The organism is Paenibacillus zeisoli (assembly GCF_003994465.1).
Taxonomy (GTDB): domain Bacteria; phylum Bacillota; class Bacilli; order Paenibacillales; family Paenibacillaceae; genus Fontibacillus; species Fontibacillus zeisoli.
Genome location: NZ_RZNX01000003.1, coordinates 115,344 through 230,686, shown reverse-complemented (window position 1 = coordinate 230,686; position 115,343 = coordinate 115,344). Strand labels below are relative to the sequence as shown.

Annotated in this window: 110 protein-coding genes and 1 riboswitch (2 of these 111 cut by a window edge); of the genes, 66 read left to right on the top strand and 44 right to left on the bottom strand. The window is 49.4% G+C overall.

Translation table 11 applies throughout. From position 1 onward, the window contains the following. The 3 genes from EJP77_RS10140 to EJP77_RS10130 form a co-directional block, all read right to left on the bottom strand. Positions 1-996, bottom strand: partial view of a winged helix DNA-binding domain-containing protein gene (locus EJP77_RS10140; RefSeq protein WP_127199119.1) — the 5' portion only. The gene continues 153 nt to the left of window position 1, outside the view; only the first 996 of its 1,149 coding nucleotides appear in the window; it begins with the start codon at positions 994-996; its stop codon lies off the left edge, out of view. Between the two features lie 240 nt (positions 997-1,236). After that, entirely contained in the window at positions 1,237-2,115 is an 879-nt protein-coding gene (locus tag EJP77_RS10135; RefSeq protein ID WP_127199118.1) for a pentapeptide repeat-containing protein, read from the bottom strand. Between the two features lie 207 nt (positions 2,116-2,322). Beyond that, complete coding sequence (locus tag EJP77_RS10130; RefSeq protein WP_127199117.1) at positions 2,323-2,685, bottom strand: hypothetical protein; 363 nt, start codon at positions 2,683-2,685, stop codon at positions 2,323-2,325. 100 nt (positions 2,686-2,785) lie between these two features. On the opposite strand from EJP77_RS10130, the gene EJP77_RS10125 reads away from it, so the two are divergent. Further along, entirely contained in the window at positions 2,786-3,358 is a 573-nt protein-coding gene (locus tag EJP77_RS10125) for a GNAT family N-acetyltransferase (RefSeq protein WP_127199116.1), read from the top strand. Positions 3,359-3,363: 5 nt separating this feature from the next. On the opposite strand, the gene EJP77_RS10120 is transcribed toward EJP77_RS10125, so the two are convergent. After that, positions 3,364-4,134, bottom strand: coding sequence for an alpha/beta fold hydrolase (locus EJP77_RS10120; RefSeq protein ID WP_127199115.1), 771 nt, complete (start codon positions 4,132-4,134; stop codon positions 3,364-3,366). Between the two features lie 18 nt (positions 4,135-4,152). Next, entirely contained in the window at positions 4,153-5,181 is a 1,029-nt protein-coding gene (locus EJP77_RS10115; RefSeq protein ID WP_127199114.1) for a M23 family metallopeptidase, read from the bottom strand. A 195-nt stretch (positions 5,182-5,376) separates the two neighbouring features. Between EJP77_RS10115 and EJP77_RS10110 the strand changes: the two genes are divergently transcribed. Both EJP77_RS10110 and EJP77_RS10105 read left to right on the top strand, forming a co-directional pair. After that, a complete protein-coding gene (locus tag EJP77_RS10110; RefSeq protein WP_127199113.1) occupies positions 5,377-6,090 on the top strand; it encodes a response regulator transcription factor in 714 nt (237 codons plus the stop codon). Between the two features lies 1 nt (position 6,091). Beyond that, positions 6,092-7,891, top strand: a complete 1,800-nt coding sequence (locus EJP77_RS10105; RefSeq protein WP_127199112.1) for a sensor histidine kinase — start codon at positions 6,092-6,094, stop codon at positions 7,889-7,891. A gap of 160 nt (positions 7,892-8,051) precedes the next feature. Here the strand turns inward: EJP77_RS10105 and EJP77_RS10100 are convergent, their stop codons facing one another. Then, on the bottom strand, positions 8,052-9,143 hold the full coding sequence (locus EJP77_RS10100; RefSeq protein WP_127199111.1) for a GGDEF domain-containing protein: 1,092 nt from the start codon (positions 9,141-9,143) through the stop codon (positions 8,052-8,054). A gap of 189 nt (positions 9,144-9,332) precedes the next feature. On the opposite strand from EJP77_RS10100, the gene EJP77_RS10095 reads away from it, so the two are divergent. Beyond that, the gene (locus EJP77_RS10095; protein WP_127199110.1) at positions 9,333-9,629 is read left to right on the top strand and encodes a DUF5316 family protein; all 297 of its coding nucleotides are present in this window, start codon (positions 9,333-9,335) and stop codon (positions 9,627-9,629) included. On the opposite strand, the gene EJP77_RS10090 is transcribed toward EJP77_RS10095, so the two are convergent. The 5 genes from EJP77_RS10090 to EJP77_RS10070 all read right to left on the bottom strand — a co-directional run bounded on the left by EJP77_RS10090 (position 9,630) and on the right by EJP77_RS10070 (position 12,012). Beyond that, a complete protein-coding gene (locus EJP77_RS10090) occupies positions 9,630-10,040 on the bottom strand; it encodes a YvaD family protein (RefSeq protein ID WP_127199109.1) in 411 nt (136 codons plus the stop codon). It lies immediately after the preceding gene. Positions 10,041-10,071: 31 nt separating this feature from the next. After that, positions 10,072-10,428, bottom strand: coding sequence for a DMT family transporter (locus EJP77_RS10085; protein WP_127199362.1), 357 nt, complete (start codon positions 10,426-10,428; stop codon positions 10,072-10,074). A gap of 17 nt (positions 10,429-10,445) precedes the next feature. Further along, positions 10,446-11,012 (bottom strand): TetR/AcrR family transcriptional regulator, encoded by a 567-nt coding sequence (locus tag EJP77_RS10080; protein WP_127199108.1) that lies wholly within the window; start codon positions 11,010-11,012, stop codon positions 10,446-10,448. Between the two features lie 189 nt (positions 11,013-11,201). Further along, positions 11,202-11,540, bottom strand: coding sequence for a VOC family protein (locus EJP77_RS10075; protein WP_127199107.1), 339 nt, complete (start codon positions 11,538-11,540; stop codon positions 11,202-11,204). Positions 11,541-11,586: 46 nt separating this feature from the next. After that, entirely contained in the window at positions 11,587-12,012 is a 426-nt protein-coding gene (locus EJP77_RS10070; RefSeq protein WP_127199106.1) for an SRPBCC family protein, read from the bottom strand. 135 nt (positions 12,013-12,147) lie between these two features. Here EJP77_RS10070 and EJP77_RS10065 point away from each other — a divergent pair, with 135 nt between their 5' ends. Together EJP77_RS10065 and EJP77_RS10060 are read left to right on the top strand one after the other, a co-directional pair. Further along, positions 12,148-13,116 carry a copper amine oxidase N-terminal domain-containing protein gene (locus tag EJP77_RS10065; RefSeq protein WP_127199105.1) on the top strand — a complete coding sequence of 323 codons (969 nt, stop codon included), beginning with the start codon at positions 12,148-12,150 and terminating at the stop codon, positions 13,114-13,116. 18 nt (positions 13,117-13,134) lie between these two features. Beyond that, entirely contained in the window at positions 13,135-13,353 is a 219-nt protein-coding gene (locus EJP77_RS10060; protein WP_127199104.1) for a hypothetical protein, read from the top strand. Between the two features lie 97 nt (positions 13,354-13,450). On the opposite strand, the gene EJP77_RS10055 is transcribed toward EJP77_RS10060, so the two are convergent. The 5 genes from EJP77_RS10055 to EJP77_RS10035 all read right to left on the bottom strand — a co-directional run bounded on the left by EJP77_RS10055 (position 13,451) and on the right by EJP77_RS10035 (position 19,491). Beyond that, positions 13,451-14,569, bottom strand: coding sequence for a low temperature requirement protein A (locus EJP77_RS10055; RefSeq protein WP_281278489.1), 1,119 nt, complete (start codon positions 14,567-14,569; stop codon positions 13,451-13,453). 162 nt (positions 14,570-14,731) lie between these two features. After that, complete coding sequence (locus EJP77_RS10050) at positions 14,732-14,929, bottom strand: hypothetical protein (RefSeq protein WP_127199102.1); 198 nt, start codon at positions 14,927-14,929, stop codon at positions 14,732-14,734. A gap of 379 nt (positions 14,930-15,308) precedes the next feature. Then, positions 15,309-17,627: a glycoside hydrolase family 65 protein gene (locus EJP77_RS10045; protein WP_127199101.1), complete on the bottom strand. Its 2,319-nt coding sequence runs from the start codon at positions 17,625-17,627 to the stop codon at positions 15,309-15,311. A gap of 87 nt (positions 17,628-17,714) precedes the next feature. Then, on the bottom strand, positions 17,715-18,365 hold the full coding sequence (gene pgmB, locus EJP77_RS10040) for a beta-phosphoglucomutase (RefSeq protein ID WP_127199100.1): 651 nt from the start codon (positions 18,363-18,365) through the stop codon (positions 17,715-17,717). Positions 18,366-18,456: 91 nt separating this feature from the next. Then, on the bottom strand, positions 18,457-19,491 hold the full coding sequence (locus EJP77_RS10035) for a LacI family DNA-binding transcriptional regulator (protein WP_127199099.1): 1,035 nt from the start codon (positions 19,489-19,491) through the stop codon (positions 18,457-18,459). 303 nt (positions 19,492-19,794) lie between these two features. On the opposite strand from EJP77_RS10035, the gene pulA reads away from it, so the two are divergent. Next, positions 19,795-22,458, top strand: a complete 2,664-nt coding sequence (pulA, locus tag EJP77_RS10030; RefSeq protein ID WP_185897304.1) for a type I pullulanase — start codon at positions 19,795-19,797, stop codon at positions 22,456-22,458. A 165-nt stretch (positions 22,459-22,623) separates the two neighbouring features. Here the strand turns inward: pulA and EJP77_RS10025 are convergent, their stop codons facing one another. The 3 genes from EJP77_RS10025 to EJP77_RS10015 form a co-directional block, all read right to left on the bottom strand. Further along, on the bottom strand, positions 22,624-23,268 hold the full coding sequence (locus EJP77_RS10025; protein WP_127199097.1) for a DL-endopeptidase inhibitor IseA family protein: 645 nt from the start codon (positions 23,266-23,268) through the stop codon (positions 22,624-22,626). 85 nt (positions 23,269-23,353) lie between these two features. Further along, on the bottom strand, positions 23,354-23,818 hold the full coding sequence (locus EJP77_RS10020; protein WP_127199096.1) for a hypothetical protein: 465 nt from the start codon (positions 23,816-23,818) through the stop codon (positions 23,354-23,356). A 175-nt stretch (positions 23,819-23,993) separates the two neighbouring features. After that, complete coding sequence (locus EJP77_RS10015) at positions 23,994-25,736, bottom strand: alpha-glycosidase (protein WP_127199095.1); 1,743 nt, start codon at positions 25,734-25,736, stop codon at positions 23,994-23,996. 630 nt (positions 25,737-26,366) lie between these two features. Here EJP77_RS10015 and EJP77_RS10010 point away from each other — a divergent pair. The 7 genes from EJP77_RS10010 to EJP77_RS09980 all read left to right on the top strand — a co-directional run bounded on the left by EJP77_RS10010 (position 26,367) and on the right by EJP77_RS09980 (position 35,450). After that, the gene (locus tag EJP77_RS10010) at positions 26,367-27,671 is read left to right on the top strand and encodes a sugar ABC transporter substrate-binding protein (protein ID WP_127199094.1); all 1,305 of its coding nucleotides are present in this window, start codon (positions 26,367-26,369) and stop codon (positions 27,669-27,671) included. Between the two features lie 92 nt (positions 27,672-27,763). Continuing rightward, positions 27,764-29,092, top strand: coding sequence for a sugar ABC transporter permease (locus EJP77_RS10005; protein ID WP_127199093.1), 1,329 nt, complete (start codon positions 27,764-27,766; stop codon positions 29,090-29,092). Beyond that, the gene (locus EJP77_RS10000) at positions 29,089-29,934 is read left to right on the top strand and encodes a sugar ABC transporter permease (protein ID WP_185897303.1); all 846 of its coding nucleotides are present in this window, start codon (positions 29,089-29,091) and stop codon (positions 29,932-29,934) included. Before EJP77_RS10005 ends, EJP77_RS10000 begins: the two co-directional genes overlap by 4 nt. A gap of 156 nt (positions 29,935-30,090) precedes the next feature. Then, positions 30,091-32,142, top strand: a complete 2,052-nt coding sequence (locus EJP77_RS09995; RefSeq protein ID WP_246021854.1) for a methyl-accepting chemotaxis protein — start codon at positions 30,091-30,093, stop codon at positions 32,140-32,142. A 234-nt stretch (positions 32,143-32,376) separates the two neighbouring features. Beyond that, positions 32,377-32,922, top strand: coding sequence for a type IV pilus modification PilV family protein (locus EJP77_RS09990; RefSeq protein ID WP_185897302.1), 546 nt, complete (start codon positions 32,377-32,379; stop codon positions 32,920-32,922). Beyond that, positions 32,906-33,667 (top strand): prepilin-type N-terminal cleavage/methylation domain-containing protein, encoded by a 762-nt coding sequence (locus EJP77_RS09985; protein WP_185897301.1) that lies wholly within the window; start codon positions 32,906-32,908, stop codon positions 33,665-33,667. The genes EJP77_RS09990 and EJP77_RS09985 overlap by 17 nt, the downstream gene beginning before the upstream one ends. Before the next feature lie 10 nt (positions 33,668-33,677). After that, positions 33,678-35,450: a hypothetical protein gene (locus EJP77_RS09980; protein WP_127199089.1), complete on the top strand. Its 1,773-nt coding sequence runs from the start codon at positions 33,678-33,680 to the stop codon at positions 35,448-35,450. A 191-nt stretch (positions 35,451-35,641) separates the two neighbouring features. Here EJP77_RS09980 and EJP77_RS09975 read toward each other — a convergent pair whose 3' ends face one another. Beyond that, the gene (locus EJP77_RS09975) at positions 35,642-39,232 is read right to left on the bottom strand and encodes a DUF5057 domain-containing protein (RefSeq protein WP_127199088.1); all 3,591 of its coding nucleotides are present in this window, start codon (positions 39,230-39,232) and stop codon (positions 35,642-35,644) included. A 328-nt stretch (positions 39,233-39,560) separates the two neighbouring features. Here EJP77_RS09975 and EJP77_RS09970 point away from each other — a divergent pair, with 328 nt between their 5' ends. The 9 genes from EJP77_RS09970 to EJP77_RS09930 all read left to right on the top strand — a co-directional run bounded on the left by EJP77_RS09970 (position 39,561) and on the right by EJP77_RS09930 (position 48,607). After that, positions 39,561-41,225, top strand: a complete 1,665-nt coding sequence (locus EJP77_RS09970; protein ID WP_127199087.1) for a GspE/PulE family protein — start codon at positions 39,561-39,563, stop codon at positions 41,223-41,225. 14 nt (positions 41,226-41,239) lie between these two features. Then, positions 41,240-42,283 carry a type IV pilus twitching motility protein PilT gene (locus EJP77_RS09965; protein ID WP_127199086.1) on the top strand — a complete coding sequence of 348 codons (1,044 nt, stop codon included), beginning with the start codon at positions 41,240-41,242 and terminating at the stop codon, positions 42,281-42,283. Next, on the top strand, positions 42,283-43,491 hold the full coding sequence (locus tag EJP77_RS09960; protein ID WP_127199085.1) for a type II secretion system F family protein: 1,209 nt from the start codon (positions 42,283-42,285) through the stop codon (positions 43,489-43,491). The genes EJP77_RS09965 and EJP77_RS09960 overlap by 1 nt, the downstream gene beginning before the upstream one ends. A 175-nt stretch (positions 43,492-43,666) precedes the next feature. After that, entirely contained in the window at positions 43,667-44,128 is a 462-nt protein-coding gene (locus EJP77_RS09955) for a type II secretion system protein (protein ID WP_246021853.1), read from the top strand. 98 nt (positions 44,129-44,226) lie between these two features. Beyond that, positions 44,227-44,982, top strand: coding sequence for a prepilin peptidase (locus EJP77_RS09950; RefSeq protein WP_127199084.1), 756 nt, complete (start codon positions 44,227-44,229; stop codon positions 44,980-44,982). A gap of 17 nt (positions 44,983-44,999) precedes the next feature. Next, the gene (gene pilM, locus EJP77_RS09945; protein ID WP_127199083.1) at positions 45,000-46,565 is read left to right on the top strand and encodes a pilus assembly protein PilM; all 1,566 of its coding nucleotides are present in this window, start codon (positions 45,000-45,002) and stop codon (positions 46,563-46,565) included. Between the two features lies 1 nt (position 46,566). Then, on the top strand, positions 46,567-47,148 hold the full coding sequence (locus EJP77_RS09940) for a hypothetical protein (protein WP_127199082.1): 582 nt from the start codon (positions 46,567-46,569) through the stop codon (positions 47,146-47,148). A gap of 89 nt (positions 47,149-47,237) precedes the next feature. After that, positions 47,238-47,672 (top strand): NfeD family protein, encoded by a 435-nt coding sequence (locus EJP77_RS09935; protein WP_127199081.1) that lies wholly within the window; start codon positions 47,238-47,240, stop codon positions 47,670-47,672. Then, entirely contained in the window at positions 47,672-48,607 is a 936-nt protein-coding gene (locus EJP77_RS09930) for an SPFH domain-containing protein (protein WP_127199080.1), read from the top strand. The genes EJP77_RS09935 and EJP77_RS09930 overlap by 1 nt, the downstream gene beginning before the upstream one ends. 72 nt (positions 48,608-48,679) lie before the next feature. Here the strand turns inward: EJP77_RS09930 and EJP77_RS09925 are convergent, their stop codons facing one another. Further along, entirely contained in the window at positions 48,680-49,381 is a 702-nt protein-coding gene (locus tag EJP77_RS09925) for a PspA/IM30 family protein (protein WP_246021852.1), read from the bottom strand. Between the two features lie 25 nt (positions 49,382-49,406). Further along, positions 49,407-49,634 carry a PspC domain-containing protein gene (locus EJP77_RS09920; protein WP_127199078.1) on the bottom strand — a complete coding sequence of 76 codons (228 nt, stop codon included), beginning with the start codon at positions 49,632-49,634 and terminating at the stop codon, positions 49,407-49,409. A gap of 293 nt (positions 49,635-49,927) precedes the next feature. On the opposite strand from EJP77_RS09920, the gene EJP77_RS09915 reads away from it, so the two are divergent. After that, positions 49,928-50,476, top strand: a complete 549-nt coding sequence (locus EJP77_RS09915; RefSeq protein WP_127199077.1) for a flavodoxin family protein — start codon at positions 49,928-49,930, stop codon at positions 50,474-50,476. 145 nt (positions 50,477-50,621) lie between these two features. Here the strand turns inward: EJP77_RS09915 and EJP77_RS09910 are convergent, their stop codons facing one another. Together EJP77_RS09910 and EJP77_RS09905 are read right to left on the bottom strand one after the other, a co-directional pair. Continuing rightward, a complete protein-coding gene (locus tag EJP77_RS09910) occupies positions 50,622-51,404 on the bottom strand; it encodes a YcnI family copper-binding membrane protein (RefSeq protein ID WP_127199076.1) in 783 nt (260 codons plus the stop codon). A gap of 38 nt (positions 51,405-51,442) precedes the next feature. Next, complete coding sequence (locus tag EJP77_RS09905) at positions 51,443-53,113, bottom strand: copper resistance protein CopC (protein WP_127199075.1); 1,671 nt, start codon at positions 53,111-53,113, stop codon at positions 51,443-51,445. Positions 53,114-53,422: 309 nt separating this feature from the next. On the opposite strand from EJP77_RS09905, the gene EJP77_RS09900 reads away from it, so the two are divergent. Further along, a complete protein-coding gene (locus EJP77_RS09900; RefSeq protein WP_127199074.1) occupies positions 53,423-53,761 on the top strand; it encodes a metal-sensitive transcriptional regulator in 339 nt (112 codons plus the stop codon). Positions 53,762-53,783: 22 nt separating this feature from the next. Continuing rightward, positions 53,784-53,984, top strand: coding sequence for a copper ion binding protein (locus EJP77_RS09895; RefSeq protein ID WP_127199073.1), 201 nt, complete (start codon positions 53,784-53,786; stop codon positions 53,982-53,984). A gap of 156 nt (positions 53,985-54,140) precedes the next feature. Here EJP77_RS09895 and EJP77_RS09890 read toward each other — a convergent pair whose 3' ends face one another. Next, the gene (locus EJP77_RS09890; RefSeq protein WP_127199072.1) at positions 54,141-54,551 is read right to left on the bottom strand and encodes an exosporium protein C; all 411 of its coding nucleotides are present in this window, start codon (positions 54,549-54,551) and stop codon (positions 54,141-54,143) included. Between the two features lie 483 nt (positions 54,552-55,034). Here EJP77_RS09890 and EJP77_RS09885 point away from each other — a divergent pair, with 483 nt between their 5' ends. The 4 genes from EJP77_RS09885 to EJP77_RS09870 all read left to right on the top strand — a co-directional run bounded on the left by EJP77_RS09885 (position 55,035) and on the right by EJP77_RS09870 (position 57,437). Beyond that, positions 55,035-55,592, top strand: a complete 558-nt coding sequence (locus tag EJP77_RS09885; protein WP_185897300.1) for a CcdC protein domain-containing protein — start codon at positions 55,035-55,037, stop codon at positions 55,590-55,592. A gap of 41 nt (positions 55,593-55,633) precedes the next feature. Beyond that, the gene (locus tag EJP77_RS09880; protein ID WP_127199070.1) at positions 55,634-56,113 is read left to right on the top strand and encodes a hypothetical protein; all 480 of its coding nucleotides are present in this window, start codon (positions 55,634-55,636) and stop codon (positions 56,111-56,113) included. A gap of 62 nt (positions 56,114-56,175) precedes the next feature. Further along, a complete protein-coding gene (locus tag EJP77_RS09875) occupies positions 56,176-56,769 on the top strand; it encodes a TetR/AcrR family transcriptional regulator (protein WP_127199069.1) in 594 nt (197 codons plus the stop codon). A gap of 38 nt (positions 56,770-56,807) precedes the next feature. Next, positions 56,808-57,437, top strand: a complete 630-nt coding sequence (locus tag EJP77_RS09870; RefSeq protein ID WP_246021851.1) for a VC0807 family protein — start codon at positions 56,808-56,810, stop codon at positions 57,435-57,437. 270 nt (positions 57,438-57,707) lie between these two features. Here the strand turns inward: EJP77_RS09870 and EJP77_RS09865 are convergent, their stop codons facing one another. Together EJP77_RS09865 and EJP77_RS09860 are read right to left on the bottom strand one after the other, a co-directional pair. Continuing rightward, positions 57,708-59,096, bottom strand: coding sequence for an outer membrane protein assembly factor BamB family protein (locus EJP77_RS09865; RefSeq protein ID WP_246021868.1), 1,389 nt, complete (start codon positions 59,094-59,096; stop codon positions 57,708-57,710). Between the two features lie 417 nt (positions 59,097-59,513). After that, positions 59,514-60,902 (bottom strand): hypothetical protein, encoded by a 1,389-nt coding sequence (locus tag EJP77_RS09860; protein WP_127199067.1) that lies wholly within the window; start codon positions 60,900-60,902, stop codon positions 59,514-59,516. A 438-nt stretch (positions 60,903-61,340) separates the two neighbouring features. Here EJP77_RS09860 and EJP77_RS09855 point away from each other — a divergent pair, with 438 nt between their 5' ends. From EJP77_RS09855 to EJP77_RS09830, 6 genes are all read left to right on the top strand, one after another. After that, entirely contained in the window at positions 61,341-61,958 is a 618-nt protein-coding gene (locus tag EJP77_RS09855) for a LysE/ArgO family amino acid transporter (RefSeq protein ID WP_127199066.1), read from the top strand. 388 nt (positions 61,959-62,346) lie between these two features. Beyond that, a complete protein-coding gene (locus EJP77_RS09850) occupies positions 62,347-63,516 on the top strand; it encodes a YhgE/Pip domain-containing protein (protein ID WP_127199065.1) in 1,170 nt (389 codons plus the stop codon). A 143-nt stretch (positions 63,517-63,659) separates the two neighbouring features. Continuing rightward, positions 63,660-64,253, top strand: a complete 594-nt coding sequence (locus tag EJP77_RS09845; protein ID WP_127199064.1) for a TetR family transcriptional regulator — start codon at positions 63,660-63,662, stop codon at positions 64,251-64,253. Then, entirely contained in the window at positions 64,250-64,993 is a 744-nt protein-coding gene (gene nfsA / locus EJP77_RS09840; protein WP_127199063.1) for an oxygen-insensitive NADPH nitroreductase, read from the top strand. Before EJP77_RS09845 ends, nfsA begins: the two co-directional genes overlap by 4 nt. Positions 64,994-65,207: 214 nt before the next feature. Beyond that, positions 65,208-65,768, top strand: coding sequence for a DUF2062 domain-containing protein (locus EJP77_RS09835; RefSeq protein ID WP_127199062.1), 561 nt, complete (start codon positions 65,208-65,210; stop codon positions 65,766-65,768). 255 nt (positions 65,769-66,023) lie between these two features. Continuing rightward, a complete protein-coding gene (locus EJP77_RS09830) occupies positions 66,024-66,779 on the top strand; it encodes an AAA family ATPase (RefSeq protein WP_127199061.1) in 756 nt (251 codons plus the stop codon). Between the two features lie 12 nt (positions 66,780-66,791). On the opposite strand, the gene EJP77_RS09825 is transcribed toward EJP77_RS09830, so the two are convergent. The 6 genes from EJP77_RS09825 to EJP77_RS09800 all read right to left on the bottom strand — a co-directional run bounded on the left by EJP77_RS09825 (position 66,792) and on the right by EJP77_RS09800 (position 71,220). Continuing rightward, positions 66,792-67,223: an ASCH domain-containing protein gene (locus tag EJP77_RS09825; protein WP_127199060.1), complete on the bottom strand. Its 432-nt coding sequence runs from the start codon at positions 67,221-67,223 to the stop codon at positions 66,792-66,794. Positions 67,224-67,426: 203 nt separating this feature from the next. Beyond that, positions 67,427-68,215 carry a TatD family hydrolase gene (locus EJP77_RS09820; RefSeq protein ID WP_127199059.1) on the bottom strand — a complete coding sequence of 263 codons (789 nt, stop codon included), beginning with the start codon at positions 68,213-68,215 and terminating at the stop codon, positions 67,427-67,429. 2 nt (positions 68,216-68,217) lie between these two features. Then, positions 68,218-69,039 carry an ABC transporter ATP-binding protein gene (locus EJP77_RS09815; RefSeq protein WP_127199058.1) on the bottom strand — a complete coding sequence of 274 codons (822 nt, stop codon included), beginning with the start codon at positions 69,037-69,039 and terminating at the stop codon, positions 68,218-68,220. A gap of 12 nt (positions 69,040-69,051) precedes the next feature. Beyond that, positions 69,052-69,816, bottom strand: coding sequence for an ABC transporter permease (locus tag EJP77_RS09810; protein WP_127199057.1), 765 nt, complete (start codon positions 69,814-69,816; stop codon positions 69,052-69,054). Continuing rightward, positions 69,813-70,106 carry a thiamine-binding protein gene (locus EJP77_RS09805; protein WP_127199056.1) on the bottom strand — a complete coding sequence of 98 codons (294 nt, stop codon included), beginning with the start codon at positions 70,104-70,106 and terminating at the stop codon, positions 69,813-69,815. Before EJP77_RS09805 ends, EJP77_RS09810 begins: the two co-directional genes overlap by 4 nt. Positions 70,107-70,173: 67 nt before the next feature. Further along, entirely contained in the window at positions 70,174-71,220 is a 1,047-nt protein-coding gene (locus tag EJP77_RS09800) for an ABC transporter substrate-binding protein (protein ID WP_127199055.1), read from the bottom strand. A 133-nt stretch (positions 71,221-71,353) separates the two neighbouring features. Then, positions 71,354-71,464, bottom strand: a riboswitch (TPP riboswitch). 133 nt (positions 71,465-71,597) lie between these two features. Between EJP77_RS09800 and EJP77_RS09795 the strand changes: the two genes are divergently transcribed. The 4 genes from EJP77_RS09795 (at position 71,598) to EJP77_RS09780 (ending at position 73,960) form a co-directional block, all read left to right on the top strand. Then, a complete protein-coding gene (locus EJP77_RS09795; protein WP_127199054.1) occupies positions 71,598-72,014 on the top strand; it encodes a pyridoxamine 5'-phosphate oxidase family protein in 417 nt (138 codons plus the stop codon). A gap of 142 nt (positions 72,015-72,156) precedes the next feature. Beyond that, entirely contained in the window at positions 72,157-73,188 is a 1,032-nt protein-coding gene (locus EJP77_RS09790; RefSeq protein ID WP_127199053.1) for an EAL domain-containing protein, read from the top strand. A 252-nt stretch (positions 73,189-73,440) separates the two neighbouring features. After that, the gene (locus tag EJP77_RS09785) at positions 73,441-73,641 is read left to right on the top strand and encodes a cold-shock protein (RefSeq protein ID WP_009223993.1); all 201 of its coding nucleotides are present in this window, start codon (positions 73,441-73,443) and stop codon (positions 73,639-73,641) included. Positions 73,642-73,726: 85 nt separating this feature from the next. Next, positions 73,727-73,960: a cold-shock protein gene (locus tag EJP77_RS09780; RefSeq protein ID WP_127199052.1), complete on the top strand. Its 234-nt coding sequence runs from the start codon at positions 73,727-73,729 to the stop codon at positions 73,958-73,960. Between the two features lie 102 nt (positions 73,961-74,062). Here the strand turns inward: EJP77_RS09780 and EJP77_RS09775 are convergent, their stop codons facing one another. Continuing rightward, positions 74,063-74,449 (bottom strand): VOC family protein, encoded by a 387-nt coding sequence (locus tag EJP77_RS09775; RefSeq protein ID WP_127199051.1) that lies wholly within the window; start codon positions 74,447-74,449, stop codon positions 74,063-74,065. 222 nt (positions 74,450-74,671) lie between these two features. Between EJP77_RS09775 and EJP77_RS09770 the strand changes: the two genes are divergently transcribed. From EJP77_RS09770 to EJP77_RS09755, 4 genes are read left to right on the top strand one after another with little or no spacing between them, the layout of a single operon-like run. Next, a complete protein-coding gene (locus tag EJP77_RS09770; protein ID WP_127199050.1) occupies positions 74,672-75,862 on the top strand; it encodes a sugar ABC transporter substrate-binding protein in 1,191 nt (396 codons plus the stop codon). Continuing rightward, the gene (locus EJP77_RS09765) at positions 75,859-77,343 is read left to right on the top strand and encodes a sugar ABC transporter ATP-binding protein (protein ID WP_127199049.1); all 1,485 of its coding nucleotides are present in this window, start codon (positions 75,859-75,861) and stop codon (positions 77,341-77,343) included. Before EJP77_RS09770 ends, EJP77_RS09765 begins: the two co-directional genes overlap by 4 nt. A gap of 43 nt (positions 77,344-77,386) precedes the next feature. Next, entirely contained in the window at positions 77,387-78,337 is a 951-nt protein-coding gene (locus EJP77_RS09760; protein ID WP_425464237.1) for an ABC transporter permease, read from the top strand. 23 nt (positions 78,338-78,360) lie between these two features. Next, on the top strand, positions 78,361-79,305 hold the full coding sequence (locus tag EJP77_RS09755) for an aldo/keto reductase (protein ID WP_127199047.1): 945 nt from the start codon (positions 78,361-78,363) through the stop codon (positions 79,303-79,305). Positions 79,306-79,374: 69 nt separating this feature from the next. Here the strand turns inward: EJP77_RS09755 and EJP77_RS09750 are convergent, their stop codons facing one another. Then, positions 79,375-79,866: a CcdC family protein gene (locus EJP77_RS09750; protein WP_127199046.1), complete on the bottom strand. Its 492-nt coding sequence runs from the start codon at positions 79,864-79,866 to the stop codon at positions 79,375-79,377. Positions 79,867-80,119: 253 nt separating this feature from the next. Between EJP77_RS09750 and EJP77_RS09745 the strand changes: the two genes are divergently transcribed. From EJP77_RS09745 to EJP77_RS09725, 5 genes are all read left to right on the top strand, one after another. Continuing rightward, the gene (locus EJP77_RS09745; RefSeq protein WP_127199045.1) at positions 80,120-81,193 is read left to right on the top strand and encodes a lactonase family protein; all 1,074 of its coding nucleotides are present in this window, start codon (positions 80,120-80,122) and stop codon (positions 81,191-81,193) included. A gap of 442 nt (positions 81,194-81,635) precedes the next feature. Next, positions 81,636-82,667, top strand: a complete 1,032-nt coding sequence (locus EJP77_RS09740) for a sulfate ABC transporter substrate-binding protein (RefSeq protein WP_127199044.1) — start codon at positions 81,636-81,638, stop codon at positions 82,665-82,667. Between the two features lie 33 nt (positions 82,668-82,700). Continuing rightward, positions 82,701-83,531 carry a sulfate ABC transporter permease subunit CysT gene (gene cysT / locus EJP77_RS09735; protein ID WP_425464233.1) on the top strand — a complete coding sequence of 277 codons (831 nt, stop codon included), beginning with the start codon at positions 82,701-82,703 and terminating at the stop codon, positions 83,529-83,531. An 86-nt stretch (positions 83,532-83,617) separates the two neighbouring features. Further along, a complete protein-coding gene (cysW, locus tag EJP77_RS09730; RefSeq protein WP_127199042.1) occupies positions 83,618-84,478 on the top strand; it encodes a sulfate ABC transporter permease subunit CysW in 861 nt (286 codons plus the stop codon). A gap of 104 nt (positions 84,479-84,582) precedes the next feature. Then, positions 84,583-84,807, top strand: coding sequence for a YezD family protein (locus EJP77_RS09725; protein WP_127199041.1), 225 nt, complete (start codon positions 84,583-84,585; stop codon positions 84,805-84,807). A 150-nt stretch (positions 84,808-84,957) separates the two neighbouring features. On the opposite strand, the gene EJP77_RS09720 is transcribed toward EJP77_RS09725, so the two are convergent. Then, the gene (locus tag EJP77_RS09720) at positions 84,958-85,899 is read right to left on the bottom strand and encodes a hypothetical protein (protein ID WP_127199040.1); all 942 of its coding nucleotides are present in this window, start codon (positions 85,897-85,899) and stop codon (positions 84,958-84,960) included. Positions 85,900-86,092: 193 nt separating this feature from the next. On the opposite strand from EJP77_RS09720, the gene EJP77_RS09715 reads away from it, so the two are divergent. The 6 genes from EJP77_RS09715 to EJP77_RS09690 all read left to right on the top strand — a co-directional run bounded on the left by EJP77_RS09715 (position 86,093) and on the right by EJP77_RS09690 (position 92,147). Then, on the top strand, positions 86,093-86,824 hold the full coding sequence (locus tag EJP77_RS09715; RefSeq protein WP_246021849.1) for a DUF421 domain-containing protein: 732 nt from the start codon (positions 86,093-86,095) through the stop codon (positions 86,822-86,824). Further along, the gene (locus tag EJP77_RS09710; protein WP_221886011.1) at positions 86,793-87,677 is read left to right on the top strand and encodes a sulfite exporter TauE/SafE family protein; all 885 of its coding nucleotides are present in this window, start codon (positions 86,793-86,795) and stop codon (positions 87,675-87,677) included. Before EJP77_RS09715 ends, EJP77_RS09710 begins: the two co-directional genes overlap by 32 nt. A 1-nt stretch (position 87,678) precedes the next feature. Then, a complete protein-coding gene (locus EJP77_RS09705; protein WP_127199037.1) occupies positions 87,679-88,065 on the top strand; it encodes a DUF1634 domain-containing protein in 387 nt (128 codons plus the stop codon). 187 nt (positions 88,066-88,252) lie between these two features. Continuing rightward, the gene (locus tag EJP77_RS09700; RefSeq protein WP_127199036.1) at positions 88,253-88,891 is read left to right on the top strand and encodes an NAD(P)-dependent oxidoreductase; all 639 of its coding nucleotides are present in this window, start codon (positions 88,253-88,255) and stop codon (positions 88,889-88,891) included. 500 nt (positions 88,892-89,391) lie between these two features. Then, positions 89,392-90,255, top strand: coding sequence for an AraC family transcriptional regulator (locus EJP77_RS09695; RefSeq protein ID WP_127199358.1), 864 nt, complete (start codon positions 89,392-89,394; stop codon positions 90,253-90,255). A 254-nt stretch (positions 90,256-90,509) separates the two neighbouring features. Beyond that, on the top strand, positions 90,510-92,147 hold the full coding sequence (locus EJP77_RS09690; RefSeq protein ID WP_127199035.1) for an NAD(P)H-hydrate dehydratase: 1,638 nt from the start codon (positions 90,510-90,512) through the stop codon (positions 92,145-92,147). A gap of 302 nt (positions 92,148-92,449) precedes the next feature. Here the strand turns inward: EJP77_RS09690 and EJP77_RS09685 are convergent, their stop codons facing one another. Beyond that, positions 92,450-93,352 carry an SDR family oxidoreductase gene (locus EJP77_RS09685; RefSeq protein WP_127199034.1) on the bottom strand — a complete coding sequence of 301 codons (903 nt, stop codon included), beginning with the start codon at positions 93,350-93,352 and terminating at the stop codon, positions 92,450-92,452. Positions 93,353-93,562: 210 nt separating this feature from the next. On the opposite strand from EJP77_RS09685, the gene ssuE reads away from it, so the two are divergent. Continuing rightward, positions 93,563-94,129, top strand: coding sequence for an NADPH-dependent FMN reductase (gene ssuE / locus EJP77_RS09680; protein ID WP_127199033.1), 567 nt, complete (start codon positions 93,563-93,565; stop codon positions 94,127-94,129). Between the two features lie 431 nt (positions 94,130-94,560). Continuing rightward, complete coding sequence (locus EJP77_RS09675) at positions 94,561-95,163, top strand: P-loop nucleotide/nucleoside kinase family protein (protein WP_127199032.1); 603 nt, start codon at positions 94,561-94,563, stop codon at positions 95,161-95,163. Between the two features lie 353 nt (positions 95,164-95,516). Here EJP77_RS09675 and EJP77_RS09670 read toward each other — a convergent pair whose 3' ends face one another. The 4 genes from EJP77_RS09670 to EJP77_RS09655 all read right to left on the bottom strand — a co-directional run bounded on the left by EJP77_RS09670 (position 95,517) and on the right by EJP77_RS09655 (position 102,634). Continuing rightward, the gene (locus EJP77_RS09670; protein ID WP_127199031.1) at positions 95,517-96,548 is read right to left on the bottom strand and encodes a ribonucleotide-diphosphate reductase subunit beta; all 1,032 of its coding nucleotides are present in this window, start codon (positions 96,546-96,548) and stop codon (positions 95,517-95,519) included. A 1,005-nt stretch (positions 96,549-97,553) separates the two neighbouring features. Continuing rightward, on the bottom strand, positions 97,554-99,887 hold the full coding sequence (locus tag EJP77_RS09665; RefSeq protein WP_127199030.1) for a ribonucleoside-diphosphate reductase subunit alpha: 2,334 nt from the start codon (positions 99,885-99,887) through the stop codon (positions 97,554-97,556). Between the two features lie 246 nt (positions 99,888-100,133). Beyond that, entirely contained in the window at positions 100,134-100,652 is a 519-nt protein-coding gene (gene nrdG / locus EJP77_RS09660) for an anaerobic ribonucleoside-triphosphate reductase activating protein (RefSeq protein WP_127199029.1), read from the bottom strand. Continuing rightward, entirely contained in the window at positions 100,649-102,634 is a 1,986-nt protein-coding gene (locus EJP77_RS09655; protein ID WP_127199028.1) for an anaerobic ribonucleoside triphosphate reductase, read from the bottom strand. The genes nrdG and EJP77_RS09655 overlap by 4 nt, the downstream gene beginning before the upstream one ends. Before the next feature lie 517 nt (positions 102,635-103,151). On the opposite strand from EJP77_RS09655, the gene EJP77_RS09650 reads away from it, so the two are divergent. Beyond that, positions 103,152-103,451, top strand: coding sequence for an MTH1187 family thiamine-binding protein (locus EJP77_RS09650; RefSeq protein WP_127199027.1), 300 nt, complete (start codon positions 103,152-103,154; stop codon positions 103,449-103,451). A gap of 62 nt (positions 103,452-103,513) precedes the next feature. Here the strand turns inward: EJP77_RS09650 and EJP77_RS09645 are convergent, their stop codons facing one another. Both EJP77_RS09645 and EJP77_RS09640 read right to left on the bottom strand, forming a co-directional pair. Further along, a complete protein-coding gene (locus EJP77_RS09645; protein ID WP_127199026.1) occupies positions 103,514-104,995 on the bottom strand; it encodes an oligosaccharide flippase family protein in 1,482 nt (493 codons plus the stop codon). Positions 104,996-105,073: 78 nt separating this feature from the next. After that, positions 105,074-106,210 carry an amidase domain-containing protein gene (locus EJP77_RS09640; RefSeq protein WP_246021848.1) on the bottom strand — a complete coding sequence of 379 codons (1,137 nt, stop codon included), beginning with the start codon at positions 106,208-106,210 and terminating at the stop codon, positions 105,074-105,076. A gap of 187 nt (positions 106,211-106,397) precedes the next feature. Here EJP77_RS09640 and EJP77_RS09635 point away from each other — a divergent pair, with 187 nt between their 5' ends. The 7 genes from EJP77_RS09635 (at position 106,398) to EJP77_RS20990 (ending at position 113,347) form a co-directional block, all read left to right on the top strand. After that, the gene (locus tag EJP77_RS09635; protein ID WP_127199025.1) at positions 106,398-107,090 is read left to right on the top strand and encodes a general stress protein; all 693 of its coding nucleotides are present in this window, start codon (positions 106,398-106,400) and stop codon (positions 107,088-107,090) included. Positions 107,091-107,394: 304 nt separating this feature from the next. After that, complete coding sequence (locus tag EJP77_RS09630) at positions 107,395-108,429, top strand: YsnF/AvaK domain-containing protein (RefSeq protein WP_127199024.1); 1,035 nt, start codon at positions 107,395-107,397, stop codon at positions 108,427-108,429. A 116-nt stretch (positions 108,430-108,545) separates the two neighbouring features. Further along, positions 108,546-109,415 carry a carbohydrate ABC transporter permease gene (locus EJP77_RS09625; RefSeq protein WP_127199356.1) on the top strand — a complete coding sequence of 290 codons (870 nt, stop codon included), beginning with the start codon at positions 108,546-108,548 and terminating at the stop codon, positions 109,413-109,415. Then, positions 109,415-110,251, top strand: coding sequence for a carbohydrate ABC transporter permease (locus EJP77_RS09620; RefSeq protein WP_127199023.1), 837 nt, complete (start codon positions 109,415-109,417; stop codon positions 110,249-110,251). The genes EJP77_RS09625 and EJP77_RS09620 overlap by 1 nt, the downstream gene beginning before the upstream one ends. A gap of 89 nt (positions 110,252-110,340) precedes the next feature. Then, positions 110,341-111,600: an ABC transporter substrate-binding protein gene (locus EJP77_RS09615; RefSeq protein WP_127199022.1), complete on the top strand. Its 1,260-nt coding sequence runs from the start codon at positions 110,341-110,343 to the stop codon at positions 111,598-111,600. Positions 111,601-111,955: 355 nt separating this feature from the next. Further along, positions 111,956-112,717, top strand: a complete 762-nt coding sequence (locus tag EJP77_RS09610; protein ID WP_246021867.1) for a carbohydrate-binding protein — start codon at positions 111,956-111,958, stop codon at positions 112,715-112,717. Positions 112,718-113,218: 501 nt separating this feature from the next. Continuing rightward, positions 113,219-113,347: a hypothetical protein gene (locus tag EJP77_RS20990; RefSeq protein WP_281278473.1), complete on the top strand. Its 129-nt coding sequence runs from the start codon at positions 113,219-113,221 to the stop codon at positions 113,345-113,347. 94 nt (positions 113,348-113,441) lie between these two features. Here EJP77_RS20990 and EJP77_RS09605 read toward each other — a convergent pair whose 3' ends face one another. After that, positions 113,442-114,998 carry a potassium/proton antiporter gene (locus EJP77_RS09605; protein ID WP_127199020.1) on the bottom strand — a complete coding sequence of 519 codons (1,557 nt, stop codon included), beginning with the start codon at positions 114,996-114,998 and terminating at the stop codon, positions 113,442-113,444. A 251-nt stretch (positions 114,999-115,249) separates the two neighbouring features. Between EJP77_RS09605 and EJP77_RS09600 the strand changes: the two genes are divergently transcribed. Continuing rightward, positions 115,250-115,343, top strand: partial view of an HD-GYP domain-containing protein gene (locus tag EJP77_RS09600; protein ID WP_342773005.1) — the 5' end (the start) only. It continues 1,412 nt past the right edge of the window; only the first 94 of its 1,506 coding nucleotides appear in the window; its start codon is at positions 115,250-115,252; the stop codon falls past the right edge of the window.

The window sequence follows — 115,343 nt, the reverse complement described above, 5'->3', positions numbered from 1 at the left end:
CTTGATATTCCATATTCCGCTGACGAATCCATCCAGAAGAACCGTGGACCTGACCAAGCCGTTCTTGGTACATACCCGGGCCTGAATACTGTTGTCCATGATCCGGGAACGGTCATTGTAGGATAAAAGAATATTGTCGAATTCACCTAGAAGTCTCGGTGGGACAGAGATATTGGAATCCGGTCTGGGCGCATTGGGCAGATCGAACAGCTCGGTTCCATTCTCACTCCGAAATGTAGTAAGCTGCGGCCGGAGCGACTCTACCACCTCAACTAGCCGAGTAAGCCCGGACCAGACTTGAATATCTTTGACCGAAGCCGGGCCGAAGGCAGCAAGATAACGAAGCACCATCTGATCGGCGGACGAAGCGCTGGATAGCGGCTGGCCAAGCCACTTCTCGGCAGAGGTAAGCACAGCCTGCCCGCTCTTTCCCCATAGCCCCCGGGGCGGAAGCTGGACAAGCGGAACCGAGTTTCGGATGGCAGCCGCAAGGGCAGAGGGGTCATGGCCAGGGTAGGAGCTTTGCAGGCTCTGTCCAAGCTGCTGAGACGTTAATGGAGTCTCATCCACAATGCTCCTTCCTTTAAGGATCAGCTCGTTAAGATCCAAGCCGGCAAGAGCCTTGCCAAAGGCACCCTGCAGGCTGCGATCCAGAACGGATTGCAGTACGGGCCGGAAGGACAGCCCATCTCTGGCGGATACCAGGTGAATGGTGGAGCGCATTAAGGCCATGCGCACTGCCTTTTTATCCTGAAGAAGGAGGGAAAGTTCTTCTGGATTAAACCCCTCAAGCCGCGCCCATAGGGCGTAGTAGGGGGCACTGGGAGACTGGGCCTGCAGCCCTGCCAGCCGTTCCAAGGCATCCAGTGGAGGCAGCTCTATACGGCGAATAAGCATTTGTCTTGCCAGCAGAGCTCGGTTCAAAGCGCGAGGGCTAAGGACGGGAGCTGCCTTTTGGCCAGAAATGTTTGGCGGGGTTGTATGATCAGAGCTCATTTCCAATACCTCCTAGTAGATTCTTATGAATTGGCGGAAGAATGCCTGGATGTCGCCTGTTACCAAATCGGGGGCATCCATTGTAGCAAAATAGGTAACGCGTTCGTATTGCGACCAGTGTACGAACTGGGGATGATCACCGAACCCGCAAAATTACTCCGCAATCCAACTTACACTTCTCATATTACGGGCAGAACCCTGACAACAATCTGTCAGGGTTCTGCAGCAATTAGCAATTTATCAGTTGGAACTAATCCAATGCGCCGGAGGAACGAGTGAGGAAGGCAGCTTGGTCGCTGCATCGCCTTTGGCTGCGTTCACCTGGGCCTGAGTGAGGAAGAGGCTTCCGGTCAGGTTGGCTCCGCTGAGATCAGTGTCCCTCAGATCCGCACCGATTAGATCGGCTCCTCGCAGATCGGCCCCCCTGAGATCTGCGGCAATTAGGTAAGCTCCCCGCAGGTTCGCTCCCGTTAGATCGGCTCCCTTGAGCTTGGCCGCGATCAGGTCGGCACCCCGGCCAAAGCTTTTCTTCTTACGGCCTTGGGAGCTCTTATACCTAAGCTGCGCATCCTCTCGTACCAGCTCACTTGTTCGAAGCAGCAGCACATTGATCTTGGCCCGGTAGGCTGCCACATCCAGCTTTACAAGGGAATCCGGTGTAAGCTCGGTCAAATGTTCGGTCTCGGCGAGAGCGGATTCGAGATCACTACGGATCTCGCGGGCAGGCTCCAGGCTTAATGCTTCGTTCAGATACCACAGCAGCTCATGGAGCTGCCACATGACAGGGAACACCTCGTACATTTGCTTGGCGGACTCGGGGTGTGTACGCCAGTCACGTCCCCCAAAGGTAATCTGCGATACCTGTTGTCCCGCCCCGAAGCAGTCATACACCGTACAGCCCCGGTAGCCTGACGGTCTGAGCTTATCGTGAATACCACACCGGAAATCCTGCCGCAGATGCTGACAGGGCTGCCCGGCATCCTTGTCCACCGCAAAGTCCACTGATGCCGCAAAGGGCAGCGCAGCGCAGCATAGGCCGAAGCAGTTCTCGCAGTCTGCGTGCAGAGATTGGCCGCCTAGATTGGGTGAGGAATTTGAATGTTTATGACTCTCTAACATGAAATGTTTATTCTCCTTTTTGCTACTTGGTATTCGAACATTTGAATATTCTAATTTTAAGGCAAGAATTGGAAAGATCATAGAGTGAGTTTGGATATAGATATAATTTACTTATTATAGAATACTTAATTATTATGTTCCCACTGTTTATAGAAATGAAATAATAAAACCGCCCTTGTATAAGGGCGATTCTCTAAGCTTACAGCATTAAAAAATGCGGAATTTGCCGGGTAGACGTCCGGTGCGCCGAATTAGTCTGATTTCTTCTATCGTTAATCGGGTGCTTGACATGATAATGGAATTAACCTCAAAGCCTACGGCTCTCTCTAAATCAGCAATATTTCTGCTTACCCGGATGACCCGAAATCTGCCTCTGAAATTATTGCGTGAGAACAAGACCAGGGTAGCGCCTCGGCCATTGGACCGAAATCTTAAACTTTCGGGTTCGTCAAAGATTCTCTCAATATTACGAATAGCTAGGTTACCTCTAAAAACGATTCTTCTTCCACGAAAATTCTCTTCATCAAAGAGGGCCAGCCTTGGCAGTATACGTTGACTTATTGTACCCATTTCTACACTTCCTTTCATTCTGAAGCTTCTACACTATATGCTAGAAATGAAAGGAAGTTTGGGTGTTGTGGATTCTATTATAAATTAGGAGGGTGTGTAGATGGACAATCCCATGTTAATTTCGTTTCCTGAGGAGTTCGAGACCGAACGCATGATCATACGGGCTCCCCGGTTTGGGGAGGGCGTTCTAGTTAATGAGGCCATTCGCGAGAGTGTAAATGAGCTAAAGCCGTGGCTCCCTTTTGCCAGGAATCTTCCTACTGTTGAGGAGTCTGAGGTGTATGTACGGAGGGCGAGGCTTAATTTTCTTGAACGGACAGATTTGGCTCTGCATTTGTTCGATAAGCATACGAACCAGTTCATTGGAAGCAGTGGACTCCATCGGTTCGACTGGGAGATTCGAAATTTTGAGATTGGCTATTGGCTCAGGACCTCGCGGACCGGACAGGGTCTGGCGCAGGAAGCCGTTCAGGGCGTAGCGGATTTCGCGATAAACCGCCTGGAGGCCAAGCGGCTGGAGATCAGATGCAGCCCCCGCAACCAGGCGAGCCGCCGGGTTGCCGAGCGGGCGGGCTTCACACAGGAAGGCATCCTGCGAAATGCCGACCTGGATGAGTTCGGCGCGCCAGCGGATATTATGATTTGGGCCAAGGCTAAAGGATATGAGTACTAATCTATCTATTTAGATTTCAAAGAGTTCCTAGCCGCATGTATACACTCGCTAATAGCCTGTTTGACAAGCTCTGGCTCCGAGAATTGGGGGAAATGTCCGCTGTTAGCAGCGATAATGTGCTTTCCTTGACGGCTTAAGCTTACCAGGTCCAGCTGATTTTTGCGGCGGATTGCAAAGGCGCTCTCCGGCATCATCGGCGGCTTCTTACCCCCGGAGACTACGAACAATGGAACCTCGGGAAAAGGACCCGCCTTCGCGATCTGCCGCGCGGTCTCCTCTACATAATTCACTTCGTTCCACATACGGTGAGCCGAGAGGGAGTCGAAGATTCCAAGCAGCTTATTCAGGCCTTTAATGAACGGGCTCTGAGTCTGATTAATGGCCAGATCCAGCTCGTGGCTGGAATCGAGCAGCACGACCCCGGCGATGTCCTCGGGATGCTGCCGGGCGAACAGATTGGCATATAGTCCCCCGAGGGAATGCCCTACTAGAATGTAGGGAGGACGCACCCCAATTTCTTGGAGCAGCTGTCTGAGTGAAGTGACGATAGTCTGCCCGTCCTGGGGGGAAGACGGCTTGTCGCTGCCGCCTACCCCGAGCCTATTATAAGCCACCACGCGGGTCTGATCGGCAAGGTCATGAAAGACTTTCATCCATCCTTCAATAGGTCCGCTTCCTCCATTAATGAGAATGACCGCGGGTGCCCCTTCGCCAGACAGGGCATATTCCATCGTTCCGTGAGGAGTGTGGATCTTGTTTTTGGAAATGGACTTCATTAATACACCTCATCATTGTTATTTAGGTTTGTTCCCCGCCGCCATGTCGCCGCGAATCGGCTTTTTGCCATCCTTGAAGGAGATCGGTATCGTGGTCATGGCGTTATTCATTAGGGTTGCTACCTGAAAATGAATATGCGGCTCCGAAGAATTCCCCGAGTTGCCGCATTGGCCGAGAATTTGACCGGCGGCTACCGCATCGCCTTTCCTCACACGAATCGAGCCCTTCTTGAAATGAGCCATGGTGCTGTATTCCCCATTGTTTTGCCGAAGGGTCACCACATTGCCTGCTGGCTGATCTTCATTCATGGTCCCTACCGGTTCATTATCCGGGATGCCATCCATAGCCTCAACTACAATCCCGTCTGCCGGAGCCAGGACAGGCTGATCGAAGGCGAAATAGCTCTGGTTAAGCTTCGGGTCGCCCTCGTAGGAGAAGCCATCTTTTACTTTCACGAAGTCATAAGCATAGCGGACCTGTTCATATTCGTAATGATAGTTGAGGAACCGATTATTCCCTCCCCAATATACCAGCCAATCGCCCTGAAAGGGGTAACTGAATTTCGTCTTGGAATAGGCATGATCCGTTGCGGAATACGAGGGATGATCCAGAATCTGAATCCCGGCTATCGAGCCTTTATCATCTATGGTTGCCGTCAGGCCCCTGCTGCCGTGGGGTTCGTTCCAGACGAGAGATTCGTAGCCATTTAACCGCAAGCTGGATAACAGCTTGAAAGAGGGAATACCTTGGGTGAAAGTCTGGCCCATGGAACGGAAATCCTTGAGCGTAACGACCGACTTCAAGGATTCGCTAAACTGGGCGTATAGACGCTCGTATTCACCGGCAAGCAATTGATCCGCAATTTCTTTTCCGCCGATTCTCTCCGTCTTGTTCGTGCCTGCCTTACTCTGCTGGTTCACTGTCTGAGCCTCCTTTTGTCCCACCGTAACCGTACTGCAGCCTCCCAGAGCCAAGACAGCTATAAGCAGGGGAGCAGCAAGGGATCTTGGGTATATGAACTTCTCCGCCATGTTGTTCCAGATCATATCGATCCTCCTCGGATACTTAATAAGGCAAAGTATAGCGCACCAGATTTACACCAGATCAAACGGAACATAAATTGTTCCTTAACAGCAGCTCCCGATCCGGCATAGTAATTAAGATTCCGTTAAGATTCCCGTGCCCAGGAAGTAAGCGGGGCGTGATACAATGGAGGCATCTAGGGGATAGGGTGATGAAGAATGAATGATGCCAAGATTCTGATCGTGGACGATGAGCGGTCCATTGCGGAAATGATGGCCACCGTGCTTCGCAAGGAGGGCTTCTCCAATATAGATCTGGTATTTGATGGAGAAGCTGCACTCGCTGCCTGTGAGCAGAGGCGGTATGAGATGATCCTGCTGGATGTCATGATGCCGGGCCAGAGCGGGCTTGAAATTTGCCCTTTTATTCGCCGAACAACGGACGCGCCCATCTTGTTCCTGACGGCTAGAACCTCCGATTTCGACAAACTGTCGGGATTCGCTGTTGGTGGAGATGACTACATAACCAAGCCTTTTAACCCGCTGGAAGTCGTTGCCCGAATGCGGGCCCAGCTGAGGAGATATTTACAGGCGAATTCCCAGAGCAGCCCGCCGGGCAGCATCTACGATTTTGGCCGTTTCCAGGTAGATGAATTGGAGGCCACGTTAACAGTGGAGGGACAACTCTCGCCGTGTCCTGCCCTGGTGTTCCAGCTCCTCGTGTTCCTTTGCAAGAATCCCAATCGGCTTTTCAGCAAAAGTGAACTGTACCAGCGTGTATGGGGAGAAGATATGTACAATGACGACAACACTGTTATGGTTCATATCCACCGTATTCGCGAGAGGATTGAGAGGGATCCATCGAAGCCTCAATACCTGGTGAATATCAGGGGTATGGGATATAAGCTGATTCTGCCAAAAGGAGTCACCTAGCATGATCCGTAGACGATTGACCCTTCGGTTCGCTGTCCAGCTTGCTGTGGCTGGTTCCCTGCTGGTGATTCTGGCCATCCTCATCGTAATCTGGATGTTAGCCCGGTTCAAAGAGATTGAATTCAACCGGAGCTTCGCGCCCTTGGGGATATCGAAGTTGATTGAGGATTCGAGGATTGATTCGAAGGGGCTGATTGCAGATCCGGTTCTATTGAAGAGGCTTCGGGAAGATGGGGGATGGCTGCAGAGTCTGGATGCAAAGGGAAATGTGATACAGTCGTTCAATGCTCCTGACGATCTGCCCGCCCGCTATGTTCCCGGTCAGCTGATAGACTACTGGATTGGAGGCGAGCCGTTCCCCTATAAGCTGGGCTTATGGATTCAAGAAAAGGAAGGGCACCTATATACCCTCCTATATGGCTCTCGAGCCCCAACTGAAGATTTGCTTGTGCGGCTTATCGATGATGGGAGACTGAGGAATCATAGTCTCACCTTCTCCCCAAGCACCCTCTCTCTGCTAGCTAAGAGGAAGGCCTCGGTTCAAGTCCTGAGCCGCGAAGGTGAAGAGATAGCGGCTTGGAGCAAACGTGCAGATGCCCCTGAATCTTACACGCTACAGGAACTGGCCGTGAGATCAACGAATCAAGCCATTTACGGAACGGTAATGGATTCACGGTATGACAAGAGGACAGGCCTTACCTGGTTGATTCAGTACCCGATGGAGAACGGAGAACAAGGGGCTCTTCCGGTGCTGAACGTTCAACCGGAGGTGCAGGTGATGATTATCGGGATTGCCGCATTTCTATGCTCTTCTCTGCTGGTCTTCTTCTTTCTGTCCGCATGGTATGCAAGGCGGTTCGGAACACCGATTCTTCATATTCTCGGATCGATTGAGAGATTAGGAAGCGGCGACTATACGGACCCCTCTCCAATCATCGAGTATGAAGGAGGGAGAAGAAGAAAGTGGATAGGCAAGCGCCAAGGCAAGCGTCAAGACAGGCACCAAGACAAACGGCTCCAGTCCAGTGGCAATCGGATTTTTGGTGAAGTGATCGAATCTGTCGGCAATCTAGCCTTGGCGCTCCGTACCGGCCAGGATGCAGCCGAACAGACGCAGCTGCACAGAGAAGAGTGGATCGCAGGGGTTACCCACGATCTGAAGACGCCGCTGTCCTCCGTTCAGGGTTATGCTCATATGCTGGCCGCCGAGAAGTACAGTTGGTCTGAGGAAGAGATGCGAAAGTTTGCAGCCATCATTCTGGAGAAGACGAATTATATGGACAAGCTGATCAATGACCTCGGGCTCACCTACCGGCTTAGAAATGGAGACATTCCCGTTGTGTTCGAGCAGCGGGATATAGGGGCTCTGTTAATGGATTCCGTCTCCCGGGCTGCCGAGCATCCGGCTTATGATCACAGGCGGGTTCGCTGCACCGTACCTGCTGAGCCGATTGTCATGGACATACATCCGCCGTGGTTAGAGCGCATTATCGAGAACATCGTAGCGAACTCGCTTAATCATAACCCTCTAGATACAACCATACATATTGAGCTGTCGGGGGGGAGCCGGAAAGAGGGAGTACGCATTGACATTACAGATAACGGTCAAGGAATGGATGGGCAGACCGTCGGGCGCTTGTTCGAGCGTTATTTCCGTGGATTGAGTACCGAAAGCGAGACGGAAGGCAGCGGCCTGGGTATGGCGGTGACGAAGGAACTGGTTCAAGCTATGGGCGGGCGGATTGAGGTGCATTCGAGACTAGGGGAGGGTACGGTAGTAAGTCTGATCTGGGATAAATGAACTCCCCAAGTGATGAATAACAAAGCGAAAGTCAAAGAAATTAAATCTGTATATCCGAATAAAACAGCGATGGGAGTAATGTTCGTTCTCGGAGCCTTTAGAACGCAAACTGAACTCCCTTAACGAAATCAGGAGCCGTCTTGGAGACGGCTCCTTTTATTTAGGTATGAGATCCCACCACAATTGTGCGGTTCTTGCCGGACTTCTTCGCTTCGTACAGAGCCATGTCCGCCTGGTGGAATAGATCCTCCTTATTCATCCCCGGCATGAGCCGCTGAACTCCAATACTTATCGTGACAGATAATCCATTCATTGAGTCAAACTGCTTCTGGGAGATAGCCAGGCGAATCGCCTCCAATTGCTCTACGAATTGGGCGGTATCCTTCTCGACACTCAGGATGGCAAATTCCTCGCCTCCGTATCTTGAGGCAAAATCATTTTGATCCAGAAATTCATTTAATTGAGTGGCCACATAGCTAATGACAGAGTCACCGACAGCGTGACCAAAGGTATCATTCACCTTCTTGAAATTATCGATGTCCAGTATGGCGAGATGAACTTGAAGCGAATAAGCCTCCGAGACACCCATAACATTAACCAGATGCTCGTGAAATGAACGGTGGTTATACAGACCTGTCGCCGAGTCAACCCGGTTGAGTCTTTCCATAAGAGTGTTTCGGGTCTGCAGATCCTGCTTCTCCTGGGTCACCTTCACCAGCTCTTGAGTCAGAGCGAAAGCATGCTTTCGAAGGCTGTTAATAATTAAGGCTGTGGCCGTGAACATCGAGAACAGCATAATGAGTTCTGACTTATCCAGCGCATACCTGATGGCCGTGGAGAAGGTATAGATTAGAGTGACCGTAAGGATGGCCTGAATCAGAGCAAATATAATCAGACGCTTGCTGTAGAAATACAGCGAGAGAAGAATCGGAATAATGAGAATGTAGAATACAATAGGCAGTTCATATAGTGAAATAATAATGATGCTAATGAACAGATTCACTCCGGCAATAAGCAAGTATTCAATCCAGCGGGTTATTCTGCGGAAGACAACTCCCATAATCAGATTAAGGACCGTCATTTCAAGGACTGGAATACAGGTAGCCTGCAAGAAGAAGTCGAGATGATCATGAGCCGTGAACAATAGCTCCAGCAGAGTCCCGGCAGTGTAAATGCAAATAATCAGCCAGCAGCTTCGGAGAATATCCTTGTATAAATTTCTAGTATTTAAATGGAGATCATTCAAATTCATCTCATCAGCCTGCTTTCGGGTGGTTCTTCCGTGGAAGTTCTAGTTGATCGTGCGTATTTGTCATAAGGCTGCTCTATTAAGATTTTATCATAATATTAGAGCGCATACACTTAGCAATCATAGATAACGAGAAGAGAGAGGGGTGTTATAATATACCAAAAATGGTGTGCGAGCTGAGAGGAGAAAAGAATGAGACGTGAGTTATATGGATTGGTTGGAGGGATAGCGGCAACGGTAATCCTCGGTGTTCTTTCCTGGGTCAAGGGAAGCGAGGCATTCTTCATACAGACTGCGGGGTGGGCAGGCTCCGCTTCCCTGATCATTGGGGCTTTAATCTCGGGTAACTTCTTGACTGGGGATAGGGTAAGACAGCACCAAGCTAATGAATCGAAGCAGGATAGGAAGAACAGAAGAACCGCTGCGGGTGTATTGATTGGGTTCAGCCTGCCCCTTCTGGCGGCGGATCTTCTTGTATCGCTGTGGTGATTATGTATTCTTGACGGCCTGATATTCCGAGCTATCCGGGAGACAAGTTTTGATGAAGAACAGCGGATAGATCATGAGGTACAAGTTGAATAACCACCATGTTATATCAAAATCGTTACTGAAGAGCCAGAATGCAATAGCCTGCAGACCCGAGCAAAAGGTTAGCACAAGGGAGATCAATGCAGCGCTTCTCCAGGCAGAACGCTCTGTGCGATACAGATATAAGCTGAACAGGCCTGTTGCGGAAATCAGGATATCCAGCGGCAGGAAAGACCAGTTCCAGGCCATAATCATAGGATTATGGTAATCTTTGAAGGCCCATTCGGCTGGAATAACCTGCAGGAAAGTCACGATCCAATAGATAATAAAACCAATGTCCGTGATTAGAAAAAATGGCTTTAGTACTCTCATATTGCCCTCCATATAAATGACATACAGGATCCTATTTATTTGCCTGACTTACAGAAGAATCATGGTGAGGCCGTTCGGCCGTAAGGTTCAAGGTAATCACGCCAATGAGTATAAGGATGATGGAAATCGCCTTAGACAGATTAATATTCTCGGCAAAGAACAGGAAGCCGATAAGCGTGATCATTACAATTCCCATACCCGACCAAATGGCATAAGCCACCGACACCTGAATTGTTTTGAGAGTCAGTGTCAGAAAAATAAGACTGCAGATATAGCATACAACGAGGAGCAGGCTGGGCTGCCATTTGGTGAAACCAGCCGATAGCTTCATGCTAATCGTCCCGGCTACCTCAAATAGAATAGCCAGCAGCAGGTAGATCCAGTGCAAGTACATACAAGTCACCCTCAGTCAGGATTTTTCGGTACAACTATACCTTCGAGCAGAATGTTTACAACCGACTCAAGAATTTCTCCCATGGTTAATAGATTCTTTAGCGGAGAGGATGCATCATATATTTGGTTGATGGCTCCCAAGTATAACTCGGTGAATAAGAGAGGATGAATGTTCCTGATGATCCCTTTCTCGGTGCCTTGGGTCAACAAATCCTGAACAACACCCCATTCATCCTTAAGAAAAGTATCTAGCTTAGTCCATGGGTTAAAATGATACTGCTTCAGCTCCACCAGCCTTTGGGAGTCCATGATGGCGAACTCTTCGGGCACACAGATCAGGATATATCTGATCTTTTGGACTTCGTTAAGCTCAGGATCTTCAGCGATCTGCTGTTCCCTGGTTCTGATCTTGCCAATAAGCCGGTTAATGACCTCCTCCACAATGTCATCTTTGGAAGAGAAGTTGTCATATATCGTTCGTTTACTGATGGACAGCTGCTTGGCCAGATCACTAATCGTAAAGTTAAAGCCTTTCTTCTGAATTAATGAGATGGTCTCATCAATGATCCTTTGCTTCAATCTTGTAGGCCTCCTTTGGTACTGCAAATAACATTCCGGTACCACTAGTATTGTATATTGAATTCCACAAAAAGTAAATTATTCTACGAAACTGTCCTTTTCGGCACATAAAAAACCCTCCGCACGGAAGGGTGTAGTTCGTTCTTATCTGATTCGTCGTATCTTCGAAAACTTAAATCTGATTCTATATCAATGCAGAACCTCGACCGTAAATCCGCCAGGTGCTTGCACATAGAACGTCCAGGCATGAGATCGCTGCGGAGGGCTCACGTCAAACCCATCATCTTTCAGTCGCGCGTTGATCTCGTTCACACGCTCCTCGCTTTCTTGAATGAAGCCAATATGGAAGGTACTTGGATATACTGCTTGTGCCCCCTTCATCAAGGTAAGCACTAAGCCTCCATCATCAAATAATACAGCGAATCCATTACCGCGTGTGCTTCCGATTTGCAATCCGAAATAGTTCACCAAGAAATCCATAGCCGCTTTAACGTCACTGACAGTTAGATTGAGATGGTTTAATCTCATATACACTTCCCCATGTTCATTATTTTTTCGTATATCCGAACGTTCTTTAGAGACACTCGCTATACTTTTTGAAATTGTCCAAAATCGCCTGCCAGCCGGCCTGCTGCATCTCGACGGGATTGGTGGATTCAGCCTCAAAAGCTTCAATCACCTTGGTATCGTCACCCTCGCTAATAAAAGTGATCGTAACTTTTCTCCCATCTCCAAGGGTATAAGCAATAAATTCATTTACTCGCACTTCATCATAAACTCCACTAAAGTCAAAACCAAAACTGCCATCCTTAGCTTCCATTCTTGTGAGAAAGGCTCCGTCCACTCTTAGATCATTCTCGGCTTTCGGCACATGCCATTCATCGGAAGCGTTACTCCATTTGGTAATATGCTTCGGCTCCGTCCAATATTCCCATACCTTGTCAATGGGTGAGTGAACAGTGGTTTCTACGGTGATGACGGATTGGTTATTTGATTCCAAAATAATTACCACCTCAACATATTTAATTAGAATTCTGGGTAATTATACCACTAAGGGAGCAGACCTTCTAGACTTATTTTATCCTTTATATTACATAAATGTTATAATCATATAGATACGAAAGGAGTGGGCGTTGTGAAAAAACTGTTGTATACCTTTATTATCCTTGGTGTATTCTCTTTCAATGCTTCAGCATTTGCTGCTACAGACATAGGTATTACTGTGAAGGACAAACCGCTGAAATCGGACAGCCGTCCTATTCTAGTGCAAGGGAGGGTAATGGTCCCACTTCGTGCCGTCTCTGAATCGCTGGGAGCCTCCGTACAGTGGAATTCACATAATCACACGGCAACCGTTAGCAAGTGGTCGGAGACCATATCCTTGACGGTAGGCAAGAAGACAGCCCGGATTGACGGAGGCGTGAGAGGGGCTGAATCAATTCCACTTGATGTACCGGTCAAAACGGTCAGTAATCGAGTTTATGTCCCCCTGCGATTGATATCGGAGCAATATGGCTACAAGGTGACTTGGAGCGATCACACCGTCTCCATTCAATCGCCGCTGACGCCAAGCGGGCGAGCCAAGCTCTATAAGGGCGATCTATCAACAAGCAGATCCATTGCAATGGATACAGCATTATTTAGCGGAGCTCATTACGAGCATCAGCCTTTAACAATCTCACATGAACAGGAGGATTACAGCGCCGCGTTCCTCTTTCCTGAGGGAGAGGCCCTGCGGTTCTTCATGATCGCAGGCAGTGAGACGATAACCTTGTTTGAATACAAGGATGACTTTCTCGTAGCGACCTGGCAGGCGCATGTCCAGAAGATCGGTCAGGATCCGCTGCAGCAGCTTTTAGAGGACAAGCTCAAGGACCGGACAGGACCAACTCCAACCATCAAGAAGCCTTTCCTCTATTATGACTCCGGGTATTTTGGAGATGCTTCCTATGAGGAATACGGCCGTATTGATAAGGATTCGAAATATACCCGAACAGCCTATCTAAGAAAAATGGGCGGATTGGTGACGGAGTCTACCGGAACGTTCACGTTACTACTTCCTGATGAGAAACGTAAGGAAGTCATTACTATTCCGAAGAATTAACGATAGGAGTTGATCAGGATGAAGCTCCATGAAACAGAAGAGCAGCCCATGCACAATGATGTAGCAGTCTTTAACCGAGAACCTATGGCGAACCTCCAGTACATTGAAGGCGGTGGACCGCCAAAAAAAGTAAATCTGAAAGAAATGCCGAAGTGGATCCGTTATTTCGGATACTTCTTCGCCTATATAGTTCCCTTGTTATTAATAGGCTTAATTATACTCAGTTTTTTTCGCTAGGAGAGGGCGGGTAGTATGAGCATAGATACAAGTTCTCTTGTGATTCAGTTAATCTTAATAGGCATAATTATTGCGATTATTTTCTTGTTGCAGAAATTTATGAGAAAAAAGTAGAGCCGTTAGAATTCGCGTCACGCTGAATTCTCTTACCGAGTCGCCTCAGTGCTATCAAGGTATGGACGATAAAGAAGAGAGTTAGAGCCATGTACACCTTCAAGATAGAGGGAAGCAGCAGCAGAATAATCCCGCATAGGACTAGAGCAGCCAGATTATAGCCAAGCCGGCTAAAGATCTGTAAGCTCTTTTTGTTCTGAAGAGGGCTAAAGATAACGGCCATAGACAGGACATACATAGCTAATCCCGCCAGGGCAAGCCAGGCAAAGGGACCGAGGGCCAGCTCATGGCTCATCGCATAACGGATTACATTAGAGATAATCCCTAGTGACATGAAGGTGAATAAGTGCCCGTAGATCACCCTATGGCCAGCTCCATCACCGGTCTGTTCCACTTGTTCCGAAGTCTCGAAGTAATGCCACCAGATGGACACGGTAATGAAGAACCCTAGCAGGAGCTCGAATCCCGACTGCAGGGTAATGGGATGATGCCGAATTGTATCCACGATCACTAGGATGGTTTCGCCCAGTAAAATAATAGTGGCGAGGCCGTAACGCTCCACCAGGTGATGATGATGAACCGGCATTTGCCGAAGGATGTGCCGACCGGCCAGGGGAAGGGCAATTTCAAGGAATATGCCAAGATACAGGACATAGAATTTCATAAGCCCCGGGAACAGGACCGAGCTGAAGCTGATGAGCGTTCCAGTAAGGAAGCTTAAGGCTAAATAACGGGCAACCCTGCGCTTAGCAGCGTCACTTCTTATCCAGGTCCGCACATACATGAAGACGGTGGACATCCGGATGCCAACATAACCCAGCATGAACAAGAGGTAATGGGACTCAAAATCGATGTTGATGCCTGCGGCCATGATGATGACGAACAGCATTTGGATGAAGTATACCACCCGCTGAGCGAGGTTATCTTGACCAAATCGATTGACATACAAAGTAAAGCCCGTCCAGGCCCACCATAAGGGGATGAAGATGAGGGGATATTTCATGATTGCCTCCCCTGAAATGAGACCGCCGTGAGACTCGGCGAGCACATGTGCGGTGATCGAAACCGCGACGACATAGATCAGATCATAAAAAAGCTCCAGCCACGTTACCTTCTTCGGATTAATAAGCTTCAGCCTCCTATTCTGCTTCTAATTTCCAGTATACAATAGATGCCTTAGGCTGGGCTCCTGTTATTAATCATGTATGCCAAGAAGACCACGGGCCACTTCACGGCTCGTGGTCTTCAATATAGGGTTGGGTAGTCAAGAGAAGTTGATCAGTCTCATCACATGAACAATGTCTTCAAAGGGGATGGTTATGGCCCCTCCTTCATCGACAATCCTGACACGATTCTCCTGCTGGGACATCTGTGGCAGTCCAATCAGGATTCGTCCATCCTGGATTTTGACACTCACCATTTGTTGCTTCTCCGCAGCCAATTGCAAATCATCGGCGAACATGAATTTCCCTCCAGTCTAATTCTTCTCTATGTATGTAAAATAGGTATACTGTTTATTTCGGATATTTCTTCCATAAATTTCATAGTTAGAAAGCCCCAGCTGTCTCACGTGCTGCTTGAACGACGAAAAAACACCCGGGAGCCAATTGGCTCCCGGGTGCTTCCATACTACCCCACGATGTAGTACAAGGGTAGTAATGCTATTTGGTTAAAGGCTCCGCTGAGAAAGCGGAGAGGACGGAAACGATTCCGGAGAAGCGAAGCGTTCGCCTTTGCTCGCGAATTCCTACAAATTCATATCAATCAGGGAATTCGCGAGCAACAGCGATCGCAGGAACGTTCCGTCATCGGATGCCCAAGTGGCACCCTTCCTTTACTAATTATGCATTCACTACTGCGTTCTCAACTTGGATCATACCAAGTGGGCTAACGGTGTAGTCACGATCGAAGATACGGATCGCTGCAGGCGTCTCTGTCTCGTTGGATACCGTGATATCCTTGTCAGACACGCTGACTTTCAGACGGGATCCGCGGAACATCACTTTGAACGAGAAGGATTTCCAGTGACCTGGGATGAACGGTTTCAATACAAGCTCATTGTTCTCTACACGAAGGCCGCCGAAGCCGTGAACGACAGACATCCAGGTTCCCGCCATACTTGTAGTGTGGCAGCCGTCTTCGGTGTCATTGTTGTAGTTATCGAGATCCAGTCTTGCTGTACGCAGGTACATCTCGTAAGCCTTCTCCTGGTATCCAAGCTCGCAAGCAAGAATGGAGTGCAGGCACGGAGACAGGGAGGACTCATGAACGGTCAATGGCTCGTAGAAGTCGAAGTTCCGTTTCTTGGTCTCCAGGTCATATTTGTGGCTGAGGAAGTACAGACCTTGAATGACATCACCCTGTTTGATGAAGCAAGAACGAAGGATGCGGTCCCAAGACCAGTTCTGGTTGATCGGCAGGTTCTCAGGCTTGAGGTCTTTAACTTGGATAATCTCTTTGTCCAAGAAGCCGTCCTGCTGCAGGAAGATTCCAAGCTCTTCGTCCGCAGGGTAGTACATTTTGGCAATAATGTCTTTCCATTTATCAGTCTCTTCCGGCTTAAGCTTCAGAGTCTCAACCAGCTCGTTGTAACGGGATGTCTCGTTCTCTTTCAGGTAGTCCAGAACTTCAAGTGTATACTCCATCGTCCATGCAGCGATACGGTTGGTGTACCAGTTGTTGTTCACGTTGTTCTCATATTCGTTCGGGCCGGTTACGCCGAGCATCACGTATTGATCTTTGCGTGGTGCATAGTTCACGCGCTCTTCCCAGAAGCGGGAGATTTCAGCCAGAACCTCAAGGCCGTATTGACCGAGATATGATTTATCACCTGTATAATTAACATAGTTATAGATCGCATAAGCAATCGCACCGTTACGGTGGATCTCTTCAAAAGTGATCTCCCACTCGTTGTGACACTCTTCACCGTTCATAGTTACCATTGGATAGAGGGCACCTTTGGTGAAGCCGAGCTTGCGGGCATTCTCTTTAGCTTTCTCCAGGTGCTTATAACGGTAGATTAGCAGGTTCCGTGCGATAGAAGAATCTGCTGTGCTCAGGTAGAACGGTACGCAGTAAGCTTCGGTATCCCAGTAAGTGCTGCCGCCGTATTTCTCGCCGGTGAAGCCCTTCGGTCCGATGTTAAGGCGATCGTCTTCGCCGCTGTAAGTCTGATTCAATTGGAAAATGTTAAAGCGGATTGCCTGCTGCGCAGACACATCACCCTCGATGATAATGTCACTTTCTTTCCATTTGTCAGCCCAGCCTGCTACCTGCTCGGAAAGGAGAACGTCAAATCCGGCAGTTCTTGCTTCTTCAAGTAACTTGGAACCGACTTCAACCAATTGACCCAGGCCGTGGTTACGGGAGGTCACATTAGCAACATATTTATAGACAACGATTTCTTCATTCTGTTCAGCTTGAATGGTAACATCATTGCCGACGTATTTTTCTTTTTCCACTGTTGAAGGAGTTAGGTCAAGCTTCTCCCCATTCTTGAATACATCGTAAGTCATGACGGAAGTCACGTGGAAGTCCAGCTTCTTCGTCTTCAGTGTCAAGTTCGCGGAACCCGCGGACACTTCTTTGCTTACTTCGTTCCAGAATTTCTCTTCATAGTTGGAGTCCTTGTTCTTCACATCGCCGTCCAGGTACACAGTCAGACGGATAGGAGCGGAGAAGTTCAGCGGAGTTACCGCATAACGGATCGCACCGATCTCATGACGGGCAATGCTTACGAAACGGGTGGATTCGATCTTGATCTGCTTGCCATCTTCCATTTCGGCAACAGCGCTGCGGATCAGAACGCCTTCCTTCATGTTGAGCTCGCGGCGGAACTCAGTTACCTTGCATTTCGCGAGGTCGAGAGCCGTACCCCCCACAAACACATCAATCCCGATCCAGTTGGTGGAGTTCAGGACCTTGGCAAAATACTCTGGGTAACCGTTCTTCCACCAGCCTACACGGGTTTTGTCCGGATAGTACACGCCAGCCATGTAGCTGCCTTGAAGAGAAGGACCGCTGTACTGCTCTTCAAAGTTGGCACGCTGCCCCATAAATCCATTTCCGATACTGAAAATACTTTCTGAAATTTCATGATTGATAGGATCGAAGCTTTCCTCGATAATAGACCATTCGTCAACCTTCAAATACTGTTTCACTTATACCGGCTCCTTTACAAGATACTAGTAGTTTTAATTAGTCTTCTCAGCTCTCTAGGAAATCACTCTGCACAGGCAGGGAGGCTGTTACAGTTCAGCCAACCGGCTTACAGACATTTGCTGAAGGGAAGGAACAACCAGATTGGCACGGCTGAGGGTATCTGGACTTCCAATACCTACACTGCGCATTCCTGCGCGCACCGCAGCTTCAATACCTGCTTCCGCATCTTCGAACACAACACAGTTCTCGGTCGGAACTCCAACCTCCTTGGCCCCAAGTACGAACACTTCTGGATCTGGCTTGGCAGCGGCTGTCTTGGTGCCATCAATGATAGCATCGAAGTAAGGAGTAAGGCCCGTATTATTCAGAATCAGCATGGCGTTCTTACTGGCAGAGCCGAGAGCCACCTTCAGACCATTGCTGCGGCATTCTTTCAGGAACTCAAGCGCTCCGGGAAGAATCTCGGTTTCGTCCATGCTTGTAATGGATTCCACATACCAGTTGTTCTTGCGTTCAGCGAGCTCCTGCTTGGCTGCGTCATCCAGCTTGATTCCGCCAATTTCAAGCAGAATTTCAAGAGATGCAGTGCGGGATACCCCTTTTAGACGCTCATTATCTTGTTCCGTAAATACAAACCCAAGCTCTTCAGCTAGACGTTTCCAAGCCAGGTAGTGATACTTAGCAGTGTCGACTAGGACACCATCGAGGTCGAATAAACAAGCTTGAATAGATGCCATTAATGATTCCTCCTCTAAATAGCGCAAACGTTTGTACAAAGTGTTAAAAATAAATGAAGCATTTCAGCTTCAGTTATTTGTGTCCCGTAAGTCACCTTTTCGGTAGTGACAGCATAGAAGATTCCCGTATCATCAAGCGATGCGGAATAATCTGACGAGTCTGATAAGTTATATCTTCACCGTTCTGGATGTTCTGAATCAGCATTTGTGAGGCGGTGTAGCCCAGATGGTAGATGCCAATGTCAATACTGCTGATTGGCGGTGTGGACAGCTCTGATAACGTAATGTTGTTAAAGCTGACCAGGCAAATATCATCAGGTACTTTGAAGTTAAGCTCGTGTAGACCCCGCAGAACTCCGAATGACACCATATCATCGACAACGACAAGGGCGGTCGGGCGGTTCGGAAGGCTCATAATGAAGGACATAGCACGATAGCCGCTGTCCTGCAGAAATTCTCCTTCAACAATCCACTCGGGACGCATCTCGAGACCCGCGTCGATTAGTGCATCCTGATAACCCTTCATCCGGTCTTGAGAGACCGTCAAATTCGGCGGACCGCTTACGAAGCCGATACGTTCGTGGCCCATAGAGATCAGATGCTTCGTTGCATCGTACGCGGCCTGAACATTGTCCGTATCAACAGACAAGACATCGGGATGGTCATTGCTTCTGCCGACAATCACGAACGGATAATTGTTCGCATGCAGAAATTCAATCACCGGATCATCGTTGCGGGAATACAGAAGAATGGCACCATCTACACGGCGGCCTTTCAAGAGACGGGCAACAGCCTCAACCTCTTCCTTCTCATTCGCGCCTGAACTGAGTAGCACATCATATCCGGAACGGTTAGCTTGAGTGACAATACCGCGAATTAGCTCCATAAAGAACAGGTTGGAGAACAGCTCCTCTGCCGGCTTTGGCAGAATAATGCAGATGCTTTCGGTTGTCTTCGATACCAGGCTCTTGGCCATGATGTTCGGATGATAACCGAGCTGCTCCATAATCTCCTTCACTTTAATGGAGGTTTGAGTGCTAATTCGGGGGTGATTGGATAATACCCGGGACACGGTGGAGGGTGAAACTCCGGCCTTCTTGGCAACATCCTTAATGGTTACAGCCATGGCAACCTCCTTCGTGGAACCGTTTGCTTTTACATTGTAATCTTAATCGAAAGCTATTGTAAAGTAAATAGAGCGCAGTTCCAGCATGAATTTTTCAACCGAGGGAAAGGGATTCAGCGAACCAAGCGGACTCAAGATTCATACACTGTAGCAGCCGCAGATTTCACGTCTGGTATGAGACGTGCATCCATAAGGGAGCACGAACACTTCTTCCGGCGAGGATACCCCCACATAACATACTCTTTTTTTTCGGAAAGCGCATACAGAAGACCCCTCGCGGAACTGACAGGATGTGATTGCAACGTGGATTGGTTAGAAGGTGCAGACCAGCCGGGGACAGGGATGAGATATAAGTACAACATTCACTACTTCCGCTATGATCAGCAGCTTGAAGGCTGGAACTTGTGGATATGGTATGACCATCAGGAGGGGCGCAGCTATCCATTTCGTGCTGTGGATGGGAAGGGTTTTGCAGTGGCGGTTATAGAGCTACCTGAACCCCGGATTGAGCTCATAACGAGATGGAGCATGAACGGTAACGATTGGGCGGACCAGGAGGCAGCCAGGAGAGTAGTTATACCGGAAGGCGGCCAAGAGGTTAGTATTTGGCTCGTTCAAGATGACAGGCAGGTATATTATGACCCTGCTGAAGCCGATGTATCACCTAAATTTCGTTCAGCCCTTGCGGATGCCGCGGATTCTTTAATCGCTGTAGCAAGTGAATATATTACGGATGAAGATGTGAAGACTGTCCAGTTACTGGATGGGGCAACGAAGGAAAATGTGCCTGTAACCGCAGTGAGAACAGGAGACTGCTCTCTGACCATTAAAATTTTGAATCGTGAACAATTCGATGTAACCCGAACCTATCTACTGAAGAGCAGCTATTTCTCTCCGGCTAAAGTGACAATGCGTCATATTCTGGAGCAGCCTGAATTCTATTATGAGGGTCGGGATCTCGGGGTTACTTATACATCCTACGAGAGCGAATTCAAGCTTTGGGCACCTACGGCAGCCAAGGTAAGTCTCTTATTATATGATGATGCCGGGATTTATAATACCGATGGTATTGTGCCTGATCACAACGACATGCGAAGTACCGTGCTCATGAGGCGGTCATCCTGCGGAGTATGGTCTGCATTAGTTAGGGGCAATTTGGCGGGGCAATGTTATATGTACAAGGTGGATTTTGCGGACGGAAGCTCGCATACTGCCGTCGATCCATATGCGAAGGCCGTAACGGCTAACGGGCAGAGATCCGTAGTCATAGATCTGGCTGCGTCGAATCCGGCCGGATGGTTACCCGGGGAGAAGTCTCTAATGATGCAGCCCACGGATGCGGTGATCTATGAGCTGCATGTTCGTGATTTCTCGGTGGATGATCACGCAGGACTGGAGAATAAGGGTAAATTCAAAGCTTTTACCGAGCTGGGCGCCACTACATCAGATGGACTTATGAGCGGGATCGAACATTTGAAGGAGCTGGGGATCACCCATGTGCAGCTGCTTCCCTGCAGCGATTATGCAACGGTGAACGAGCTGTCTGACGAAGCAGGGAACGGGATGAATCCGGAGTATAACTGGGGATATGATCCGCAGAATTACAACGTTCCGGAAGGGTCCTACTCTTCGAACCCGTGTGATCCCGTGAGCCGGATCCGGGAGTTCAAGGAGCTGGTGCAGGCGCTGCATGATCAAGGGATGCGGGTTGTGCTCGATGTGGTGTACAACCATACATTTTCCACGGACGATGGGCCTTTCGACAAGATCGTACCGGGCTACTATTACCGTACCGTTGACACAGGCAGGTATACCAATGCAACCGGGGTCGGGAACGAACTAGCCTCGGAGCGCCCCATGGTACGCAAGTACATTCTGGATTCGGTCAGGTACTGGGCGGAGGAATTCCAGGTCGATGGCTTTCGCTTAGACCTCATGGGTCTGATCGACATAGACACGATGGCTGAAGTGACACGGATGCTTCATGAGATTAATCCAGGTATTCTTATCTACGGCGAGCCTTGGGATATGGGCGGAACCACCCTGCCACATGAGAAAAAAACTTTGAAGGGCAGCCAGCGGCACCGGGGATTTGGCGTATTTAACGATAACTTCCGCATCGCAATCAAAGGGGACAGTGATGGAGGGCACCGGGGATTCGCTACGGGCGAACCGGGTACAGAGGGAGATATAGCCGCCGGGGTAAAAGGATCCATTGATACATTCACCCATTCTCCTGCAGAATCCATCAATTATGTAACTGCCCATGATAACTATATTCTCTGGGATAAGGTAATCGCAGCGCGAGGACTCTTGCACGAAATGGGGATGCTTGAGATGCGGGATGGTACCCTGCGCAGCGGAGGTTCCATCGAAGAGGCCGTGAACCAAGCGGAGCCTTATAAGGGAGTGGGAGAGGGAGCGGATGTACTGCATGACGAATCAGTAAGGCGAACGCTGCTGGCTAATGCGATTGTACTTACCTCACAGGGAATTCCGATGATTCATGCGGGGGATGAGATGCTCAGAACCAAATTCGGGGATCATAACAGCTATAAGAGCCCGGATGTGATTAACCGGATTCGCTGGAGGAACAAGCATAGATTCCGTTATGTATTTGACTACTACAAAGGGCTGATCCGGCTGCGACAAGATCATCCCGCCTTCCGCTTGAGTACCCGGGAGGCCGTGAACGAGCATTTGCAGATTCTGCGTGCGGAGGGAAACGTGGTTTCTTTTCAGATCGATAACCATGCCTGTAAGGATGCCTGGAACTGTATTGTTGTGATCTATAACGCAAATAGTGAGGCTTGCGAGGTTAGCCTGCCGCCCAACAATGGGCAATGGCGTGTAGTCGTTAACGACACAGCCGCCGGGACTGCTGTTCTTGAGGTAGTGGATGGGAGAGAGGGGAGAGTCCGGGTTCCGGGGATTTCGGTTATGGTGATGTATGATCGGGAGAATTGAACCGCCTGGATACATGGCATGTATAAATTGAAAGCCCTGCTCACGAATCAGAAGATTCAGGGCAGGGCTTTGCGGCTTGCTTGGTATATACGGCATAATGGCTGGATTAACTAACTATTCTAAGCTTGTCCCAAGATTGGATACCATTCGGCTGTGATGCAGCATTTAGAAGATTAGCTGAGGTGCCGTATCAACTCTCCAGTAATCGCCGACCTTCTCGAACTTCACCATGATGTACTTGGAACTTTCCTTAATCTCTTTGGGAAAAGGAACATTGATCTTATAGACCCGCTTAGTCGGGGTCATGCTGATCATCTTGGCCGTAGCTCTCCCGAACTCAAGCAGATTGCCGGTATCGGCATTCAGCTGCGCAAGCCGTCCTTCGTGAACGATGATGAATTTCTTGATGAAAAATTCACTCGCCTGCTTCGTATAGCTCTTCATCAGGTACTTCAGTAATTCGTCCTTCGTATCAATATCCGCGAATAAGTAGCGGTATTCCTTGCCATTCTCGGTGAAAGTCTCCATCTCACCACCTGTCCCAGTTCCTCCGCTAAGCGCGTAGAAATATCTTTTCTCTGCATCAACCAGCAGCGGAATAGCCGTCTCATGGTTCAAGCTCTTGATTAGGGCAGGGTCCGTCACTTTTTGAGCCGGAGCTGTTGGTTTGTCCGTTTTCTTGGCCGGAGCAGATTGAGTCTTTGCAGCGGATTGCGCTCCGTTAGCAGCAGGTGCAGCCATGGCCATGCCCGCTGAGGTCAAGCCAATAGCGAGTGAAAGTATACCTGCAGTAATTTGTTTCGATTTCATGTTGATCGCCTCCACCTAGTTAAACGCGCCCAGTCTGGTAAAAGTTTCATATTCCCACAGCAAAGGGCAAATGGGTGGAAGTAAGTTAATTCTCTCTAATTACAGAGTTAGCAATGAATATTAGTCCAGTTATTACAACTGCCGCCAACCAGGATACCTTCATATCAAAGAGGCGCGGAACGAAGAAAATTATCCCCATGGAGACTGGAAGGGTACATATTTCTATAAGCCAATTAGGGAGTTTCTTAGTATACAATCTTGTAGTAACTCGAATGAACACATGCACAATTTCACTAATCAAGATAATCATGGTAGTTGCCCATACGAGTGAGAATGAGCTTGTAAAATGGATTCCACCCACGAGCAGACCGCCCAGATAGACAATCCCCATTTCAGTAAACACCACAACAGCGCAGGCAAAGCAGATGACCAGGTAAATGGAAATAAAGCCGATTATCCGGGCTGGGCGCTTTAGTTCCAGATAGTCCTCTTTCTTGCGGAGATAAACATAGACTAGAGGCAGGAGAGCCAGAAGGAAGAGTATGATCATCGGCATCACCATCCCTAATATAGGAAGAAGTTCGAAAATATGTAAGATGATTATAACTTATAAGAGCTATAAGAGTTGCCTTTCTAAGGTTATTTTTCACTTTTCCCCTGAATTCTAGCTTTTCCCCCACCTGTGCCGCCAAACAAAAAAAGCCGCCTTTCGGCGGCCTTTCATATTACTTCGCGGATAAAATGGCGAATCCGTAAGCCGGAAGCCGCACGGACAGCTTGCCGCGCTCGGCGTTCCATACTTTGCCTGTGAATTCGTCTTTCCATGAATTCTCGTAGACATCCACTTCAATCGACTGAATCGTACTGTCATTGTTCAGCATGACAATCACGGTCTCGTCACCGAGGCGGCGTTCATAAGCCAGCTTCGTCTCCCCTTTACCGGCGGAGAGGAACTTGATCGTGCCAGTGCGCAGGGCCGGGTGGTCCTTTCTGATTTGAATCAGGCGCTGATAAAAGGCGAACAATTCGCGGTCCTGCTGCTCAGGCTCCCATACCATACATTTACGGCAGTCCGGATCCGGGCCGCCATCCATGCCGATTTCATCCCCGTAATAGATACATGGTGTTCCCATGTAAGTGAAGAGCGATACGGCAGCCAATTTCAGCTTGTCCTTGTTCCCGTCGCAGAGAGTCAATAGACGCGCAGTATCGTGGCTGTCAATCAGGTTGAAGGCAACCTCGCTCGCCTGCTGCGGATATCTCGACAGCTGTACGGCAATGGCGCTGGCAAAGCCGCCGGCATCCAGGGTTCCATTTACGATAAAGTCGGTGACTGCAAAAGTAAACGGATAGTTCATTACGGCATCGAACTGATCACCTTGCAGCCAAGGGGAGGATTCATGCCAGATTTCGCCCAAAATATAGGCATCCGGGTTCACATTCTTGACCACTTTGCGGAACTCGCGCCAGAATCCCTGATCCACTTCGTTGGCTACATCGAGGCGCCATCCATCAATGCCGACCTCTTTGATCCAGTACTCAGCAACTTTTAGCAGGTACTCTTTAACTTCTGGATGCCCAGTGTTCAGCTTCGGCATATGCGCTTCAAATGAAAAGGCGTCATAGGAAGGAATGCCATCCTTCACTTCAAGCGGGAAGCTGTTCACATGGAACCAGTCCTTATACTTGGACGCTTCGCCTTTCTCTTGTACATCCAGGAACGGAGCGAAGGTACCGCCCGAGTGGTTAAACACGGCATCCAGTAGAATACGGATACCCCGGTCATGGCACAGCTTAACGAGCTTCTTCAGCGTTTCAGCATCACCAAACTGCGGATCAATCTTCAAATAGTCCTCAGTATCATATTTGTGGTTCGTAGTGGCTGCAAATAGCGGCGTGAAGTAGATGGCATTGACCCCCAGCTCAGTCAAATGATCCAGATGGTCGATGACCCCTTGGAGGTCCCCTCCAAAGAAGTTATCCCGCTCGGGCTTGCCGCCCCATGGAAGTGTTCCTTCGGGATCATTGCTTGTGTCCCCATTCGCAAAGCGCTCTGGGAAGATCTGATAGAACACGGCATCCTTCACCCAAGCTGGTGGCGTGTAGACATCGACCGGATTTATGTATGGAATTTCAAACAAGCGATCCGGGTTGGTGGGCATGTCCGGAGTGAACTCGTATTCGGTCATCCATAGCTTCTCACTGCCCTTTTGCAGCAGGAATCCGTATTTCAGTCGGCGGTAGGGAGGCTTCACATTGCATTCCCAGTAATCAAACATCTCGTCTGAGGCCATAACACGCATCGGCACAAGCTCTCTTGTACGATCCCATGCATACTTATCACCTGCCCAAGCATATACGTGAGACAGGTCATTTTTCTTGGTCCGGATTCGGAGGTGAATAGTTTCCTTGTCGTAGGCGTAGGCCCAGTTCAGCTTTGGTCGGTGATAGACAGCTTCCAGTAACATTTTAATTCCTCCTTGAATTTTGTGAGGATGTGCAAAAAAGGCACACCCTGTCTCTATAAAATCGAGCGAGGTTGTACCTTGCAGGTAACATTGCCTTTTTGTTGTGAAAGAAGATAGCATATCCCGGATTAAAGGGATGCTTCTTTCATTGCTCAGGATTATAGCATGTCCATATATTGTTAAACAACAAGATTTATCAAGAATCATTCAAACCTTTGCACCAATAAATGCATTTAAAGGGTGGTAAACATGTACAAATGAAAGGAAGATAAGGAATGTGACAATTTTGGGTCTAAAAGCTCGAAATTCTTCATAGTTGTATGCTCCAAATGATGGATTTATTAATAGGTTAAATGTACGAAAAACTAAAGCGATATTGCGATATAGGGAGAAAAGTGGATGTTTATTCAGTAAAATGGTTAAATTCGGACTTATTTGAGCAATGCAAACGTTTTTGCAATGAACGTGGTCTGATGTATGATGATTTCAGGAATTAAGCGCTTCCAATCCACAAGCTTGCTAAATCAGATAGAAAGACAGGCGAAAAAAACAGCTTGCTTCAAGTTTTGCGGAAACGTTTGCGCTGATCATTTCCTGTAAACTGTTCGCTAAAAATGGGAGGGTTATTTTATGAAAATCAAGAAATTAGCGGTTTTGCTTGCAGCGTTCTCCATGGCTGTATCCATTACGGCTTGTGGACCTCAGAAGGCTTCCGAGCAAGTACAGACGCCAGCTGACTCCGGCACTGCAAAGACTACAGAGACAACTGCCGCTACTACAGAAGTGAAACCTGAAGATGGTGCCAAGCTTGTCATTTGGGAAAGTAAAGATGAAAGATCGTTCACTGATGAAATTGCAAAGCAATTCACAGCTAAATACAATGTTCCTGTTAAAGTTGAAGAAGTAGCTCCAACAGACCAAGTAACCAAATTGACTCAAGACGGTCCTTCCGGTCTTGCCGCTGACGTAGTCATCTTCCCTCACGATAACTTGGGTAGAGCAGCAAGTGCTAACCTGGTTCTCCCGAACGACCTGTTTGCAGAAGAGACAGCTAAGAACAACACAGAAAGCTCGATCAAAGGTGTTACTTACAACGACGTTCTCTACGGATATCCTAGAGCCGCTGAGACTTATGCGCTCTACTACAATAAATCTCTTGTGAAGGATGCTCCTAAGACTTTCGATGATGTTCTGGCCTTCGGTAAAACGTTTACTGACAAAGCCAAGAAGAAATACGGAATCATGTGGGAAACAGGCAACATGTACTTCAACTATCCGTTCATCGCAACTACTGGTGGATACATCTTCGGTAAAGACGGTACAGACAAAGACGATATCGGTATCAACAGTCCAGGTGCGATTGAAGGCCTGAAAGTATATCAAAGCCTGAAAGCTATTCTTCCTGTTAAGAGCGGTGACATTACACCGGACATCAAACGCAGCTTGTTTAACTCTGGCGACGTGGCAATGGATATTAACGGTCCTTGGGAACTTGCCGGATACAAAACAGCACTTGGCGATAAATTGGGCGTAGCTCCAATCCCTAGCATTGGCGGCAAACCAGCGGTTTCCTTCGCCGGAATCAAAGCTTGGTACGTAAATGCTTATACGAAATATCCAAATGCATCTAAATTGTTCGCTGAATTTGCTTCTTCCAAAGATGCACAACTGCTTCTGAACGAAAAAGTAGGTTCAATCCCAACTAACAATGAAGCTCTTGAGTCCGACCAAATCAAGAACGATCCATTCATTTCCGCTTTCGCAGAACAAACTAAGAGCTCCCAGCCTATGCCTTCCATTCCTGAAATGGGTAACATATGGAGCCCGGTTAACGCCGCTCTTCCTGAAATCTGGGATAACGGTAAAGATCCTAAAGCTACCTTGGACAAAGCAGCACAACAAATCAAAGATTTGAACAACGGCGCTAAGAAATAATTGGGATTGTGAATTGGGGATAGAAGCATTATGAGGCCCGCCGCATAAGCGGCGGGTCATTCCCCGATCGCCGGGAGAGGAGAACAGAAGGCATGGATCGTCACCGTACAAGAGCCACAATACTGTCGATACTTAGCTTGGGACTAGGACAAATATATAACCGCCAATATATCAAAGGCGCCATCTTCTTGCTGGTTGAGGTTTTGGGAATTGCTTACTTCATTAACTATTTAAGTTTTGCATTTTGGGGAATTACCACTTTAGGGGATACACCTACTGGATTTGTGAAATTTAAGTCTGCCTCTGGCATCATGGTCTCCAAGCTTGTGCAGGGTGACCACTCGATTATTATCATGATTCAAAGCTTGATTACTTTGCTCTTCCTGACTCTTTTTATCATTGCATACATTATGAACATTAAGGATGCCAACCGTATTGGCAGCCTGAGAGACGCTGGACATAAACCGAACAACTTCAAACAATCGGTTCGATATATTCTGGATTACAAATTTGCGCAGGTATTTCTGGTTCTGCCAGCTATCGGTATTCTGTTCTTCACGATCATGCCAATTATCTTCATGATCATGCTGGCATTTACCAACTACTCCGCACCAGACCATATTCCACCAGCCAAGCTTGTTAACTGGGTAGGATTTGAGACGTTTACCAATCTGGTCTCTTTGGGAACGTGGAGCCATACCTTCTACGGGGTACTAACCTGGACCATTATTTGGGCCGTTTTATCTACAGTTACAACCTATTTTGGCGGTATGCTGGTAGCTTTGCTGGTTAGCCAACAAGGTATTAAATTCAAAGGAATGTGGAGAACGCTGCTCATTATTCCTTACGCGATTCCACAACTGATCTCCCTGCTTGTAATGAAGAATTTGTTCAACGGCCAATTCGGCCCGATCAACCAATATTTTGGTTACTTCGGACTTGGCGGCCTGCCTTGGCTTACCGATCCATTCTGGGCAAAGGTCACGGTTATTGTAGTTAATATGTGGGTAGGGATCCCAGTATCTATGCTGCTCATTATGGGTGTACTAACGACGATTCCGAAGGATATGTATGAAGCGGCTGAGGTGGATGGAGCGACTGGTTTCCAGAAGTTCAAGATCGTTACGCTGCCTATGATTCTCTTCACTACAGCACCAACCTTGATTACCCAGTTCGCTGGTAATATTAATAACTTTAACGCGATCTACCTACTGACTGCGGGTAATCCGGTGAACGGAGACTACCAATACGCAGGTTCAACCGACCTGCTCGTAACATGGCTGTATAAGCTAACCCTGGATCAGAATAAGAACAACATGGCCTCTGCGGTCGGCATTATTATATTCGTGATTGTTGCCTCCTTCTCGATTTATAACTACCGCCGGACGAGATCGTTCAAAGAGGAGGATATGATCCAATGATCGGACGTAAACTTGCAAACAGGCTGCGCTTGATCGTCAGCTACATCGTACTGGTAATCCTGGCTGTATGTGCGCTGTACCCGGCTTTGTGGGTGGTGCTGGCTTCCTTTAGACCAGGTAAGTCTCTATACAGTAAAACTCTGATTCCTGAAAGCTTTACACTGGAACATTATAGAGAATTATTCACATCTAATACCTTTATGTTCACGCATTGGTATATGAATACACTTAAGATTGCCCTGTTCTCTATGATCTTTGGTGTACTTCTAACCTTATTAACAAGTTATGCCGTATCCCGGTTCCGTTTCCGGGCACGGAAGACAGCCTTGTCTACTATCCTGGTGCTGGGAATGTTCCCAGGCTTCATGAGTATGATTGCGATCTTCCTGCTGCTCAAAGAGCTCAACCTATTGGATACACATATGGCATTGATTATTGTGTATGCCTGTGGTGCTCCTCTCGGTGGAACACTGATTGCAAAGGGATTTTTCGATACAATCCCAAGATCGTTGGATGAAGCAGCCCGCATTGACGGTGCCAGCAACTTTATGATCTTCCGCAAAATTATTTTGCCGCTGTCCCGGCCGATGCTGACGTATATGGCTCTGACCCAATTTGTTGGACCATGGGTGGACTTTATCTTTGCCCGTCTGATCCTGCGGACCAAGGACAACTGGACCCTGGCCGTTGGACTCTGGGATATTGTAAATACGAGCCAGAACAGTAACTTTACGTTGTTCGCTGCAGCTTCAGTATTCATCGCTATTCCGATTATCATCTTGTTCATCTTCCTGCAGCGCCTGCTCGTAGACGGATTGACGTCTGGAGCAAGTAAAGGGTAATTAACGCGGGACGAATGAGGCATTGGCTTTATGAGGAAAGATTAGAGCTGAAGAAGCACAGTCTGCAATGAGACTGTGCTTTTTCTATAACCAGTACTTACCAATTTCTGTTAATTAATATCGGTTATATCGAATATTCACTAGGGTGGGATTACTTTGAAATCAGGTTTTAAGTTAGGTTGGCAGTCGGTGGGCACAAAGCTTTTTCTCATCGTATTTATTGCAATTGTCGTGTTGTCGGCTGGGCTGGGTCTAGTCTCTTATCAGGTATCTAAGGGAATTATCCAGGAGCAGGTGTCCTCGGCGTCCTCCGAGGCCATTAAGCAGGCAGCCGATAAGTTAGATTTCCTCTTCAGCCAGTATGAGGCTGCATCGCGTCAGCTCGCAGTGGATCCGATTCTCAGAGCGGACTTGGTGACGGTTAATTTACCGGAGCTTGGTATTGTAGAGAGAACACAGGCGGAGGATCGGATCAAGCGAAGATTGGACGCCTTCACAGGCTCTGATGACCGGCTGAACAGTGTGAAGTTGATCTCTAGTACCAAAGGCAGTACATCTTCCTTTCAATCTGGGATAGCCGGGGTTAGAACCGATGAGGCTATTGAAGCTAGAATGAAGCAGATCAAAGAAGCGGATGGGGAGCCGGTATGGATTCCTACTCTGAACAAAGGATTTTTTGGAGCTACAAGTGTTCCAGAGTTCACCATGGGCAGACTGCTTAAGAATATGCAGCATCCGGAAGCTGAATATATCCTGTTAATTGAAATTAAAGAATCCTCGCTTGGAACGATTCTGTCCAACCTGAAGATCGGTAACTCCGGTGAAGTGAGGCTGGTGACCGCAGGCAACCAGATTGTACATGCGAAGGACAGTAAGCTGCTGGAGAAAGAGTCTTTTGTCAAAATAAGTCCGGCTCAGCTCAAAGGGAAGGACCGGTCGTTCACGGCCAACAATGAGCAGAACGTAGAGAATCTCGTCGTGTTCCAGCCGCTTGCGACCTCGGGATGGACGCTTATGGGATACGCTCCAACAAGCGACTTCCTAAGTGCGGCTGACCGTCTGCTGACCATTACTTTCATTGTTATTGTGGTAGCGATTATCCTTGCACTATTCATTGGATATTACATGATTCGGATGGTCGGGAAGCCGCTCAGCAAATTGTCCAAGCTTATGGAAGAAGGGGAGAACGGGAACCTTCAGGTGCGTGCCAAATTTAAGAGCAATGATGAAATTGGCCGGGTGGGACAAGCCTTTAACCGTATGATGACCCGGATTTCGGATTTGGTCGAACAGACGAATGCCACTGCACTTAAGGTGCTGGGCACAGCTGAGGCGCTGGCTTCGGCATCGAAGAGCACCTCACAGGCGGCCGGGGAAATTGCTGCAGCTACCCAAGAAATTGCCCAGGGAGCCTCAAGCCTTGCGGTCGAAGCCGACAGGGAAAGTCAAATTGCCGAGGATATTGGCGTCAAGATGGACAAGGTGAATGTGGCCAATACCTCAATGGGCGAGTCCGCAGACCGGGCCATTGCGGTTAGTGTTCAGGGAACGGAGTATATGAGAGAACTGGTTGACAAGACTGGGGCTGCTTCCCAGATGACGGACCTGATCCAGGAGAATTCGGCCAAACTGACGAAAAGCACTGCTTCCATCCAAAGTATTCTGGCTCCAATGATCGAAATGACCAAACAGACGAATATCCTGTCGTTGAATGCATCTATTGAAGCAGCAAGAGCAGGTGCAGCAGGCCGTGGGTTCAGCATCATCGCGGATGAGATCCGCAGTCTTGCGCAGCAGTCGAACGAGTCCATTCAGTCTGTATCGAATATTACCGAGCAAATTCAGCAGGATATTGAGAATACAGTTGAGGTGCTGAATAAAGTCTCGCCGCTGTTCGATGAACAGCTGGAATCAGTACGCGAAGCCTCTTCCTTCTTCACCAGTGTGCGAGAGGAGATGGAGCAATTCTACAAGCATATTGAGAACTCCTCGGAGTCTGTGAAAGAGCTCAGTGAATCCCAGTATATTCTGGGTGATTCCATATCCAGTGTCAGCGCAGTGGTAGAAGAGACCAGCGCGTCTACCGAGCAGGTGGCCTCCATGTCATCAGAGCAGTTCAAGGTCAGCGAACAGCTGGTTGCGCTCTCTGTGCAGCTGGAGCGCCTGGCAGAAGATTTGAAGAAGTCTTTGACAGGGTTTAACACCTGAGCGGATACGTGCGTTGGAGCATTGAGCTGCATGGCTGGCTCGGCTTAGCGAGTTAAAGATGAATAGACTAATTGAGCAACCGGCCTCTCTCCAGAGAGGTCGGTTTTTGTCATATTTTGCGCCAATTAACGAAGTATAGGGATTGCTGCAAGGGAATGCGATGATATAATGAAAATATGAGATATTCTAGGTATTTTTTAGTAAGTTATAGGTCTTTAGAAGAAGGTGGAGATCGTGGTGAAGCAGCAGGGGAGTAAGGAAGATGGATTTTCACTAATTGAAGTGCTGGCTGCCATTACGATTCTATCGATTGTTGCGTTGGTGCTGTCTTCTTATTTCACGAGCTCTCTCTCGTATTCCAAAAAGAATCAGAACAAGACGATTATGGTCAATCTGGCACGCAACGCCCTATTCTATATGGAGAAGCAAAGTTTCAGCGTGCTGTCAGGATATTTCGAAGATACCGATAGCTTGAAATGTAAGAAGAAACCGGAAAGCCCGGTTCAGGATTGCAGTGAACCTGCCAGCTTGTTAAGTGCGGATGAGGATGTTGTAAGGGGAGTGTTGAGCCCTACGGTTAACGGAATTCAGTATAGCGTGTCGATCCAGTATCAGAGGAATTTGCATGAGGACATGCTGCATTCCACAGATGAGACCAAGAAAAATTCGGCTAAGTATCTACTGCCTGTCAAGGTAACGGTGCAAGGTCCGGGTGACAATGGAAGCAGAGCGAACGAGACAGTCGTGGAGGGCTATATTACAGATGAGACCATTCGTTAAGCGTCTGAAGAAGGATGAAGGGGTTACTTTAATCGAACTCATTGCCGCGTTGTCCCTGCTGGCCGTCGTGCTGGGTATGATCTACTCGGTTGCTGTCTTTGGTTTCAAGAGCTATCACAAGATCAGTGTAGAGAACTCCATGCGTGACGAGGCTGATATTCTAATGTCCTCCATCATTACGAATTTATATACCTTTGCCCCTGACCGCGTAATCAGGGATGGAGCCGATGGAACGGGGATCATTCTCCAGAAGGATGATATTGACTCCGATGGCAGTAGTAAGGTGAAGGAACGGAAGATTACAATTCAGAATAATGCCTTGTATATTAGAGATCTAACGGCGGATGAGAACACGGCATCTACGGCAGCCGCCGGGACGCTGGTGACGGATGGAACCAGTGAAGTCGATGGAACAACAGGAGCGGCGGGAGTAACTGGAGGGGAAAATGACCCGGTGGCTACCAACGGATTAATACAGGGTGCCGTAAGCGAGGGTGCGGCGTCCGCCACCACAAACCCGCAGGCTAAAGAGGCGGGGAAGATTGGCATCCAGTCCAGTGTGCTGGTAGACCCGGAGGGGACCCCGGCTGTAGACCGGCAGAATTCAGTGATTACCCTGGATGATAATACCTGCCGTCCGAGTCTCCCCTGCGAGAGCGGCTTGATTAATATCAAGCTTGTACTAGGACAGGATTATGGCGGTGAGACCTACAAGCTCACACTTGAAAGTAAATTCGGATTCTAGGAGGCAAGAGATGAAGCGGGTGCAGGAAGAGCGCGGTTCCGCGCTGGTTATGGTTCTATTCATTGTTCTGGTGCTCACGATTCTCGGGATGGGTGTGCTTAGTGCGACCCTTGGCGGCGCCCAAAGGACCGAAACGCGGGAAAGTGATGTGCAAAGTCTCCATTTGGCCCAGAAATCCATTGATGAAGCTGTGGCTGCAATTACTACCGAATTGGAGCAGTATAACGATATCCGTCCTGAAGATCTTGTAAGTACGATTAACGCAGTTCTCAGTAAGATCAATCCTGAGAATAAGGCGGTAAGTACGGGGCTGAACGATAATGGGATAGTTGCCACTGCCAATGCTAAGATTCTGAATATTGAATACTTGGGCAGCTCAGGGCCCTCTAATACCAACTATAAGCTGCGTATCACCGTACAAGCTGAAGTTAACGGCGTTGTACGCAAGCTGAAGCAGGAAGTGACGATCGATACTTATCCTGATTTCCTGAAGTATGCCATGGGATCGGAAAGTAATGTAATCTTTAATGGGGCCCCCTATATTAGAGGTAATATCTATGCGGGGGACAAGCTGATGCTCAGTAATGTAGCGGAGTATGTATTTAAAAATAAGGTAGGGCATCAGCCTACGACCGGCTACTCTGTGATCGATCCTTTGAACGGGCTGAACAGTGAGATTACGGTCCAATCTTTGAACTCGCTGGTCTATCGCAGCGGCGGGCAGGAGGTCCCCTATCAATCGATCGATATCAACAAAGGTGGGGTGGTCGGACAGGTGCTCGGAGCGAACGTGCGGCCGCAGGATATCAAGATCAAGGACCACAAGAAGTTCGTTCAGATTAATGTGAACGAGTCGATCGTAGACAAGGTCGTTGAGGCGATTAAGGGGGCAGGCCATACGGATGAGCTTACCCGCCAGGATATCCGCTCCCATTTAGCGGATCTTGTCAGCCATCTAATCAGCCAGTATTCGGCTCGCTTTGAAATGATGGAGAGACCGGTGGATGGGATCGAGCCGAATTATCCCTCAGATTCGGCAGATGCTGCGAAGATGGTCGACTATGAGAAGGCATTGAAAGGCTATAACGACCAGCATGCTTTGTATGTACAAACTCTGAATGATCAAAGAAGTAGAATGAGCAGCATGGCCGGATCGGCTATTTTCAAGAAGGGTCTTAAGATAGACGGCAACCTGTACAGCACACTTACCTACAAGCCGGAGGAGAAGGACGCGGGCAAGTGGTTCATCGTAGACGGCGACCTGACCATAGACAACTCCGGGAGAGCTGAGGCTATGAATATTCGGGGGAACATCATTGTTACGGGGAATGTGATCCTAAGCGGGAAGGTCAATATGGATTCCACTATGTTCGTGATGGGCCAGACAAAGGTGCAGGATGCAACGATAAGCGGATTAGGCGGCAAAGAACTTGTACTGATCTCTAGAGGTGAGATTCTGGTAACGAGATTTGATTCCTTCCAGAACGCGGCTCCCCAGACGCTGGATGCCTTCTTCTATACGGATTCTACAGCTGAACTCTACGGGGTTGGCTCTGCCTTCTGGCTTAATGGTGGTTTCTTCGCCAAAGGCGATCTTACCGTGAATGCAGTGGTAGGCTCAGCGGTTGATCAGAATGACCATATTGAATTCAATGAGCATGGGGCCGGTGAGCTGAAGCGGTTCAATGTAACATATAATTCGCAGGTATTTGAGGATCAGAAATTAAGTCTGCCCCGGGTCCAAAGGGTCAATATCCGGCTCGGAGAGCTGACGCTGCAATAGCTCCTGCTGTGACTCTGGTCTACTCGAGGAATGAATATCAAACGTCGGAGACCTGAATATCATACATCGGGAAAATTAACTTTAATGAACAGAAAGAACCTCCAACCCCTTCTTAATCAAGGGTTTGGAGGTTCTTTGCATTTGGACTTCAATTTGAGTTACAGATGGGAAGAGAAAGGAGATAGGGACCGTTAATAACGATCCCCCGTGCTCACTTTAACCACTTCTATCTCAATGTAGGCATATACACTTGGATCAGCGCTATATGAGACTCTTACCTTAGTCGTGCCTGCTCTTAAAGCTTCAATGTAGCCCCCGCTCGGTCCACTGTTAGGATCAAGAACACGCACAATAGCTGAATTATCGCTGCTCCAGACTAGGCTGATCTTGATCTCGTCCGATAGATCTTGCGGGAACAAGTCATTCATAAGGTTATATTTGGCCTTCTCATACAATTGAAGCTTTGGCGGTAAAGCGAGCGACTGGAGACCTTTAATGGTAATCTCCTTGCTGGTAGATTTCCCGCCGGCTGTGACGGTAACCGTTATCGTTCCCGGCTTCAGACCTTTCAGGGAAGCTGTCTGCATATCTATTCCGCTTAGACTGGCAAGCGTTCCTCCGCTGCTGCCCGTGATCTCCCAGCGATAGACCAGCTTGTCCTGGTCATCTGCATCGAGCGGGTTAAGAATGGCTTTCAGATCGATGCTTCTGCCAATGTCCACCTGATCAGAACCTTCAATCAGGAGACCTTGAAGCGGATTGATTACGGTAACCTGGTATTCCTTCGTATAAGTGCGAATTACATGCGTGCTTTCATTTTCCGTAGTTGCTGTGACCACTATAGTAACCGTTCCCGAATTCAATCCTTTAACCAGAGCTTTGCTGGAATCACCAGAGTCCACATTAAGATCGATATAATTCGGTCCATTTTCTTTGGGAACCCAGGTAATGGAATTCACTTTTTGGTTCACCAGAGGCAGGGAAGCGGTCAGGTTAATCTGTTCACCTTTGTTCACCGTATTAGGGCCGCTGATGATCAGATCCGGCTGAATCACCGTGACCTTGGCCGTACCCGTAACCCCGCTGCCATCCGTCGCTTTGACCGTAATCCGGGCTTCGCCAACACTGTTCGCACTGACAATTCCGGTTATCGGGTCAACGGATACAACTCCCGGCTTGTCAGATACCCAGTCGAAATTCTTGTTCGTGGCATCTTCCGGTTCATACTTGGCAATGAGCGGGAGGGTATCCCCCACGATCAGGGTGGTATCCTGCAGTGACAGCTTCGTCAGCCAGGTGACCGCCTCAAAGACAATACTCTGAAAAGGAAGCGTGGTCAGCTGCTTAGCCCCGATATCTGTGAAGGTGAGCAGCGAGTTCGTTAGGGAGTACACGCCATTCTTGGTTGGAACCACGGTAACATCGAACGATACCGGATCTGCGATATATGTCGTCTTGTCACTTGAAAGCCGGTAAGTTACTGGATTCAGACCTCCTGCCAGCGTATAGCCGCCTTCTAGTGTACCTGTCTGTGTAATGGTTCCAGCCGTGGTACTCATCGCAATATTGGAGATCTGCAGATTAGGCGGCAGTACCTCGTTGAACCGAATGTTGCTGATTTGAATCGTATTCTTCTCCGCATAGTAAGGAATCGGCTTAGGTGTGACCGTGTAATGCAGGGTAACTGGTGAATTCTTCTGTACCTTTCCGTTTACCACATTGTTTGAGACTGTACGGTCCGTCTGAAGATTGGCTGTAATCTTCTGAATCTTAACAGGTACGGATTGCTGTACCATGGCACCCTGCTTGTCCCGGGCTGTGATTATGACTGACATATCCCCGCCCTGCGGAAGTGGATTATCAAAGGTCATGTTAATCACGGTGCCGCTATGGACGCTCTTCTCAGGCATCATCACTTTAAGGGTTCCATCTGGCATTTTGAAGGTAAACCCCGTCGTAATATTACGGTCCTTCAGATCCCAGTCGTTAACAGCATAGCTGACTACGATATTCTGATAAGAAGGGATGATAGAACTCGCTGTCGGTGAATATACGGTGATGAGCGGGGCATGATTCGAGCCGATAAATGCACGGTACATGGTGTTCACGAACAGTTTCTGTTCCCAATCCGGGAAATTAGTATTTGCATGTCCTGTACCCGAGTAGGTGACATTCCCCTTCGAGTAAGTGTAGTAATGATTCCAGCTGTCCTGCTCATCCCGCGTACCCCCGGCAATGTTATACCAAGGCACAACCGACTCATCCTCAAGATTCAGCGTGAAGTACTGGTTGTGTGTTGTGTTAACCAGAGGTGTACTTGCACCAGGCTTGCTTAGATAAAATGGATATTGGGTGAGCAGTCCGTCGTTAACAATTTTTGTAGTAGTCGAAGTCCTGGGTGCCCCGAGCCCCAAATTCGTTTTGGGATTAATTTGGCCGGTATCCGCCTGGAAATAATCTCTCCAATTCTTCCAGTTGAGGTTACCTGTATTCGGATCCTCAAAGATCGTATCATGTGTGAACATCACAGCTTGTCCAGTAGAGATGAACTTCTTGACTGCTGCAGCAGCATTAGAACTTATAGCTGCATAGCGGTTGTACTCATCTCTAAAGCCGAAAATAAGCATGTCATAATCGCCGTTCAGGGCCAGATAACCGCTGCTGTTAAACTCGTCAATCTTCATGGTCTTGATCTGAATATCATAAATGCCTTTATTGTAGCTAAAATTCTTATTATTCAAATATTCCTGATTCATATTAGTGGTCGTCAACAAACTGCTGTTCATATTGTCGGAAGGCAGAACCTGAAGAACCCGGACAACGGTCTTCTCATCCTGATACTGAATCGTCCCAGTTTCGTAACTATTCAGTTTAGTGGCCTGATCAATTAGCTCAAGTCTCCAATAGAGAAGCCCGGAATAAGCTTTGGGCAGCTCATACGTGATTTGGCCTGAAGATGAGGTGACTGGCACAGAGGCCACCAGCTGGTTCTCATCCATCTTTAGAACACTGTCCACACCCATATATAAGTTCGCGTTGATAATGCGATTCCTGAAGTCAGTGATATTGTTAGCGTTGAAGGTAAAGGTCAGCTTATCCCCGGTAGTGAAAACTTTGGTCTGATCGGTGCTGTAATCGACGGGCCGGGAGCTCACCTTAATCTGCGGTCGCTGTTTAAGCATTGTGGAGTAGGGTGTCTTGTTAAGCTTGGCGGATAATGAACTAGCACCAGTATTTGTCACATCCGTGGTATTTACAAAGATCACGTTGCTCCTGGCCCCAGCTGAAGTGCTGTATGGCGAGAAAGTTTTATATAGATTTCCTTGCGGACTTTGAGTTAGGACATCATTATTTACAATGACCAGAAGACCCTTGTTGATGTATTTCTGTATAATGGCGTTGGCTTTAAGCATGGTAATGTCATTCATCAGATCGGTTGTATTATGGGCATTGGCCTGTCCGGAGTTAAGTGAGGTAAATGTCTGTACCCCTTTCGTACTGTAAGCCCCCGATCCAATATAGATCGCATCGTATTTGCCATCCAGCTCATCCCTCATAGCAACAAATTTCTTCATGCGAATGGTGTCGACATTTTTGATGGTTAAATCCATACCGGAAAGACTTTTTACCACATTAGATAGTTCCGAAGACTCTGTGTTATCCCGGATCTCCAGAATTCTGAGCGGATAAGGTGCAGGATTATCAGCACTTACTTTTACAATCACAAGGGTCAGGAATAAACCTAAAATCAAAAACAGTGCTAAAGTCCCACTTCTTCTCATGAACCTATCACTCCTAATGTTTCTTCTAAAAAATAATATTTTTCCCGATATTACTGTAAAAATATTGTAAACCTACTAGGCATATGTTATATATTTCTTTAGGATAATGTACCATAGCAGGAGGATTTTTAATAGGGAAAATTGGACTTTCCTGGGACTTATTTAGTACGATATTTCCCTCCTTTTACCAGTCATAGTGATTAAGGCTATTTTCTTATTTTTCGCTTTAGAATATAATGGAATTTTTGCTCTTTAACTTGTCGAATCGGTCGGAACTCAGTCTTTAGACAGAAGTGTGAAAGAATACATCCTTGGAGTTGAATGGGACATGGCCTTGGTGAAGAAGAGATTGGGAGATTTGCTAGTAGAGCATGGAGTTATCTCTGAAGAGCAGCTTCAGGAGGCTCTGAAGGAACAGCGTAAGACGAAGCGCCGTCTGGGTGATCTGTTAATCTCCCAGGGCTACATTACAGAACAGCAACTAATAGAGGTGCTGGAATTCCAGCTGGGTATTCCTCACGTGAATCTATTTAAATATCAGATTGATCCGGCCCTGACCCAGATCATTCCGGAGAGTATGGCCAAGCGCTATCAAGTGCTCCCTTTTATGAAGGAAGGCGGCAAGCTGATGGTTGCCATGGCGGATCCGTTGGATTATTTCGCAATTGAGGATCTGCGAATGACGACGGGATTCCGGATCGAACCGGCAATTTCAACGCGGGATGAGCTGCAGCGAGCTATTGCGCGGCATTATGGCCTGCGCGACTCCATGAGTCAGATGATGGGGGAGCTGCCCACCCAGGAAGAGATTGAAGAGACCGAAATCACGGATGAGAGCTCGCCAATCGTTCGTCTGGTGAATCAGATGATTCAGCAGGCGGTCCATTTGAAAGCATCGGATATTCATGTGGACCCGGGCGAGAACAATCTGGCGATCCGCTACCGGATTGATGGTCTGCTTAGAACCGAACGGGTGATTCCGAAGCAGATGCAGGGCTTTATTACTGCAAGACTTAAGATTATGGCCAAGCTGAACATTGCAGAGCGTCGTCTCCCACAGGATGGACGCATGAAGCTTCAGTTCGATCTTAAGATGGTGGATATCCGGGTGTCCTCGCTCCCTACCATTCATGGAGAGAAGATTGTGCTCCGGCTGCTGGATTTGAGCACCGGGGTGAAGTCGATTGATCACCTGGGCTTTAGTGACCGGGATATGGAAGTCTTCAAGGATATGATCGAGAAACCTTACGGGATTCTTCTGATTACCGGGCCGACAGGCAGTGGTAAGACAACGACCTTATACTCGGCACTGAATCACCTGAATAATGAGAGTTCGAACATTATTACAGTTGAAGACCCGGTGGAATACCAGCTAGAAGGGATTAATCAGGTGCATGTGAATCCCGCGATTGGACTGACTTTTGCAGCGGGACTGCGCTCGATTCTTCGTCAGGACCCTAACATTGTGATGGTTGGTGAGATTCGGGATAACGAGACGGCGGAGATTGCCATTCGTGCTTCATTGACAGGTCATCTCGTGCTCTCCACCCTCCATACGAATGATGCCATCAGCACCCTTACCCGGCTGCGGGATATGGATATTGAGCCTTATCTTATCGCTTCATCGCTGCTCGGGGTTGTGGCACAGCGTTTGGTTCGCCGGATTTGTCCCGAATGCAGAACCACTTATACTCCTACCGAGCAGGAGACGATCCTGCTGCACAATCATGGTAGGGAAGTTCAGAAGCTGTACCGCGGCAAAGGCTGCGGGAACTGCAATCAGACCGGATACCGGGGTAGGCTGGCGATCCATGAAGTTCTGCCTATTAACGATCAGTTTCGCAAGATGATTACAAGCTCAGCTTCAGTTGAGGAGCTTCGTCAGGCTGCGCGTGAACAGGGCATGGTCGATCTGATGGATGACGGCTTCGATAAAGTGCTGCAGGGCATGACCACTATACAGGAGGTTTTGCGCGAGACAGTGGCGCATTAAGGGAGGAATAGAGGATGACTCAACAGATAGAAGAACTGCTAAGAAGAGCGAACGATGCTGGCGCCTCTGACCTTCATATTTCAGTAGGTTCCCCTCCTGTAATGCGGATAGATGGAACACTGACTTCCCTTAACGAGACGCTTGTCACGCCGGCTGATGCTCATGAGATGGCCGAGGAGCTGCTTGGAGCAGAGCGGGCCCAAAGGTTTCGGGAAGCCGGAGAAATAGATTTCGCACACACTATTGAAGACGTCGGAAGATACCGAATAAATATATATAGACAACGTAGTGAGACCAGCATCGCAGCCAGACTTATTCCTGGGACAATACCTACACTTGAGCAGCTGCAGCTTCCTTCGATCATCACTACACTTACGAACAAGCCTCAGGGATTGATCCTGGTAACCGGACCAACCGGAAGTGGGAAATCCTCAACCCTGGCCGCTATGATCGGCTATATTAACCGGACCCAGAAGAAGCATATTGTGACTCTGGAAGATCCGGTGGAATATCTGCACACCCATGGGACTTCGCTGATTCATCAGCGTGAGGTAGGGAGTGACACCGCAAGCTTCGCGAATGGCCTAAGGGCTGCGCTTCGTCAGGACCCTGATGTGATTCTTGTCGGCGAAATGCGGGATCTGGAGACGATCTCTGCGGCCATCACCGCGGCGGAGACGGGACATCTTGTACTGGCTACGCTGCATACGACCGATGCTCCCCAGACGATTGACCGGATCATTGATGCTTTTCCGGGACCGCAGCAGGCACAGATCCGTACACAGCTGGCTTCGGTGCTGATCTCGGTCATCTCGCAGCGCCTTTTTCCAAGAGCGGGTAAGGCAGGCGGCAGACAGTGTGCAACAGAGATTCTGGTGAATACGCCAGCCGTTGCAAATCTGATTCGTACGGAGAAAAGCCACCAGATCAAGAGCCTGATGCAGACAGGGCGTCAGCAGGGGATGCATACGCTGGACATGGCGATTCGTGAACAGCTGCAGCAGGGGCTTATTGATCCAGCAGCAGCCAAGGCCTATCTTACGGAGGCGATGAGCTGATGCCGCAGTTTGAATATCAGATTAAGACGGCCAGTGGGAAGCAGCTGAAGGGCAAGCTTTCCGCCGTGGACAAGTCTACTGCAATGGAAGAGCTCCGTAAGCGCGGAGTGACGGTGTTCTCGCTGAAAGAGCAGAGCAACACGATACTATCAAAGGATATCTATATTGGTAATCCCGTTAAGAACGTTCAATTTATCATTTACTGCCGGCAGTTCGCTACTTTAATCCGTGCGGGAGTCACCATTGTGGATGCCACGGTCATTCTGTCCGAACAGACGGACAGCAAAGCGCTGCGTAAGGCGCTGCAGGAGATTCATGCCAGTCTGCTTCGCGGTGTTCCCTACTCCCAAGCAGTTCAGGATCATAAGAAAATCTTTCCTTCCATGTTCGTCAGCATGATCCGTGCCGGGGAGGAATCCGGGAACCTGGAGGGCACGCTTGAGCGTCTGGCCCAATTCTTCGAGAAGCAGTACAAGACCAAGGAGAAAGTGAAATCCGCCTTAATGTATCCCATTACAGTAGGCGTTCTAGCCATTGCGGCAGTGGTCTACCTGCTGTGGGCGATCGTACCGCAGTTCGTCCAGATGTTCGCTTCCATGAATGCAGAGCTTCCGGCCGTAACGAAGATCGTACTTGCGTTAAGCAGCAGTATTCAGCACCAGTGGTATTTCTGGTTCGCGGGTATTCTATTACTCATTATCGGTTTTCAGGTATATAAAAGGACGGAGAATGGGGCCTACTGGATCGATTATGCCAAGCTTAAGGTCCCAGTATTCGGCAAACTAATTCAAAAGAGTGCCATCGCACAGTTCACCCGCACCTTCTCATCCTTGTATGCCAGCTCCGTGCCTGTGCTGCAGTCCCTGGCGATCGTGGAAGACGTCGCCGGGAATAAAGTGATTGCTGGATTCATTCACAGCGCAGGGGATTCACTGCGACAGGGTAACCCGCTTAGCGAACCGCTTAAGAAGGCGTGGGTGTTCCCTCCGCTTGTCACCCAGATGATTGCGATAGGGGAAGAGACGGGGGCCCTCGATCAGATGCTTGAGAAAGTCGCTGATTTCTACGAGATGGATGTAGATAACACGGTCGATCGCTTGAAGTCGCTGATAGAGCCGCTGCTTATTGTTTTTCTCGCCGCAGTCGTAGGCACCATTGTGGCAGCGATCATGCTGCCGATGTTCAGTATCTATAGTCAGATGGGATAGCTTGTTAGGGGTTAACTGTGGGGTTAAAAGAGTGGTTAGAACTTGAAAGGTGGTGCCGCTGATCGGATAGTTCACTTCTTCAGCATCTTTAGAAACGCATCATAGGGTTGTGATTACTGGTCGGTTAAGTCAAAAAGGTTAAATAAACCACTATTGAATACTGGGAGGAATTAAGATGTTAGCACAAGCTATGAATAGAAGATTGAAAAGACTAGGCAAAGAGGAGAAAGGATTCACGCTGATCGAGCTCTTGGCGGTTATTGTTATCTTGGGGATTATTGCGGTTATTGCGATTCCTTTGATTAGTAATATTATTAATAAGTCTAAGGATGACGCAGACTTAGCTACTGCCCGACAAGTATACGATGCTGCACGTTTATATGTGACTAGTGAAAAAAATGGTGATTTCCTAACTGCTGGATCAATTAATATTATTGGAGCAGATGGTCTTACTGGCAAAGGATATCTAGATTCAGCAATTTCACTTCCAAGTAATAAAGAACCTCTTACTGGTGGAGTGGTGAAGTTCGATGCAAAAGGGACTTTAGAAAGTGTCACATTAGAATCAGCCTCTCATACATCTACAAAGGACCCTATTAGTTATACAGCCACCCAGGTTATTCAGCAGAAAAAGTAAAGAGTTGATTTTATTTAAGTTTATCGTATGATCCCCCAGGAACCGGCCAACCCCGGTTCCTGTTTCAAATTCACAATAGAAAGTAGACTTGGCCCTTGATGTCTATCTTTATAGCCATTTACGTTACTCTGCTAGGATTGATGCTCGGTTCCTTCTATAACGTCGTCGCCCTTCGGATACCCGCAGGGGAGTCTATCGTTCACCCGCCATCCCGCTGTTCGGGCTGCGGGACCCGGCTCGGGACGCGCGATCTTATCCCGGTGTTCAGCTTCCTTATCTCAAGAGGCAGATGCCGCTACTGCTCAGCAAAGCTGTCCGCGCTGTACCCGCTGGGCGAGACCGCGACAGGGCTGCTCTTCCTGTGGGTCTACCTCAGGACAGGGCTTACCGGAGAATCCCTGGTGGGATTGACCCTCGGCAGTCTTGGTGTAATTGTGACGGTGACGGACATGAAATATATGCGCATTCCGAATAAGGTGCTGCTATTCTTTGCGCCGCTACTAATCATCTTGCGGTTAATCTATCACGATCAATCCCTATGGAATTATGTGCTTGGGGCTCTTGCGGGCGGCGGGATCATTCTGCTGATTATCCTTATTTCCGGCGGAGGGATGGGCATGGGGGACGCGAAGCTGCTGGCCTTATGCGGCCTCGTTATAGGGCTTCCGGGTACGCTCCTTGCCCTATTCATTGCCTGTGTGTTTGGCACAGTGGTCGGCGGAGTCCTGATGCTCACCGGTACAATCAAACGCAAACAGCATATCCCGTTCGGGCCCTGGTTGATTATAGGTATACTGATTGCTTACGGATATGGTTCACAGATTATTAGCGGGTATCTCTCGCTCATCGGTTAGGAGGTTCGATTACACACATGCATACACTAGGTTCCAAGAAATGGATCGGTCTTACGATTGAGCAGAACGGGGTCCGCTATATCAAGCTGAAGAAGAACAAGTCCTGGGAAATGGAGACGAGAAGCTTTCTTCCCCTTCAGCCCGGGATGATAATTGAGAATGAAATCGCCGACAAGGAGAATTTCCGCGAGCTGCTGCAGAACTGGGTACAAGAAAAGGGACTTAAAGGCAGCGAGGTCTCGCTGTCCATCCCGCCTTCCCAGATTATCATCCGCCGCATGACGATTCCAAGTACAAATGCCAAGCAGGTCGAGCAGCTGGTGAAGCTCGAAGTGGAGACCGCGCTGCATCTTCCTTTTGAGAATCCGGTCTATGATTACCTTCCTATCCGGAAGGACGAGGAGAACACTCATCTCCTGGTATTTGCGGCCCCGAGGAGACTGGTCGAGGATTATGTAGAACTGCTCGCCGATGCAGGTATCAAGGTCAGTGCGGTGGAGACCTCTGCGACTGCTCTTGCGCGGGCAATTGGGGTTGGCCGAAGTGAATCTTTTACCGAGACCATGCTGATTCACCAAGACGGGGCACATCTCGACATCTATATGTTCCATGCCGGGCAGCCGATCTTCATGCGATCGATTAATTTGAATGACATGCAGCCGAACCAGCTAGCGGGATTCACAGACGGCAGTTCGCCTATAGATCCGGACGGGTTCGAGTCCGCCAATCAGTCACGGATTAGTGCTGAGCAGATGGTGGAGATTACCGCCGAAATTTCACGGATGCTGAACTTTTACCAATACAGTCTTCATGATGGGGAGACCCGCATTACGGAGATCATCATTACGGGCTCCAGAACTGGACAGCAGCAGATGCTGGAGGAGCTTCAATTAGCAATCGGGGACATGAACATCAGGACAGTGAACTTTGACCGGCTGACGAGTGAGGCGGCTGCGGACCCAGAACTTAACGCATACCGAATTGCGATAGGAGCGGCAATCAGGAGGACCGATGCAGGAGCTCTGGATTTGCTCCCAAGGGAGGACCGTGAGGCCCAGCTGTATCCGGTATTAATGGCATCTATTCTTATATTATGGATCTTCGGCGCAATTGCGGTAGGAATTCTCTACGTAACGAATCGGGACACAGTCAATGAGCAGGCAGTCCGGATTCAGGAGTTAAATGACAATAAGACCCTTCTCATGGCCGAGCTGGCCAAGCTCAATACCAAGGGTCAACCGACGGATCCCAAGCTGGTGATTAACACGATTCTCAAATCCCGTATGGATGCTGTGGCTGTACTGGATCAACTTAACAAGCCCATGCCTCAGGGCGGGGCTATTGTGAACATAGGGTATACCCAGAATACGGAGATTACATTAACCGCTAATTTTGTGAAAATGGAGGATGCTTCGGTGTATTTGAGCCAGCTGCGGAAGCTGCCATTTGCCGTGAGTATGCAGATTGACAAGCTGTCCGAGGACATGGCGGAAGTAGGAAACCTCCCGACACGGGTCTATGCTGCGGTCTATAAAATCCGTATGACGAATGAGAAGCAGACACAGGAAGGTGGGACAGAATAGAATGATGGAAATGATTCAGAAATACCGCACTGTGCTGCTGCCTGCGGCTGTCCTGTTGTTCCTGTTGTTATTCGCCTTCTACATGCTGGCTGTTCTGCCAGCAAGCAAAGAAGCTGCATCCCAGCAAGAGGAGATGACTACGTTGCAGCAGGAGAACAGCCTGATGCAGAACCGAGTGAATGTGCTGAAGGGAGGCAGTGAGGATAGCCCTGAGATGGAAGAAATTCGCGAATATCTACCAACTAGCGAGAACACCGAGCAGCTCATTTTGGATTTTACCCGGATAAATCAGAAGGCCTCAGTCCTCTTGCGGGATATTCAGTTCACTCTGCCGGAGTCTAATCTGATTCGTACCAGCCTTAGCAAGGACAAGTCCCCTTTTCCAACCGTTCGGGAAGTGAAGATGACGGCTACGCTTGAGGGGAACTACACCCAGATCAAGACCTGGATGTCAGAGCTTCAGAAGCTGAAACGCTTGATTGCCATTGATTCCTTCAGTTTTCAAAAGCCCTATGAGACCAAGGCTCCGGGAAGCATCATCAAAGCCACGATCTCTTTCACGGCTTATTATGATCCTTCATAAACCTAACGTAACATTTAGATAACCTGAATACCTTTTACCGGTTGGTCCGTATATATAGTTATATCGCGGAAAGGTGGTGCATCTGCCGGATGCATACATGGGTGTTTTGGCTGATTACTGCCGGAATTCTGCTTGTCTTCGAAATGATGACGTTGACGTTTTATCTCCTGTGGCTCAGTATAGGAGCAGGAGCGGCGACACTGGTGGCTTTAATAGCACCGGACAACATTTTGATGCAGGTGGTTGTCGGCTGCGTAGTCGCGCTTATATTGACCTTATTTACCAAGCCGCTGGTCAGAAGATTTCGTGCATCCAGAGGGTTCCAAGACATCGGTACCGAGCTTGTCGGTAAACAGGGGATTGTGGTCGAGCCGATCGACAAATCGAAGAACGGAATCGTGAAGATCGGGGGAGACACGTGGACCGCGGTGTCCGATCAGTTCATTGATGCAGGTGAACAGGTCATCGTCGTGAAGCGGGGCAATGCCATTATTGAAGTTGAACGATGGGAGGGTACACATTAATGACTTGGGCTGTAATTGGTATTATTCTGGTTGTCGTCGTTATATTCATTGCATTAACTGTCAAAATCGTACCGCAGCAGCGGGTGGGTGTCGTTGAGCGCCTGGGGAGATTTCATCGTCTGTTGACACCGGGGCTGAACATTCTGATTCCGGTAATTGATCAGGTTCGTATCTATCATGACCTGCGGATTCAACAAGCGAACGTTCCGCCGCAGACCGTCATCACTAAGGATAACGTGCAGGTCCAGATCGACACGATTATCTTCTATCAGGTAGTAGGGCCGGAAGAGGCAACCTACGGAATTTCGGATTATGTGTACGGGGTGCGCAACATTTCCACTGCTACGATGCGCCAAATTATCGGTAAGCTGGAACTGGACGAAACCCTGTCCGGACGGGAGAAAATCTCTACTGAAATCCGTCTCGCCCTCGATGAAGCTACCGAGAAATGGGGAGTTCGCATTGAACGGGTAGAGGTTATCGATATTAAGCCTCCGCTCGATATCCAGGAAGCGATGGACAAACAAATGAAGGCCGAGCGCAGCAAGCGGGCTATCGTGCTTGAAGCGGAAGCGGCCAAGCAGGACATGATCCTTCGTGCTGAAGGGGATAAGCAGAGTAAGATCCTTAAGGCCGAAGGGGATAAAGAGGCGCGTATCCGCGAAGCGGAAGGTCTTGGGCAAGCTCAGGAGTTGGAAGCGCTGGGTCAAGCGAAGGCGATTCAGGCCGTTGCTGAAGCCGAGAAGAACCGGATTGAGCTGTTGCGTAATGCAGACTTGAACGAGAGCGTGCTTGCATACTACTCTTTTGAAGCTCTAAAAGAAGTAGCCAAAGGCCCTGCTAACAAAGTATTCCTGCCGACCTCTACGGTTGATGCGCTTGGCAGCATTGGTGCAATCGGTGAAGTGTTCAAAGCAGGCAAGAGCGATAAATAACATAGCTTAAGTCATTAGAAGGCCCGGAGCATCAGCTCCGGGCCTTTGTGTGTCTCTTACTCGCTGATCCTCTTACTCGTTAACTTCCTTACTCGCTGGCTCGCCGGCTCTCTTGCTTTGCAGGCGCTTCAGTTCTTCTTCAACAGCCGCCGAATAGGCAGATTGCACTTCAGTGTGCGGTGCACTGGCTGCAGGCGCGGAGTACGCATGGCCTCCGGCATCAAGATTGGCTTCCCACTGCATAATCTTCTCTTCCATACGCTCAAAGCCCCGGGCGGCTGACCCGCTCTCAATACCATAGCTGAAGCTTGGGCGGATGCTTTGGGATCTTTCTTCCGCCTTCTGGGCGCGAGCAGCAAGCTCAGTGCGCTTCTCTTTGAGGCGTTCATATTCCTCTTTGGCATTTTGGATCTGGAATTCAAGCTCTTGTATGCGAATCCCTGCTTCCTGGATCTGGGCGGCGTGCTTCTCGGCCTGCTCTGCGAACTGAATCTTAGCAGATAGGGCTTCTCTAGCGGCGGATTCATTACCTCCTGCAAGAGCTTGGGATGCAGTCTGTTCGGACTGCTCTGCAGAACGGAGGGCTTCTTCTTTGCGCCAAGCGAGGACTTTCAAAGTGCCTTGCTGCTCCGTTAATTTACGCTCAGCGATTCGGATGTCCTCCTCCAGATTGCGGAGATACTGGTTCATTAGCAGAACCGGATTCTCCAGCTTGTTCAAGGCCTCGTGGGCTACAGCTTTAGTCATATTGGCAAGTCTTTCAAAAATACTCATGATTCATCTCTCCTTATAATTTGAATTAGTAAGTGTGGTGGTGATAAGAGTCATGGAAGCCAAAGCCGCCCGGCTCTTTCGGAACAAGAAGGCTGGCAATGACATAGATCGGAACGAAGGTACCAAAGCTGCAAAGAGCTCCAACTACAGTGACTAGACGGACAATAGTGGGATCAACACCAAAGTACTGTGCAATACCTCCGCATAGTCCGCTGATTTTACGATCATTTCTGGATCTGTACAATTTATTCATATTAATAATCTCCTCCGGATTCTTATTGGTAGTCGTTAGCTCGTGTGTCGTACGCTGTACCGTTGCTGTAACTTATGTTTATATCTTACCTTGCGGGGAAATCATTCAAAACGGCCCTCAGACGGTTTTTGATCTGGACTTAGGTCGGGGAACGAGTTCATCACAAAGGCCAGTAGTTCGGCATATGTATATGTTTAGCGGAGTAAAGAGGCAGAATGTTATTGTGCCGAAGTGCATAACATCGTAGTATTTTTCCAAAGGAGTAATTAACATTTTGTGGAAGGGGACTCACAATGAGTATTGCAGTTTTGCTCGGAAGTACGCGTTCCGGTGGAAATACAGAGCAGCTAGTGGATCAGGTGGTTGAAGGGATCAACCATAGCAAATTTGTGCTGCATGAGAAGAACATCCAGACGATTGTCGATCAGCGGCATGTTCCTGAGGGCTTCCAGCCCGTACAGGACGAGTATGATGAATTGATCCAGCGTGTGCTGGAGCACGATATTCTAATCTTTGCAACCCCGGTATATTGGTATGGAGTATCAAGTCCGCTCAAGACGTTCATTGATCGGTGGTCCCAGAGCTTAAGGAGTACAGACTATAACTTCAAGGAACTTATCTCGCAAAAGAAAGCCTATATCGTCGCCGTGGGCGGGGACGATCCTCACATTAAGGCACTGCCGCTGATTCAGCAGCTGAAGCTCACCTTCGACTTCGTAGGGCTGCCGCTGGAAGGCTATATCATCGGCAAAGGCAGCAAGCCGGGCGATATTCTAGCCGATTCCCGCGCTCTGTTGAACGCGAAGTGGCTGAATGAGCAGCTTAAAGAACAACGAGCCTGACTTCTGACTTTCAGCAGCCAGGATAAGTGACGTCCCTTGATTATGACAAAGAGGTTATCCCTGGCATGTTCAGCCAGGAATAACCTCTTTGTCTGTAGATAGAATGATCTTAGATCATTCCATCTAGGTATTAGTAATCAATGAATTAACGTTTGATTCTCCGTACGAACAGAATAGAGATCCACAGCGCTGCCAGCGAAATGACCAGGGCCGCAGCAGACAGTACGATGGAGATCGTCTGAGCCGCGGAGCTGTCGCTGTTCGCCTGCGCGGCGTTGCTCACGGCTGGTGCAGCGGCGTCTGTACTAGCAGAAGGTGCGGCTTCTGTACTCGCGGCACCAGCCGCAGCGTCGGTGCCGGCTGCCGCAGTTCCCGTGGATTCACCGGCGTGGTCACCGGGAGCCTCGGCAGCATGCTCGTCGTGGCCGCTATCCGAAGCCGCGGAGGCATCGCCGGATGCGCTGACCGTTGTCACAGAGTGGGGAGAATCTCCACCGTCCCCGGTCCACTCCACTATACTGCCATCCTTGTAGTACTGATAGGCATCCCAAGCGATCGTGGTATCTTTATCCGGGTTCTTAGCTACAAAATTGAACTGCTGGAACTGGCCCGGCTCAATCCCGCCATCCCCTTCGGCGGCCCAGGTTACGGTCGTGACCTTGCCCGCGTCATCCTTGGCCGTCTCTACCTTCCAGCCCGTTACAGGCTGGTAGTTCTTGAAGTCCACCCCTGCCGGGATTTTGAGGGCAACCTTGACGGTGGGAATGTCCTTTTCTACAGGGATTTTGATGGTATAGGTCTCGTACGCCTTGGGTTTCGAGGCAGAGGGCTTGACGGATACATGCGCGCTGGCAAGGCCGGCGAACAATAAAGTGCCGATAATGGCTGCCGAGAATACGGCTGTTAACTTGGAGAAGGCTTGTTTCATTTCGATTTAATCTCCTTTGTGTACATATTTTCAACTATTTATTTTGGATTACCCACGGTAAAATCAACGATTCCATCAAGCGAATCCAGCGATTTCAACAGGACGTGATATTTGATCTCCCAGCGGCCTGCCATCGTAATTAAGTCTTCCTTGGTTATGGGAGATGTGTTCCCAGGCATGTTAATTTCCAAGGTACCCATCGCCATCTCGCGTGAGGTCAGCTTCAAGGAAGTCTGCTCAATTGCCGTAACCGGCTTGCCCTCAGGGTCCTTGACCGAGACCTTGAACTCATTCTTGCCCATAATATTGGGTGAAATATCAATCATGACGGTGTATCCGCTCCGGGTCGTATCCTCAAGATGAGCGGGACCTGGATTGGACAGAGCAGTAGGCAGATTGGATAGAACCGCTGCTAGTATGAGCACGAAAATGCCGACACAGAATTCAATCCACACCGCCGGGCCCAGTTCCCGGTTCTGCCGTCTTCCCCGAAGGAATCCGGTAAGTGCGAAGACAAGCATGATGATGAACAGGGCAATCTTGGCCAGCAGCACCTGGCCGTATATGGAAGTGAATAGGGAACCCAGCGTTGGGGTGAAGATTTTGATGCCATAGAGCCCGCTTCCCAGCAAAAGAAGAACACAGATCGCTCCGGTCAGCGAGAATCGCTGAATCGTCGCCCAGTAGAGCTGCTTGCGCTCAGCAGAATCCGTCTTTCCCCGGCTGTAAGCCGGAAGCAGGAACGCTAGGGCGAGCAGGCTGCCCAGCCACAGGGATGCGGCAGTCAGATGCACAAAGTCATTGCCGATGGCGAGACCTTCGATCTCTGCAGTAGCGGCATGTCCCATAAAGGCCTTGGCCGTAAACATGGCCAGGATGGTGCCGACTGCCAGACCTGCGAAGATCGGCTTCTCGCCTTGACTCCATCTAGGAATGAGTGCATAGGTCAGACCGGCCAGAATTAGCAGAAGCAGTACCTGAGTCCACCAAACGGAACCAAATGTAGAGTATCTTAAAGTTTCACCGAGCACATTCTTGCTCCATGCCTCACTCCAGGAGACTCCGGCATCAAGCCGGGCATGCAGCGGAAGACTTAATAGGACGCCCACCGCGGTAAGCACGAAGGAAATGATCAGGGTCCATTGGCTGCGACCCAGCTTGTACGATGCTTTCCGCTCTGCTTTGGGCAGCAGGAACAAGTGGAAGAATAGGGTTCCCAGATAAAGGGACAGCCCCGCATACTGCAGCCAGCGGATCAGCGTAGCATCCCAATCGGGGAGCGTATTCCCGGGGGCAGCCGTCTGCGAAGCTGGTGCGGATTCTCCGCTGCCGACGATGAATGGGATGACGCCATTGATCGCGTGTCCATCGGCCGAGACAACACGCCAGCTGGCGGTGTAGATTCCGTCTGGCAGATTTTTTTGCAGATTGGCAGTAAGCTTCGCCGGATTCTTCTCATCAATCTGAGAGTCGTCCAGGTCAACACGTGCTCCTGAGGTATTCGTTACCTCCAGAGCGTGGAATACCTTCTCAATCGGTTCATTGAACACAATCGTGATCTTCTCCGGAGACTTATCCAGGGCCTCATTGGCGGCAGGAATTGACTTCACGATATAGGCATGTGCGGAGGCAAGCCCCGGACACATGAGGAGGAACACACACAGGATCATGATCCCGCTAATCCATTTATGACTTGATTTGATATTCAAGCATCTTCACCTTCTCTAGTAAGATCAATATGATTCTATCTTAGTATGGCCAAATCGGCATGACTACAACGGGCTATAAACAGGGAGCGGTTCAAGCAGGTTTATGTCCAATTAGTGAAAAAAGTCACTGTGATGAGCCTAATTATAAGTATACCCGTTATCAACACCCCTGTTTTTGAAATCCTGTCTTCAAATGTTACTATTTAAGAACAATCCGGGAAGGATAACTAGGATCACAAGAACACACTTGAATACCCCCTTGGGGTATATTATAATAAAGCTATAATTAAAGTAAGGGGGCGGGGGAGAATGTCGGAAGAGAATCAAGTGCAGGCCGCGAATGCTGACTGCTGTACTACAGGGGATCATACCCGTCAAAGCCACCACTCCGAGAAAACGAAGAGCAACCTGATCACCCGATTAAATCGTGTCGAAGGACAGATTCGTGGAGTGAAGGGCATGATTGAGAAGGATACCTACTGTGATGATGTGCTCAATCAGATTGCTGCCATTCAGTCGGCCCTTAACAGCGTCGGCAAGCTCCTGCTGGAAGGACATATGAAGAGCTGTGTCATTGAGCGAATCCAGGCCGGAGAGATGGAAGTTATGGATGAACTGCTGGTTACGGTTAATAAATTAATGAAGTAATAATCCAAGGAGGCTAACCATCATGACTGAAGTAACATTGAACGTACAGGGCATGTCCTGTCAGCACTGCGTTAAAGCTGTGGAAGGTGCTTTGAGTGAAGCTGGAGCAGCTGGTAAGGTAGATCTGGATTCAGGCACAGTTGCCGTCAAATATGATGAGAGCAAAGTTAAGGTAGAAGCATTGAAAGAAGCGATTGAGGAACAAGGATACGATGTAGTCTAATTGACACTATTTGTGTTGAACAGTGGGTTACACCCCTTGTATATTGGTAATTCTTAAGTTCAACTTATATGTACGGCCACTGTACCTCAAATATTAAGGATAGAACAACGCAAAAGGAGCCCGATAAGGGCTCCTTTGTGCTGCAACAACGGTTAATTAAAGTTCGATCGCCAACGCGCTGAATGTGATAGGACCTATAACGGTAGCAGCTGTACCTGGTGTAAGGAGCTCTACGGAAAGGGTATAGTCATGGGTACCAGCGACAACACCTGGATCAATCGCTTGGAGCGTGGTCAGATAATACTTTTCAAAGCTGGTTTCAAATCCTTGGCGTGCATAGTATATTTCGTGGCCGTCACGGAAAATGCGGAATAGAATGCTTCCTGTTCCCAGGTCACCCCGAAAACCAACGGTAGCCACCAGCTCAACGCGATTATTTGCGATAGGAGGAACAACGATCCTTACTTGAGAAATCCCTTGACCCGCTGGTGTCAATGGGACTGTTATTGCGGCTCCGTCAGTAATTGGAGTAGGAACGTTAGTGCTATAAGCTAATATTTGTGCCATTAATATCATCTCCTTATTGGAATATACTGTATGATATGCTGGTAGATAGATTCGGAGTGGACGATCAACTTACTATAAAAGTTGAATTTTGATAGAATGATAATCCGCTGTAAGGAGAACACCTACTCCATAGTTTCGGCATGAAGTAAAGACGGTACTTTGACTAACCGAGGCAACTTTTAAAAAAATAACAAAACTCGCTTGACAGACCGCCGGTCGGTATAATATTATTATTGCATAAACCGACCGGCGGTTTGCATAAGGGTTGAATAACTTATCTCAATCACAGCCGGTACATCAACAACAATATTTCTATAAAACACAATTTCTTTCACCAATCATAATCCATGCCTCAACAGGATGATCGAGCAGGTATAGAGAAAATCATTTAGTACCTACATACCGTCAGTCGGTATAATACCGCAGCAGTTGGCGATACACGATTAGTCAGACAAATATCTATTTTAAAGGAGAATGATAAAGATGACACAACAGCAATGGGATTTAATTGGATACGGAGTGTGGGCCTTAATTATCTGGATGACGTTGAAGCAGTTTCGGCAGACTAGAAGGCCGGTACAAGGGAAAGGACTCAATCTGCTGCTGGGAGACTGGCTCCTGTTCGCACCGCTTCCGTGGATTGTCTACCGTATGATTGAGCGAGGAACCTGGGAGCAGCTGGCATGGACACTAGGACTGGGCATCCTGCTTTCGCTGCCTTATATCCTGACAACGAAGTTCCAAGCCGCGGCTGATGGCACGATCAAATTCAAGCCGAATGCAGCATTCTACATCTTCTTATTCGGATTCCCTTACCTTCGTTACACCATCCGTGACCGGATCTTCCATAGTCACCCGATCCTGAGTGCACAGCACCGTCCGGATATCGAGTTAATGCTTGCCGAGTATATTGCAGTGCTGGTGCTATTGACCTTTTTATGGCGTTTGTTCATGTTTATCAGCTATAGAAGAACGCTTCGGGCAGCGGCCGCTCAGGGAGACACCCGGACAGATCAGTCTGTTATAACAGCTTCGCTTTAAACAAACCGACGGTTGGTATATAATGAGGAGGATATGAACCTATGAACTACATTTGGATTGTGCTTTTAGCCGTGATCGTAATTACAAAAAGACAGCTTACTCCCCGTCCCATTTCCGCAGGGCTTGTAACTTTCCCGCTTCTGCTGGTCTGCTATGGCGGATATATGGTCACCCAGCTGTCGCTGGGTGGCGGTGAAATAGCATCCCTTCTTCTAAGTCTCGCCATGGGCGCAGCCGTAGGGATGTATGAGGGAAGGTTCATCCGGGTGTTCGAACAGGACGGTGTGTATATGAGGCGGGGCTCCTTGGTAACCTTGGGCATCTGGCTGTTGTCCATTCCAGTCCGGTTCATTGTCAGCTTCGGCTTCACCCAGCTGCTTCATATACATGTTCAGCTAACAGGCTCTAATGCGTATATTCCTTTCTTGTTCTCGCTCGCAGGTATTTTGCTGGGCAGGGCAGTCTATCTAATCGTAAAATATCCGGGCGAATTTCAGAGAACGGCTGCTGCCAACCGCTGAGACAGGCGGGTTATTAAGGCCGGCCGTCAATCTGACCGACTCCCAACCAAGGAGAGATTCACATGAACGAAACAGCAGCGCATAACGCAAGTTTTCAGCTTATCCTTAATTCTTCTGAAGAACTAATCCGGGAGAAGGGCTGCCGAAAAACAACGCTTCAGGACATTATTGAGCGCACGGGTCTTTCCAAGGGAGCCATCTACCACTATGTATCGGGCAAGGATGAGCTGTTCGGTCTTATCCTGAAATCCAAGATAGAGTCCATGAACTTTCAGTTCGAGGAAGCGGTCTCCGCGGCAACGGAACGGGATGCTAAGTCCCCGATCATGGCGATTACCTCAGGGATGATGAAGACCATGGATAAAGATAATGTAACCAACAAAATTTTTACCTATTTGCTGAGTCTGGCCGATAACCCTAAGGTGGCTGCAATTCTGCGGGATGTGTATCAATATACGCATACGACAGCGGAACGCTGGATCCTTACTGGTCAGCAGGCTGGGGCCATCCCGTCAGAGATTAATGCTGCCAAGATGGCGGGGATGTTCATGATTTTCACCTACGGACTACGAGTTCAGAATGTAGTCGCAGGCGAAGGGGCATTAACTTTAGAGGCCCAGGATGTATTTACACTTCTTTTCAAATCTCTGCAATAAGACGAAAGATTTCTAATGAATCGGGTGAATCCATATCCATGAAATCGGCTCTGACCTGGCGTGCATGGCTCCCGCAGATCGTTCTCACCGTGCTTCTGAATGCGCTGCTTCCCTGGCTTGTCTATCTGCTGCTGATCCGCCATTTCTCAAGCTTCACGGCCTTGTCGGCGGCAGCTTTTCTTCCCTTAATCGAGAATATCGTGTATCTCGCTCGTTACCGGCGGCTCGACACGTTCGGCTCGCTCATGCTGGGTTCGTTCGTGCTTGCTGCACTGCTGGCATTTATGGGCGGCGATGAAAGGGTGCTCCTGGTTCGGGGCTCTATTGTAACAGGGGCGGTGGGAGCGGCCTTTCTGCTGTCACTCCTGCTGAACAGACCTTTGATCTACGGTCTGGCCAAGCGATTCGTATCTCCCGAGACCGCGGCGAAATATGAGGAGGGCTGGCACAAGCCCCAGGTACGGCGGGTATTCCGGATTATGACCGCAGTATGGGGGGCTGCTCTGCTGCTTGAAGCCGCTGTACGGACCCTTCTGGTGTATACACTGCCGGTAGCCGTGTTCCTCGGAGTGTCGAATCTGGTATTCTATGGATTCATTGGAGCCGCGGCTTTATGGACCTGGGTGTACAGGAAACGGAGCACTGCTGCCATGAACCCTCGTCTGTAAAAGAAACTGTAGAACTTGGTGGACTTGTACAGCGTAAGGGGATTAACGTCCCCGTAGAGAGGAGAGGCTGTATTAGACTTTTAAATTTGATTGTCGTATAGGGGATAAGAACCAAATTATACGATGACTCCTGCAGGCCCCCGTTATGGTCGGCGGCAGGGGAGGACATGAAATTAACGTGGTAAATAAATAGGGACCTTGCTGAATTCGTCCTGCATCAGGATCCTCCTGATACAGGGCGAACTTCATAGCAAGGTCCCTTGGGTTAATTTAATAAACGTTCACGAGTGCAGAAACGGTCTGATTCCCGTACTTGGCCGTAATAACAGCCGTTCCCCGGCTGATCGCGGTAATATTGCCATGTGCGTCAATGGTCAGAACATCGGGACGACTTGAGCTGTAGGTGGCGCTGGAACTTACATTGACAGCTTGTCCATTCTGGTCATACCAGGTTACGACCGTGTCAAAGGTGTCTCCCCGGCTGATACTGTACTCCTCGGAGTCAAATTTGATGCTGGATACTGGATCTCCCGGGTTGTCCGATCCGCCTGAATTAGCAGCGACCAGTTTAACCAGCTTGTTGCCCGCCACCGCGTAGATATCCTGACTACCGATTTGGATGGATTTAGCAACCTTTTTACCCAGGTCCTTCGACCAGAGCAGCTTGCCAGAGGCATCGATTTGGAAGAGACCGCGAGCGGCCGCGAGCAGATAACCGTCTTCATTCTCAGTAACTTGGTTAACTTTACCGATGTCATATGGAAGTCTCCACTGCTTATTTCCTGCTTTGTCCAATTTAAGGATCTCAATCTGTGTAGCACCATAATAATTAGGGGGAGAGATAACCAGATAACCGTCATTCACAGCCTTGACCTGTCCCGGCAATTGAAGCGGTTTACTCCACAGCAGTTCTCCTGATTGACTTAGCTTCCAAAGTTTGACCGCACCTTCAATATTCCCGGATACAATGATATCGCCTTCTGGAGTTACATCTGCATTAGTTGCCGCAAAATCACCTGCAAATCCGCTATCTTCACTAGACTTGTTCGTCCATTCGATTTGACCTGAAGAAGCATTCATTCTACCAACTTGGGAAGGTATAAAGTGTACTTGGCCTGCATAGCTTAGTGTAGTAGCAAATACAAGACTTCCATCAGCACCTTCAACTACAGAGCTCAAACCTTTGAAGCTGCCCATGCTAAAATTTTTAGCCCATAATACTTCCCCGTTCCTATCTGCTTTGGCTAAGAATACCTGATTATATCTATAGAAAAAACTTTGATATTCACCATAGATCAGGTAACCGCCGTCTTTCGTAGGGGTGACATCGGAGATTATCACTGGTTTGTCCCCTATAGGATTATCCAATGTAATATTGCGGCTCCATGTCAAGTTACCCTGGTCGTCCCAACGGGATAGAAAGGCTTGATAACCCTGATCCGCGTAGCCGGAGCGAACCCCGTTTAACCCGCCGATAGACAATTGATGGTTGGATGACTCTAAAATGCCGGTCAGTTGAATTTGCTCATCCCCAGCCTCTTTCTGCCACACAATCTCAGGACTGGAACTATCCGCAGACACTTGCCCAGGCAGCGAGCTGATTCCCATCAGGAGCCCCATAAAGCCATACAATAACCCTTTTCTTACCCTCGTTCTCATGTTCACCTTCACTATAATCCTCCTTTTAATAAAAAGAATAGATAACGGATAATATGCCATTCTATTCAAATTCCATAAATGTCATATTAATCCTATTACAACTGATAACTAGAAATTGGTAAATCCCTCGTATGTCATATTTTCAGAATCCTTGTAGTACTCCTATATGAGTACTACAAGGTAAAGTGATGCGGGTTATTGTAATCATGAGTGATGAAGGAGGGGAAGTACTATATGAGTACACTTTAAAGCTCATAGGTACTTAATGACGAATGTAACGGTTAGGATTCGATGAAAATAAGAAACCTTCCCCCACAAGTAGAGTGGTTGAGAAGGTTCTATTTGGCAAGCCTATTTGCATTGCCAGGGCGAGCCTGCTAGTTCGCTGCTCCCGTTCTGTAAGGCCCTTGGGTTAATTTAATAAACGCTTACGAGTGCAGAAACGGTCTGATTCCCGTACTTGGCCGTAATAACAGCCGTTCCCCGGCTGAGAGCCGTAATATTGCCTTGTGCGTCAATGGTCAGAACATCGGGACGGCTTGAGCTGTAGGTAGCGCTGGAGCTTACATTGACAGCTTGTCCATTCTGGTCATACCAGGTTACGACCGTGTCAAAGGTGTCTCCCCGGCTGATACTGTACTCCTCGGAGTCAAATTTGAGGCTGGATACCTGATCTCCCGGGTTGTCCGATCCGGCTGAACTAGCAGCGGTCAGCTTCACCAGCTTATTGCCCGCCAGCGCGTAGATATCCTTATCGCCGATTTGGATGGCTTCCGCAACCTTACCCAGTTCTTTCGACCAAATCAGCTTGCCGGAGGCATCGATTTGGAAGAGACCACGATCGGCCGCAAGCAGATAACCGTCTTTATCCTCATTGACTTGGTTAACTTCACCGAAATCGTATGAATTCTTCCACAACTTATTCCCTGTTTTGTCCAATTTAAGGATTTGAATTTGTGTAGAACCACTATCAGGGGTAGAAGTAACCAGATAACCGTCATTCACAGCCTTGACATGTCCCGGCAATTGAAGTGTCTTATTCCACAGCGTTTCTCCCGATGGACTCAGCTTCCAAAGTTTGACCGCACCTTCAATATTGGCGGATACAATGACATCGCCTTCTGGAGTTACATCTGCATTAGTTACATCGAGAAAACCAGAAAATCCACTATCTTCACTGGACTTGATCCATTCGGTTTGACCTGAAGCGTTAATTTTACCAACTTTGGCGGGGATGGGTACATTGATTCCGCCTGGCGAGAGGGTGTACACGATACTTCCGTCATCACTTTCAGCTACCGAATTCACACGTACCCAACTTCCACCGCTTACTGTTTTCGCCCATAACACTTTCCCATTCTGATCTACTTTAGTTATGAATGCCGGATAATATTTAGGGATCATATCAACATAGGTTCCGCTGAGCACGTAACCGCCGTCTTTCGTAGGGGAGACATCGGAGATAATCACTGGTTTGGGAGCATCATCTATATCCGCTTGATTATCCAACGTAATATTGCTGCTCCATGTTGAGTTACCTTGGTCATCCCAACGGGAAAGGTAGCCTAACAGACGACCCTCGCTATTCATTGAATCCCCGTTTAACCCGCCGATGGACAATTGATGGTTGGATGACTCTAAAATGCCGGTCAACTGGAGTTGCTCATCCCCAGCACCTTTCTGCCACACAATCTCAGGACTAGCGCTATCTGCCGATACCTGCCCCGGCAGCGAGCTGGCTGCCACCACGAGTCCCATGAAGCCATATAATAACCCTTTTTTCGCCTTCGTTTTCATATTCACCATCGCTGTAATCCTCCTTTTAATAAAAGAAATAGATAATATGCCATTCTATTAAGCTTCCAAATATGACATATTAATACTATTAAATAGGATTGCCGGAAAATGGTAAATCCCTCATTTGTCATATTTTCAGAATTCTTGTAGTACTCCAATATGAGTACTACAAGTAAAGAGAGCGGGTTATTGTACGCATGAGTGATGAAGGAGGGGAAGTACTATATGAGTACGACTTTAAAGCTCTTAGGCAATTAATAACGAATGTAACGGTTAGGATTCGATGAAAATAAGAAACCTTCTCCCCACAAGTAGAGTGGTTGAGAAGTTTCTATTGAGTATAATTTGGTTGGTCTGTTAACCATCCAAATAACTGGAGCCAAATTGACTGTGAAGAAGGTACACTAATATAGTTGATTAGAGAAGAATGAATTTGGGGGACTAACTATGTTAGAAGCCGTATTACACGGATTCGTATTGGCTCTGGGGCTTATTTTGCCGCTGGGAGTTCAGAATGTATTTGTATTTAATCAGGGTGCCAGCGCATCCAAGTGGACAGGAACACTTCCGGTGGTGGTGGCAGCTTCCTTGTGTGATTCGCTGCTCATTCTAATGGCGGTGTATGGGGTATCCCTGCTGCTGCTTACGATGGCTTGGCTGAAAATGACCCTGTTCGCTGCCGGAATTCTGTTTCTGATCTATATGGGATGGTCCATCTGGACCAGCGCACCGAAGCCAGCATCGTCAGATGGCGTGAAGCTGCCTGCTCGCAAGCAGGTTCTGTTCGCCATCTCCGTATCCCTGCTGAATCCTCATGCCATTATGGATACCGTTGGCGTAATCGGAACAAGTGCCTTACGCTACGAAGGAAATGCTAAATGGGGCTTTACCGTGACAACCATGGCCGTGTCCTGGCTCTGGTTCGCTTCACTGGCCACGGCTGGAAGATGGGTGGGCAGCCTGGACCGAGCCGGAGGAATTCTTAATCTGATTAATAAAATATCAGCCATCGTCATTTGGATCGTGGCGATCTATATGACGGTTCAGTTGATCGTTTCAAGCTAGATAAGTTGAGCTTAAGAATGACTTCTAGGCAAGAGTGTGAAATGATTCTGGAGAAGCGCAGCGTTCTGAAAGCTTTCTGAAAGAAAGCTACATCGGAAGCGTTCGCCTTTGCTCTCAGACTTCTACCACCTCAAAATTCATTCAAGAAGTCTGAGAGCAACAGCGATCGAAAGAACATTTCACACGGCTGACTAGCTGTATATCCATAGTTAGCGCACCTAGCTTTGCAAGGAGTACAGGCAAGCCCTGTACTCCTTATTTGTGATCCCTCTCACACTTTTTTTCTATAATGGATTGACATAAGAACCAGAGCACAGTATATTTTAAACAAACGTTTTAAATGATTGTTTAAAACAGAGAGAGTAGATAAAGAGGAGAGATAAGACTCATGCTGGATACTTTTAAAAGATTGATCAGGAAGCCACAGACAATTGTTGGGGTAGTGACGGCTCTAGCGTTCCAGGTGATCTTCTGCCTGATATGGATGACGGGATACAATGGAGTTAACGACCGGATACAGGAATTCAAGATCGCGGTGGTGAATGAGGATGGGCAGTTTGGCGAGGCTCTGGGTAAGCAGCTTGCTGGGAAGCTTCCTTTCCAGGTCGTAACGATGAATGCTGCTGATGCGAGTGAAGGTCTGAACAACCGGGAGGTTCAGATGATTGTCACGGTGCCGCAGCAGTTCAGCGAGAACCTTAAGAACCCTGGGAAGCAGGCAGAGCTTAAATATACGATTAACGAATCAAATCCGGTTACTGTCAAGAGCGCGATGCAGAGTGCAGCGAATTCCATCACGGCGTCTGTGAATGGGAATGCAGCGGCTCAGGGAACCCAGGCTGTGCTTGAACAGCTTAAAATGCCTGCCCAACAGGCAGGGCAGACTTCTTCCGCGCTGACTGAGCGCGTGAGTTCCGAGTTTACTTTCACGAACAAGATTGATGGCATGAATAATCAGATGGTGCCAATGATGCTGGTGCTGGCCTCCTTCGTTGGGGCGATGATCATGGGAATGAATGTGCAGCAGGGCGCTATGATGATTAAGCCTGGTACTTCGAAATGGCAGCTCCTTGGAGCCCGCATTCTATTGAATGTGCTGGCTGCTGTAATCGTATCCCTGGTAGGTTCCTCCCTGGTTATGGCACTCGGCGGCCAGGCTGCTCACGGGTTCCTGAGCCTGTGGATGTTCCTTGGGTTGTTCGTCCTGACTTTTATGCTGTTCTCACAAATGTTCCTGATTCTCTTCGGCATGGCCGGAATGCTGGTGAATGTAACGATGTTGTCCCTGCAGCTTGTTAGCTCCGGTGCGATGGTGCCACGCCAGCTGCTGAGCGATGTGTATCAAGCGATTGGTGAATTCCTGCCGGCTTCCTATGCGGTGGAAGGCCTGATGAATCTTCAATTCGGCGGACCTGCAATTGGACCGGAAGTGGGAGCCCTTCTGCTGATCAGCCTCATTAGCATTGGAGTCAGTCTGCTAAGAGTCGCTCTAAGAAGGGAGCCGGGATCCGAGAAGAACACGGAGCTGTCCACGGAAACGGTAGCTAATGCAGTGTAAGCATACGTTGATATGATAGGATTCATGCCTGCTATCCGGGATTCAGCCTGCCGGAGGGCAGGCTGTTTTGCTTATACCCGCCTTGCGTATGCGGTTTCAAAGTCGCATAATGGGACTAGATTTATTAGAGAGGATCTAAGGCAATGAATCATAATGATTGCGACATCAAGATGCGTATTCTGCTGTCCTCCAGGAAGCTTTTTGCCAAACAGGGGTATGAAGGCACGAGTGTACGGCAGATCTGTGAGGATGCTGGGGCCAATGTGGCGCTTATTTCTTATCATTTTGGGGGAAAAGAAAAGGTGTTCACCGCTTTGTTCGAGAAGTTCTTCCCTGGAAAGTTAATGAGCGACTACAGCGAGCGGCTGAGCGACCCGATTTCGGGTCTTCGCCTGCTTATCTCGGAGATTATCCATTTCACCTTTCAGGATAGAGAACTCAGCAGTATCGTTCAGCAGGAAGTGATGATGGATTCCCCCCGCAGGGATATTGTGATGGAATTCTTGTATCCCGTATGGAGCAAGGTAAGAGAGCTGCTGCTCAAGGGTAAAGAAGGCGGCATTTTCGAGTTCGACTCGCTTAGTAATACGCTGCTTATGGTCATAGGGGCAGCACTTGCCCACAAACGGGTATATAACTTTGAACGCTTAATTGCCGAAGAAGAGATGAATCCGGAGCAGATTCCGGAACAGACAGTAAAGTTTATTTTACGAGGGTTAGGAGTGAAAGACGCATGAACGATACAATTTCGCTGCTCCAAAGTCACCGGTCGATCCGGAAATTCAAGGATAAGCCGCTGGGTAAAAGTATGGTGGAGCAGATCATCAGCGCAGGTCAGGCGGCCTCAAGCTCCAGTAATATGCAGGCCTTTAGCGTGGTAGCGATAACGGATACGGAGCGAAAAGGAATTCTGTCCGAGCTTGCAGGGAATCAGGCTTATATTCGGGAATGCCCTGTTTTTCTGGTATGGTGTGCAGACCTACACCGCTTGAAATCTGCGGCGGAGAGACACCGCCCGGGTCAGGAATCCTACGAGGATGTGACCGAGAACTTCATTATCGCGACGGTGGATACCGCGCTGGCTGCCCAGAATGCCGCAGTGGCTGCAGAGTCGCTGGGTCTTGGAATTGTATATATCGGCGGAATCCGGAACCGGATTGCCGAAGTGGCCGAGCTGCTGCAGCTGCCGGACTTGGTCTATCCCGTATTCGGCATGTGTCTCGGATATCCGGACCAGGAGCCGGGTCTTCGTCCACGATTACCGGTACCCGCGGTTCTGCACTGGGACGAATATGACGCGGACAAGACGGAAGAACAGGTAGAGTTCTACGACAAGACGACGTCTGAGTATCTGCGTGAACGTACCGGCGGGCAGAAGGATACGCCTTGGTCGGAGCTGATGGCTGAGAAGCTGACTCAGCCTTCGCGCCTGCATATGCGGGAGTTCCTGCGAAGTCGCGGTTTTGAATTGAAGTAAGAGGCTGAAATGTATAGGTGAATCGGGCTTTAGGCTTTGCACCATAGGCCTGCAGCCAGGTTCACCTTTTGCTATAAACTCGACAATGGATATACCTAGCAGGCCCGCTATGATCCATGCCCGACGCCAACATCCGCTTATATGGTTCGCAGGAGCATATATGTTATAATGAATTGGAGTCTCATATATGGATATGGATAATAAGGAGTCTGTTATGAATAAGAAAAATTCGAACAAAAAGCAATTTTTCAATAAAATATACCGGGCCTTCAAGCTGAACTTTCTAAAGCTGCTGCGTACACCGGGCGGCGTCAAGAAGGTATCTCTGGGCTTCTCGATCGGCTTTGCCCTTGAAATGATCGTCATTTCATCGGCGTGTCTGGTCTACCTGATCTTCTATCCGGTCGTCAAGCTGTCTGGCGGCTCTGTGCCAGCGGCCATCATCGGGAATGTAATCGGCAAGCTGACCTTCCTTCCGATTCTGCTGATGCCTTTTGCAAGGAAGCTTGGTTCCTGGATCTATCCGCTGCATGGGAACAGACATAAGGGCATCATTCATGAAGCGTCGATTATGGATATCTTCAAGGGTGATTTCTCCGCTATTCGGGATGTGCTTCACGGCGGGATCCATATTCTGATCGGAATGAGCGTCTTCGGGGCTGTATTGGGAGTCATTTCTTATTATGTCATTCAGTCTTTGTATAACAAAACAGCCAAGCGCCGGCTGGAGAAACGGCGAAGCCGAAATCTTGTCTATGAACAAATAGGATCGTGAGCGAACAGCTTCGGTCCTTTTTTTGTGAAGTGCAGCTGGAGAGTGGCGTAGTAGGGGAGGCGTTGGGAGGAGAGCTTGAGGCTATGGGAGTGATAGCGAACGCTTTTGTCTCGGGATTTTAGCCTCACTATACTACGGTATAAATCGAGAAATATGGAGAACTATTTTAACCGCCTGTCATATATGGTATATAATGTAAACTGGATATGGGGGTATATAGTCCTTAGCTGAAAATAGAATGGAGTGATCAGCCGGATGAGCATTTATGAGGCGGATGCGTACGTCAGGAGAATCGAGCTGGACAGGAGTCGAATCCCTTCCTACCAGCAGTATCCTTACAATCTTGGAGTAGTTCGCAACTTGGACAGTCTGAAGCTCCACCCTAAAGTCACCTATATCGTTGGAGAGAATGGAATGGGCAAGTCTACTTTGATGGAAGCCGTGGCTGTGGCTTGGGGATTTAACCCCGAAGGTGGCACGAAGAATTTCAATTTCTCGACACAGGCCACTCACTCTCCGCTGCATGAACATATCCGGCTGGTTCGCGGGAGGAATAGACCCCGGGACGGGTTCTTCTTTCGGGCGGAAAGCTATTATAATTTGGCGACGAATATAGGTGTGCTGGATCGAGAGTTCTCTGATGCCCCACCAATTATAAACTCTTATGGCGGCAAATCGCTGCATGAGCAGTCGCACGGCGAGTCTTTTTTTGCCGCCTTCCTCCACCGGTTCGGGGGACGGGGGCTCTATATGCTGGACGAGCCGGAGGCCGCATTGTCCCCGCTGCGTCAGATGGCCATGCTGTCGCGGATTCATGAGCTGGTCCAGCGTAATTCCCAGTTCATCATCTCCACGCATTCCCCGATCCTTATGGCGTATCCCGATTCCATCATCTATAATCTGACGACTGAGGGGATGGAGGTCACTACACTGGAAGAGACAGATCATTACATCATTATGAAGGAATTCCTCAACCATAAAGACAAAATGCTTCGTGAGCTGTTCGATTAATGAGGAGCAGACTCAGCTTAGAACGGGGTGCTCCCAAAGTCCAAGCTGTCCCTTCGCTGGAATGAACTCAGGGAGCAGGGTCATATCCTCAACTTCCCAAGCGAAATGATCCACCCTGTAATCACCGAACAGGTACTCATTACCTGTAACCTCTTGACCCTCCTCCAATACTGCGGATTCCCCGCTATTCTCGGTAACCCGGTAACAATTCACAAGATGGCAAGTTGCCAGGATTACGCCAGTTGGCAGCTTCGTCTCGGTATAGCCATGCTTGGCAAGGACTGAGAATACAGGTTCGTCACGGCAAGCTGCCTTATCCGTTCTTAAGCTGGCGTGAATAGCGAGCGGTCCGCGGTAACGGGTTCTCCACGATCTTGTCTCATATTTGATTTCCCCGAGAACAAAGAGGCTTGCCCAAGGCTGAATCATCGACAGTACTTTCAAGAAATTTCCCCCTCGCATTTTAGCTTTTTGTTTAGATTACCCTTTAGTTAGTGAAGTACACCTGTCGTCTAATAAGAATGGATAGTGCAAAATAATAACGGGATTAACCGTTAATGGTATAAATAAGAAAAAGCCCTCGATTAGAGAGCTTGTGTCGACTATGCAGGGATCTAAGACAAAGGCATAGCAGCTAATGTTCACATTTAATAGTAAAAGCGCTTTGTATTTGCATACAGCATAACTTCTGCCTGCTGAGGCGTGAGGCCATGGATCGCCCCATAAGCGGCAATGACTTCTCTTACCATCCTTGGGTGGGTCATCTGACCCTCGAATGGTCCCTCGAAAGGCCAAGGGCCATCTGTCTCGGCCATAACGAGATGCTTCGGATAGCGCTGGGCCAGCTCTATAATCTCCGGCTCATACAGCAGGTCCGGGGTGAACGAGATATAGTAGCCTTGGCTTGCCATGCGCTTGATCGTATGCGGGGCCCCCTTGAACCAATGGAAGTGCGCCCGGGTAATCCGGTGCTTCTCCAGCAGGTCGCAGACGATATCCGCGTCTTCATAGACGGCGTGCAGGACGACAGGCTTATCCAGCCTGGAAGCCAAGGCGAGAAGCTTGTCCAGCAGATGGATATAAGGAGCGGTATCCATGGTCTCGCCGCGTTCCTCCGCCTCAAGCCGGGAGTAGTATGGAAGACCAATCTCGCCCACAGCTACCATCTGTTCGGCATGCTGTTCCATCCACTGCAGCAGCTTGTCCATCTCACTTTCAGGCGGTATCTTCTGTTCCGGGTGAAACCCGTAAGCAGGCCGAACGATGCCTGGGTATTGCAGCGCTAGCTCCTGATTCCTAAGAGAGGATTCAAGATTCATCGAGACGGCAATCAAAGCATTTACACCACAGCCTGCAAGCTCGCCCAGCAGCTTCGCGCGTTCGTGCTCCTCGTAGGAATCAAGATGAATATGAGCGTCGATGATCGGGTTCAGCATGACTACCGGCTCCCTTCAAGCATCTTATGTTGTTCTTCCCGCATGTACTGGGTAAGCTCTCGCTTCAGGGTAAGGAAAGCGGGGTCCTCCGCGATCTCCTCCCGGCGCGGCCTTGGAAAAGGAATCTGGAACTTGTGCAGCACTGTGGCCGGGCGGCTGGAGAAAAGATATACGGTATCCGATAACAGCAGGGCTTCTTCAATATTGTGAGTAATGAACAGGACGGAGCGTTTATTCTCCTCCCAAATATTCAAGAGCCAGTGCTGCATATCACTGCGGGTTAGCGCATCGAGTGCGCTGAAGGGTTCATCCAGACACATCACTTCCTGCCTGCTCAGCAGGCCGCGGAGGAACGAAGCCCGCTGCTGCATGCCTCCGGACAGCTTGTGCGGGTAGACGGTCTCAAACCCGCCAAGTCCAGCCCGAAGCAGCCATTCTCTGGCTTCAGCCCGCGCCTCCTTAACCGGTACGCCGGCAACCTCCATCCCCAGAATGACATTATCCTCGATTGTCCGCCAGGGGAATAAAGCCGGCTGCTGGGGAACATAGCTGATATGCCCTTTCTGACCGGTGATATCCCGGCCCTGAAGCAGAATCTGGCCTTGATCCGGCTCGGTCAGACCGCCGATAAGGTGGAACAAGGTACTCTTGCCGCTGCCGGAAGGCCCGACAATGGATACAAACTCACCAGGAGTTACGGATAGGGAAATGTCGTTCAGAACGGGCAGCTCCCGCCGTTTCTCCCGGAAGCTCTTGCTGATTCCGCGAACCTCAAGTGCGGGTGCCTGCACCGGGGTTCCCGGGATAGCGGATGTTTTGTCCATAAATTTCCCTCCTTAATGCTTCTCCTGATCCGGCTTGTAGCGGATCAGCCATTTCTCCAGCAGCACAATCAGTGTGAACAGCAGCAGGCTCATGACCACAATGATCATAATGGCGACAAAAATCCGGTCCGTCCGGAATGAAGACTTCTGCATCATCATATACTGGCCGATGCCGCTTCCGCTTCCCATCCATTCGGCGATAATGGCTCCCATTACGCTGTAGGTTGAAGCGATCTTCACGCCAGAGAGGATGGAAGGAAGCGCATAGGGCAGCTCCAGCTTTCTGAAAATCTGACCCTTGCTGGCTCCAATCATCCGCATGTAGTTCAGCATGACATGATCGGTCCGGGACAGCCCGTCAAGTGTCGCCACTGCAACCGGGAAGAAGCAGACCAGGGTGATAATGATCAGCTTTGGCGTCAGATCAAAGCCAAACCAGACAACCAGCAGTGGAGCCAGGGCGATTGTGGGAATGTTCTGACTCAGGATGATCAGCGGATACAGGGCTGATTTCAACACAGGTATGAAATGAAGTGCAATTGCGATAATAAGTCCTACAGCAAGGCCAATGACGAGTCCAAGCAGGGTGAGCTGAAGCGTGGACAAGGTCTTGGTCCACAGATTCGCCGGGTCAGCGGCGGCTTCTCTTCCAATATCGGAAGGACTCGGAAGCACCCATTTATCAATTGCGAATACCGAGGTCCCGAGCTGCCAGATGAGAATAAACAAGATGACCGCCACAAGGGGCGGCCATACCATTTTGAACCAGGATCTCATGGACGGTACTTCTCGGTCAGCTTATCCATACTTGCACCTTCCGGTGTGTATAAGATTTTGATCTGAGAGATAATGCTGGGACTTCCGAATTCAATCACGGCTTCATTCATCTTCTTAACAATATCCAGGAGCTCGCTAAGCTCACCTTCCATCGTGGTCTCAAGCGCGTTCACCTGATGCTTCACACCGGAAGCCTGAATGACCTCAATGGCCCGGTCGACATAAGGAATTACGTCTTCGCCGCCAGGAGTCCGCGGGATAATTTGTATACTTAGCAGGGTATTTGCCATAGATAATTCTCCTTCCTATATAACAAGACAGGTGCGAGTTGGAGGGCTGTGCATCATGCAAGCCGTCTTACTTGGCTTCTGGAAGGTAATCATTGGAGAACGCCTTCTTCACATCCAGCGGCTTATCCAGCAGCTTGCGTTCGTACATCCAATCGGAGTAATTCTTCCAGACGGACTCCTTTTGTTCTCCCCAGCGCGGGGCATCGTCCTTATATCGCGGGCTCAGCCACTTCTGGCTGGCCACAACCAGCTTCTCGTCCAAGTCCGGCGCAGCCTTGAGTAGAATCTTGGCCGCCTCTTCGGGGTGGTCAATCGCATACTCATACCCTTTGGAGGTCGCACTCATGAAGGCTTTGACCATTTCAGGGTCGCTTGCGATGACCTTCTCGCTGGAAGCAATAACGGGTGTGTAATAATCAAGCTTCTCTGAGTAGTCTTTGACATAGAGCATATCGAGCGGTTGTCCGCGAAGCTCGGCTTCAATCCCGGTCCAGCCATAATAGATCCAGGCAAAATCAATATCCCGTTTCACGGCTGTGAAATAATCGGCTTCTCCGATATTGATATTGGTGACCTTGGACACATCGGCGCCCTGAAGTTCCATGATGGACTTCATCACAGCTTCTTCAACCGGAGAGCCCCAGCCGCCGTATTTCTTACCTTCAAAGTCTTTGGGAGATTTGATCTTGCGATCCACCGGTGCGGCAAAGCCTGAGGTGTTGTGCTGAATAACTGCCGCAAGGGATACCAATGGCACGTTCTGTGTGCGGCCTTGCGTAATGCTCTCCTGGTAGCTGACACCGAACTGGGCAGCTCCGGAAGCGATCATCGTATCGGCAGATCCACTGCCGGGCTGAATAATATCTACATTTAATCCGGCATCCTTATAATATCCTAGCTCCTTGGCGGCAAAAAGTCCGGTATGATTCGTATTCGGAGTCCAGTCGAGCACGACCTTGATATCCTTCAGTTCCTTCGTCTTCTCCGCGGCAGGTGTTGTCTTGGTGCCGGCTGCAGTGCCGCCATTGTCCGCCGGCTTGGAAGTTCCGCAGCCTGAAGCTGCAAGCAGGATCACACAGACCAGCAGAAGCAGGCTCCACGATCTCTTTTTCATTGATAAATGCCCCTTTTCCTTAAAGTATAATTGTACCCTGTTCCTGACCTTTCAACCGAACAGTCTTGAGTGGTGTAATGCAAAGAAAAAGGCGTCCTGGGCAGGACGCCTTCGTGCGCATGAAAGATTGGAATTACCAAACATTTCTCGTTCCTACGCTGGCATTATCCAGATCAGGTATACGGGTTAGCATCTTGGGGATGCACTCTCAGCCGGCCAAATTCCAGCTCCCCGGGTCTTGAATTTATTACTAGGAGTATTATAGTCCCACCCTCTGACCTTGTCCAGTAAATGAGGGGGAATAAGCGGTTCATCCTGCACACCTGTGGGTACACTAACGGTGAGCGCCATTTTGAAATAGGAAGGGAGCAATTGTCATGGATCGTCAGCAATTGGAGACGCAAATTGAACAAGCCTTGAAGGCAAACAAGTTTGGTTCCTTTGGAACTGTCGAGAACGGTGGACCAAAGGTGCGTTACATGGCCATTTACCACGAGGGACTGACTATATATTTGGCTACCGACCGCAAGACACATAAGGTGGAGGAGCTTCAGAACAACCCTAAGGCTGCGCTTCTGCTAGGATTTGAGCAGGGGGGGACTGGTGATATCGTTGAGATTGAGGGCGAGGCAACCGTCAGCAGCGACGACAGCCTGAAGTCTAAGGTCTGGAGAGATGACTTCAAACAGTACCTGGACGGGCCGGATGATCCTGACTATGTCGTGATCAAGCTGACCCCATCACGAATCGAGTTCGTACCCAAGGGTGAAGAACGTCAGGTATGGACGGCGTAACCTAACCTAGTATATTCACATTGCCCGGGACCATGGTTCCGGGTTTTATGCGTGAATCAAGGTGAAATTTCTATATATTGTACTGAGCGCATGTTATAATAAAATCGACACATTTCGGCAAAAAATGCCAAGGAGAGTGCTTATGATCTGCAGCAGCTGTGGAGTTGGGCGTCCCATTGAAGACAACGGAGTCATTTCCCTTCGCCCAATTACTTCTGAATTCATATCCCTATTGACTCAGGAAGGGTTCCAGGTCATTTGTGACAACCATATCTGCTCGGTTGCATATCACTCCAGAGCGGAGATTCTTGAGTTAATTCAGTGCATACGTAAGACGGCTTGGGCCGATGAATCTGAGATGTATATGAATATTGAAGGAGTAAAATCCCTCCCCGATCGGCCTGTATGGGTATCGCTTGCTCAAATGGAAGCAAGATTTCATCATCATGGCATTGTGGACATTATTGTTGAAGAGAGATTCACCAGCTATATGCAGCCTATCGTAAGTCATCGGGAAGAAGTGGTGGGTTTCGAATTTCTGATGCGACCCTCTTCCGCCCAGTATCCCTTTAATCCATTTGAATTGTTTGAAATTGCCCGTGAGACGGGGCTGCACTCTTTCCTTGACCGGGCTGCGCGCATTTCAGCCATTGAGATTAGTGCGCTTCACCTTCCTAGAGGATTCAAACGGTTTATTAATTTTCTTCCATCCTCCATTTATAATCCGCAGTATTGCTTAACTCATACTTTTGAGGCTATAGAGCGTCACTCATTGGACCCTAAAGACTTCGTGTTCGAAGTGGTGGAGACCGAGCAGATTCATAATATGAATAACCTGGTGGATATATTTGACGAGTATCGCAAAAACGGAATCTCGGTGGCGCTCGATGATGTGGGATCGGGTTATTCCACGCTTGCGGAGATGTCCCGGCTCAAACCGGATTATGTGAAGATTGACCGGAGCCTAGTGGATGGGAGCAGCCGGGACAAACGAAAGCAGCAGGAGATTCTGAATATTATTGAGCGTGCAAAGGACTTTGGCGGCTATGTGTTGGCGGAAGGGATTGAGGAGCGCGAAGATTTTGAATTCTGCCGTGCGCATGGAGCTGCTTTTGCCCAAGGGTATCTGTTCGGCAAGCCTATGCCCGAGCCGCCGCAGGGCCTGACACAATGAGCCGTCTGACCCGCTAAATAAGGCATCTTAGGCGGGTGCCTTATTTTTTCCATCTCTTCCAGCAGATGTCGGTCCGCATTTGCTTTTTGCTGGAAACAGGGGTATAATGAAATCAATTGACTCCTGGAGCGATATTCTCATATTGAAAAGAGTGTCACTTACACAAGCTGGAACTTTTTTCAATGTGTGAATTTTTTTTTACGGAAAAAAGGAGCATATTAATTTTTTTTACTTTTAGGGAGGCTACCCCAAATGGAAACAGGAACAGTTAAATGGTTTAACGCTGAGAAAGGCTTTGGCTTCATCGAAGTTGAAGGCGGCAACGATGTATTCGTGCATTTCAGCGCAATCACTGGCGAAGGCTTCAAGACGCTTGACGAAGGACAGCGCGTACAATTCAACGTTGTTCAAGGCAACCGCGGACCGCAAGCTGAAAACGTTGTAAAACTGTAACGCAAACCATACTGCCCTTAACGTGTGCGTTAGGGGCAGTTTTTTCTTTTTCTTTTTTAGAGGTTGGAACAGAAGGAGGATAATCATGAATTATCGAAAAAAAACGTTAGAAGAAATTCCTGAGGAGATCACACCGATTTGGTCCTGCACCAATGACAGTTGTAACGGATGGATGAGGGATAATTTTGCGTTTGACTACACTCCTGCTTGCCCTCTATGTTCTTCTGAGATGGAGAAGAGTTCAAAAATGCTTCCCTTGCTCGTAAATAACAATGCCGATATGAAGTCCCTCAAGAAGGGTGTTCAAATCGATCAGTAAGCCTGTAACCCAATTAAGGCCGCCGTATACCCATACGGCGGCCTCTTTTGTTAAGGAGTTCGATTTGTACTTGGGCCCTTGTTCCTGGCCAATTCTTCTAACCTAGCGCTGGAACAGCTCAATCCATTCCTTCTCGGGTCCGTAGATGAAGAAGTACCGGTATCCGTTAGGCAGGGTGGTTATCTCCGAATCAACGAACTGCACGTGTTCAATGGATTTGATACGCTGAAATTCCTCTTCAATATCCGGAACCGTAATAGCAAAATGATGCACGGTTGCTTCGGATGGCAGCGTATCGCTGTAGCCTTGAATCAGCTCAATCTCCGTTTCATTACTGCCCCCGAATCCAAGGAAGGCCAGCTTAAAGATCCCGTTGGAATGAGGCAGAGTTCCCTTTAACTCAAGTCCAAGCACCTCCGTATAGAATTGAATGGATGCCTCGATATCTCGAACCACTACCCCGACATGATCAACCTTTCGCTTAGCCATATGTATCCGTCTCCTTCTCCTATATAAAATTTATAACGATTATGCGAGTATAAGACCCACTTGTCAAGTCGGATTTCGGATCAATTAAATCTATTAATAATAGATATGTTTTATATATTGACAGGGGTAGAGGTGGGATTTACCATAAGATAAATTCCGGCTAAGTCGCTTGGTTTACTTATATATCGAACAGCCGAAATCAATTTAACTGGGGGAATTTATATGAAGAAATGGCTTAGCTTGATGCTGATTGTGGTTGTGATCATCCTGTCGGCATGCACCAATGAACAATCCAGCTCAAATCAGAAGGCGGATGTCCAGGTGAATACGAAAGACACGAACAATTCAGCAACGACCAAAGTCAGCGGTGAAGAGAATAAGACTGCCGCTGAGAAAACAACGGGAGCAGCCGGAAAAGCCGGTACCACAGGGTCTGCAGAACTTCCCGAGAAGCTGAAGAAGCCTGTGCGTATAGCCCTGGTCACTCGGATTACATCTGGATCATTTTTTAATTCTTACAACAAAGGAGTACAGGAGCAAGTTGATGCGTTTGGCGGAGATTTGAAAATCTATGATTCTGCGAATGATCTTGCCAAAATGGCTTCCAATATTGAGGCTGCTGTAAATGAGAAAGTGGATGCAATCCTTGTTAATAATGGAACGGCTCAAGCTCTAGAGCCAGCAGTGAAAAAGGCGTTGGCAGCGGGAATACCTGTAGTGGCCTATGACAGTGATCTTAACCTTCCTGGAGTATCTGCAATTAATCAGGATGATTATCTGCTTGCATGGCAGTCTCTTAAGAAACTTGCGGGTGATCTGAATGGCAAGGGGAACATAGCGGTACTGTGGGTAGCGGGTTACCTGCCGATGGAGCGCCGTCAAGTTATCATTGACGCTTTCAAGAAGCGCTATCCGAATATTAAGGAGGTAGCCCGTTTCGGAAGTGTAACTTCTAATACTTCTTTGGATACCCAAGCTCAAGTCGAGGCCTTATTAAAGAAATATCCCAACCCTGGAGATCTTAATGCGATCTATTCGAATTGGAACGAATTCACCCGTGGTGCACTTCAGGCGCTGAAGCAGGCTGGGCGTACGGATATTAAGGTGTACGGAATCGATCTGACCGATGAGGAGCTTCCTCTCTTCCAGGATCCGAACAGCCCATGGCAGGCAGCATCAGCTACCAATCCCGGTGACGTAGGCAAGGTTCAAGCCCGGCTTGCCTATCAGAAAATTGCCGGCGAGCAGGTGCCGGAAGATGTGTCTATTGAGCCTCACCTTATTGACCGTACTGTGCTTCCCAAAGAGAAAATATCCTTCACGGATCTGGATAAATATGTTCCAGGCTGGGGCAAATCCGATGAGGCCCGCTCTCCGTGGATGACTGAGCTGGAGAAAGGCTTAGCGAAATGACGCTAAAGCTTCGCGATATAACGCATGATTTTGGCAGCGGACCAGTTCTGCAGAAGGCCCATCTTACAATTCATCCTGGAGAAGTGCATGCTCTACTCGGTATGAATGGAGCAGGGAAGAGCACCCTGATGCATATTGCTGCAGGTCTCTATTCTCCACTGGAAGGGGAGGTTGTAATTGATGGTGAGCGAGTCGTATTTCAGAACCCGTCCGATGCTGTATCCAAAGGTGTAGTGTTTCTTACGCAAGAAGTAGATCGCGGCCTTGTCCCGCAGTTGTCTGTGCATGAGAATCTTACGGTATCTCTATTAAAGAAGGAACGGGCAATCTTATTTAACAAGAAATTGAATAGGCAGAGGGCAAGGCTGCTGCTTGCTGAATATGGTCTTACTCTGAATGTGGATCTGCCAGTAAGCCGTCTGTCCCTTTATGAGAAGCAGATGTTATCGATAGTTCGAGCAGTAAGCAATCAGGCGAAATTCTTACTGCTTGATGAACCTACGGCAGCATTCGACCATAAAGAGGCCGAGCGATTCTACCAGGTGGTTCGTAAGCTGCAGAACCAGGGGATTGGCATTGTGCTTATCTCCCATAAGCTGCATGAAGTGTTCTCGTTAGCTGAAGTTATTACGGTCCTTCGAGGAGGGAGGACGATATTGCAGCGTCCTTCCGGGGAGACAACACCTGAAGAGGTAGTTGAAGCGATGACGGGGGGAGAATCAATTATAGCCCGGAGAGCATTACCGAATGACGAAAGCAAGCAAGTTCAGTTCGAGGTGAGAGAACTCCGTCTGGATGCGGAACGGCCAGAGATTGATCTCCAGATTAAGGAGGGAGAGATCCTTACGGTGTTTGGTCTTCTTGGAAGCGGAAAGACTGAATTTGCAGAGAAGCTGTTTGGTGTAAGGGGCAGCTATAGAGCCATCATTAAAGGAGAGGAGCAGCGTATTGGCAGCACCTCCGAGGCTGTAAGACGGGGAATCGCATTCGTTCCGGAGGAACGGGGACGCCATGGAATATGGAAAAGAGAAGATATAAGAACTCATCTTGCCCTATCCTTTAAAGGTCTGATCTCGAAGTCCCGCGAACTGAAGTACAGCCGGGATCTTATTGCTTCCTTTACGATCCGTCCGAACTCTCCGTCTCATTTAGCTGGAAAGCTTAGCGGCGGGAACCAGCAGAAGGTGGCCATTGCCAAATGGTTCGCAGCCAAGAGAGAGTTGGCCATTTTTGATGAGCCCATGAAAGGGATTGATGTTGCCGCGAGAGAGGCCATTTTTCAAATGATTGAATCGCTTGCGGATCAGGGAACTTCAATATTATATTTCACGGCAGAACCGGATGAGGCACTTCGTATCTCTGACCGGATTCTGATTCTAGCTGATGGGCAGATTCAGGAGGAGTTCGACCCTTTCGATATTACGATGGATGAACTGCTGCTTGCAGCAGACAAGGAGGCCAAGACAGTTGAGCACAGTTAAAGCACTACAGCCAGTCAGGGCTGTTAATCCGGTCACCGGGTATATTTTTCGTTATGGAGCTATCCTTATCATTATTGCAGTCATCGCTTTCTTCTCAATCGTGAATGATCATTTTCTAACCTACAATAATCTGAAGGATATTCTTAAAGCAATCTCGATAACGACATTTCTTGCTCTGGGCGTTACTTTCAGCCTCGTCGTAGACGGATTTGATGTCTCCGTGGGTTCTACAACCAGCTTGGCGACGATTGCCGCGGCTTCAGCGCTGATTCTCCATCGCCAGGAGCTGTTCATCACTATACTCATTCCACTGCTGTGCGGGGTGCTCGTCGGCCTGTTTAATGCTTTTCTCGTAGTGAAAATCAAACTTCCGGATCTGCTGGCAACTCTGGCGGTAATGTACATCGTAAACGGAATTCAGATGACTTATACCAAAGGCTATTCCATCTACGAGGGGATGCCGGGAGCCGCGGGGGAACAGACGGGCCGATTTATTCCATCCTTTCTGTTCATCGGTCAAGGCGAAGTCATCGGTATTCCGGTGGCGGTAGTTCTCATGCTGGTCTTCGTTCTGATTGCGTATCTATTCCTCGAGAAAACAACGTTAGGACGCCATATGTACATGGTCGGAGGGAACCCGGAGGCAGCCAATCTGTTCGGAATCCCGGTCAACCGGTACCGGGTGCTGGCTTATGTGATCAGCGGCCTGTTCGCCTCAATCGGCGGGATTGTGCTGGCAAGCCGGATTGGGACCGGACAGGTCTCAGCCGGAGCTCCTCTTCTGATGGATGCCGTAGCATCCGCCTATATAGGGTACGCCTTATTCGGGGATAAACGGCCCAACGTCGTGGGTACGCTGCTTGGTTCGATTCTGATCGGTGTACTGCTCAATGGCTTAACCATGATGAACGTTCCGTACTTTGCACAGGATATTATCAAGGGATCTATCCTTGTCCTGGCGCTGGCATTCTCATTCCTGCGCAAAGATAGATAAAAACCCGGTTGGGAGAGATCAAGATGGAAACAAGAAGACTTGGAAACAGTGATTTACATACGTCAGTGATCGGATTCGGAGCCTGGGCTGCCGGGAAGGCGGGCTGGGGCGAAGTATCGGAGAACCAGATTGAGCGTGCCATTCACAGGGCCTATGAGCTGGGAGTGAATTTTTTTGATACGGCACCTGTGTATGGATTTGGCGAGTCGGAGGAGGTTCTTGGCCGCACGCTTAGGCCCATAAGAGATAAGGTTATTCTGGCTACCAAGTTCGGCCTCGCTTGGGACGATGCAGGAAGCATTCGCAATGACGTATTCAGGGAAAGTATTATTCGTGAAGTGGAGGCAAGTCTTCGCCGTCTGCAGACAGACTATATTGATTTGTATCAGGTGCACTGGCCTGACCCGTCGGGAAGCACCCCTTTTGAAGAAACTTTTGATACATTAAACCGACTGGTTGAGCAGGGTAAAATCCGGTATATCGGCGTGTCCAACTTCTCAGTGGAACAGTTGACCGAAGCGGCGGCCCTGTCACCTGTAGTGTCCCTGCAATCTCTGTATAACATCCTGCAGAGAGATGTAGAGCAGGGGCCGCTCCCACATGCTGCTGAACAAGGAATTGGTTTCATTCCATACAGTCCTTTGGCCCAAGGCCTGCTTACGGGTAAGTTCAATCCAGCTAACAAGCCGAACCCGGACGATGTGAGATCTGCGCTAAATCCATTATTTAGCGAAGATAATTATGAACAGAACTTGATCAAGGTTCAGAAGCTGGAGGAGGTTGCCGAAAGTTATGGGAAGCCCCTCGGGCAGCTGGCCATTAATTGGCTGCTGGCTAACCCTGCAGTAAGCAGTGTCATTGCCGGGGCGAAGACGGTGGAACAAGTAGAGGAGAATATCGCGGCTTCCGGGTGGAAGATCGCCGCAGAGGATGTAGAGAAGATTAATCGGTTATTCGTCACAAGTTAATCTTGGATACAGACAAGAAGGGATGTCCCAAACCGCCAATCCATGGCTTAGGGACATCCCTTCTTGTTCTTATTTAACTGGAGCTGAACCCTTGAGAATAGTCTGATAATGTTTCCACATGAACAACCGCCAGCGGAGAATCATTCCGTAAGCCAGCAGGAAGAACAGGGCGCCCGTCTGCGGCACGGAGACATATTGCTCGATGAATTCATGAAGCAGCATCCGAACGGCGAGCAGTCCGAGCAGGACGACAATAAAGCTGCGGGAACGCTGTGCGAATACCTGACCCTCCGTGACTTCGAACTTGGTACTTCGGATCAGCGGGTAAGAGAATAACAGCCATCCCACGGCAAAGGCGGCAATTCCCCACAACCAGGGAATCCGAACGGCAGGCACGATGAACATGAAGAATCCGGTCGTCATACCTACAGGAGGCATGATAATCTTCTTAACCGTTACCGGCCTCTTGCTCGCCTTGAGACGGATGAATATAGTTAGCAGGGCCATAATCAAAGTGCCTGCTGTGGCGGCGATCTGTAGATAACTAGGACTGAGCTGCATAAATTCAGGCCCCTTTCAATAGATGAACAATTCTGTTTCTCATTATATCACAACTATGCTGAAGGATTGAATAGAAGAGAACAGAGATCAGATGGCTCAATTCGGGTATATAGAATTGACTACCTCCTTATATTACAATTTATATGAGCATCACTGATATGAGCTGAGTGAAGGCCTTTCATATCAAGAGTAAGCCTATTTGGGGAGCGAAGTTCTATTATATAGGAATATATGAGAAGGAGACCTGAGGCAAATGACAAACCAAAGCCAGGAGAATGATATTTTGTTGTATGTTGGCAGTTATGCTTCGGCAGAGGATGGCGGAATTCATCTAGCTGCCTTGAATAAAGAGACCGGAGAGCTTCGTTTGATTCAGAGCACCTCCGGTATTGAGAATCCCTCTTTTGTCATTGTTAATGAAGAGGGAACGAGGCTGTATTCCGTTGCTGAGCTGGAGGATGGACAAGTTGCCGCGTATGAAATTAATCAGGAAGACGCCAGCCTTCGGGAACTGAGCCGTGAGCCCACAGGCGGATTCGCACCCTGCTACGTATCTTATACACCAGGGCCGGAAGGCCAGTTATTCGTTGTTAACTATATGAGTGCAGAGGTAAGCAGCTATAATCTGGATGGGAACGGGGCAATTAAGGAGCTCGCTTCCCGGGTCAAGCATGTGGGCAAGGGTCTGCGCGAAGATCGGCAGGAAGCCGCCCATGCGCACTCCATTGTGCTGGACCGCAGCGGGAAGTTCGCCTATGTGTCCGATTTGGGGATGGATCAGATCGTCATTTACCGTGTTGAGGACGGCAAGCTTGTGACACACAGAGAGATCAAGCTGCCGCCGGGATCAGGACCAAGACATTTCAAAATCCATTCCTCAGGTCAGTGGGCGTACGGAATTAATGAGCTTAATAATACAGTGACCGCTTATTCTATTGATGAACCGCGGGGGGACTTGGGAATTCTTCAGCATATTTCAACTATCCCGGAAGACTTCACGGCAGAGACTACCAGTGCAGAATTGGCTATCTCTCCATGCGGACGCTATCTGTACGGCTCGAACCGCGGGCATGACAGCATTGTACGCTACCGGATTGACCAGGAGAGCGGCAAGCTGTCAGATCCTCAGTGGGTATCCAGCGGAGGTGAAGGACCGCGTCACTTCCTGATAGTCCCTGGCGGCTATCTGCTGGCAGCTCATCAATATAGCGATAACCTGGTCAGCTTCCGCATTGATTCCGAGACAGGCATTCCTAGAGAGACGGGACATGAGCTTCACCTTGGCAAGCCGGTCTGCACTGCGCTGGCGAAGCCTTCCCAAGGTTAAAGAGCATGCAGTGGTAAGGGGAGAAGCTGTCTGAACTCCGCTTGACGACAGATTGTCAGACGGCCCCAACTTAGTATAAATTCGTATGCAAAAAACCATGGCAGGATTGGCTCTGCTGTGGTTTTTTGCTGTGATTGCGCTAGGGGAAATATTTTAGCGAACTGACGCAAAAAAGGTTTGACAATATACGGCGCATACAATTAAAATAACAAACATAACTTACTAAACAGGTAGGATTAATTTTAAATTTAATTTGTAGTATATTAATGACAGAGGAACGCTCTAGAGGCCTTGGCAGGCACGAGCAGCCGCTCGGTTTGACCGGGAGCATAGGGCGTTTCTTTGTCGTTCATAAAACTTCAAGGTGTGTGCACAGGAGATGGCGCATCAGCCAGATCATGATTTTAGAGATAAGAAGATTAAACAAAGGGGAGTGATAGGAATGAAGAGAGGATTTAAAAGAGGGATTGTTGTGAGTCTGGTGCTGGCTATGTCTATGGTGACTGCGGCATGCGGATCAAGTTCGGGGAAAAGCGATAATAGCGTGGAGCTGCTGAACGTATCCTATGATCCAACCCGCGAACTCTATGAAAGCTACAACAAGGCGTTCTCCGCTTATTGGGAGAAAGAGAAAGGGCAGAAAGTTACGATCAAGCAATCTCATGGGGGCTCAGGCAAGCAGGGACGGGCAGTTATCGATGGTCTGAAAGCCGACGTAGTCACCTTGGCGCTTGGTTACGACATTGATGCCATCCAGAAGAAGGGTCTTATTAATAAAGGTTGGCAGAGCAAGTTTGAGAAGAACAGCTCGCCTTATACGTCCACTATTGTCTTTCTGGTACGCAAAGGAAATCCGAAGGGAATTAAGGACTGGAATGATCTGATTAAAGGAGATATCAAAGTCATCACGCCGAATCCTAAAACTTCGGGTGGAGCGCGGTGGAACTATTTGGCCGCTTGGGGTTATGCCCTCCACCATAACAATAATGATCAGAACAAAGCGAAGGAGTTCGTGCAGCAGCTGTATCAGCACGTGCCTGTTCTGGACACAGGAGCTCGCGGTGCAACCACCACCTTTGTAGAACGTGAGATCGGCGATGTACTCATTGCCTGGGAGAACGAAGCCCTGCTATCCGTGAAACAACTTGGACCAGACAAATTGGATATTGTATATCCATCCGAAAGTATTCTGGCTGAACCGCCTGTGGCTGTAGTGGACAAGAATGTTGACAAGAAGGGTACCCGTGAGGTGGCTGAAGCTTACTTGAAATATCTGTACTCCGAAGAAGGTCAGAAGATCGCAGCCGAGAATTTCTACCGACCAACGCTGGAGAGTCTTAAGGAGAAATATAAGGATACCTTCAAGGATATTAAGCTGTTCACGATTGATGAGTTTGGCGGATGGGCCAAGGCGCAGGCCGAGCACTTTAGCGACGGCGGCGTATTTGACCAAATTTACGTACCTGGCAAATAGTACCGACCGGACAGACGGAGGGGATGAATAATCATGAAGACAATAGCTACCAAGCGGGGAGTACTTCCCGGCTTTGGGCTTACCATGGGCTATAGTGTGCTCTATCTCAGCTTAGTGGTGTTGATTCCACTATCAGCTCTGCTGCTGAACTCTACAGGACTAACCTGGGGGAAGTTCTGGGATATTGCAACGGATGCGAGAGTCCTGGCATCCTTTAAAGTCAGCTTCCTGACAGCTGCGGCTGCAGGTCTGATCGATGCTGTGCTTGGCCTGCTTCTTGCGTGGGTTCTGGTAAGATACGATTTTCCCGGTAAAAGTATATTTGATGCAATGATAGATCTTCCTTTTGCGCTTCCAACGGCCGTAGCCGGGGTTTCGCTGACCGCGATCTACTCCGATAAGGGCTGGATCGGCTCCCTGCTGGAGCCGCTGGGTATCCAGGTGGCCTATACGCCGATTGGAATTACGCTGGCACTCATGTTCATTGGAATTCCGTTCGTGGTCAGAACAGTTCAGCCTGTTCTTGAGGAGTTGGAATCAGAAGTGGAAGAAGCAGCAGCTACGTTGGGTTCGGGCAGAGTGAGAACCTTCTTGGTTGTGGTTCTTCCCCAGCTTTACCCGGCTTTGCTGACCGGATTTGCCCTGGCTTTCTCCAGAGGAATTGGAGAATATGGCTCGGTCGTCTTTATCTCGGGCAACATGCCGATGAAGACAGAGATTGCCCCGCTGCTCATTATGTCGAAGCTCGAACAGTTCGACTATGCGGGAGCTACTGCGGTGGCCCTTCTCCTGCTGATGATTTCATTCCTGCTGATGTTGATTATTAATACACTCCAACACAGACTGCGCAAAACAGCCCGTTAAGGGCTGTCGGTTCCAGTATAAGATGCTAATTTGTAAAGGTGTTGCAGCATCTTAAATGAACATTATCCAAGAAGGAGGATATCAATATGGCCGGTTCTGTACCTATGACTTCCGGGAGTTCAATGAACCCGAGAACCAGATCTATGAAAGAGACAAGCTGGGTGAAGTGGGCACTAATAGGCTTGGCGGCGCTAGTGCTGTTGTGGCTGATCGTTCTTCCCCTAATTGTTGTGATAACTGAAGCTTTGAAACAGGGCTGGGATGTATTCCTTGCGGCCATTGTGGACCCTGATGCGATGTCCGCGCTGCGGCTGACCCTGCTGGTTGCCGTGATCACGGTGCCTTTGAATACGATCTTTGGGGTTGCCGCTGCCTGGGCAATTACCAAATTCCGCTTTCGCGGTAAGCAGTTCCTGATTACCCTGATCGATCTGCCTTTTGCGGTATCTCCGGTTATTGGCGGTATGATTTATGTACTGGTGTACGGGGAACACGGTTGGCTAGGCGGATGGCTCGATAGCCATAATATTCAGATTATTTTTGCCCTGCCAGGGATTATACTGGCCACCTTGTTCATTACCTTCCCGTTTGTCGCGAGGGAGCTTATCCCGCTTATGGAGGATCAGGGGCAGCAGGAAGAAGAAGCTGCTGTTACGTTAGGGGCTAAAGGATGGACGGTATTCTGGAAAATTACGCTGCCGAATATCAAGTGGGGCCTGCTCTACGGAGTTATTCTGTGTAATGCGAGAGCCATGGGTGAATTCGGAGCGGTATCCGTCGTATCTGGACATATCCGCGGGGAGACCAACACGCTGCCGCTGCATGTTGAAATTCTCTATAATGAGTACCAGTTCTCGGCATCGTTCGCTGTTGCTTCTCTGCTGCTTGTACTCGCATTGGTGACTTTGGTGCTAAAAGGCTGGTTTGCACGCAAAAATGCACATTGACGAGGATTTCCATTCTATGGTAACATTAATCAAAGTTAATCAATCGGAATTAAGGGATTGATGATACGAAGTGAAAATCTATCGGGAAGAAGGAGGCGCGGACTATGGCTAAACCATTAATCGTCGACGACGAGTGGCTCGATCGAATTGCAGGTTTATTAAGCGATATGGAGTTTGGTTCTCTGAATATTGTGGTTCATGAGGGACAGATTGTACAGGTGGAACGCACGGAACGCAAGCGATATGAGTCAGGTGCCTCCCGAGGAGCCAAGGTGTCAGCAGGCTCCAAGCATTCACCCAGAGCTTTACGAGAGTCTGGACCCCGGTAAATAGATTAGAACAAAGTGAATTGAGTGCTTACCCAGTAGATATGAATAACTGTATAGCAAAGCCCCGTATTCCGGACCTTAGACTTAAGTCAAGGCACCGGATACGGGGCTTTGTGTGTAAATAGTGAAGCTGCGCCTCTCAATTAACGGTTATTCACGAGCATCTGTGTCTTCCGGGCTTAAGGCTCCGTTCACGGGACGGCCCTCGCTGTCGACAGTCCCGGCAGGGGGGTTCAGAAGCAGCGTCTGCGTGGTTGTGTCATCATAATGCCCTGCGAACGGGCGGGCTTTGCGGGGCTTCGTGCCAGTGAGGCTGAAGCCGAGCACGAACAGCAGGAGCTGGACGGCAAGTACGTAAAGCGAGGTCTCGAGGCCTGCGAGATGAATCAGCGCCAGCAGGGCGATGAAGATCGAGAGCAGGCGCAGCAGGATCGTGCTGCCCCCGGGGCGGCGGTTCTCAAGCAGCACCGGGTAGAGCAGCAGCAGCGAGAGCAGGATGGAGGCGAAGCGCGCCCATATGGCCGCGCGGGTCCAAGCGGCTTCGCTGCCGCCGGCAGCGGGTGCGGCTCCGAGAGCCTGCAGCAGCCAGGCGGTCAGCAGGACCGCTGCGGCCGCGAAGGCGAACGGCAGCATGGCCCGAAGCTGCAGCCACAGCGAGAGGCCCCAACCGGGCTGCTCGCTTCTTGCAAGCAGCTTCGCCCGCTCTTCCATGAGCCGGACAGCTTCGCGGTCCAAGGCTCTATGAAGCAGCGGCAGACGGGCTTCGTCCCCGTCTGCCAGGTAAGCGCCGATCTGGCCCTGCAGATCGGCGGTCAGGTAAGGCGCGGCTTTGCACGCCTGCAGCCGGTCCATGAGCAGCGCCTCTGTATCGGCGCCCGCGCCGCGCTGCTCAAGTGTACGCTGGAGCGGTCCGGCCGCCGCGGCATACAGCTCCAGGCTGAGGCGAAGCCGCTCCAGGCGGGCCTGCTCTACCCGCCATGCACTGCTCCGCGCTGCGGTATAGAGGGCTATGAAGGTAAGGGCGGTCACAGCGGCCACATAAGGCCCCGCGGGCTGCTGGGCCAGCCATGACCAGACTTGCGTAAGAGACACCGGGATATCACTCCTTCAATCCGTATGTAGAAGCTTGCCTTTTGGTCCATATCATTTTCCCTTCCTCCACTATTGCACAGGAGCGGGATATAATACAAGCGATCCTTTGCTCTCCAGTGGGTATATATATAGCAAGTACCGGAAGGGCAGGATACTCTGCACTTATAAATCGGTTATAATGGAGGTTGGAGTTGTGGAGTTAGAGCAAATAACGTTTAAACTCTTGATTGGGTTTATTGGCCTATGGGCGATGACACGGCTGCTGGGCAAGAAGGAAATATCCCAGCTGACCCCGTTCGATTTCATCTCATCCCTTATGTTAAGTGAGCTTGTGGGGAATACCGTCTATCAGGAGGACGTGAAGTTCTCCCAGCTGCTGTATGCCCTGCTGCTCTGGACCGCTCTGTCATTCGTCTTTGAGAAGATTACCCAGTATTTCAAACGGTCAAGAGGATTCTTGGACGGCAAAGCTTCTATCTTGATTCGGCATGGTGAAGTGGATCTCAAGGAGCTGCGCAAGAACAGTCTGGACTTTGATCAGCTGCGGATGCTGCTGCGTCAGCATGATGTATTCTTCATGCGGGAAGTGGCCTATGCTATTTTTGAAGCTAACGGAACTCTGAGTATTATGAAGAAGTCTGAATACGAGCAGGTGACCCATGAGGATCTGAACCTGCCCAAGAAGGAGGCTGACTTCTCCTATAGTCTCGTTGAAGACGGCAAGCTGGATTACGAAAGTCTGAAGCTGCTGGACAAAGACGAGTCCTGGCTTATGAGCGAGCTTCGCAAATGCGGATATGAAAGCTTAAGCGATGTAGCCTATGCGGAATGGACTCCGGAAGAGGGGATGTATGTGCTGGAGCATCGGAAGAAACCTTTCAAGCAGCCGGGAGATGTCAATAATTCCTTTAAGGAAACATTATAACTACGAAGGAGCTGCAGACTTGACGAGTACAGTCATCGAAATCTTTTTTATCGCTATATTGGCAGGTGTAGTCGGTTCTGTCCTGGGACTTGGGGGCGGGATTGTAGTTACACCTGCCTTAACCCTGCTGTTCGGAGTGGATATCAATCACGCGATCGGAGCCAGTATTATCTCGGTTATCGCAACCTCCAGCGGCTCGGCTGTCGCCTATATCAGGGACCGCATTACGAATCTTCGGGTGGGCATGTTTCTGGAAATTGCCACTACAGTGGGGGCTATAACCGGGGCTTTTCTTGGAGCAGTCATTGCTCCTAAATTCTTATATGTCATCTTTGCCGTGCTTCTCTTATATTCGGCCTATGCCATGATCAAGAAAGGCAAGCAGGAGATTCCCACTGGTGTGCCGCTTCATCCTGTAGCCAGGAAGCTTGGACTCCAGGGAGAGTATTACGACAAGGCCATGGGACAGACCGTAGCTTATAATGTGGACAAAGTTCCTCAGGGGTTCAGTGTCATGTATGGAGCCGGTGTGATCTCAGGACTGCTGGGAATCGGCAGTGGAAGCTTCAAAGTTATGGCGATGGATGTGTTCATGAAGATGCCGCTAAAGGTGTCAACGGCAACCAGCAACTTCATGATGGGAGTCACTGCGGCGGCCAGCGCCGGGATCTATCTTCTGCGGGGGGATATTAATCCTGTCATCTCAGCCCCGGTTGCACTCGGTGTACTTATTGGAGCCACAGTCGGCTCACGATTGATGCAGCGGATGAAGAGCAAGACGATCCGCAAGCTGTTTATCCCGGTCATGATTTACGTTGCCGGACAAATGCTGTACCAGGGATGGAGGGGTTAGTATGGCGAATCAGACACCATCAAGCGGGGAGGCACCGAGCCGGATTGCTGATGTGGAGCTGGCCATTAGCAAAATGCTGCGGATCGGAGTGGTTGCGGCGGCCGCAGTCATTATTATCGGACTCGTGCAGTTCCTGGTCACAGGTGTCAGCGGGTATCCGGATGGGACTTATCCGCTGGGATTCGGAGCCATCTGGGAAGGGCTTCTGGCCATGAAGTCGGTGGCTGTTATCGAGACAGGGCTGCTGATTCTGATCTTAACGCCGGTTCTCCGGGTATTTGTCTCTTTGTTTGTATTCTGGCAGGAGAAGGACTACAGGTTCGTCGGGATTACAGCTACGGTTTTTATCATTCTGATTATCAGCTTTATGCTGGGTAAGGCGGGCTGAGCTAAGCGAACGGGAATTGAAGGACGAGGCGAAAGCCGCCTTTTATGAAGTTAAAGGTGCCCTCCTGCTAGAAAATTACACCGGAATGCGTTTTGGATTCAACGGTTGGGATAATTATATTAGAAGGACAACGTGAAAAGGGAGTCTATTTCATCCATTTTCAAATAGAGAAGGAGCGATACATATTATGAAAATTGCACTGTTTGGAGCTACAGGAACGATCGGTAAAAGTATTCTGGAGGAAGCGCTGCGCAGAGGCCATGAGGTGACTGCTGTGCTTAGAGACGTGTCCAAGCTGGAAGGCTTGGATCAACATGAGAAGCTGCAAGTGAAGACGGGAGATATTCTTATGCCGGACTCCGTGGCTGAGGCGGCTGCAGGCAAGGATGTGGTCATCAGCGCATTTGGCCCTAAATTTGGCCAGGAAGATGAGCTGTCCGAAGCTGCCCGTACACTCGTGGAAGGGGTGAAGCGTGGCGGAGCTGGGCGGCTGATTATCGTAGGCGGAGCCGGCAGTCTAGAAGTGGCTCCCGGTGTGGCGCTTATGGATACGCCGGCCTTTCCGGAGGAGTGGCGTCCGCTGGCCCGGGCTCATGCGGAAGCTTACGAGATTATCCGGGCATCCGATATCGATTGGACCTATCTCAGCCCGGCCGCTGTAATCGAACCCGGCGAGCGTACCGGGAACTTCCGGATTGGAACGAATCAGCTGGTGACCGATGAGCTGGATAACAGCCGAATTTCTGTAGAAGATTACGCGGTGGCTTTGCTTGATGAGGTAGACGAGTCCCATTTTGTAAGAGGAAGATTCACAGTCGCATATTAGTATAGTGAGGTTCTTATAGGGGCTTTAGGAGCCAGATGTGCGATTCATACGGCGGAGTCAGAACCAGGATTCATAGGAAAGTTGGATTTTCGCTCTTATGACGAACCCGCAGCAAGGCAGTGCCTTATGCATCGACAGCAGAAGAACGGCAACAAGGGCAGGGGGCTTTGGCTCCCTGCTCTTTGCTGTGTAATTCTTTGCTGTGTGATCTTTTAGAAGTGTAATTCCCAGTAGTGTAATTTTACATGTGTAATTTTAGGAGTGTAAAACTTAGTTGTACAAGTCATAGTTGTAGAATCTTATTCGTGTGATTCTCAACTGTGTGAGTTTAACTCCTGCAGGGCCTTGCCTTTGTCTTGTTATACCTGATTCAGGACTTTGGAGAACAAGCTGGAAATGAAGTACACGCTGTTCACCGGCCCTTGCAGATGTGGGCAAGAAATGCACGGAAGGCATCTTTCTAGTCTGTTAGATTGATGGAGGAAGGGTTGATCAAGATGATGGACTGGGTTCAGAGAATGAATGGGGCGATCAATTACGTTGAGGACCATCTCTTGGAGAAGATTGATTATAAGGAAGTCGCCAGACTCGCCTGCTGTTCGGCGTATCACTTTCAGCGGATGTTCTCATTCCTCACCGGCGTTACACTAGCGGAGTACATTCGGCGCCGAAGACTGACATTGGCCGCTTTCGAACTGCAGCATAGCGGGATTAAGGTTATTGATCTGGCGCTAAAATATGGCTATGACTCTCCAGAGGCGTTCACACGGGCATTCAGTAACCTGCACGGAGTTACCCCTACTGCAGCACGTCTTACGGGAACCTCGCTCAAAGCCTATCCGAAAATGACCTTTCACATGTCAATTAGAGGGGATGCAGAGATGAATTACCGGATTGAGGAGATGGGTCCGTTCCGAATTGTAGGAATATCAGAGCGTGTACGTACGGAGAATGCGTTCCGTGTAATTCCGCACATTTGGGCAGATGCCAGAGATCAAGGAGTCTTTGAGAAGCTTTGGGAGTTCCGCCTGGGTGAACACCCACTGGGTGGAATACTCGGAGTCTGCGCGAACGGGGAATTCGGGGAAAATGAAGAGTTCGACTACTTACTGTCCGTAAGGTCGGATCAAGAGCCGCCGGAGGGAATGACCTTATTGGACTATCCTGCAAGCACATGGGCCGTTTTCGATGCACCCGGGGGTCCGGAGAAGCTCCAGGAAATATGGAGACGTCTTTATACGGAGTGGGTTCCCTCTTCCACTTATGATTTGGCTTATCTGCCGGCGGTTGAGAACTATCTGCCACCAGAGGAGCGCAGGAATGAGTTGTGGGTGCCAGTTGTTAGGAAGGGTCAGTCTTATTAGGTTTGCAGGGGATCAGCAGATTTCAGCTGCGGAATGGCCGCAAGAAAATTCTGAAGGAGTAAAGCGACCGTCTTTAAGAACGACCCTATACTATACAAATTTAATAAGCTCACACGGTTATTTGTCTAGTTCACTCTATGAATATTCAAGTAATCAGGAGGTTTATTGGCCAGTTGGGTAATATGGGATAGAGCAAACAGGGATAAAATTAGGGTAGGTATGTATTTCAGGTCTAACAAGGGAGGCGTGCGGAAATGCGGCTTGTGGATGCCGAGCAGATGAGGGAGCTGGATCGTCAGACGATACAAGAAATCGGAATTCCGGCTGCTGTCTTGATGGAAAATGCAGGACGTGCTATTGCGGAGGAGCTGATAAGGTGGTGTGTGCTTCGCTCGGAACAGCAGCTCCCGAAGGAGCCAGAGGGACTCATAGAGGAAGACGTGCTGGGAATGGGACGGCTCGCATGTCAGAAGAGCCCCGCGGAGATTAGACAGATATTGCGTCAAGAACACTGGCTAATGCTAATCGGCAAGGGCAATAATGGCGGAGACGGCCTGGTTGCCGCCCGGCATTTAATGAACGCCGAAATGTCGGTTACCTTGCTCTATGTAACGGTGCCCGAACAGATAACAGGGGAGGCTGCTGCACAAGTGCAGGCAGCTCGCGCGTTAAATATTCCGTCAAGGGTGTTCGGGGAGCAGCCGCTGGACTTTGCCGGATATACGGGCATCCTTGATGCACTGCTCGGAACAGGGACGTCTGGTGTCCCGCGGGGCAGCTATGCGGCACTCATCGAGCAGGCGAACGGGAGCGGGCTGCCGATGATCTCGGCCGATCTCCCAAGCGGAGTCAATGCCGATACAGGCGAGGTTTACGAGCCGTGTATCCAAGCCCGGATTACCGTATGTCTGGCCTTCTTAAAGACTGGACTTACCCAGTATCCGGGGGCAAAGGTGGCAGGCGATGTCGTGGTGAAGGACATCGGCATACCTGCAAGCCTGGCGGAGACTGATGAGCCAGGCAGCTTCCTGCTCACGGAAGAAGTTCTAATTCGTGAGCTTGGGGTTCAGCCTTCGCGTCGCCGTGATCCGGACGGTCACAAAGGCACCTACGGCCACGTGCTGCTGGCCGCAGGCAGCGCAGGCATGAGCGGCGCGGGGCTGCTCGCATCGAAGGCCGCTCTGCGGGCCGGATGCGGGTTAGCCACCTGGGCGCTGCCAGGTGCCTTGGCTCCGCACGTGCTTAGCGCGGTGCCGGAGCTGATGCTGGCACCGATAGGTGACGGTGGCAGCAAGGGGTGGAGCCAAGCCGCAGCGGACGAAGTGCTGCGGCTGCTGGAGACGCGCAGCGTGCTCGCGGCAGGGCCGGGGCTTGGCCGCTTTGAGGGCGAGGGCGCCTTCCTGCGCGCCCTCTGGGAAGGCGCCCGGCGTCCGCTTGTGCTGGACGCCGATGCGCTGAATATGCTCGCTGCGGCCGGCGGCCCCGCAGCGTGGAAGCGCCGGGATGCAGCGGCGGTGCTGACGCCGCATCCCGGCGAGATGGCGCGCCTTGCGGGCGTCTCTACGGCCGAGGTCCAGCGGGACCGGATCGGCCTGGCCCGCAGGTTCGCCCTTGAGCACGGCGTTACGCTCGTGCTCAAGGGCGCGCGCACCGTCATCGCGGCTGAAGATGGCCGCGTCTTCGTGAACCCCACCGGCACCCCGGCCATGGCCACCGGGGGTGCCGGAGATGTGCTGACCGGCATCATCGCCGGTCTGCTGGCCCAGGGCCTTACCGCCGTGCAGGCCGCGGCGTTCGGCGTATATGTGCACGGCCTCGCCGGCGAGCGGGCGGCGGCCGCACGGCATAATCCGGCCTCTCTGATCGCCGGAGATATCATTGAGCATCTATAGCCTGCGCGCCAAAGCTGCTGCTGGCTGGGATAACCTATCGGACTATCGGGTAGGTTGTTTCTTTGTAGGACGGTTGATGTCTGCGACATGGCGGTAGAATTGATTTTTGCAGCAAGATTACAGTTCACCACTATTGAGACCCTGACCTCAGACTGAACGAAATGTTCCACGGGCAACAATTAATTAACATCATTAAATAGTTGGAAATCGACAAGTTTACTTCTTTTGACTCCCCTAATTATTCGGTTACGGCATACCTACGATCTCAGATACGTAATTGAATGGTTATTTCTTGAGCTGGATCAGCTGGTCACCATAGCCCCGCCGTTCACATGAATCGTCTCTCCTGTCACATAAGAGGAATCGCTGCTTGCAAGGTATACATAAGCGGGAGCAAGCTCGTAAGGCTGACCAGCTCGATTCATTGGTGTATCGGTACCGAAGGTGCTGACTTCCTCAGCGGAGAAGCTCGAAGGAATGAGTGGAGTCCAGATCGGACCTGGAGCAACCGCATTGACCCGGATTCCCTGATCAACGAGTGACAGGGCGAGGGAGCGGGTGAAGGAGACAATTGCTCCCTTGGTTGAGGAATAGTCAATCAGGTTCTTCTTGCCCTGGTAAGCGGTAATGGAGGCCGTGTTGATGATCGCCGAGCCCCTGCGCAAGTAAGGAAGAGCAGCTTGCACTAGAAAAAAGAAGGGGAAGATGTTGGTCTGGAACGTGTGATAGAGCTGCTGCTCTGTGATATCAGCAATGCTGTTCTGAGGATACTGTACGGCATGGTTATTCACAAGAACATCCAGCTGGCCAAAATGCAGAATGGTCCCGTCAATGACCGACGAACAGTTCTCCTTGAACCTCAGATCGGTCTCCAGAAGAAGACAGCGTCTTCCTAGCTCCTCGATCCGGTTCTTGGTCTCGATGGCATCCGATGTCTCATTCAGATAGGCAATGACGATATCGGCGCCTTCCTTGGCAAAAGCATAGGCCACCGCCCGCCCGATGCCGCTGTCTCCGCCGGTAATTACAGCGATCTTGTCTTTCAGCTTGCCGCTTCCGCAGTATTCCGGATTCTCGGATATGGGTCTTGGATTCATCAGGCTTTCAATGCCGGGTTGTTTGGCCTGGTGCTGGGGAGGGAAGGATAGCTTTTGTTCTATGCATACAGTCTCTTTTCCGTAATAAGGATATACAGGGTTCGTCATACAGATAGTCTCCTCTACTGATCTTTGTTTCCTTGCTCATCCATATGCGTTCGCCCAGAGGTTGGTTCCTTGGAAATGCAAAATGGAAGAAGTAGAATGAAGTTAGAGGCCTGAAAATATTGACATTATGCTCGTGAATTGATAGCATCTTTTTAAAGACAAGTTAGACTATCGGAATTATAATAAATTGGTAAGGAAGGTGCATTCACCATGGCAAAAATAACGATTATTAACGGCAATCCCTCTTTGACATCCCGTCTCTCCGCGATTATCGGGCTGACCGAGGAGCTTCTGAGGAAGGAGAATGTAGAGGTTCATCACGTCAATGTGGCAGAGCTTCCTCCAGAGGATCTGATCCATACGAAATTCGAGAGTGAGGCAATCGTGAAAGCCAATGCGCTTGTGGCTCAGGCGGATGCCGTGATTGTAGCAAGTCCGGTATACAAAGCTTCTTATACGGGAGTCCTCAAGACCTTCCTTGATCTTATTCCGCAGAAAGGGCTGGCCGGGAAAATCATTCTTCCCTTGTTCATCGGCGGCAGTCTAGCGCATCTTCTATCGATCGATTATTCCTTGAAGCCGGTACTGGCCTCGCTTGGCGCACGTCATATTCTTGGTGGTGTGTACACCGTGGATACCCAGGTGGCCCGGACTGAAGCCGGTGGCTTCGAGATCGCTGAAGAGCTGCGTACCCGTCTGGAGGAGAATGTGGCTGAACTTGTGAAGGAGACTAACCTTCGCCTGCAGTATACTGAGCTACCGAAGGGTTTGGCTTAACCCGGTTCTTGTCGTGACGGAGTGAAGGGACAGGCGTGTACATTCATGAACAGCCGCTCCGCGGTAGTACCGATTGTTACTCTGTGGATGTCTGGTTAAAGACATTCACGGATCTCCACAGACACCCAAAAAACCCTAAAAACATCGCAAAGACATAAGTTCCTGCCTTCATGTTCATGAAAGGCCCGGGGCTTATGTCTTTATTTATTTTAGGGTTCTTCAAAGATGCTGCTATTTATTGGATACAGAACAATTGGGGAGTTTTTTCAAAGGCGTTCAAGGTATTGTAGTGACAAATAGACTAATCAGGGGCCAGTTCGAATGCCTCGGGCAGGAAGGTCCTATTCGTAGTGCGAAGTCCTTGTCTGGCACTCGCTTGCTTTGATGTGTTAAAATGTACAAATGAACATATCAGAACTGGAGGCTTTTCAATGCAAAAACTGGTATTCTTTGTAGGCGTAGCGGGAACAGGCAAAACCACGGTGGCCCGCAAGCTGTCCGCACGGATTCAAGCAGCCTTTTTGGATAGAGATACGGTAGGCGGCAGATTTGTAGAGAAGATTCTTGAAATGAACAATTTGGATAAGAATGACCGGGATTCGGAGTTCTACAAGAAGCACCTTCGTGATCTCGAATATGATACCACGAAGGATATTTGTGTGGATAACTTGGCTGCGGGACAGAGCGTATTCATGATCTCGCCGTTCACCTCCGAGCTTAAGAATGCGGCCTGGATAGAAGAGGTCGTGAGCGCGGCAGGGCTCACCCTGAATGAGGTTGACGTTAAGGTGGTTGTAGTTACACTCAGCGATATGGACGTTCAGAAGGAACGGATTATTGAGAGAAAGACCGAGCGGGATACCTGGAAGCTGAATCACTGGGATAACTTCAAGCAGCGGGTTGAGTTCGTGCCGGAAGTGAACTGGAATATTCCTGCTTCTTCCGTGACAGTCTTTGATAACAGCGGAGAGCTGACGGATGCGAAGATCGAAGGTTTGTACCAATTTATCACTGCGGATCCGAAGAAAAACTAAGCAGGGTCTTTCAGGGGTTCTTACCTGCTGGTCCAGACTATTGGCTTATTACGGTGTCTGTAAGTTTTATAGTTTCCTCGAAAAAAGAGCACAAATGGCCTCGCCCTTTCTAAATAGGGGCGAGGCCATTGTGTTGGTGTGGTTGAGCGATATGAGTTGGCCGTGATTCTTCTAAGCAAGTTCACTTGTGCTAACGCTTGTGTCCTTAAGCTTTAATTGTACTTAAGCTGGGGCAATAAGCTGCACTTTCATTATCGATTACTAGTAAAGTATCTTCATCCTGTAACACAAAACAGGGTCAGTCCCAATAGGACTGACCCTGCTTAGTATTTTACCAAATTGCTGCGGCCCGTTTACAGATCGTCAAATCCGTTGTCGTCGCCGACTTTACCGTAGTTACGGGACTTCGCTTCGAAGAAGTCTGTCTTCGTAGCGTTTAGCGCTTCATCGGAGAAAGGCTTGATCCACGGCATGCAGTTCACATCCACGCCTTCATAAGCTTTTTCCAGACCCATCAAGGTTAAGCGTTTGTTGGCAATGTATTTGATGTAATCGGACAGCTCATTCAGGTCGATCCCGCGCACTTCTTTCAGTGTGTAGAAGGCCCAATTCGTCTCAAGCTCTACCGCACGATTGATGGTGCTGTACGCCCAGTCCATGTTGGCTTTGGTATTCAGCTCCGGATAATCTGCCAGCAGCTGCTTGAATACTTCGGCGAAGAAGTAGCAGTGCTGATTCTCGTCACGCTGGATGTAAGAGATCATTTGGCTCGTACCCATCATTTTCTGGTCGCGTGCCAGGTTATAGAAGAAGGCAAATGTACTGTAGAAGAAGATTCCTTCCAGAATCAGGTCAGCCACAAGCGCTTCGAAGAACGTCTGCGGCGTAGCATCATTACGGAAATTCTGATAAATATCAGAGATGAACTTGTTGCGCTCCAGCAGGACCGGATCATGCTTCCAATATTCGAAAATTTCCTTCTGCTCCTGCTCAGACACGATGGAGGATAGTACATAAGAATATGACTGGTTATGGACAACCTCCTGCTGACCGATGATCGCGGAGATTGCTTCAAGCGAAGAATCGGTGAAGTAGCGCTTCACGTCGCCCACAAACATCGTCTGCATGGAGTCCAGCACGGCCAGCAGGGAGATGTTGATCTTGAATGTCCGCTGCTCCTCGCTATCCAACCTAGCGAATTGCTGGGCATCCTTGGACATCGGGATCTCATCTGCGATCCAGTGGTTCAGAAGGAGCACTTTATATAACTTATACATATGAGGCATCCGGATGTCGTTCCAGTTCAGAATCCCTGAACACTCTCCGCCAATAATCCGTGTGGATTGGTTAGGTGCCTCTGTATTAAAAATCGTTTGTAATTGCATAAGATCATCTCCTTAAAATAATGCGTGAGGCGCTCCGATAACGGAACGATCAGCCTTGTTGCGTAGAGACGCTCCGAGTACGAAACGATCCTACGACCGCTGTTATCTCCAAGTTTCTTTGATTCGAGCCGCCGCAGCGGTCGAAACTCGGAGATAAAGGCGGACGCTTCGCTTCTACGGATTCGTTTTGTTCTCTCCGCTCCCGCTGCAGCAGAACTGACAAAACCTTTCGCAGGCACACGCTACTCCTTGCCTCTGCCCACATAGCTCTGGCTCAAGCCAGAGCGTATCCCGAAGGGAGAGCGCCTCTCAACAGCCCCAAACAAAAAAACGTCCAAAGCATCGCTCACGCTGCCCCGCACCAAGCCCGAGCGAATCCCGAAGGGAGAGCGCCTCTCAACAGCCCCAAACAACGAAACGTCCAAAGCATCGCCCACGCCGCTCTGCACCAAGCCCGAGCGCATCCCAAAGGGAGAGCGCCTCCCAGCAGCCCCAAACAACAAAACGTCCGAAGCACCGCCCACGCCTGCTCTGCACCAAGCCCAAGCGTATCCCAAAGGGAGAGCGCCTCCCAGCAGCCCCAAACAACAAAACGTACGAAGCATCGCCCACGCTGTTCTGCACCAAGCCCGAGCGTATCCCAAAGGGAGAGCGCCTCTCAGCACACAGTCCCTAACAACGAACAACCTAACTCACACGCCAGCCGCAGGAGCTCCTCAAGTAGAGCGTGCCCCGAAGGGGCGACAAGCGGCTCATATATCCAAAGTCACCCGGGTGCGAACCCAGCAGCTCCCAAGCGACTGAAACAGGTAACTAGACACAGCCAATCAGTAAGCGGGTCCCGAAGGGACGGCAAGCGATCCTAACACCCACCTAACTCACAACCGCATCTGTCACTCCCACGTTACCTCCAGTGGGTGTCCAGAGGGCAGAGCCCTTGGGGTCCTCCCTTAGGAAGGGAGGGTTTGGGTGGGTTGGAAAATCCTTTATCTAAAGGACTCAGGATTAAGAAGCACACGACTCGCATTCCTCGATCGTCAGCGCGCGGCTGCGAACATAATATGTGGATTTGATGCCGGCTTTCCAAGCATGCAAATGCAGGTTCAGGAACTCGGTCGCCTTGATGTCAGGGCGCACATACAGGTTGAAGCTTTGAGCCTGATCGACGTGGCGCTGACGAGCGGAAGCCATTTTGATGGACCAGTTCTGGTCGATCAGGAAGGCTGTTTTATAGTACCAAATCGTCTTATCGGACAGGTCCGGAGCCGGATTGGCGATTTTGTAAGTCGTCTTCTCTTCGTAAGACAGCAGTTCATACAGTGGGTCGATACTTGCTGTAGAACCGGCAATGATCGAAGTCGAGCCGTTTGGCGCGATGGCGAACATCCAGGCGTTACGCACGCCGTTCTCATGAACTTCCTGCTGGAGCGCACGCCACTCTTCTGTGGTTACATATTTACCTTCACGGGTTCCGTCCGTGTAATGACGGTAGGTGAAGTAATGGCCTGTATCCCAGTCAGAACCTTCGAACTTCGCATAGCGGCCTTTCTCCTTAGCCAGCTCCATGCTGGAACGGACGAGCAGGTAGTTGATCTTCTCATACAGCGCATCATTATAAGCGACAGCCTCGTCGGATTCCCAGCGAATGCCTTCCAGGGCAAGCAGGTGATGCAGGCCGAATGTACCGAGACCGATCGCACGATACTGACTGTTCGTGTATTGAGCTTGCAGCACTTCAATGTTGTTGATGTCGATTACGTTGTCTAGCATACGTACCTGAATCGGCACAAGGCGCTCAAGCACTCCGGCTGGAACAGCGCGTGCCAGGTGAATGGAGTTCAGGTTGCAGACAACGAAATCGCCAGGAATCTTGGAAATGACGATACGAGTCTGTCCATCTTTGGTTACGAGTTCTTCCTGCTCAACCACGGTTGCCGACTGGTTCTGCATGATTTCGGTGCAAAGGTTGGACGAGTAGACCATACCATGTGCACGGTTCGGGTTGGCACGGTTCACGGTATCCCGGTAGAACATGTAAGGCGTTCCGGTCTCCAGCTGGGATTTCATAATCCGTTTCATGATGTCAATAGCCTGTACGGTAATTCGGGACAGAGTTGGATGCGCCACGGCTTCCTCGTACTTCTCGCGGAAAGCACCTTCGCCAAAGTTCTCATCATAGAAGTCTTCCAGACCGAGTGGACGGCCGTTCGCGTCTTTCCAGCCCATCGTCTTCTTCACTTCGTGCGGACAGAACAGGTTCCATTCGTCACGGTTCTCAACAGCTTCCATGAACAGATCGGGAAGGCAGACCCCGTGGAATACGTCGTGCGCTCTCATGCGCTCGTCCCCGTTGTTCAGCTTCAGATCCAGGAAAGCGAGAATATCTTTATGGAAAACGTCGAGATATACAGCAATGGCACCTTTACGTGTGCCCAGCTGATCGACGCTGACAGCCGTGTTGTTCAGCTGGCGAATCCATGGGATAACGCCAGAGCTGGTATTCTTGTGGCCGCGGATATCTGAACCGCGCGCCCGTACTTTGCCGAGGTAGACCCCGATACCGCCGCCCATTTTGCTCAGACGGGCTACATCTGTATTAGAGTCGAAGATGCCTTCAAGGGAGTCATCCACGGTATCAATGAAGCAGCTGGAGAGCTGTCCGGCCACTTTTTTGCCCGCATTGGACATGGTTGGTGTAGCGGCGGTCATGTAGATATTGCTCATCGCCCAGTAAGCTTCCTTCACCAGGTGCATACGAGTCTCGGCAGGCTCCTTGTGCATCAGGAACATCGCGATCACCATGTAACGCTCCTGCGGAAGCTCCATCACGCGGCCGTCGAAATCGTTAGCCAGGTAACGCTCAGCCAGGGTAAGTAGTCCGATATAGTCAAACAGCAGATCGCGCGAAGGATCAATCATTTCGCCGAGTTCTTCAATCTGTTCTTTGGTATAAACTTCGAGCAGGTCCTCTTTGTATATGCCGGCTTTGGTCAAATCGACAATCAGATGATAGAACGATCCGTAAGGCTCTTCCGGATAAGCTTTGTACCGGCGGTTATTGGCCGCTTTCTTGTACAGTGTAGTAAGCAGGGCACGTGCGGCTGCGAATTTCCAGTCCGGCTCTTCTTTGGTTACAAGCTCAAGGGCGGACATGGTAAAAGCATTGCTGATTTCTTCCCCTGTAACTTCATCACGGCGGAGCTTGGAGATCACGCCGCGAAGCAGGCGCTCCTTATCCAGAGAAGGCAGGCCTTCGAGAATACGATCTGCATAAATGCCCAGACGGTTGTTGTCGAAAGCGAGTTGACGGTTGTTCGGTTTATTGACGAAGGATGGCATAGAAGAGAATCCCTACTTTCTGATGAAATAAAATGTATACTTTGATAAAATTACAGCTTCTAAATTGGTATAAACTGTAATGAGTGAGCTGATTCTGGAAAAAATTAACCCGTTCCGGGAAAAAAGGACCACAAGAAGCAATTATACTAGAAAGATGGATAGCGATAAAGAAAGAATTAAAGACTTTGCTGCCGATATTTGTATTCGTACAATCTGATTGCTTCCAAATTACGTAGTGCAACGAATTTACTTAGTGAATAGCGATCGCCACAGTATGGCTTCTCCCTGCTCAAGACTTTGCCTAATGTCGATCAGCCTTTGGTTGGAGCTTCCCCGGTACAGAAGGGAGGGGTCGCGAAGGGCATCTATATAACGTCCATCAACCAGTACATCACAGCGGCCGAGAAGCGCATATTCATCTGAATCCGGAGCGGCGGTAAGTTCTTCATAGGTATAGCCGCTGTAGATCCATACCGAGACCGGTCCTGCCTCCAAGTGAAGGAGATCAATGAATCCGCTGACCTCCCGGGCGGAGAAGAAAGGGTCCCCGCCGAGAATCGTCAGTCCGTCCAGCAGGGGATTGGCCGCAATGTCCCGGATGATCTCCTGCTGTCTTGCTAGCGTGAACGGCTCACCGTACTCGAAGTTCCAGGTCTTCGGGCTGAAGCAGCCCGGGCAATAATGCTTGCAGCCGCTGATGAATATCGCTGCCCGAAGCCCTTCCCCTTCATTGATCGACTCCGGTGAGTATCCGCAAATGTTCATGAGGTGTGCTTCACCCGGTCTCTGACCTCGGCCTGCTTGGCACTGTTGAACCGGGTCTGGAAGTCCCCGGTCAGATAACCGGTGACCCGGCGCAGCCTGCGGATATGAACTTCGTTCTCATGGCTTCCGCAGGAAGGGCAGGTCGCCCCGATGATGCCCTCATGGCCGCAGGCGGAGCAGCGGTCAATCGGATGGTTGATACTGAAATAGCTGATCTGCTGATCCAGCGCATACTGGATAATCTTCAAGAATGCAGCCGGGTTAGCACGGGCGTTGCCATTAAGTTCAATGTAGGAGATCGCTCCGGCATTGCACAGATCATGGAAAGGAGCCTCCAGCTTGATCTTGGCGGCTGCAGTAACCGGATAATACACGGGAACATGGAAGGAGTTCGTATAATATTCCCGGTCGGTTACGCCGCTTAGCGAGCCGTAGTGGGCACGGTCGCGTTTCGTGAATTTCCCGGACAAGCCTTCCGCCGGTGTAGCGAACAGCGTCACGTTGAGGTTCAGCTTCTCGCTCTGGCGGTCACAGAAGCTGCGCAGGTAGCGAATCAGCTTGGACGCCTTCTGATAGACTTCTTCGTCCTCGGCATGATGCTTACCGTACATCGCCTTCATGCACTCGGCAAGACCGATGAACCCGATCGACAGACTGCCATGCTTCAGCAGCTCTCCAACCGGCTCCTCAGGAGCAAGCTGCTCGCCGCCTTCCCATACGCCTTCGCGCATCATGAAGTCAGAGGCTTTGGCTTTCTGGGCCGACTGGATACGAAAACGGTGAAGCAGTCCTTCCATGGCGATGTTGAGATAGTGATCCAGCTCCTGGTAAAAGCCTGCTTCATCGGCTTCACTGCGGCGTCCAAGTACAATTCCGTGCTCGATCCCAAGCTTCACCAGGTTCAAGGTATTGAAGCTCAGGTTCCCTTTGCCGGACAGATGATTCCGGCCGAACCGGTCAGCCAGGACGCGCGTGCGGCAGCCCATCGTTGCAAATTCGGTATCCGGATCACTCGGATCGTAATAAGCAAGGTTCAAGGGAGCATCCAGATTGGCGAAGTTCGGGTAGAGCCTGCGCGCCGAGCACTCGGCTGCCTTCAAGAACAAGTCATAGTTCGGTTCTCCCGGCGCCTGGTTGATCCCCTTCTTGCATTTGAAGATCTGGATCGGGAAGATCGGCGTCTCGCCGCTGCCAAGTCCCTTCATGGTGGCTTCCAGAATCGAATCGATCACAAGCCTGCCTTCCGGTGAGGTACATGTTCCATAGTTGATACTGGTAAAAGGAATTTGACCCCCGGCACGGCTAGACATCGTGTTCAGATTATGGATCAGGCTCTCTGCGCCCTGCAGCGTCTCGCTCTCGGTCTCCCGCATGGCATAGCGGAAGGACCGCGGGTAACGCTCCTGCAGATCAAGGCGGCTCATGGAGATCTCTCCGAGATCTGCGGCTGTAATACCGGGCTCCTGCTCTTCAAAGTAATCCAAGCCTTTAATGAAGTACTTGGCGAAGGATTTGACCACATAAGGGGCGAGATCATGATCCAGCTTGTTGCCGGATACCCCGCCGTACTGGGAATTCTGCTGAGATTGAAAAATGATGGCGACAAGAGCCATAGCCGTCATGATCGAATTTGGCGGCCGAACGCTGCCGTTGCCTGTATTGAATCCTTGGCCAAGCAGCTTGCCAAATGGAATGAAGATACAATTTGTAGTCCCGATCGCATATTGATCCAAATCGTGGACGTACACGATATTATCCTGGATTGCCTGCACAAGCTGGCTTGGCATGATGAAATGGTTCGCATACCATTTGGCATATTCACTGCCGAATTTGCTCATTTTTCCGGAGAAGCTCTCTCCATTCAGGTTGGCGTTCTCACGCAGCATCTCCAGATCGCGGCTGTCGACAATGTCCTCACCCAGTCTGATGACCTCATCCAGGATATGATCCTGTGTACTGAACGCTTTAGTTATAAGAGCCAATGCTAACTACTCCCCTCGATTTACTTGTATATACGGATGCAAAAGAAACTCCCTAGCCGGCAAGAGTACTCGTACCGTAATGCGAGGCAGTGCAGCTTATATCTTGTAGTATGTAATCCGCATCCGGACACCTAAATTCGAAAAAGTCAGAAGGAAAGGTGTCGTGAAACAGGCACAGGCAGGTGTGTTGGTGTTTTTTGAGAAAAGGCCGTTTACACTATATTTTGTTTCGGTTTAATTACATTACCACAATATATAGTGTTTGAACATACTATGAAAATCCAAAATCACCTCTAAAAAACACTTGACTTGTCCGCATCCCGCATCCCGCTTGGGCTTGGCCACTTCAAATAAATTTCACAAAAATATTTTGTTGAAATTTGAAGGAAATTGGATGTATGGAAGCTTGAAAATTTCACGATTTTCAGACCAGGTTTTGGTTTTTAAGCAGCGAACTGTTAAAATGGTGGGAAAGATTTACTGTCGGAGATCTACACAACCAAGGAGGTATTTGAACATGGCAATCGCAGAGGTAACGATCATTCCCGTTGGGACGGGATCAACCAGCCTAAGTGCGTATGTGGCAGAAATGCAGCATGTCCTGGAGCGTCAGGAAGGGGTCGAATTTCAACTGACCTCGATGAGTACGATTATTGAGGGACCACTTGAGAAAGTGTTCGCCGCTATTGCCGCACTGCATGAGGCGCCATTTCAAGCGGGGGCGGGGCGTGTCTCTACATCCATCAAGATTGATGACCGCCGGGACAAGCCGTCTTCCTCGGAGCAGAAGCTCCGCTCCGTAAGAGAGAAGCTGTAACTGCAGCTCTCTCTTGAACGGTTGGGACATATCGCTCAAGCGGCCCCCATATGGATTCGAGGCTAGTCCTGCTCTAGGAGATGTCCAAAGCGGAGCTTGATATAACCCGTGGAGCAGACGAGATACAGGAGAAGTTCAGCTAATATGCTCCATGGCTGGAGGCTGATTAGCCTGGAACACCATGTACACACCACAATGAGCAGTTCAAAGAACAGAAGATCGGCCAGAAATATAACGAGCCGGGATTTGAAATAGGAGAAGAGCTTAAGAGCTCTAAAGTTCCAGGTTGTAGCAAGCACTTCTAAGGCTATGACGCCCAGAGACATGCTCAGGTATCCGAGTCCAGGCTGCGCAGCCACGATATAGAGTATGGTGAAGTTCGTCACTATTCCCAGTGCGAGTCCCGCAAGAGGGACTCTTTTTTGATTTTGGGCCCATAATAGACTGGTGGTGATCTCCCGGAGGCCGACGATCAGCGGAAGCAGCGCGAGCAGCTTGATGGACAGCTCAGCGTCCGGAACTCTAAATATATACCGGGATATTTCCGGAGCAAAGTTGAAAATAAACCAGCTGGAGGCCCAGCCCCACACCCAGGTGAGGTTGATGGCCTTGTTTCTTTTCTCATCATATTGATCAAATCTTTCATGAATCCAGTCCGAAGAGATTCTCATCGTCAGGGTGTGGGTAAGCGCAGCGGTAAATAGAGTAGGCATATAAGCCACAACAAGAGCGATCCCGGAGAACACGCCGAGCATCTGTACGGCTTCACCGGAGGTAAGTCCAGAAACCTGGAGCCGCTGGGGAATAAGGATGGCATCTACAAAGTCAGAAGCGGGAACCAGCAGGCGGGTAAGGGTAATCATCAGAGATAACTTTAACACGGTCGTGAAGCCCGAATCCTTGTCCACGGAGATTGTGGTTAGGGCAGCAGGCTGCTTGTACCTCATAACTGCAATAATAAAGGCGAATGCCAGCACAGCCCCCAAGGAGGTTCCAAGAATGGCTGTACCCACAGCCCACTTGAGGCCCGAGTCTATAAAGATAGGAATAAGGAAGATTAATGAACCTATACGGACCGTTTGCTCGACCAGCTCGGACACAGCTATAACTCCATATTTCTCATGACCTTGCAAGTAACCTCTAAGCAGACTGAGCAGGGGAACTGCCAAGATGGCCGGTGCTAGGCAGCGTATGGCGAAATCCAGCTGGGGATAATGAAGCAGGGAAGCAATCCGGGAGGATAGAAGGTAGGTTAGCAGACTGCAGGCTGCTCCGACAAGCAGCAGAATGACAGAGAATTTCCTGAACAAAGGCCAGCCCTTGGCGGGATGGCTTGAAATATACATAGCCAAAGCGGTCGGAAGTCCGCCGGAAATCACCATAAGAACCAGGGCATAAAAGAAATAGGTCAGCTGATACAGACCCATTCCTTCGACTCCCATGGTTCTAGTGATGAATATTTTACCGAAGAGCCCAACCGATTTCACAACGATCATGGCATTGGCTCTCACTAGAGTTTGTTTGACTAGCAGAGGTAGCTTCAATTTCGGTCCTCCCCGTTAGACGGCTGTCCAATAAATCTTATGACAGCGGTCTTGGGGTTATGATCAAAGTGAAGCTCTTTAGTCCCGAATGTGAATCACCTGGTACTTCGTGTACTTATCCCAGCCCAGATCGAAGGGAACCTGAAAGCGGTCGGCTGTGTGGGAGTTAACCAGCGGATAACCGCTTTGATCAAAGCCTGTAATAATCGAGAAGTGGTCAATATCCCCTTTGATCTGATAAGCAATAAGGTCGCCTGCCTGAAGCTTGTAAAGCTGGGATTCGTCCTGCTGAAGTTCATTCGCGAACTTTACAATCCTGGCGAAATCCCCGTGAGCCACCACGGTTCCATAGCCTGAATGAACCAGGAAGCCCCTGAAGGAGTCCGTTCTAACCCAAGCTGCGCTTCCTCCACTGCGGTCATAATAGTGCCAACCCCCTCTCATCCGCAGTCTGCCGCCTTCCTTGTCCCCGATGGCCTGGGAAGAAAAGTTGGTACAGTCACCGCCCTGGGAGTTGTAATCCAGATACTTACGGTTGTAACGGTGCTGGTTCCCAGCCCCCCATGCAAGCCCGGCATATTTGTTCGCATATTCAACGGCCTGCTGGCGGTTGTATCTGGGCTTATCTTTTGGCTGCAAAAGAGGTGTATTACGAGGTGGAAAATCCAGATCGCATTTTTGGATCGTCTGAGGATTCTCCTCCAGCGGGTCAAGGTACCACTCGCGTTCCAAATACCAGATGTTATTATGCTTGTGCAGCTTGATTGCATGGCGGGTTCCGATCCCAAAGTCATGATGGCCCGGATACTTATCCAGATACTCATAACCTAACTTTAGAGACTGCACCAGAGACACCTTGGCGGTCTCGCCCTCAACCTTTAAACGGACAATTCGGATGGAGCTCTCGGCATTTACAAATTTCACTCTTCGCTCCTTGGCCCAAGCCTGAATATACTCTGTCCGTTCCAACTCATGGCTCAGGGCATGACGGCTATAGCGGTTATCCCGTAGGTAATGGTCCTGAATATGAGCCGCATTGGGATCGAGAAGCAGCTGGGCTCGGTCTTCAAACAGCTCCTGCAGAAACCGAGGGATCTCCTTGGATTCCGTGGTTTCGGAGGATTCAGCTGATGCCCTTGCTGGGGTTCGGGTCCAGCCACCAAGCAGCGGCATAACAAGAATGGCAATAAGAAGAGCCTTAAGAGTTCGTTGCACGGTTATTTACTCCCTGTAGGTGTGATGAAATTTGAGTCGAACAATAGCATACCCTGCTGCGCCGGGGAATACACAGGATACCTGCAAGATCAGCTCGGCCCGTACGTTTAGCTCTATGGAGGATGGTTAAATACATTACAAATATCTGCAAGCCTGTATGCAACTAAGGTAATTGGAGGTTAATCACATGACCGAGAAAATTGTAGGTGTATTTCAGACTGAGGATGAAGCGACAAGAGCGATAACAGAATTAAAGGGTCAGGGGTTTAAAGCAGAGGATATCTCTATCGTAGCTAAAGACAGACAACACCTGAGTTCAATTAACGAAGAGACAGGAACCAAATCGCCTGAAGGCATAGCGACAGGTGCAGCAGCCGGGGGTGTACTCGGAGGAGTAACGGGACTGCTTGCCGGACTTGGAGCTTTGGCCGTTCCCGGAATAGGACCTATACTTGCGGCAGGTCCAATTGCGGCTGCATTGACAGGAGCCGCTGTTGGCGCAGGCGCCGGGGGACTTGCAGGCGGACTTATTGGCCTTGGGGTTCCAGAGGAGCAAGCAGGCGAATATGATACGATGGTAAATGAAGGGCGCATCCTCGTTCTAATTGATGCCGAACCTTATCAGATGAATGGAATCTATCAGGTGTTCCGGGACAATAATTCCCTGAATGCCCATTATTATAGCAATAACAATTCTACCGATCAGACCGAAGAGCAGGAGGTAGTCGGGACCCATGTGAGCAGGGCGGATAGTGAGAACATGCCTTGGTATAACGAAAAGGATGTGCCGCCAGACCCAGAGGCCGTCGTCTCGATTGCGGAGAATAAGGAGAAGGAGCTTCACCAGCTTCATGAGGAGCAGGTAAGGAAGCATCAATGATTCCTATATAATCAGCACTAATAGACCGCCTTGCTGCAGGCGGTTTATTGGTGTTGGGACTGAAATTTCCCATGTACATTCCGCCCTGCCAATAGTTGAAGCAGCAAGCTCCAATTGGATATTAATAACATGGATATACTTTTAATTTCATGTTTAGCTCTCGGAGCAGTGGTTAATTACATGTTACGCTTTACGAATCACCTATACGGAAAGCACTAAGCTGTTCAACCTTAGCTCTTTCCCTATGATGGATTCGGCTAAGCAGATCCACTACAAAAATACGAACAACCTGGAGGTAACCAACATGACTAAGAAAATTGTAGGCGTATTTAGAAACGACAATGAGGCAACAAATGCGATTGAAGAACTAAAGCGTCAAGGTTTCAAGGCAGAAGATATCTCCATCGTAGCTAAAGACAAGCGTGATGTATCCGCAATTAGTGATGAGACAGGTACCAAGGCACCTGAAGGTGTAGCGACTGGTGCAGCTACCGGCGGGATTCTAGGAGGCGTGACTGGCCTGCTTGCAGGACTTGGCGCACTCGCGATTCCAGGTATTGGACCGATCGTAGCGGCTGGCCCAATTGCGGCGGCATTCACAGGTGCAGCCGTAGGAGCAGGTGCAGGCGGCCTGGTAGGCGGCCTGGTAGGACTTGGTATTCCTGAGGATGAGGCGAAGGAATACGACACCATGGTTAATGATGGCCGTATTCTGGTGATGGTTGACGCACATCCTACCCAAGAGGGGAACATTTATCAGATCTTCCGTGATAACAACTCCCTAAATGCTCATTATTATAATAAATATCAAGATGGCACGGATGTTACTAGCCAAGATGTGGTTGGGACGCATCTGAGTGCTACAGACACAGGCACTCAGCCTGTATATAACGAAACGGATATTGCAGGAACTTCCTCGGCTGCAGATCGTCTATCTACTGAGCGGGAGTCCGATAAGCTGCAGCTTCATGAAGAGCAGCTGACTGTGGACAAAAACCGTGTTCAGACAGGCGAGGTTCAGATCCGCAAGGAAATTGTTGAGGAGCAGAAGACGATCAACGTTCCTGTTACTCATGAGGAAGTCGTCATTGAACGCAGAGCGGTACAGGACGGGGTAACCGACCAGCCGATCGGTAAAGATGAGACGATTCGCATTCCGGTCAGTGAAGAGAAGGTCGAAGTGAACAAACAATCTGTGGTAACCGGTGAAATTGAGGCCCGTAAGCGCGAGGTTCAAGAGACCGAGCAGGTGCAGGATGTAATCCGCAAGGAAGAAGCGCGTGTAGAACGCAGTGGATCACCGGAAGTGAGAGAAGAGCAGCTGAATAACCGCCGCTAATCTTATATATTTATTAACGGCCGCCCATAATGGGCGGCCTTTTTTGCGATTCAAAAATGTCTGCAAAAGGTAATAAAAGGAACAAAAGTACATAAAAAGGGGTGTATCACATGGACATGGATCGGAAGAAATCTTCAAACTGGCTGTATCAGCTAACCTTTGTCGGGCCTTCCGCCATATTTTTCTTCCTGATTGTGGCGGTCCCGTTCTTCCTGGGGCTGTATTATTCATTTACTAGCTGGAATGGAATCTCCAAGCATGTCACTTGGGTTGGGCTGAACAACTACATTCATATTTTCACCAAAGACCCCGATTTCCTGAACTCCTTCTGGTTCACGGTTAAATTCACAGTGCTTGGCGTAGTTCTGACCAACGTGCTCGGGTTCATACTTGCCTATCTGCTCACGAAACCGCTTGCTACCCGAAATGTGATGCGTACGGTATTCTTCATGCCGCATGTCATTGGGGGGCTGCTGCTCGGGTTCATCTGGCAGTTCATCTTCGTTCGCGGCTTCCAGTCGATAGGCGGGCCTTTCTTCAGCCTTCCTTGGCTCGGAACGGAAGCGACTTCATTCTGGGCGATCGTAATCGTCTTCATTTGGCAGAATTCAGGTTATCTGATGGTCATCTACATCTCCTCATTGGGAGCCATCCCAAGTTCACTGATCGAAGCCGCCAAGGTGGACGGAGCAAGCCGCAAACAGGTGCTGCGCCATATTATTCTTCCGCTGGTCATGCCGGGAGTGACGGTCTGTCTTTTCCTCGCCATCTCCTGGTCGTTCAAGCTGTTCGACCTGAACCTGTCGCTCACCAAGGGCGGGCCTTTCAAATCCACCGAATCTGTAGCGCTTAACATATACAATGAAGCTTTTAACATCAGCCGGTTTGGTATGGGTTCAGCGAAAGCGATTATTTTCTTCATTATTGTGGCTATTATTTCGATTCTTCAGGTCCGGGCGACCAAGAGCAGGGAGGTTGAGGTCTGATGGATACCATCAAAAAGTACCGTTCCTCGTATTTTCTAATCGAGATCATTCTGATTATGCTGGGGCTTATGTTCCTGGTTCCGTTCTACTTTCTGCTGGTCAATTCGGTAAAAGAATTCGGCGAGATTCTGACCAACTCGGCTGGATGGCCCGCCGCTTACAAGTGGAGCAACTATACCGAAGCCTGGACGAAAACGACGTTCCCGCAGGCGTTCGGCAACTCGCTGATCATTACCATCCTCAGTAATGCCCTGCTGGTTCTGATGTGTTCCATGGCCGCTTACCGAATGGTGCGCCACGCCACGCTCTTCAACAGGCTGCTGTATGGCGCATTCGTTGCGGCGATGGTCATCCCGTTCCAGTCGCTGATGATTCCTCTGGTGAAAGTAGTGAGTACGCTTGGCGTTATGGATACACGAACCGGCCTGGTTCTATGTTACCTGGGATTCGGCGCGCCGATTACCGTCTTCCTGCTGCACGGATTTGTGAAGACTGTACCCATTGACATCGAGGAAGCGGGCCGGGTAGATGGAAGCTCCACCTTCGGGATCTTCTTCCGGCTTGTGCTGCCTTTAATGCAGCCAATAATCGTCACGGTAATCATTCTGAATACGCTCTGGATCTGGAACGACTACCTGATGCCCTCCCTCATTCTGCAAAGTCCAGAGATGCGTACGATTCCTATCGCAACCTACGCTTTCTTCGGCCAGTTCACGAAGCAGTGGGATTTGGCTCTGCCAGGACTCGTGCTGGGCATTGCACCGGTGGTCATCTTCTTCCTCGCGATGCAGAAGTACATTATTGAAGGGATTGCTCAAGGCTCGGTGAAAGGATAGGCGCAGCGGAGGGGAACCTTGGAACTGCAGGAACGATAGTCCAAGGACTCCACGTAGTATATAGCTGGGAAAAAGGGAGGTTGCAAGATATGAAAGCTTGGGCGAGAGGACTCGCGCTTCTGGTTATCACCGCTTTGACCGCCACCGGATGCGGTAAGAGCGGAAGCGAGGACGGCGGCACGAAGACGGTGCATATTTTTCAATTCAAGGTAGAGATCTCTGAAGCGATGAGCCGCCTGAAGGTGCAGTATGAGAAAGAGCACCCGGGCGTGAAGCTGGACATTCAGACCGTCGGAGGAGGCAGTGACTATGGGGCCTCGCTTCGGGCCAAGTTCTCCTCGGGCAAGGAACCGGATATTTTCAATATCGGAGGTTACCGGGAGCTGGATATGTGGCAGGATTACCTGGAGGACCTGTCGGGTGAGCCCTGGGTGAAGAATGTCAAGCCGATTGCGAAGGAGCCGATGACCAAGAACGGACACCTGTATGGTCAGCCGATGAACCTCGAGGGCTACGGGTTTATTTATAATAAGGACCTGTTCAAGAAAGCGGGAATCAATCAAATTCCAGTGACACTCACCGAGCTTGAGGAGGCCGCGAAAAAGCTCAAGGCCGCGGGGATTGTTCCTTTTGCCAACGGGTATCAGGAGTCCTTCGTCCTGGGGAACCACAATATCAACCTGGCTTTTGCTTACCAGAAGGACCCGGGAGCCTTCATTCAAGGATTAAACAGCGGCAGTCAGAAGTTCTCGGGTAATGAGATAGTCAAGGAATGGTCGGACCTCTTCGATCTAACCCTGAAGTACGGTAATGATAATCCGTTAACAACCGATTACAATACCCAGGTCACTATGGTGGCAAGCGGCAAGGCTGCCATGATGCAGCAGGGGAACTGGACCCAGGGTCAAATTGACGGCATTAATCCGAAGCTGAATCTGGGGATCCTGCCTATGCCGATTAACAATGATCCGGGGAATGACAAGCTGTTCGTTGGTGTTCCGAACAACTGGGTGGTGAATAAGAACTCTCCGGTGAAGAAAGAAGCGAAGGAGTTCCTGAACTGGCTGGTCACTTCGGAGACCGGCAAGAGTTATATTACGAAGGAGTTCAAATTCATCCCGGCGTTCGACAGTATTAAGGGGCGTGAGGAGGATTTGGGGCCGCTGGGTATGGAGGTGCTGAAATATACGGATGCCGGCAAAGCATTGACGTGGAACTGGTTCCGCTTTCCGAACGGCATGTCACCCGAGTTCGCCAGCAGTATGCAGGCCTATATTGGCGGTAAAATCAATAAAGAGGAGATGTACGAGCAATTCCAGCGTAACTGGGACAATCTAAGTGCCCAGTAGCTGCCTAGTCACCAAGAGCACTATCACGATAAGCTCCAAGGAGGGTGTCCTCAAGGGTCTATGGGCCTTTGGAGACACCCTTTGTCTGCTGCTGGGCGGCTCTTGTGTTGTTTTTGACGATTTGTTATAGAAATTAACACGACTAACCCTATAGAATATGTTACTTTTTAACTATTTACATATAATATTGGTGGATTTATTGTAATAATAGGAAATAATTTACTTCATGGAAATTACATCTATTTTCATAAGATAGGAGGGATGGAAGAAAGTCTCGGTTACGAATCAGGGTCTGACGTTGTTGGCAGACTGCAGTACACAATATTAAATTAGAGGAGTGAGAATTGTGAAAGCAATGAAGAAACTATTTGCTGGATTGATGATGTTTTCTCTGATTTTTGGTATAACGTTTACTGGATCGGCATCTGCGAGTGGTAATGAGGTCAAGCTTATTGACTCCGATGTCAGTGTAATTTATAAAAACGGATATGTCGGATTTAGCGGCGATGTTGAGGTTGCGAACCTGGGGCCCGTGAAGAACGTAACCATCCACTATACTACAAATAACACAACTTGGTATGATACTGCTGCATCTTATGTAGGGCCGACAGATTCAAGCCACGAGAAATGGCACTTTGGTATTTTCACAAATGATGCTACCAATGCAGCACATGCCGAGCTAAAGAATCTGTCCTTCATCAAGTTCGCGATTAAATACGACGTGAATGGCCAGACCTATTGGGATAACAACGGATCAGCGAACTATTACAATGAAGTGAATAATCAATATCCGCTTACCTCCATCATTCTGGGAACACCTAATGTGCTTAACGCCAGCAGTTCCCTGAGCAACGGTACGTTCAGCGGCAATATCTATGTGAAGAACCTGGACCCTAACAAAACGGTAAAAGTACGTTACACCACGGACAACTGGGCAACAAGTCATGAGGGCAATGCCACTTATTATGGCCGCTTGAATAACTTCAACACTGTTGAAGGCTGGAAGTACAGCTTCGACGTTCCAGGTGCCACCAACGTTAAATATGCGATTTCGTATACAGTAAATGGACAAACGTACTGGGATAATAACTACGGCCAGAATTACGAGGTACAATAACTCAATGTGACTGAGGGCCGATTAAGGCCAGGTAAAATAGACGCGAGCGCCTGACAGGGAAACCTGCGGCGCTCGCTTTGTTTTTACATATGAATTATTGTAATCCCTGTCTTCGTGTACACGTGCCGAAAACAAGGCGATGTTCCTGCTTCAGATCATAACTGACGTTTTTCTAAAACAACAAAAGCCCTACCTCTCTCTTGTCCTTGCGGCTCCAATGACCGCGCCAGTGTGAATCAGAATACTCCAAAATTCTTACTCTTAGGGTTAGTTCAAATAGGAATTTCATACAGATGCTTGAGGAGAGTTATCATCTTTTGAGGAACTACATATATGAGGGTTTACAACCTAACTAGATATTATACAGCATAACCATCGATAATACAACACAAACTTATGAAATGAAGGTTTTTAGGTTAGAAATATACCAGAGTGTTTATTAAATCATACGATGTTTTTTTGGTATTTACTTTTGAAAATAAAGAAAGGGGAGTTATAAAAATGGGTTTTGGTTCTGCTGAAGACGTATGGTATACCGTGGGCTTCTATGTCCTCTTGGCTGTCGGCATTATAGGTCTTGGGGGCTGGCTGATGTGGCTTAACAAGAAGGCTAAGAACAGCAAGAGGTAAGCATTCGTGGAACTTAACTTGGGCACAAAGAAACCCGTTAAAGGTGTGAAGACCTTTAGCGGGTTTTTTGCCGGCAGCTAGCAAGCGAATTGGCTTACAGGGGGTCTTTGAGTTCGGGTTCCCTGGGCTCCCTGTCCTTGCTGAGATCCGGTTCTCCGGGAATCAATTCAGGTTCTGGAGCTGCAGGAGCAAAGGGGACCTCCTGGAAGCGGAAGACTTTCTTAATCCGTTCCCGCTCAGCTTTGGGACCAAGGATATAAAGTGTATCGCCCTCTTCAATAACGGTATCTCCGAGTGGGGTGACAATCTCCTCACCGCGAATGACGGCGGTCACCAACACATCGGGAGGCAGGCCCAAGTTACGGATTTCCTGGCCGATTACGACCATGCCGGCATGTACGTGAAGATGGTTAATCTCGGACTTGGTCTTGCCTAGAGAGACAAGCTCTAGCAGCGAGTGAGACTGATTACTCGCAGCATCGACGAGGCCAAGCTTAACGGCAAACGGATTAATGGTTGCCCCCTGAATGAGTGCTGAAGTCAGGATGACGAAGAAGACAACATTGAAGAACATCCTTCCGTCAGGCAGACCGTTAATAAGTGGATAGGTGGCGAGCACAATGGGAACGGCCCCCCTTAGTCCGGCCCAGGAGAGAACAAGCTTCTCCTTGTAGCTGAATTTGGAGAACAGAGTGCTGGCAAATACACCAATTGGACGGGCAATCAGCATCAATATAAGGGATAAGGCAAGACCTTGAAGCATGATTGCCGGCAGTTCACTAGGGAACACAAGCAGACCGAGCAGGGTGAACATGGTAATCTGCATAATCCAGCCAAAGCCTTTATTAAAGTGAAGAATAGACTGCCGATAAGTCAGATCTGAGTTACCCAGCACAAGAGCCATGACATACACAGCGAGCAGACCGCTGCCATGAAGGGCAGAAGTTACACCATAAGTCAGAACGGCAAAAGCAATCGCAAGCACAGGATACAGCCCGGATGAATCGAAATTAATCCGGTTGATTACTTTCACGGCTATCCAGCCAAGTAGAAGTCCAAAGCCTAAGCCCAGACCCATCTCCAGAACAAAAGAGAAGATTAATTTAAAAATGTTGTGGTCGTTCGGATGCTGAATCCATCCAATCAAGGTGACAGTCAGGAAGACGGCCATCGGATCGTTGCTTCCGGATTCAGCCTCAAGCGTAGACGTAAGGCGTTCCTTGATATTCTTGCCGCCTAACACAGAGAATACAGCAGCGGCATCGGTAGAGCCTACGATAGCACCGAACAAGAGACCGTCCACGAGGGGCACATCCAGAATAAGCATGGCGCTTACTCCGATGACAGCGGTAGTAAAGAGAACACCTACAGTGGCAAGTGAGAGGGCGGTGGGCAGAATGGGTCTTATGGTGAAGAACTTGGTCTGCATCCCTCCCTCGAACAGAATGACAATCAGGGCGAAGGTGCCGACGAGCTGAGTGATAAAGGCATTATCGAAATAAAGAAAATTACTAAGGATCATTCCGGCTGCGATGAAGAAGACCAGCGCGGGCAGACCGAAACGGGTTGAGAATTTAGTCGCAATAACTCCAACTAACAAAAGGCTGGCCAGCAGAATAATGATCGAACTGGTTAAGGCTGTTAAGTCCATGGCCACCTCCGGAAAAAGAAATATTTTTGCTATAGTGTACTTCTTCTCTACTGAAATTATTAGACATAAACCATAATTCTTGAAACAAAAGGTGGATTCAGATGATTAAGGTTCATTCGCGGTCAAAAGGTGAAGGTGAATCTGGGGGAACTGCCGAATATTATCTGAAGTGCTGTCAATAAATTGTCAGAATGTGCCGATAATGACTAGGTAGTCTTTTTTATAGCAAAGGGAAGGGGCGACATGCCTTGATGATTTACCGAACCTTTATTTCCCGGCTTATGCTTAATTATTTCATTGGATCCATAACGGCAGTTGCTGGAGTTGGCGGTCTGATGATATTTA

Excerpts from the sequence above, each read along its gene's own strand:
- EJP77_RS09695 (WP_127199358.1), top strand. The coding sequence starts at position 89,392 with ATGGACTGGGTTCAGAGAATGAATGGGGCGATCAATTACGTTGAGGAC.
- EJP77_RS09775 (WP_127199051.1), bottom strand. The coding sequence starts at position 74,449 with ATGGCTAAGCGAAAGGTTGATCATGTCGGGGTAGTGGTTCGAGATATC.
- EJP77_RS09790 (WP_127199053.1), top strand. The coding sequence starts at position 72,157 with ATGATCTGCAGCAGCTGTGGAGTTGGGCGTCCCATTGAAGACAACGGA.
- EJP77_RS10130 (WP_127199117.1), bottom strand. The coding sequence starts at position 2,685 with ATGGGTACAATAAGTCAACGTATACTGCCAAGGCTGGCCCTCTTTGAT.
- EJP77_RS09750 (WP_127199046.1), bottom strand. The coding sequence starts at position 79,866 with ATGCAGCTCAGTCCTAGTTATCTACAGATCGCCGCCACAGCAGGCACT.
- EJP77_RS10105 (WP_127199112.1), top strand. The coding sequence starts at position 6,092 with ATGATCCGTAGACGATTGACCCTTCGGTTCGCTGTCCAGCTTGCTGTG.
- EJP77_RS09745 (WP_127199045.1), top strand. The coding sequence starts at position 80,120 with ATGACAAACCAAAGCCAGGAGAATGATATTTTGTTGTATGTTGGCAGT.
- EJP77_RS10100 (WP_127199111.1), bottom strand. The coding sequence starts at position 9,143 with ATGAATTTGAATGATCTCCATTTAAATACTAGAAATTTATACAAGGAT.
- EJP77_RS10000 (WP_185897303.1), top strand. The coding sequence starts at position 29,089 with ATGATCGGACGTAAACTTGCAAACAGGCTGCGCTTGATCGTCAGCTAC.
- EJP77_RS10135 (WP_127199118.1), bottom strand. The coding sequence starts at position 2,115 with ATGTTAGAGAGTCATAAACATTCAAATTCCTCACCCAATCTAGGCGGC.
- EJP77_RS09675 (WP_127199032.1), top strand. The coding sequence starts at position 94,561 with ATGCAAAAACTGGTATTCTTTGTAGGCGTAGCGGGAACAGGCAAAACC.
- cysW (WP_127199042.1), top strand. The coding sequence starts at position 83,618 with ATGGCCGGTTCTGTACCTATGACTTCCGGGAGTTCAATGAACCCGAGA.
- EJP77_RS09685 (WP_127199034.1), bottom strand. The coding sequence starts at position 93,352 with ATGACGAACCCTGTATATCCTTATTACGGAAAAGAGACTGTATGCATA.
- EJP77_RS09895 (WP_127199073.1), top strand. The coding sequence starts at position 53,784 with ATGACTGAAGTAACATTGAACGTACAGGGCATGTCCTGTCAGCACTGC.
- EJP77_RS09690 (WP_127199035.1), top strand. The coding sequence starts at position 90,510 with ATGCGGCTTGTGGATGCCGAGCAGATGAGGGAGCTGGATCGTCAGACG.
- EJP77_RS10125 (WP_127199116.1), top strand. The coding sequence starts at position 2,786 with ATGGACAATCCCATGTTAATTTCGTTTCCTGAGGAGTTCGAGACCGAA.
- EJP77_RS09635 (WP_127199025.1), top strand. The coding sequence starts at position 106,398 with ATGACCGAGAAAATTGTAGGTGTATTTCAGACTGAGGATGAAGCGACA.
- EJP77_RS09955 (WP_246021853.1), top strand. The coding sequence starts at position 43,667 with ATGTTAGCACAAGCTATGAATAGAAGATTGAAAAGACTAGGCAAAGAG.
- EJP77_RS09725 (WP_127199041.1), top strand. The coding sequence starts at position 84,583 with ATGGCTAAACCATTAATCGTCGACGACGAGTGGCTCGATCGAATTGCA.
- EJP77_RS09785 (WP_009223993.1), top strand. The coding sequence starts at position 73,441 with ATGGAAACAGGAACAGTTAAATGGTTTAACGCTGAGAAAGGCTTTGGC.
- EJP77_RS09920 (WP_127199078.1), bottom strand. The coding sequence starts at position 49,634 with ATGAATAAATTGTACAGATCCAGAAATGATCGTAAAATCAGCGGACTA.
- EJP77_RS09940 (WP_127199082.1), top strand. The coding sequence starts at position 46,567 with ATGATGGAAATGATTCAGAAATACCGCACTGTGCTGCTGCCTGCGGCT.
- nfsA (WP_127199063.1), top strand. The coding sequence starts at position 64,250 with ATGAACGATACAATTTCGCTGCTCCAAAGTCACCGGTCGATCCGGAAA.
- EJP77_RS09650 (WP_127199027.1), top strand. The coding sequence starts at position 103,152 with ATGGCAATCGCAGAGGTAACGATCATTCCCGTTGGGACGGGATCAACC.
- EJP77_RS10020 (WP_127199096.1), bottom strand. The coding sequence starts at position 23,818 with ATGATCATACTCTTCCTTCTGGCTCTCCTGCCTCTAGTCTATGTTTAT.
- EJP77_RS09805 (WP_127199056.1), bottom strand. The coding sequence starts at position 70,106 with ATGGCAAATACCCTGCTAAGTATACAAATTATCCCGCGGACTCCTGGC.
- EJP77_RS09780 (WP_127199052.1), top strand. The coding sequence starts at position 73,727 with ATGAATTATCGAAAAAAAACGTTAGAAGAAATTCCTGAGGAGATCACA.
- EJP77_RS09860 (WP_127199067.1), bottom strand. The coding sequence starts at position 60,902 with ATGGTGAATATGAAAACGAAGGCGAAAAAAGGGTTATTATATGGCTTC.
- EJP77_RS09980 (WP_127199089.1), top strand. The coding sequence starts at position 33,678 with ATGAAGCGGGTGCAGGAAGAGCGCGGTTCCGCGCTGGTTATGGTTCTA.
- EJP77_RS09950 (WP_127199084.1), top strand. The coding sequence starts at position 44,227 with ATGTCTATCTTTATAGCCATTTACGTTACTCTGCTAGGATTGATGCTC.
- EJP77_RS09830 (WP_127199061.1), top strand. The coding sequence starts at position 66,024 with ATGAGCATTTATGAGGCGGATGCGTACGTCAGGAGAATCGAGCTGGAC.
- EJP77_RS09710 (WP_221886011.1), top strand. The coding sequence starts at position 86,793 with ATGTCAATAATTCCTTTAAGGAAACATTATAACTACGAAGGAGCTGCA.
- EJP77_RS10120 (WP_127199115.1), bottom strand. The coding sequence starts at position 4,134 with ATGAAGTCCATTTCCAAAAACAAGATCCACACTCCTCACGGAACGATG.
- EJP77_RS09925 (WP_246021852.1), bottom strand. The coding sequence starts at position 49,381 with ATGAGTATTTTTGAAAGACTTGCCAATATGACTAAAGCTGTAGCCCAC.
- EJP77_RS09615 (WP_127199022.1), top strand. The coding sequence starts at position 110,341 with ATGAAAGCTTGGGCGAGAGGACTCGCGCTTCTGGTTATCACCGCTTTG.
- EJP77_RS09835 (WP_127199062.1), top strand. The coding sequence starts at position 65,208 with ATGAATAAGAAAAATTCGAACAAAAAGCAATTTTTCAATAAAATATAC.
- EJP77_RS09605 (WP_127199020.1), bottom strand. The coding sequence starts at position 114,998 with ATGGACTTAACAGCCTTAACCAGTTCGATCATTATTCTGCTGGCCAGC.
- EJP77_RS10050 (WP_127199102.1), bottom strand. The coding sequence starts at position 14,929 with ATGTTCGCCGATGATTTGCAATTGGCTGCGGAGAAGCAACAAATGGTG.
- EJP77_RS10025 (WP_127199097.1), bottom strand. The coding sequence starts at position 23,268 with ATGAAATCGAAACAAATTACTGCAGGTATACTTTCACTCGCTATTGGC.
- EJP77_RS10035 (WP_127199099.1), bottom strand. The coding sequence starts at position 19,491 with ATGGCTGTAACCATTAAGGATGTTGCCAAGAAGGCCGGAGTTTCACCC.
- cysT (WP_425464233.1), top strand. The coding sequence starts at position 82,701 with ATGAAGACAATAGCTACCAAGCGGGGAGTACTTCCCGGCTTTGGGCTT.
- EJP77_RS10005 (WP_127199093.1), top strand. The coding sequence starts at position 27,764 with ATGGATCGTCACCGTACAAGAGCCACAATACTGTCGATACTTAGCTTG.
- EJP77_RS10075 (WP_127199107.1), bottom strand. The coding sequence starts at position 11,540 with ATGAGATTAAACCATCTCAATCTAACTGTCAGTGACGTTAAAGCGGCT.
- EJP77_RS09705 (WP_127199037.1), top strand. The coding sequence starts at position 87,679 with ATGGCGAATCAGACACCATCAAGCGGGGAGGCACCGAGCCGGATTGCT.
- EJP77_RS09875 (WP_127199069.1), top strand. The coding sequence starts at position 56,176 with ATGAACGAAACAGCAGCGCATAACGCAAGTTTTCAGCTTATCCTTAAT.
- EJP77_RS09740 (WP_127199044.1), top strand. The coding sequence starts at position 81,636 with ATGAAGAGAGGATTTAAAAGAGGGATTGTTGTGAGTCTGGTGCTGGCT.
- EJP77_RS09795 (WP_127199054.1), top strand. The coding sequence starts at position 71,598 with ATGGATCGTCAGCAATTGGAGACGCAAATTGAACAAGCCTTGAAGGCA.
- EJP77_RS10110 (WP_127199113.1), top strand. The coding sequence starts at position 5,377 with ATGAATGATGCCAAGATTCTGATCGTGGACGATGAGCGGTCCATTGCG.
- EJP77_RS09870 (WP_246021851.1), top strand. The coding sequence starts at position 56,808 with ATGAAATCGGCTCTGACCTGGCGTGCATGGCTCCCGCAGATCGTTCTC.
- EJP77_RS09970 (WP_127199087.1), top strand. The coding sequence starts at position 39,561 with ATGGCCTTGGTGAAGAAGAGATTGGGAGATTTGCTAGTAGAGCATGGA.
- EJP77_RS09820 (WP_127199059.1), bottom strand. The coding sequence starts at position 68,215 with ATGCTGAACCCGATCATCGACGCTCATATTCATCTTGATTCCTACGAG.
- pilM (WP_127199083.1), top strand. The coding sequence starts at position 45,000 with ATGCATACACTAGGTTCCAAGAAATGGATCGGTCTTACGATTGAGCAG.
- EJP77_RS09755 (WP_127199047.1), top strand. The coding sequence starts at position 78,361 with ATGGAAACAAGAAGACTTGGAAACAGTGATTTACATACGTCAGTGATC.
- EJP77_RS09620 (WP_127199023.1), top strand. The coding sequence starts at position 109,415 with ATGGATACCATCAAAAAGTACCGTTCCTCGTATTTTCTAATCGAGATC.
- EJP77_RS09770 (WP_127199050.1), top strand. The coding sequence starts at position 74,672 with ATGAAGAAATGGCTTAGCTTGATGCTGATTGTGGTTGTGATCATCCTG.
- EJP77_RS09610 (WP_246021867.1), top strand. The coding sequence starts at position 111,956 with ATGAAGAAACTATTTGCTGGATTGATGATGTTTTCTCTGATTTTTGGT.
- EJP77_RS10060 (WP_127199104.1), top strand. The coding sequence starts at position 13,135 with ATGAAGCTCCATGAAACAGAAGAGCAGCCCATGCACAATGATGTAGCA.
- EJP77_RS09890 (WP_127199072.1), bottom strand. The coding sequence starts at position 54,551 with ATGGCACAAATATTAGCTTATAGCACTAACGTTCCTACTCCAATTACT.
- EJP77_RS09625 (WP_127199356.1), top strand. The coding sequence starts at position 108,546 with ATGGATCGGAAGAAATCTTCAAACTGGCTGTATCAGCTAACCTTTGTC.
- EJP77_RS09865 (WP_246021868.1), bottom strand. The coding sequence starts at position 59,096 with ATGAGAACGAGGGTAAGAAAAGGGTTATTGTATGGCTTTATGGGGCTC.
- EJP77_RS10010 (WP_127199094.1), top strand. The coding sequence starts at position 26,367 with ATGAAAATCAAGAAATTAGCGGTTTTGCTTGCAGCGTTCTCCATGGCT.
- EJP77_RS10115 (WP_127199114.1), bottom strand. The coding sequence starts at position 5,181 with ATGATCTGGAACAACATGGCGGAGAAGTTCATATACCCAAGATCCCTT.
- EJP77_RS09800 (WP_127199055.1), bottom strand. The coding sequence starts at position 71,220 with ATGAAAAAGAGATCGTGGAGCCTGCTTCTGCTGGTCTGTGTGATCCTG.
- EJP77_RS09850 (WP_127199065.1), top strand. The coding sequence starts at position 62,347 with ATGCTGGATACTTTTAAAAGATTGATCAGGAAGCCACAGACAATTGTT.
- EJP77_RS09985 (WP_185897301.1), top strand. The coding sequence starts at position 32,906 with ATGAGACCATTCGTTAAGCGTCTGAAGAAGGATGAAGGGGTTACTTTA.
- EJP77_RS09880 (WP_127199070.1), top strand. The coding sequence starts at position 55,634 with ATGAACTACATTTGGATTGTGCTTTTAGCCGTGATCGTAATTACAAAA.
- ssuE (WP_127199033.1), top strand. The coding sequence starts at position 93,563 with ATGGCAAAAATAACGATTATTAACGGCAATCCCTCTTTGACATCCCGT.
- EJP77_RS09630 (WP_127199024.1), top strand. The coding sequence starts at position 107,395 with ATGACTAAGAAAATTGTAGGCGTATTTAGAAACGACAATGAGGCAACA.
- EJP77_RS09910 (WP_127199076.1), bottom strand. The coding sequence starts at position 51,404 with ATGAAACAAGCCTTCTCCAAGTTAACAGCCGTATTCTCGGCAGCCATT.
- EJP77_RS10095 (WP_127199110.1), top strand. The coding sequence starts at position 9,333 with ATGAGACGTGAGTTATATGGATTGGTTGGAGGGATAGCGGCAACGGTA.
- pgmB (WP_127199100.1), bottom strand. The coding sequence starts at position 18,365 with ATGGCATCTATTCAAGCTTGTTTATTCGACCTCGATGGTGTCCTAGTC.
- EJP77_RS09855 (WP_127199066.1), top strand. The coding sequence starts at position 61,341 with ATGTTAGAAGCCGTATTACACGGATTCGTATTGGCTCTGGGGCTTATT.
- EJP77_RS10015 (WP_127199095.1), bottom strand. The coding sequence starts at position 25,736 with ATGTTACTGGAAGCTGTCTATCACCGACCAAAGCTGAACTGGGCCTAC.
- EJP77_RS09975 (WP_127199088.1), bottom strand. The coding sequence starts at position 39,232 with ATGAGAAGAAGTGGGACTTTAGCACTGTTTTTGATTTTAGGTTTATTC.
- EJP77_RS09815 (WP_127199058.1), bottom strand. The coding sequence starts at position 69,039 with ATGGACAAAACATCCGCTATCCCGGGAACCCCGGTGCAGGCACCCGCA.
- nrdG (WP_127199029.1), bottom strand. The coding sequence starts at position 100,652 with ATGAACATTTGCGGATACTCACCGGAGTCGATCAATGAAGGGGAAGGG.
- EJP77_RS09765 (WP_127199049.1), top strand. The coding sequence starts at position 75,859 with ATGACGCTAAAGCTTCGCGATATAACGCATGATTTTGGCAGCGGACCA.
- EJP77_RS09700 (WP_127199036.1), top strand. The coding sequence starts at position 88,253 with ATGAAAATTGCACTGTTTGGAGCTACAGGAACGATCGGTAAAAGTATT.
- EJP77_RS09965 (WP_127199086.1), top strand. The coding sequence starts at position 41,240 with ATGACTCAACAGATAGAAGAACTGCTAAGAAGAGCGAACGATGCTGGC.
- EJP77_RS09885 (WP_185897300.1), top strand. The coding sequence starts at position 55,035 with ATGACACAACAGCAATGGGATTTAATTGGATACGGAGTGTGGGCCTTA.
- EJP77_RS20990 (WP_281278473.1), top strand. The coding sequence starts at position 113,219 with ATGGGTTTTGGTTCTGCTGAAGACGTATGGTATACCGTGGGCTTCTAT.
- EJP77_RS09960 (WP_127199085.1), top strand. The coding sequence starts at position 42,283 with ATGCCGCAGTTTGAATATCAGATTAAGACGGCCAGTGGGAAGCAGCTG.
- EJP77_RS09665 (WP_127199030.1), bottom strand. The coding sequence starts at position 99,887 with ATGCCATCCTTCGTCAATAAACCGAACAACCGTCAACTCGCTTTCGAC.
- EJP77_RS09845 (WP_127199064.1), top strand. The coding sequence starts at position 63,660 with ATGAATCATAATGATTGCGACATCAAGATGCGTATTCTGCTGTCCTCC.
- EJP77_RS10090 (WP_127199109.1), bottom strand. The coding sequence starts at position 10,040 with ATGAGAGTACTAAAGCCATTTTTTCTAATCACGGACATTGGTTTTATT.
- EJP77_RS09930 (WP_127199080.1), top strand. The coding sequence starts at position 47,672 with ATGACTTGGGCTGTAATTGGTATTATTCTGGTTGTCGTCGTTATATTC.
- EJP77_RS09915 (WP_127199077.1), top strand. The coding sequence starts at position 49,928 with ATGAGTATTGCAGTTTTGCTCGGAAGTACGCGTTCCGGTGGAAATACA.
- EJP77_RS09900 (WP_127199074.1), top strand. The coding sequence starts at position 53,423 with ATGTCGGAAGAGAATCAAGTGCAGGCCGCGAATGCTGACTGCTGTACT.
- EJP77_RS09670 (WP_127199031.1), bottom strand. The coding sequence starts at position 96,548 with ATGCAATTACAAACGATTTTTAATACAGAGGCACCTAACCAATCCACA.
- EJP77_RS09810 (WP_127199057.1), bottom strand. The coding sequence starts at position 69,816 with ATGAGATCCTGGTTCAAAATGGTATGGCCGCCCCTTGTGGCGGTCATC.
- EJP77_RS09935 (WP_127199081.1), top strand. The coding sequence starts at position 47,238 with ATGCATACATGGGTGTTTTGGCTGATTACTGCCGGAATTCTGCTTGTC.